Annotated in this window: 109 protein-coding genes, 1 tRNA gene and 1 pseudogene (1 of these 111 cut by a window edge); 53 read left to right on the top strand and 58 right to left on the bottom strand. The window is 67.0% G+C overall.

Features of this window, described 5'->3' with window-relative positions:
* Window positions 1–1097, top strand: the 3' portion of a protein-coding gene (locus JNK84_RS17760; RefSeq protein ID WP_293426133.1) for a hybrid sensor histidine kinase/response regulator. 1168 nt of this gene lie to the left of the window's left edge; 1097 of the gene's 2265 nt are visible here — the last part of the coding sequence; its start codon lies beyond the left edge, outside the window; its stop codon occupies window positions 1095–1097.
* Between the two features lie 7 nt (window positions 1098–1104).
* On the opposite strand, the gene JNK84_RS17755 is transcribed toward JNK84_RS17760, so the two are convergent.
* Both JNK84_RS17755 and JNK84_RS17750 read right to left on the bottom strand, forming a co-directional pair.
* Window positions 1105–1530, bottom strand: a complete 426-nt coding sequence (locus JNK84_RS17755) for a globin domain-containing protein (protein WP_293426132.1) — start codon at window positions 1528–1530, stop codon at window positions 1105–1107.
* A gap of 311 nt (window positions 1531–1841) precedes the next feature.
* A complete protein-coding gene (locus tag JNK84_RS17750) occupies window positions 1842–2570 on the bottom strand; it encodes a response regulator transcription factor (RefSeq protein WP_293426130.1) in 729 nt (242 codons plus the stop codon).
* Between the two features lie 110 nt (window positions 2571–2680).
* On the opposite strand from JNK84_RS17750, the gene JNK84_RS17745 reads away from it, so the two are divergent.
* The 7 genes from JNK84_RS17745 to JNK84_RS17715 all read left to right on the top strand — a co-directional run bounded on the left by JNK84_RS17745 (window position 2681) and on the right by JNK84_RS17715 (window position 11778).
* Window positions 2681–3403 (top strand): response regulator, encoded by a 723-nt coding sequence (locus tag JNK84_RS17745; RefSeq protein WP_293426128.1) that lies wholly within the window; start codon window positions 2681–2683, stop codon window positions 3401–3403.
* 3 nt (window positions 3404–3406) lie between these two features.
* Window positions 3407–5386: a PAS domain S-box protein gene (locus JNK84_RS17740; RefSeq protein ID WP_293426126.1), complete on the top strand. Its 1980-nt coding sequence runs from the start codon at window positions 3407–3409 to the stop codon at window positions 5384–5386.
* 368 nt (window positions 5387–5754) lie between these two features.
* Window positions 5755–9072, top strand: a complete 3318-nt coding sequence (locus tag JNK84_RS17735; RefSeq protein WP_293426124.1) for a helicase-related protein — start codon at window positions 5755–5757, stop codon at window positions 9070–9072.
* Window positions 9073–9093: 21 nt separating this feature from the next.
* Window positions 9094–9474, top strand: coding sequence for an RNA-binding S4 domain-containing protein (locus JNK84_RS17730; protein ID WP_293426122.1), 381 nt, complete (start codon window positions 9094–9096; stop codon window positions 9472–9474).
* A 92-nt stretch (window positions 9475–9566) separates the two neighbouring features.
* On the top strand, window positions 9567–10742 hold the full coding sequence (metX, locus tag JNK84_RS17725; RefSeq protein WP_293426120.1) for a homoserine O-acetyltransferase MetX: 1176 nt from the start codon (window positions 9567–9569) through the stop codon (window positions 10740–10742).
* The gene (metW, locus tag JNK84_RS17720) at window positions 10739–11380 is read left to right on the top strand and encodes a methionine biosynthesis protein MetW (RefSeq protein WP_293426118.1); all 642 of its coding nucleotides are present in this window, start codon (window positions 10739–10741) and stop codon (window positions 11378–11380) included. The genes metX and metW overlap by 4 nt, the downstream gene beginning before the upstream one ends.
* A gap of 32 nt (window positions 11381–11412) precedes the next feature.
* Window positions 11413–11778: a DUF1304 domain-containing protein gene (locus JNK84_RS17715; RefSeq protein WP_293426295.1), complete on the top strand. Its 366-nt coding sequence runs from the start codon at window positions 11413–11415 to the stop codon at window positions 11776–11778.
* On the opposite strand, the gene JNK84_RS17710 is transcribed toward JNK84_RS17715, so the two are convergent.
* The 15 genes from JNK84_RS17710 to hutI form a co-directional block, all read right to left on the bottom strand.
* A complete protein-coding gene (locus JNK84_RS17710; protein ID WP_293426116.1) occupies window positions 11779–12960 on the bottom strand; it encodes an aminotransferase class V-fold PLP-dependent enzyme in 1182 nt (393 codons plus the stop codon).
* An 18-nt stretch (window positions 12961–12978) separates the two neighbouring features.
* On the bottom strand, window positions 12979–13758 hold the full coding sequence (locus JNK84_RS17705; protein ID WP_293426114.1) for an SDR family oxidoreductase: 780 nt from the start codon (window positions 13756–13758) through the stop codon (window positions 12979–12981).
* A gap of 68 nt (window positions 13759–13826) precedes the next feature.
* Window positions 13827–16511, bottom strand: a complete 2685-nt coding sequence (locus JNK84_RS17700; RefSeq protein WP_293426112.1) for a nitrate reductase — start codon at window positions 16509–16511, stop codon at window positions 13827–13829.
* Window positions 16512–16577: 66 nt separating this feature from the next.
* Window positions 16578–17786, bottom strand: coding sequence for an NAD(P)/FAD-dependent oxidoreductase (locus JNK84_RS17695; protein WP_293426110.1), 1209 nt, complete (start codon window positions 17784–17786; stop codon window positions 16578–16580).
* 13 nt (window positions 17787–17799) lie between these two features.
* A complete protein-coding gene (locus tag JNK84_RS17690; protein ID WP_293426108.1) occupies window positions 17800–18603 on the bottom strand; it encodes an ABC transporter ATP-binding protein in 804 nt (267 codons plus the stop codon).
* 12 nt (window positions 18604–18615) lie between these two features.
* Window positions 18616–19524, bottom strand: coding sequence for a nitrate ABC transporter permease (gene ntrB / locus JNK84_RS17685; protein ID WP_293426106.1), 909 nt, complete (start codon window positions 19522–19524; stop codon window positions 18616–18618).
* A 64-nt stretch (window positions 19525–19588) separates the two neighbouring features.
* A complete protein-coding gene (locus JNK84_RS17680; protein WP_293426293.1) occupies window positions 19589–20908 on the bottom strand; it encodes a CmpA/NrtA family ABC transporter substrate-binding protein in 1320 nt (439 codons plus the stop codon).
* A 435-nt stretch (window positions 20909–21343) separates the two neighbouring features.
* A complete protein-coding gene (locus tag JNK84_RS17675) occupies window positions 21344–22501 on the bottom strand; it encodes a CmpA/NrtA family ABC transporter substrate-binding protein (protein ID WP_293426104.1) in 1158 nt (385 codons plus the stop codon).
* Entirely contained in the window at window positions 22498–23097 is a 600-nt protein-coding gene (locus JNK84_RS17670) for an ANTAR domain-containing response regulator (protein WP_293426102.1), read from the bottom strand. Before JNK84_RS17670 ends, JNK84_RS17675 begins: the two co-directional genes overlap by 4 nt.
* A gap of 72 nt (window positions 23098–23169) precedes the next feature.
* The gene (locus JNK84_RS17665; protein ID WP_293426100.1) at window positions 23170–23922 is read right to left on the bottom strand and encodes an SDR family NAD(P)-dependent oxidoreductase; all 753 of its coding nucleotides are present in this window, start codon (window positions 23920–23922) and stop codon (window positions 23170–23172) included.
* Window positions 23923–23968: 46 nt separating this feature from the next.
* Window positions 23969–24742 carry a trans-aconitate 2-methyltransferase gene (gene tam, locus JNK84_RS17660; RefSeq protein ID WP_293426098.1) on the bottom strand — a complete coding sequence of 258 codons (774 nt, stop codon included), beginning with the start codon at window positions 24740–24742 and terminating at the stop codon, window positions 23969–23971.
* Window positions 24743–24767: 25 nt separating this feature from the next.
* A complete protein-coding gene (hutU, locus tag JNK84_RS17655) occupies window positions 24768–26441 on the bottom strand; it encodes a urocanate hydratase (protein ID WP_293426096.1) in 1674 nt (557 codons plus the stop codon).
* 2 nt (window positions 26442–26443) lie between these two features.
* Window positions 26444–27256 carry an N-formylglutamate deformylase gene (gene hutG, locus JNK84_RS17650; protein ID WP_293426094.1) on the bottom strand — a complete coding sequence of 271 codons (813 nt, stop codon included), beginning with the start codon at window positions 27254–27256 and terminating at the stop codon, window positions 26444–26446.
* Window positions 27253–28791 (bottom strand): histidine ammonia-lyase, encoded by a 1539-nt coding sequence (gene hutH / locus JNK84_RS17645; protein WP_293426092.1) that lies wholly within the window; start codon window positions 28789–28791, stop codon window positions 27253–27255. Before hutH ends, hutG begins: the two co-directional genes overlap by 4 nt.
* Complete coding sequence (gene hutI, locus JNK84_RS17640) at window positions 28791–30002, bottom strand: imidazolonepropionase (RefSeq protein ID WP_293426291.1); 1212 nt, start codon at window positions 30000–30002, stop codon at window positions 28791–28793. The genes hutH and hutI overlap by 1 nt, the downstream gene beginning before the upstream one ends.
* A gap of 64 nt (window positions 30003–30066) precedes the next feature.
* Here hutI and JNK84_RS17635 point away from each other — a divergent pair, with 64 nt between their 5' ends.
* The gene (locus JNK84_RS17635) at window positions 30067–31428 is read left to right on the top strand and encodes a formimidoylglutamate deiminase (RefSeq protein WP_293426090.1); all 1362 of its coding nucleotides are present in this window, start codon (window positions 30067–30069) and stop codon (window positions 31426–31428) included.
* Between the two features lie 3 nt (window positions 31429–31431).
* On the opposite strand, the gene JNK84_RS17630 is transcribed toward JNK84_RS17635, so the two are convergent.
* Window positions 31432–31956, bottom strand: a complete 525-nt coding sequence (locus tag JNK84_RS17630) for an SH3 domain-containing protein (RefSeq protein ID WP_293426088.1) — start codon at window positions 31954–31956, stop codon at window positions 31432–31434.
* A gap of 196 nt (window positions 31957–32152) precedes the next feature.
* Between JNK84_RS17630 and JNK84_RS17625 the strand changes: the two genes are divergently transcribed.
* On the top strand, window positions 32153–33151 hold the full coding sequence (locus tag JNK84_RS17625; RefSeq protein WP_293426086.1) for a 2-hydroxyacid dehydrogenase: 999 nt from the start codon (window positions 32153–32155) through the stop codon (window positions 33149–33151).
* Window positions 33152–33187: 36 nt separating this feature from the next.
* On the opposite strand, the gene JNK84_RS17620 is transcribed toward JNK84_RS17625, so the two are convergent.
* From JNK84_RS17620 to JNK84_RS17605, 4 genes are all read right to left on the bottom strand, one after another.
* Window positions 33188–33955 (bottom strand): hypothetical protein, encoded by a 768-nt coding sequence (locus JNK84_RS17620; protein WP_293426084.1) that lies wholly within the window; start codon window positions 33953–33955, stop codon window positions 33188–33190.
* Window positions 33956–34289: 334 nt separating this feature from the next.
* Window positions 34290–35066, bottom strand: coding sequence for a HesA/MoeB/ThiF family protein (locus JNK84_RS17615; RefSeq protein WP_293426082.1), 777 nt, complete (start codon window positions 35064–35066; stop codon window positions 34290–34292).
* Window positions 35066–35656, bottom strand: coding sequence for a thiamine pyrophosphate-dependent enzyme (locus tag JNK84_RS17610; RefSeq protein ID WP_293426080.1), 591 nt, complete (start codon window positions 35654–35656; stop codon window positions 35066–35068). Before JNK84_RS17610 ends, JNK84_RS17615 begins: the two co-directional genes overlap by 1 nt.
* The gene (locus JNK84_RS17605) at window positions 35653–36201 is read right to left on the bottom strand and encodes a phosphonopyruvate decarboxylase (protein WP_441343268.1); all 549 of its coding nucleotides are present in this window, start codon (window positions 36199–36201) and stop codon (window positions 35653–35655) included. Before JNK84_RS17605 ends, JNK84_RS17610 begins: the two co-directional genes overlap by 4 nt.
* On the opposite strand from JNK84_RS17605, the gene JNK84_RS17600 reads away from it, so the two are divergent.
* A complete protein-coding gene (locus JNK84_RS17600) occupies window positions 36082–37200 on the top strand; it encodes an NAD(P)-dependent oxidoreductase (RefSeq protein WP_367272359.1) in 1119 nt (372 codons plus the stop codon). The genes JNK84_RS17605 and JNK84_RS17600 overlap by 120 nt on opposite strands.
* 40 nt (window positions 37201–37240) lie before the next feature.
* On the opposite strand, the gene JNK84_RS17595 is transcribed toward JNK84_RS17600, so the two are convergent.
* Window positions 37241–38857 carry an ABC transporter substrate-binding protein gene (locus JNK84_RS17595; protein WP_293426074.1) on the bottom strand — a complete coding sequence of 539 codons (1617 nt, stop codon included), beginning with the start codon at window positions 38855–38857 and terminating at the stop codon, window positions 37241–37243.
* Window positions 38858–39070: 213 nt separating this feature from the next.
* On the opposite strand from JNK84_RS17595, the gene addB reads away from it, so the two are divergent.
* Window positions 39071–42139 (top strand): double-strand break repair protein AddB, encoded by a 3069-nt coding sequence (gene addB / locus JNK84_RS17590; RefSeq protein WP_293426072.1) that lies wholly within the window; start codon window positions 39071–39073, stop codon window positions 42137–42139.
* Entirely contained in the window at window positions 42136–45570 is a 3435-nt protein-coding gene (gene addA, locus JNK84_RS17585; protein WP_293426070.1) for a double-strand break repair helicase AddA, read from the top strand. Before addB ends, addA begins: the two co-directional genes overlap by 4 nt.
* A gap of 15 nt (window positions 45571–45585) precedes the next feature.
* Here addA and JNK84_RS17580 read toward each other — a convergent pair whose 3' ends face one another.
* From JNK84_RS17580 to acuI, 6 genes are all read right to left on the bottom strand, one after another.
* On the bottom strand, window positions 45586–46452 hold the full coding sequence (locus tag JNK84_RS17580) for a lysophospholipid acyltransferase family protein (protein WP_293426068.1): 867 nt from the start codon (window positions 46450–46452) through the stop codon (window positions 45586–45588).
* Window positions 46439–46816: a Fur family transcriptional regulator gene (locus JNK84_RS17575; protein WP_293426289.1), complete on the bottom strand. Its 378-nt coding sequence runs from the start codon at window positions 46814–46816 to the stop codon at window positions 46439–46441. Before JNK84_RS17575 ends, JNK84_RS17580 begins: the two co-directional genes overlap by 14 nt.
* Before the next feature lie 117 nt (window positions 46817–46933).
* Window positions 46934–48304, bottom strand: coding sequence for a TAXI family TRAP transporter solute-binding subunit (locus tag JNK84_RS17570; protein ID WP_293426066.1), 1371 nt, complete (start codon window positions 48302–48304; stop codon window positions 46934–46936).
* Window positions 48305–48361: 57 nt separating this feature from the next.
* Entirely contained in the window at window positions 48362–48751 is a 390-nt protein-coding gene (locus tag JNK84_RS17565) for a hypothetical protein (RefSeq protein ID WP_293426064.1), read from the bottom strand.
* Window positions 48752–48923: 172 nt separating this feature from the next.
* Window positions 48924–49403: a hypothetical protein gene (locus JNK84_RS17560; protein WP_293426062.1), complete on the bottom strand. Its 480-nt coding sequence runs from the start codon at window positions 49401–49403 to the stop codon at window positions 48924–48926.
* A gap of 61 nt (window positions 49404–49464) precedes the next feature.
* Window positions 49465–50451, bottom strand: a complete 987-nt coding sequence (gene acuI / locus JNK84_RS17555) for an acrylyl-CoA reductase (NADPH) (RefSeq protein WP_293426060.1) — start codon at window positions 50449–50451, stop codon at window positions 49465–49467.
* Window positions 50452–50609: 158 nt separating this feature from the next.
* Here acuI and radC point away from each other — a divergent pair, with 158 nt between their 5' ends.
* Window positions 50610–51326 carry a RadC family protein gene (gene radC, locus JNK84_RS17550; protein ID WP_293426058.1) on the top strand — a complete coding sequence of 239 codons (717 nt, stop codon included), beginning with the start codon at window positions 50610–50612 and terminating at the stop codon, window positions 51324–51326.
* 30 nt (window positions 51327–51356) lie between these two features.
* On the opposite strand, the gene JNK84_RS17545 is transcribed toward radC, so the two are convergent.
* The 3 genes from JNK84_RS17545 to JNK84_RS17535 all read right to left on the bottom strand — a co-directional run bounded on the left by JNK84_RS17545 (window position 51357) and on the right by JNK84_RS17535 (window position 54012).
* Window positions 51357–52403 carry a Cj0069 family protein gene (locus JNK84_RS17545; RefSeq protein WP_293426056.1) on the bottom strand — a complete coding sequence of 349 codons (1047 nt, stop codon included), beginning with the start codon at window positions 52401–52403 and terminating at the stop codon, window positions 51357–51359.
* 182 nt (window positions 52404–52585) lie between these two features.
* Window positions 52586–53290 (bottom strand): AprI/Inh family metalloprotease inhibitor, encoded by a 705-nt coding sequence (locus JNK84_RS17540; RefSeq protein WP_293426054.1) that lies wholly within the window; start codon window positions 53288–53290, stop codon window positions 52586–52588.
* 53 nt (window positions 53291–53343) lie between these two features.
* Window positions 53344–54012 carry a transglycosylase domain-containing protein gene (locus tag JNK84_RS17535; RefSeq protein ID WP_293426052.1) on the bottom strand — a complete coding sequence of 223 codons (669 nt, stop codon included), beginning with the start codon at window positions 54010–54012 and terminating at the stop codon, window positions 53344–53346.
* On the opposite strand from JNK84_RS17535, the gene JNK84_RS17530 reads away from it, so the two are divergent.
* From JNK84_RS17530 to JNK84_RS17520, 3 genes are all read left to right on the top strand, one after another.
* Window positions 54011–54769: a DUF429 domain-containing protein gene (locus JNK84_RS17530; protein ID WP_293426050.1), complete on the top strand. Its 759-nt coding sequence runs from the start codon at window positions 54011–54013 to the stop codon at window positions 54767–54769. The genes JNK84_RS17535 and JNK84_RS17530 overlap by 2 nt on opposite strands.
* Window positions 54770–54818: 49 nt before the next feature.
* Window positions 54819–55754: a threonine/serine dehydratase gene (locus JNK84_RS17525; protein WP_293426048.1), complete on the top strand. Its 936-nt coding sequence runs from the start codon at window positions 54819–54821 to the stop codon at window positions 55752–55754.
* A gap of 116 nt (window positions 55755–55870) precedes the next feature.
* On the top strand, window positions 55871–58549 hold the full coding sequence (locus tag JNK84_RS17520) for a TIGR02302 family protein (RefSeq protein WP_293426046.1): 2679 nt from the start codon (window positions 55871–55873) through the stop codon (window positions 58547–58549).
* 48 nt (window positions 58550–58597) lie between these two features.
* On the opposite strand, the gene JNK84_RS17515 is transcribed toward JNK84_RS17520, so the two are convergent.
* Genes JNK84_RS17515 through pgsA form a run of 3 tightly spaced genes read right to left on the bottom strand, consistent with a single transcriptional unit; the run spans window position 58598 to window position 60584 of the window.
* Window positions 58598–59704: an MBL fold metallo-hydrolase gene (locus JNK84_RS17515; protein ID WP_293426044.1), complete on the bottom strand. Its 1107-nt coding sequence runs from the start codon at window positions 59702–59704 to the stop codon at window positions 58598–58600.
* 8 nt (window positions 59705–59712) lie between these two features.
* On the bottom strand, window positions 59713–59964 hold the full coding sequence (gene moaD / locus JNK84_RS17510; protein WP_293426043.1) for a molybdopterin converting factor subunit 1: 252 nt from the start codon (window positions 59962–59964) through the stop codon (window positions 59713–59715).
* A complete protein-coding gene (gene pgsA, locus JNK84_RS17505) occupies window positions 59961–60584 on the bottom strand; it encodes a CDP-diacylglycerol--glycerol-3-phosphate 3-phosphatidyltransferase (protein WP_293426287.1) in 624 nt (207 codons plus the stop codon). Before pgsA ends, moaD begins: the two co-directional genes overlap by 4 nt.
* Window positions 60585–60684: 100 nt before the next feature.
* Here pgsA and JNK84_RS17500 point away from each other — a divergent pair, with 100 nt between their 5' ends.
* Window positions 60685–61230, top strand: a complete 546-nt coding sequence (locus JNK84_RS17500; protein WP_293426041.1) for a disulfide bond formation protein B — start codon at window positions 60685–60687, stop codon at window positions 61228–61230.
* 3 nt (window positions 61231–61233) lie between these two features.
* Here the strand turns inward: JNK84_RS17500 and JNK84_RS17495 are convergent, their stop codons facing one another.
* Window positions 61234–61797: an HNH endonuclease gene (locus tag JNK84_RS17495; protein WP_293426285.1), complete on the bottom strand. Its 564-nt coding sequence runs from the start codon at window positions 61795–61797 to the stop codon at window positions 61234–61236.
* Window positions 61798–61937: 140 nt separating this feature from the next.
* The gene (locus tag JNK84_RS17490; RefSeq protein ID WP_293426039.1) at window positions 61938–62612 is read right to left on the bottom strand and encodes a DNA-3-methyladenine glycosylase family protein; all 675 of its coding nucleotides are present in this window, start codon (window positions 62610–62612) and stop codon (window positions 61938–61940) included.
* 21 nt (window positions 62613–62633) lie between these two features.
* Between JNK84_RS17490 and gluQRS the strand changes: the two genes are divergently transcribed.
* Window positions 62634–63542 carry a tRNA glutamyl-Q(34) synthetase GluQRS gene (gene gluQRS / locus JNK84_RS17485; protein WP_293426037.1) on the top strand — a complete coding sequence of 303 codons (909 nt, stop codon included), beginning with the start codon at window positions 62634–62636 and terminating at the stop codon, window positions 63540–63542.
* On the opposite strand, the gene JNK84_RS17480 is transcribed toward gluQRS, so the two are convergent.
* Genes JNK84_RS17480 through JNK84_RS17470 form a run of 3 tightly spaced genes read right to left on the bottom strand, consistent with a single transcriptional unit; the run spans window position 63539 to window position 66964 of the window.
* Complete coding sequence (locus tag JNK84_RS17480) at window positions 63539–64651, bottom strand: CobW family GTP-binding protein (RefSeq protein WP_293426035.1); 1113 nt, start codon at window positions 64649–64651, stop codon at window positions 63539–63541. The two genes, gluQRS and JNK84_RS17480, sit on opposite strands and share 4 nt — an antisense overlap.
* Before the next feature lie 4 nt (window positions 64652–64655).
* A complete protein-coding gene (locus JNK84_RS17475) occupies window positions 64656–65543 on the bottom strand; it encodes an EamA family transporter (RefSeq protein ID WP_293426033.1) in 888 nt (295 codons plus the stop codon).
* Window positions 65540–66964: a serine hydrolase gene (locus tag JNK84_RS17470; RefSeq protein WP_293426031.1), complete on the bottom strand. Its 1425-nt coding sequence runs from the start codon at window positions 66962–66964 to the stop codon at window positions 65540–65542. The genes JNK84_RS17475 and JNK84_RS17470 overlap by 4 nt, the downstream gene beginning before the upstream one ends.
* Before the next feature lie 322 nt (window positions 66965–67286).
* Here JNK84_RS17470 and JNK84_RS17465 point away from each other — a divergent pair, with 322 nt between their 5' ends.
* Window positions 67287–68453, top strand: coding sequence for an acetyl-CoA acetyltransferase (locus JNK84_RS17465; protein WP_293426029.1), 1167 nt, complete (start codon window positions 67287–67289; stop codon window positions 68451–68453).
* A 98-nt stretch (window positions 68454–68551) separates the two neighbouring features.
* On the opposite strand, the gene JNK84_RS17460 is transcribed toward JNK84_RS17465, so the two are convergent.
* The 6 genes from JNK84_RS17460 to JNK84_RS17435 form a co-directional block, all read right to left on the bottom strand.
* Window positions 68552–69652, bottom strand: a complete 1101-nt coding sequence (locus tag JNK84_RS17460; protein ID WP_441343267.1) for a P1 family peptidase — start codon at window positions 69650–69652, stop codon at window positions 68552–68554.
* An 86-nt stretch (window positions 69653–69738) separates the two neighbouring features.
* Window positions 69739–70278: a molybdopterin adenylyltransferase gene (gene mog / locus JNK84_RS17455; RefSeq protein ID WP_293426027.1), complete on the bottom strand. Its 540-nt coding sequence runs from the start codon at window positions 70276–70278 to the stop codon at window positions 69739–69741.
* Between the two features lie 54 nt (window positions 70279–70332).
* Window positions 70333–70902 carry a GNAT family N-acetyltransferase gene (locus JNK84_RS17450; protein WP_293426025.1) on the bottom strand — a complete coding sequence of 190 codons (570 nt, stop codon included), beginning with the start codon at window positions 70900–70902 and terminating at the stop codon, window positions 70333–70335.
* Window positions 70903–70971: 69 nt separating this feature from the next.
* Window positions 70972–71619 (bottom strand): GNAT family N-acetyltransferase, encoded by a 648-nt coding sequence (locus JNK84_RS17445; RefSeq protein ID WP_293426023.1) that lies wholly within the window; start codon window positions 71617–71619, stop codon window positions 70972–70974.
* A 163-nt stretch (window positions 71620–71782) separates the two neighbouring features.
* The gene (gene rpmA / locus JNK84_RS17440; protein ID WP_293426021.1) at window positions 71783–72052 is read right to left on the bottom strand and encodes a 50S ribosomal protein L27; all 270 of its coding nucleotides are present in this window, start codon (window positions 72050–72052) and stop codon (window positions 71783–71785) included.
* A 70-nt stretch (window positions 72053–72122) separates the two neighbouring features.
* Window positions 72123–72797, bottom strand: coding sequence for a 50S ribosomal protein L21 (locus JNK84_RS17435; protein ID WP_293426019.1), 675 nt, complete (start codon window positions 72795–72797; stop codon window positions 72123–72125).
* Between the two features lie 347 nt (window positions 72798–73144).
* On the opposite strand from JNK84_RS17435, the gene JNK84_RS17430 reads away from it, so the two are divergent.
* Window positions 73145–73234, top strand: a tRNA-Ser gene (locus JNK84_RS17430).
* Here the strand turns inward: JNK84_RS17430 and JNK84_RS17425 are convergent.
* The 3 genes and pseudogenes from JNK84_RS17425 to JNK84_RS17415 all read right to left on the bottom strand — a co-directional run.
* Window positions 73205–74833: pseudogene (locus tag JNK84_RS17425) on the bottom strand (recombinase family protein); the annotation flags it as partial. The gene JNK84_RS17430 and the pseudogene JNK84_RS17425 sit on opposite strands and share 30 nt — an antisense overlap.
* A 361-nt stretch (window positions 74834–75194) precedes the next feature.
* Window positions 75195–75611 carry a type II toxin-antitoxin system VapC family toxin gene (locus JNK84_RS17420; RefSeq protein ID WP_293426017.1) on the bottom strand — a complete coding sequence of 139 codons (417 nt, stop codon included), beginning with the start codon at window positions 75609–75611 and terminating at the stop codon, window positions 75195–75197.
* The gene (locus JNK84_RS17415) at window positions 75608–75856 is read right to left on the bottom strand and encodes a FitA-like ribbon-helix-helix domain-containing protein (RefSeq protein WP_293426015.1); all 249 of its coding nucleotides are present in this window, start codon (window positions 75854–75856) and stop codon (window positions 75608–75610) included. Before JNK84_RS17415 ends, JNK84_RS17420 begins: the two co-directional genes overlap by 4 nt.
* 455 nt (window positions 75857–76311) lie before the next feature.
* Between JNK84_RS17415 and JNK84_RS17410 the strand changes: the two genes are divergently transcribed.
* The 14 genes from JNK84_RS17410 to JNK84_RS17345 all read left to right on the top strand — a co-directional run bounded on the left by JNK84_RS17410 (window position 76312) and on the right by JNK84_RS17345 (window position 89226).
* On the top strand, window positions 76312–78366 hold the full coding sequence (locus JNK84_RS17410; RefSeq protein WP_293426281.1) for a ParB/RepB/Spo0J family partition protein: 2055 nt from the start codon (window positions 76312–76314) through the stop codon (window positions 78364–78366).
* A gap of 559 nt (window positions 78367–78925) precedes the next feature.
* On the top strand, window positions 78926–79225 hold the full coding sequence (locus JNK84_RS17405) for a DUF736 domain-containing protein (RefSeq protein ID WP_293426013.1): 300 nt from the start codon (window positions 78926–78928) through the stop codon (window positions 79223–79225).
* Window positions 79226–79509: 284 nt separating this feature from the next.
* On the top strand, window positions 79510–80352 hold the full coding sequence (locus JNK84_RS17400; RefSeq protein WP_293426011.1) for a DUF932 domain-containing protein: 843 nt from the start codon (window positions 79510–79512) through the stop codon (window positions 80350–80352).
* 518 nt (window positions 80353–80870) lie between these two features.
* Window positions 80871–81134, top strand: coding sequence for a DNA -binding domain-containing protein (locus JNK84_RS17395; RefSeq protein WP_070932648.1), 264 nt, complete (start codon window positions 80871–80873; stop codon window positions 81132–81134).
* Window positions 81135–81289: 155 nt separating this feature from the next.
* Complete coding sequence (locus tag JNK84_RS17390) at window positions 81290–81511, top strand: transcriptional regulator domain-containing protein (protein WP_084652915.1); 222 nt, start codon at window positions 81290–81292, stop codon at window positions 81509–81511.
* 40 nt (window positions 81512–81551) lie between these two features.
* Window positions 81552–82073 (top strand): DUF2285 domain-containing protein, encoded by a 522-nt coding sequence (locus JNK84_RS17385; RefSeq protein WP_293426003.1) that lies wholly within the window; start codon window positions 81552–81554, stop codon window positions 82071–82073.
* 129 nt (window positions 82074–82202) lie between these two features.
* A complete protein-coding gene (locus JNK84_RS17380) occupies window positions 82203–82469 on the top strand; it encodes a helix-turn-helix transcriptional regulator (RefSeq protein ID WP_015459426.1) in 267 nt (88 codons plus the stop codon).
* Window positions 82466–82972, top strand: coding sequence for a DUF2840 domain-containing protein (locus tag JNK84_RS17375; protein ID WP_293426001.1), 507 nt, complete (start codon window positions 82466–82468; stop codon window positions 82970–82972). Before JNK84_RS17380 ends, JNK84_RS17375 begins: the two co-directional genes overlap by 4 nt.
* Window positions 82969–83526: a S26 family signal peptidase gene (locus JNK84_RS17370; protein WP_293425999.1), complete on the top strand. Its 558-nt coding sequence runs from the start codon at window positions 82969–82971 to the stop codon at window positions 83524–83526. Before JNK84_RS17375 ends, JNK84_RS17370 begins: the two co-directional genes overlap by 4 nt.
* Before the next feature lie 35 nt (window positions 83527–83561).
* On the top strand, window positions 83562–83894 hold the full coding sequence (locus JNK84_RS17365) for a DUF736 domain-containing protein (RefSeq protein ID WP_070932643.1): 333 nt from the start codon (window positions 83562–83564) through the stop codon (window positions 83892–83894).
* Window positions 83895–84084: 190 nt separating this feature from the next.
* On the top strand, window positions 84085–84810 hold the full coding sequence (locus JNK84_RS17360; protein ID WP_293425995.1) for a lytic transglycosylase domain-containing protein: 726 nt from the start codon (window positions 84085–84087) through the stop codon (window positions 84808–84810).
* 238 nt (window positions 84811–85048) lie between these two features.
* Entirely contained in the window at window positions 85049–86806 is a 1758-nt protein-coding gene (locus JNK84_RS17355) for a relaxase/mobilization nuclease domain-containing protein (protein ID WP_293425993.1), read from the top strand.
* A 17-nt stretch (window positions 86807–86823) separates the two neighbouring features.
* Window positions 86824–88797 (top strand): conjugal transfer protein TraG, encoded by a 1974-nt coding sequence (locus tag JNK84_RS17350; RefSeq protein WP_293425991.1) that lies wholly within the window; start codon window positions 86824–86826, stop codon window positions 88795–88797.
* 9 nt (window positions 88798–88806) lie between these two features.
* A complete protein-coding gene (locus tag JNK84_RS17345) occupies window positions 88807–89226 on the top strand; it encodes a CopG family transcriptional regulator (RefSeq protein ID WP_293425989.1) in 420 nt (139 codons plus the stop codon).
* Between the two features lie 88 nt (window positions 89227–89314).
* Here JNK84_RS17345 and JNK84_RS17340 read toward each other — a convergent pair whose 3' ends face one another.
* Together JNK84_RS17340 and JNK84_RS17335 are read right to left on the bottom strand one after the other, a co-directional pair.
* On the bottom strand, window positions 89315–89767 hold the full coding sequence (locus JNK84_RS17340; RefSeq protein ID WP_293425987.1) for a VOC family protein: 453 nt from the start codon (window positions 89765–89767) through the stop codon (window positions 89315–89317).
* Window positions 89764–90390 (bottom strand): LuxR C-terminal-related transcriptional regulator, encoded by a 627-nt coding sequence (locus tag JNK84_RS17335; RefSeq protein WP_293426279.1) that lies wholly within the window; start codon window positions 90388–90390, stop codon window positions 89764–89766. The genes JNK84_RS17340 and JNK84_RS17335 overlap by 4 nt, the downstream gene beginning before the upstream one ends.
* A 317-nt stretch (window positions 90391–90707) precedes the next feature.
* On the opposite strand from JNK84_RS17335, the gene trbB reads away from it, so the two are divergent.
* From trbB to JNK84_RS17280, 11 genes are read left to right on the top strand one after another with little or no spacing between them, the layout of a single operon-like run.
* Window positions 90708–91646 carry a P-type conjugative transfer ATPase TrbB gene (trbB, locus tag JNK84_RS17330; protein ID WP_293425985.1) on the top strand — a complete coding sequence of 313 codons (939 nt, stop codon included), beginning with the start codon at window positions 90708–90710 and terminating at the stop codon, window positions 91644–91646.
* Between the two features lie 32 nt (window positions 91647–91678).
* Window positions 91679–91975 (top strand): TrbC/VirB2 family protein, encoded by a 297-nt coding sequence (locus tag JNK84_RS17325; RefSeq protein ID WP_293425983.1) that lies wholly within the window; start codon window positions 91679–91681, stop codon window positions 91973–91975.
* Window positions 91975–92244: a VirB3 family type IV secretion system protein gene (locus JNK84_RS17320; RefSeq protein WP_293425981.1), complete on the top strand. Its 270-nt coding sequence runs from the start codon at window positions 91975–91977 to the stop codon at window positions 92242–92244. Before JNK84_RS17325 ends, JNK84_RS17320 begins: the two co-directional genes overlap by 1 nt.
* Window positions 92241–94712 carry a conjugal transfer protein TrbE gene (gene trbE / locus JNK84_RS17315; RefSeq protein WP_293425979.1) on the top strand — a complete coding sequence of 824 codons (2472 nt, stop codon included), beginning with the start codon at window positions 92241–92243 and terminating at the stop codon, window positions 94710–94712. Before JNK84_RS17320 ends, trbE begins: the two co-directional genes overlap by 4 nt.
* Window positions 94713–94725: 13 nt before the next feature.
* On the top strand, window positions 94726–95484 hold the full coding sequence (gene trbJ / locus JNK84_RS17310; protein ID WP_293425977.1) for a P-type conjugative transfer protein TrbJ: 759 nt from the start codon (window positions 94726–94728) through the stop codon (window positions 95482–95484).
* 5 nt (window positions 95485–95489) lie between these two features.
* Window positions 95490–95792: a putative entry exclusion protein TrbK-alt gene (trbK-alt, locus tag JNK84_RS17305; RefSeq protein WP_293425975.1), complete on the top strand. Its 303-nt coding sequence runs from the start codon at window positions 95490–95492 to the stop codon at window positions 95790–95792.
* 1 nt (window position 95793) lies between these two features.
* The gene (trbL, locus tag JNK84_RS17300) at window positions 95794–97104 is read left to right on the top strand and encodes a P-type conjugative transfer protein TrbL (RefSeq protein ID WP_293425973.1); all 1311 of its coding nucleotides are present in this window, start codon (window positions 95794–95796) and stop codon (window positions 97102–97104) included.
* 3 nt (window positions 97105–97107) lie between these two features.
* Window positions 97108–97791, top strand: coding sequence for a conjugal transfer protein TrbF (trbF, locus tag JNK84_RS17295; RefSeq protein ID WP_293425972.1), 684 nt, complete (start codon window positions 97108–97110; stop codon window positions 97789–97791).
* Window positions 97788–98804, top strand: coding sequence for a P-type conjugative transfer protein TrbG (gene trbG, locus JNK84_RS17290; RefSeq protein ID WP_293425971.1), 1017 nt, complete (start codon window positions 97788–97790; stop codon window positions 98802–98804). Before trbF ends, trbG begins: the two co-directional genes overlap by 4 nt.
* Window positions 98801–100012, top strand: coding sequence for a TrbI/VirB10 family protein (locus tag JNK84_RS17285; RefSeq protein WP_293425970.1), 1212 nt, complete (start codon window positions 98801–98803; stop codon window positions 100010–100012). Before trbG ends, JNK84_RS17285 begins: the two co-directional genes overlap by 4 nt.
* On the top strand, window positions 100009–100230 hold the full coding sequence (locus tag JNK84_RS17280) for a DUF2274 domain-containing protein (protein WP_293425969.1): 222 nt from the start codon (window positions 100009–100011) through the stop codon (window positions 100228–100230). The genes JNK84_RS17285 and JNK84_RS17280 overlap by 4 nt, the downstream gene beginning before the upstream one ends.
* A gap of 15 nt (window positions 100231–100245) precedes the next feature.
* Here the strand turns inward: JNK84_RS17280 and JNK84_RS17275 are convergent, their stop codons facing one another.
* From JNK84_RS17275 to JNK84_RS17255, 6 genes are all read right to left on the bottom strand, one after another.
* On the bottom strand, window positions 100246–100554 hold the full coding sequence (locus tag JNK84_RS17275) for a hypothetical protein (protein WP_293425968.1): 309 nt from the start codon (window positions 100552–100554) through the stop codon (window positions 100246–100248).
* Between the two features lie 31 nt (window positions 100555–100585).
* Window positions 100586–101509 (bottom strand): LysR family transcriptional regulator, encoded by a 924-nt coding sequence (locus JNK84_RS17270; protein WP_293425966.1) that lies wholly within the window; start codon window positions 101507–101509, stop codon window positions 100586–100588.
* A gap of 934 nt (window positions 101510–102443) precedes the next feature.
* A complete protein-coding gene (locus tag JNK84_RS23500) occupies window positions 102444–102725 on the bottom strand; it encodes a helix-turn-helix domain-containing protein (protein ID WP_367272360.1) in 282 nt (93 codons plus the stop codon).
* Window positions 102726–103271: 546 nt separating this feature from the next.
* Window positions 103272–103874: a hypothetical protein gene (locus JNK84_RS17265; protein WP_293425964.1), complete on the bottom strand. Its 603-nt coding sequence runs from the start codon at window positions 103872–103874 to the stop codon at window positions 103272–103274.
* Window positions 103874–104152: an ArsR/SmtB family transcription factor gene (locus tag JNK84_RS17260; RefSeq protein ID WP_293425962.1), complete on the bottom strand. Its 279-nt coding sequence runs from the start codon at window positions 104150–104152 to the stop codon at window positions 103874–103876. The genes JNK84_RS17265 and JNK84_RS17260 overlap by 1 nt, the downstream gene beginning before the upstream one ends.
* Window positions 104152–104487 carry a VOC family protein gene (locus JNK84_RS17255; RefSeq protein ID WP_293425960.1) on the bottom strand — a complete coding sequence of 112 codons (336 nt, stop codon included), beginning with the start codon at window positions 104485–104487 and terminating at the stop codon, window positions 104152–104154. The genes JNK84_RS17260 and JNK84_RS17255 overlap by 1 nt, the downstream gene beginning before the upstream one ends.
* A gap of 583 nt (window positions 104488–105070) precedes the next feature.
* Between JNK84_RS17255 and JNK84_RS17250 the strand changes: the two genes are divergently transcribed.
* Genes JNK84_RS17250 through JNK84_RS17230 form a run of 5 tightly spaced genes read left to right on the top strand, consistent with a single transcriptional unit; the run spans window position 105071 to window position 110499 of the window.
* Complete coding sequence (locus JNK84_RS17250) at window positions 105071–105955, top strand: DNA-methyltransferase (protein WP_293425958.1); 885 nt, start codon at window positions 105071–105073, stop codon at window positions 105953–105955.
* Window positions 105952–106413, top strand: coding sequence for a BglII/BstYI family type II restriction endonuclease (locus JNK84_RS17245; protein WP_293425956.1), 462 nt, complete (start codon window positions 105952–105954; stop codon window positions 106411–106413). Before JNK84_RS17250 ends, JNK84_RS17245 begins: the two co-directional genes overlap by 4 nt.
* 8 nt (window positions 106414–106421) lie before the next feature.
* Window positions 106422–107753: a hypothetical protein gene (locus JNK84_RS17240; protein ID WP_293425954.1), complete on the top strand. Its 1332-nt coding sequence runs from the start codon at window positions 106422–106424 to the stop codon at window positions 107751–107753.
* A complete protein-coding gene (locus JNK84_RS17235) occupies window positions 107750–109654 on the top strand; it encodes an SNF2-related protein (RefSeq protein ID WP_293425952.1) in 1905 nt (634 codons plus the stop codon). Before JNK84_RS17240 ends, JNK84_RS17235 begins: the two co-directional genes overlap by 4 nt.
* Window positions 109651–110499, top strand: a complete 849-nt coding sequence (locus JNK84_RS17230) for a DUF3883 domain-containing protein (RefSeq protein WP_293425950.1) — start codon at window positions 109651–109653, stop codon at window positions 110497–110499. Before JNK84_RS17235 ends, JNK84_RS17230 begins: the two co-directional genes overlap by 4 nt.
* Before the next feature lie 92 nt (window positions 110500–110591).
* Here JNK84_RS17230 and JNK84_RS17225 read toward each other — a convergent pair whose 3' ends face one another.
* Window positions 110592–111212, bottom strand: a complete 621-nt coding sequence (locus JNK84_RS17225; RefSeq protein ID WP_293425948.1) for a hypothetical protein — start codon at window positions 111210–111212, stop codon at window positions 110592–110594.
* A gap of 461 nt (window positions 111213–111673) precedes the next feature.
* Here JNK84_RS17225 and JNK84_RS17220 point away from each other — a divergent pair, with 461 nt between their 5' ends.
* Complete coding sequence (locus tag JNK84_RS17220) at window positions 111674–111877, top strand: hypothetical protein (protein WP_293425946.1); 204 nt, start codon at window positions 111674–111676, stop codon at window positions 111875–111877.
* Window positions 111877–112062, top strand: a complete 186-nt coding sequence (locus JNK84_RS17215) for a hypothetical protein (protein ID WP_293425944.1) — start codon at window positions 111877–111879, stop codon at window positions 112060–112062. The genes JNK84_RS17220 and JNK84_RS17215 overlap by 1 nt, the downstream gene beginning before the upstream one ends.
* Window positions 112063–112192: the final 130 nt, after the last annotated feature.

Below are 112192 nucleotides of genomic sequence, written 5' to 3'. Positions count from 1 at the left end.
CCATGGGCTCCCTGCTCGCCGGCGTCGCCCACGAACTCAACAATCCGCTCGCCATTGTCATCGCGCAGTCCTCGCTTCTGGTCGAAAAGGCCGCCAGCGACGATGTCCGGCGGCGGGGCGAGCGCATCCATGCCGCCGCCGAGCGCTGCGGGCGCATCGTCAAGAGCTTCCTCGCGATGGCGCGGCAGAAGCCACCGCAGCGCGAACCGATCGACATCAACGCGGTCGCTTCGGGCGCCATCGACATGGTGAGCTACGGGCTCAGGAGTTCCGATATCGAGCTCGACCTCAGCCTGGCGCCGGATCTGCCGCCGGTGACCGGCGACAAGGACCTGCTGGCGCAGGTCATCGCCAATCTGCTGATCAACGCCCAGCAGGCGCTGATGGATCGGCCGGCGCCACGGCGGATCAGCCTGCGCACCGCCCGCAAGGACGCCAGCGTCGCGATCATGGTCGCTGATAACGGCCCCGGCATTCCCGATGAGCTGATGCGTCGCGTCTTCGAACCCTATTTCACCACCAAGCCGGCCGGCGTCGGCACCGGCATCGGCCTGTCGATCTGCCGGAACGTCGTCGAGGCCCATGGCGGCAGCGTCGCGCTGTCGAACCAGCCCTCTGGCGGTGCGCGCTTCGATCTGTTGCTGCCCGCTGCCGAAGCGGCGACGGCCTCCGCGCCGAAAGTGGCCGGACCGGCGGCCGCGAGCGGCCTTTCCGTTCTGATCGTCGACGACGAGGCGGATGTCGCCCGCAGCCTCGCCGAAATCCTCGAAGGGCTCGGGCACCGGCCGATCGTCGCCGACCGCCCGGCGACGGCGCTGGAAACAATCGAGCGCACGCCTGTCGACATCATCTTCGCTGATCTGAGGATGCCGGGCCTCGACGGAATCGACTTCCGCGACCGCATCCATGATCGCGACCCCAAGCTCGCCGAGCGCACGATCATCGTCACCGGCGACACGGTGGCCGGCCCGGACAGGCTCGCCAAGGCGCGCGGCGCCGAGGTGGTCGTGCTGGAGAAGCCTTTCACGTTCGACGACGTGCGCGGAATCCTCGCCAGGGTCACCACCAACGGTCTCGCCGAGCGCCTGAAGCGCTGATCCGGTCCTATTCGGCGGCGATGGCCATCTCGGCGGCCGCCTCCGCCATGGCGTCGGCGACAGTGCCATAGGCGAGCGCCCAGGCCGCCTGGGCTGCATCGTCGAAATCCTCGCCCAGCAGCTCCGCCAGCGTCGCCAGAAGCGCCTCGCCGACAGCGTTGTAGTGGTCGGGCTGAACGCCGTAGCCGGCGTGACGCATGCCAAGCTCGCGCACTTCGGGCATCACGGCGTGCAGATTGTCCAGCGACAGGATGATGTGGGCCAGCGCCTGGACCAGTTTCGCGCGCTGCGGCCGCATATCCGCCGGGAACATCGGACGGATGGTCGGGTCGCCGTCGAACAGGCGGTCGTAGAACGCCGCTGCGAACGCCTCCTTGCGGGGAGCGATCTGGCCGAACTGGCGGCGGATCGTGGCGGTCTGGGCGGGCGTCATGGGCGACAGGTGTTCCGGCCGTTGTCGGGAGCCTGCACCATGACGCCGCCATCCTTCGCCACCGTTGCGGCGGCGCGGTTCAGTGTTTCCTTGGTTTCCACCTTTTCGCGCTGCGCGGTCCGGCCGACGAAGCAACTGAAACACAGCGTCCCTCGCGGCGACATCGAACCGCATGACGGGCGGGCGCAGGGTCGCCGGCCAGGGGAGACGAGTATTCAATGCGTGCCTGCGACCCATTGTGCCCGATGGAGGGGCCGGCCCGCTGGCGGGCGGGCCGCGGGGCGCGGCGCTCCAGATCAAACCCTGTCGGGTCAGACCGCATCCGGGCTGGCCGTATCCTTGGCTTCGCTGGCAACCTCGGCGCCGTGATTCGGCAGGTCGAAGACGTAGCCGTGGCCTCTGACGGTGCGGATCGCCTCGGTATCGAGCTTGCGGCGCAGCCGTGCGATGCGCGAATCGATCGCCCGGTCGAAGGCTTCCTCGTCCTCGGCCGGCGCACGCTCCATGATCTCCTCGCGCGTCAGCACCTTGCCGGGATTGTCGGCGAAGGCGCGGATCAGCGCGACCTCGCCAGCCGACAGCCGGTCGGTCGAGCCATCGGCCTTGAGGATGCGGGCCGCGACCAGATCGACGGAGGCAGTCTCGAACACCACGAAGTTGCGGCGGCGTCCCAGCCGGCGCTGCAGGATGCCGGCGACGCGGGCGGCAAGCTCGCGCAGCTCGACCGGCTTCTGCACATAGTCCTCGGCCCCCAGCTCCAGCCCGAGCACCCGGTCCACCGGGTCGGGATTGCCAGTCAGCACGAGAACGGCGATATCGCTGGCGAGATCGGTGCGAATGAGAATGTCGATGCCGCCCTCGCCGGGCAGTCCGAGGTCGAGGATGATCAGGTCCGGCTTCTCGCGGGCGAGATAGGGCTCGAGCTCCCACGCCGCCTTCAGGCAGTCGACGTCGTAGCCGAGATCGGTCAGGTATTCCTTGACCGCGTCGGACCAGTCCGGTTCGTCGTCGAGCACCGCGATGCGGCCGCGCCTCGCCATCGGTCAGCCTTTCGATACTGCGTCGCGCCGCTTGCATCCGCGCGCGAGTTCCATCCTAGTTCGTGGCCGCATCTGCTGTCACCCTCGCTTGAAACACAAGGGCATCGGGCATGAAGACGACCGTCGCTATCGTCGACGACGAGGAACATCTGCGCGAGGCCGTCGGCGAATACCTGGAACTGCAGGGCTTCGAGGTCCTGAGCTTCCGCAATGCCCAGGCATTCCGCGAGGAAGGCGCCGGCAAGGCGATCGACGTGGCGGTTCTCGATGTCGCCATGCCCGGCGAGGACGGCCTCTCGCTCGCCCGCTTCATCCGCAAGTCCGGCTCGACAGGCATCATCATGGCGACCGCCGCCGGACGCCCGATCGACCGCATCGTCGGCCTCGAGATCGGCGCGGACGACTATCTGGTGAAGCCCTACGAACTGCGCGAACTGCTCGCCCGCATCAAGAGCGTGCTGCGCCGCGTGAAGGCGGCTCCCCCGGTGGGACAGACGACGCCGGCGGCCGCGCCCGAGAGCCGCAGCCTGCGGTTCGGCACGCTGGTTCTCGACCTCGATGCCCGGCGACTGGTCGATGGCTCCGGTGGCCCGATCGAGCTGACTGCGATGGAATTCGATCTCCTGCAGGCGCTGGCGACCCGGCCGAACCGGGTGCTGTCCCGCGGCCAGCTTCAGGAATTCGCCCATGGCCGGACAGTGGACGAGAGCGACCGCTCCATCGACATCCGCGTCACGCGCCTGCGCAAGAAGATCGAGCCGGACCCGGAACACCCGCGCTTCATCAAGACGGTGCGCGGCGAGGGCTACGTCTTCGTTCCCGGCGGAGGCTGATCCGTGGCGGAAGCCGAGCAGCTCATCGGTTCCGGGCCGGCCGCACCGTTCGGCCGGCTGTTCGAGGACAGCGTGGTCGCGCCGGAAGGCCAGCTCGATCCCACCGTTCTTGGTCGCCTGTTCGAGGCCATGCCGATGCGCGTCACCGCGCTCGATGCCGGCCAGCGCTTCGTCTTCGCCAACAGCGAGACGCTGGCCATGCTGGGCAAGCGCTCCGACGAGGTCGTCGGGCACACCGTGCGCGAGGTGTTCGGCGCCTCCGTCGATGAGCGCAGCAAGGTCTTCGAGGCAAAGCTCGCGAAAGGCGAGGTCGTCCGCTGGGCGGATTGGGGCGTCTATGCCAACGGTCAGCGCCGCTATGTGGAACATCTCTATTCGCCGTGCTTCGGTCCGGCCGGCGAACTGATCGGCTATATCAGCTTCGTGCGCGACACGACCGATCTGAAGGAGCGGGAGGAAGCACTGGAGGCGCGGATCGCGGCGCTCAACATCGCCGAGACGGTCAATACCGCGATCATCAAGACCTCGATCGACCCGATCATGGTGGTCGATGAGGATGGCTTGCTGATCGACCTCAATCCCGCAGCCATGGCGACCTTCGGCTATTCCCGCGCCCATGCGGTCGGGCGGCCTATCGCCGACCTGATCATCCCGCCGCATCTGCGCGAGAGCCATACGCAGGGCATGGGCCGCTACACGGCGACCGGCATGAGCCGGATCCTCGACCAGCGCATCACGGTCGATGCCCAGCGTTCGGACGGCGCGACCATCCCCATCGAACTGACCATTTCCGAGATCCGGCTGCCGCAACGGCGCGTGTTCACCGCCCATCTGCGCGACCTCTCCTCCGTGCGCCAGGCCGAAAGGCAGCTCGAACAGCAGCGCGAACGGCTGCACCAGGCCGAGAAACTCTCCGCCATGGGCTCGCTTCTGGCCGGCGTCGCCCATGAACTCAACAATCCACTGGCGATCCTCGTCGCGCAGTCGACCTTGCTCATGGAGACCGCGTCGAGCGATGCCCAGAAGCGACGCGCCGAGCGCATCCATGCCGCGGCCGAACGATCCGGCCGGATCGTCAAGAGCTTCCTCGCCATGGCGCGCCAGCGGCCCGAAAAGCGCGAGCCGACCAGCCTGAACGCGCTGGTGAAGGCGTCCACCGAAATGCTCGCCTACGGACTGCGCACCCACGGCGTTGAACTCGCGCTCGACCTCGACGAGCGGCTGCCGGCAATCGTCGCCGATCAGGACTTCCTCGGCCAGGTCGTCGCCAACCTGATCATCAACGCCCAGCATGCGCTGGCGGAGCGCCCCGATCCCCGCCGGATCGTCGTCTCGACCCGGAACGAGGGTCGCAGCGCCGTGCTCCAGGTCGCCGACAACGGCCCAGGCGTGCCCGCACAGCTCGCCGAGCGCATCTTCGAGCCCTATTTCACCACCAAGCCCGCGGGCGTCGGCACTGGCATCGGCCTGTCCATCTGCAAGACCGTGGTCGAATCGCATGGCGGCACGATCAGCCATGCCGCAGCCCCCGGCGGTGGTGCGATCTTCACCGTCTCCTTGCCCGCCATCACCGGCGAACAGGCCGAGGAACCCGTGCCCGCCAGCCCCGAAACCGATGGCCTGTCCATCCTCGTCGTCGATGACGAAGCCGACGTGCGCGAGGGGCTCGCCGAAATGCTCGAACTGCTCGGCCATCGGGTCCTTCCCGCCCAGACCGCCCGCGAGGCGCTGGAGGGCGGCGGCGCGGAAGCGGCCGATCTGGTCTTCGTCGATCTCCGAATGCCCGGTATCGATGGCCTCCGCTTCCGCGATGCGGTGGTCGCGCGCAATCCGAGGCTCGCCGACCGCGTGATCATCATGACCGGTGACGCGGTCGAGGGTCCCGGCGCGGTGGAGCGCCATGGCGGCGAAGGGCGCATTCCCATCATGGAAAAGCCGTTCACGCTGGCCGACGTGCGTGACGCCCTCACGGCCTTCGCCTGATTGCCGCGTGAGTCTTCGCGAAGATCCCGGAGTCGAGGCATCCGCGCCGCGAGTCTCCACACAGGCCACCTGAGTCGAAAAGGTCGGTGGCGGGCACGTCGCACGCATGTCCCGGCGGCTGGTAAGAATTCGTTAACCGAAATGACTCGCGGCGAATCCCGATCGACTCGGCATCCGGCGATCATGACTCGGCTAGTGGCTCGCTAGACTCTCAACCACCATATCTTGTCGTGAACGAATCAGGATTCGTGGCGAGTCAGCGATTCGACCCCGATTCGTTCCAGACTCGTTCCGGGCGTGAACGAGCGCGCCGGCCGATACCGAAATGTCACGCATGTCCCGTGCCGGCGTGATACAGAAGGTTCCGAATGACCCTGTCGCTTCCGCCACTGCCCCCCGCCCTCCGCGGGCGTGGGGTAACCGCAGTCCTCGGCCCGACCAATACGGGCAAGACGACGCTCGCCATCGAGCGAATGCTGGCCCATCCCTCGGGCCTGATCGGGCTGCCGTTGCGGCTCCTCGCCCGCGAGGTCTATGCCAAGCTCGTCGCCCGCGCCGGCGAGGGCGCGGTGGCGCTGGTCACGGGCGAGGAGAAGATCAAGCCGCCCGGCGCGCGCTACTGGGTCGCGACCGTCGAGGCCATGCCGCTCGACATCGACGTGTCCTTCCTCGCCATCGACGAGATCCAGATCGCCGGCGACCTCGAGCGCGGTCACGTCTTCACCGACCGCATCCTCAACCGGCGTGGCCGCGACGAGACCATGCTGCTCGGGGCCGCCACGATGCGCGGGCTGATCGAGAAGCTCATTCCCGGCGCCAATATCGTCACGCGGCCGCGCTTCTCGAACCTGATGTTCGCGGGCGAGAAGAAACTCACCCGCCTGCCGCGTCGCTCGGCCATCGTCGCCTTCTCGGCCGACGAGGTCTATGCGATCGCCGAGCTGATCCGCCGCCAGCGCGGCGGCGCCGCCGTGGTGCTCGGCGCGCTGTCGCCACGCACGCGCAATGCGCAGGTCGAGATCTACCAGTCCGGCGACGTCGATTATCTCATCGCCACCGACGCCATCGGCATGGGTCTCAATCTCGATGTCGACCATGTCGCCTTCGCTGCCGACCGGAAATTCGACGGCTACCAGTTCCGCCGGCTGAACCCGGTCGAGTTCGCCCAGATCGCAGGGCGCGCAGGGCGCTCCAATCGCGACGGCACGTTCGGGACGACCGGCCGCTGCCCGCCGTTGGAGGACGAACTTGTTCAGGCGCTGGAGAGCCATTCCTTCGACGGCGTGAAGATGCTGCAGTGGCGCAACACCCATCTTGACTTCGCGTCGGTGGAAGCGCTGCTCGCCAGCCTCGACGTGGTGCCGACCGAACCGGGCCTAACCCGCTCACCCATCGCCATCGACCAGCGGGTTCTGGAACTGGCGCTGAAGGACGAGGATGTCAGGGCGCGCGCCAGGGGCCGCGAAGCGGTGTCCAAGCTCTGGGACGCGTGCCTGATGCCGGACTATCGCCGCATCTCGCCGGCGAGCCATACCGAGCTGGTCACCGCCCTTTACGGCCACCTCACCAGCCGGAAGGGACGCATCCCCTCCGACTGGATCGCCGCCCAGGTCGCCATCGCCGACCGCACCGATGGCGACATCGACACGCTGTCCAACCGGATCGCCCACATCCGCACCTGGACCTTCGCAGCCAACCGGCCGGACTGGGTCGATGACCCCGTCCACTGGCAGGCAGAGACACGCCGGGTGGAGGACATTTTGTCCGATGCCCTTCATGAACGCTTGACGCAGCGCTTCGTCGATCGCAGGACGAGCGTGCTGATGCGTCGCCTAAGGGAAAACACCATGCTCGAGGCCGAGATCACCAAGACCGGCGACGTGACCGTCGAGGGCCAGCATGTCGGCCGGCTCGAAGGCTTTCGCTTCGCCCCCGACCCGCAGGCCGGCGACGGCGAGGCGGGGCGCGCCCTGCGGGCGGCCGCGTCCAAGGCGCTGGCGAGCGAAATCGACTCCCGCGCGGAGAAACTGTCGTCGTCCGGCGATGAAGCTTTCATCCTGTCGAACGACGGCACGATCCGCTGGCACGGCGAGGCCGTCGCCAAGCTCGATGCCGGGGACAAGATCCTCGCGCCGCGCGTGCGCATCCTCTCCGACGAGCATCTGACCGGTGGCCCGCGCGACCAGGTGCAGGCGCGCCTCGACCTCTGGCTCCACGCCCAGATCGAGAAGCAGCTCGGCCCTGTCCTGGCGCTGGAGAGGTCCGAGGAACTGACCGGCCTCGCTCGCGGCGTCGCCTTCCAGCTCGCCGAGGCGCTTGGCGTCATCGACCGGCCGAAGATCGCCGAGGACGTGAAGCAGCTTGATCAGGAGGCGCGGGCCGTCCTGCGCAAGCTCGGCGTGCGCTTCGGCGCCTATCACATCTACCTGCCGGCGACGCTGAAGCCCGCGCCGCGCGCCCTGGCGCTGCAGCTCTTCATGCTCAAGCAGGACATGCTCGGCGAGAAGGGTCTGACCGAGCTGCCGGCGCTTGCCGCCTCGGGCCGCACCTCGATCGCCGTCGATCCCGCGATCAACAAGGATCTCTACCGCCTCGTCGGCTTCCGCGCGCTGGGCCCGCGAGCCGTGCGCGTCGATATCCTCGAGCGCCTCGCCGACATCATCCGCCCGGCTCTCGCCTGGCGACCGGGCACCGCGACGCCGGAGCCGGCCGGCCATTTTCCCGGCGGCGGCTTTACCGCGACCGTCGCCATGACCTCGCTGGTCGGCTGCTCGGGCGACGACTTCGCCTCCATCCTCAAGGGCCTCGGCTACCGGATGGACAAGCGTCCCGCGCCGCCGCCGAAGCCCGTGGAGGTTGCCGCGCCGGCCGAGACCGAGGCCGCTGCACCGGCCGAGGCGGACGCCGCAGAGCCGGCCGACGCCGGTGTCGTCATCGACACGGTGGAGGAGGCCGTAGCCGCTGATGCCCTGCCACCGGAGCCGGTTGCCGAAGCTCCCATGGCGGATGTGGAAACACAGGCCGCACCGCCTGCATCGGAGACGCCCGTCGCAGCCGAACCGGCCGCGCCGTCCTTCGAGGCGCCAGCCCTGACCGAGGCGGCCGCTGCCGACGGACAGGTGTCGGCAGAGGCACCGGCCGAGGCTGCCGAGACGCCACAGGCGGAGACCCGCACGGAACCGGCTGCGGCAGCCGAGCCTGCCATGGTCGAGGTCTGGCGTCCCGGCGGCCGGATGGACGGCGAGCGCCCGCAGCGCCGTGACTTCCGTAAGGGCGGCGAGCGCGGCGGCGAGCAGGGACAGCGGCGCGATCATCGTCCGCGTCACGGTCAGCCGCGCGATGGGCAGCGCCATGGACAACCGCGTGACGGTCAGCCGCGAGACGGCCAGCCGGGCGGCGAGAACCGTTCCGATCGCGCGCCCCGCGAGGGTGCTCCGGAGGGCGAGCGCCGGGAAGGCGGCCGCCCGCCGCGCCGCGATTTCTCCAAGTTCAAGGACTTCCGGGGCAAGGATTCGCGCAACAAGGGTGATGGTGAGCGCCGGGACCGGCCGCAGCGCGAGGAGCGCGCCGATTTCCGTGGGCCCCGTCCGCAGGATCGGGCCCCGCGCAAGGAGCGCGAGCCCGATCCGAACTCGCCCTTCGCCAAGCTCGCGGCGCTGAAGGACGCCATGACCAAGAAGCCGTGACGCGGCAACCCTGAGGCATTGTTGAACGAGACGGACCGCCTGCGCATCGACAAGTGGCTATGGTTCGCGCGCGTGGTGAAAACGCGGAGCGCGGCGGCAAAGCTCTGCGAGGACGGTTCCGTCCGGCTCAATGGCGCCAAGATCGATCAGGCCCACAAGCCGGTGCGGCCGGGAGACGTGCTGACCATCGCGCTTCCCGGCCGGGTGAAGGTGCTGAAGGTCGTTTCGCTCGCCGAGCGACGCGGCCCCTACAGCGAGGCGCAGCACATCTACGAGGATCTGTCGCCCGAGCCGCCCCGCTTCGACCCGCCCTCGCCCATCGTCGAACGCGATCCCGGCAGCGGCCGGCCGACCAAGGCCGAGCGGCGCGAGACGGATCGGCTGAAAGGCTGGGACAGCTGAGCCTGTCCTCACGGCGATTTCTCTTGCCACGGATGGCCTGTTCGGAATAACGAACGATCTGACTGACGAGAGAAACGCGACCGTTTCGTTCCATGGCACGCGCCCAGCGCATCTCCGACGATCTCGCCCGACGCCAGGCCGATGAGCCGGCCGGCGAGGTCGCGCATTTCGGACCCGACGAGCCGCTGCTGCTCGATGCGGGCGTGGCCCTGTCGCCGTTCCAGATCGGCTACAAGACCTATGGCACGCTGAACGCCGACCGCTCCAACGCGGTTCTCGTCTGTCACGCACTGACCGGCGACCAGCATGTCGCCAGCGACAATCCGGTCACCGGCAAGCCCGGCTGGTGGGAGATCATGATCGGCCCGGGCAGGCCAGTCGATACCGATCGTTATTTCGTCATCTGCTCCAACGTGCTCGGCGGCTGCATGGGCACGACGGGACCTGCCTCCACCAACAACGCCACTGGCCAGCCACACGGCCTTGCGCTGCCGCTGATCACCATTCCCGACATGGTGCGCGCGCAGTCCATGCTGGTGAAGCGGCTCGGCATCGACAGCCTGTTCTGCGTCATCGGCGGCTCGATGGGCGGCATGCAGGTGCTGCAATGGGCGACGCAGTATCGGGACAGGGTGTTCTCGGCCATGCCGATCGCCACCGCCGCGCGCCATTCCGCCCAGAACATCGCGCTGCACGAGGTCGGCCGGCAGGCGATCATGGCTGATCCCGAATGGCGCGGCGGGCGCTACCTGACCGAGGACACGCGGCCCTCCGCGGGTCTCGCCGTGGCGCGCATGGCCGCGCACATCACCTACCTTTCCGACGCCGCCCTGCACCGCAAGTTCGGCCGCAGGTTCCAGGACCGCGACGCCCCGACCTTCTCCTTCAACGCCGATTTTCAGGTCGAGAGCTATCTGCGTTATCAGGGCGAGGCCTTCGTCGAGCGCTTCGACGCCAATTCCTATCTCTACGTGACGCGCGCGATGGACTATTTCGACATCGCCGCCGAGCATGGCGGCTCGCTCGCCAGGGCCTTCGCCGGAACCAAGACCCGGTTCTGCGTCGTCTCCTTCACCTCCGACTGGCTGTTCCCCACCGCCGGGTCGCGCGCCGTCGTCCACGCGCTGAACGCGGCGGGCGCCTCGGTCTCCTTCGCCGAGATCGAGTCCGACAAGGGCCACGACGCCTTCCTGCTCGACGAGCCGGAACTGTTCGCCATCACCCGCGGCTTTCTTGCCTCGGCCGCCCGGGCGCGAGGCATCGCATGACGCAGGATCTGACCATGGCCTCCGCGCCGGGTCCCGTGCGCCCGGACTATCTCGTCGTCGCCGGCATGATCGAGCCCGGCTCGAAAGTGCTGGACGTCGGCTGCGGCGACGGCGGGCTGCTGAAGCTCCTGCGCGACAGCAAGGGCGTCGACGGGCGCGGCATCGAACTGTCGCGCGAGGGCGTCAACCAGTGTGTCGCCGAAGGCCTGGCGGTTGTGCAGGGCGACGCCGACACGGACCTTGCCTTCTACCCCGACGACGCCTTCGACGTGGTGATCCTGTCGCAGACCATTCAGGCGACCCGCGCGCCGCGCGTGGTGCTGGAACACATGCTCCGCATCGGCAAGCGCGCCATCGTCTCGTTCCCGAATTTCGGTCATTGGCGCCTGAGGATGCAGCTGGTCACGCGCGGACGCATGCCGACCTCGGAGAACCTGCCTTACCGCTGGTACGACACGCCCAATATCCACTTCTGCACCATTCGCGACTTCGTCGATCTCGTCCGCGAGATTGACGCGGTGATCGAGCGCTCGACAGCGCTCGACTGGCACGGCCGCGAAGTGCGCGTGAACGCGCCGTGGTGGTTCTGGAACTTCTTCGGCGAGCAGGCCGTGTTCAAGCTCAGCCGGAAGGGCTAGGCTCGGCGCTCCCTTGGGGGTCTCACATGCCACTGGTCGCCAATATCCTCGTCGCGTTCGTGGGCCTGCTCCACGTCGCGATCCTCGTCATCGAGATGTTCTTCTGGAACACGCCTTTCGGCCACCGCACCTTCGGCCTGACGCCGGACTTCGCCGCGCAGTCGGCGGTGCTGGCCGCCAATCAGGGTCTCTATAACGGCTTCCTCGCGGCCGGCCTCATCTGGAGCCTGTTCGCGCCGAAGACCATGGCTTTCGCGCTGAAAATCTTCTTCCTCGGCTGCGTCGTGATCGCCGGCATCTATGGCGGCGCGACGGCCAAGACCTCGATCCTGTTCACGCAGGGCCTGCCGGCGGCGGTGGCGCTGGCGGCCGTCTTCCTCGCGCGCAACAAGGGCTGATCAGGCACGCGTCAGGGCGGCGCAGAGATCGAGGAGCCGGTCCACCTCGCCCTCCGTGTTGTAGTAGTGCGGCGAGGCGCGCACCAGCGGCGGCAGGTGGCGCGCCTCGGCATCGATCCGCGTGCTCGACGGGTTGGACGCCCCGATGGTGATGCCGGCCTCGCCCGCCGCCGCGACCACGGCGGAGGCATCCAGTCCCTCGACGGTGAAGCTGACGATTGCCGAGGGGCTCCGGCCAAGATCGCGCGCCGTCACTCCAGCAAGCGTGCTGAGGCCGTTGCGAAGGCGACCGGAGAGCAACCGGCAACGCGCCTCGATCGCATCGAGGCCGATATCCAGCGCATAGTCCACGGCGACGCCGAGACCGGCACGCGCCGCATAATTGTTTTCCCAGGTCTCGAAGCGGCGGGCATCGTCGCGCAGTTGGTAGCGGTCGCGCGCCACCCAGACCGCCGAGAAATGGTCGACCATCGGCGGCTCGAGACCTTTCAGGAAAGCACGCCGCACATAGAGAAAGCCGGTGCCGCGCGGGCCGCGCAGGAACTTGCGCCCCGTCGCCGACAGCATGTCGCAACCGATGGCCTCGACATCGACGGGCATCTGGCCGACAGCCTGACAGGCATCCAGCAGGTAAGGGACTCCGTGGGTGCGAGCGATGCGGCCGACCGCCGCCGCCGGATTGGCGAGACCGCCATTGGTCGGCACCCAGGTAATCGAGATCAGCTTCACCCGCGCATCGATCATCCGCTCCAGCGCGGCAAGATCGATCTCGCCCGTCTCGTCGCTGGGGATCACGTCGATGACAAGGCCGGTGCGCCTGGCCATCTGGAGGTAGGCGACATAGTTCGCGCCATATTCGGCCTCGCAGGTGAGAATGCGGTCGCCGGCCGTGAATTTCAGGCCATAAAAGGCCATCTGCCAGGCGACTGTCGCGTTCTCCATCAGGCCGATCTCGTCGGGCGCGGCATTGAGCAGGCGCGCCACCGAGCCATAGACGCCATCGAGGCGCGCCGTTTCCTGTTCAGCTGCCGCATAGCCGCCGATCTCGGCCTCGATATCGAGATGGGCCTTCATCGTCTCCACGACCTGACGCGGCATCAATCCGGCACCGGCATTGTGGAGATAGCAGCGGCGCTCAGCCGAGGGCACGTCGGTCCGGATGCGCGCGAGATCGAGGGCCATGACGGGTCTCCGCAGAGTTCAGTAGGTGCCGGGATATTGCCCGCCGTCGACCAGAATGCTCTGGCCGGTGATGAACCCGGCATGGACGGAGCAGAGGAAAGCGATGGTCGCGCCGATCTCGGCCGCCTCGCCGTAGCGGCCCGCGGGATTCTGCGCGCCGCGCTCGGCCCAGATGTCATCAAAGGGTCGGCCGGTCATCTCGGCAAGCTTCTCGACGTGATGCTTCTGCGCATCCGTCGCGACAATGCCCGGCAGCACGTTGTTGATGGTGACGCCCTTCGCCACGGTCTGGCGCGCGAGGCCGGCGACGAAGCCGACAAGCCCTGAGCGCGCGCCGTTCGACAGGCCCATTTCGAGCTGGGGGATCTTCACCGACCGCGAGACGATGTTGACGATGCGGCCGAAGCCCCGCGCCATCATGCCGTCCACCGTCGCCTTCATCAGCGCGATGGGCGAGAGCATCATGGCGTCGAGCGCGGCAATCCAGTCGTCGCGGGTCCAGACGCGAAAATCGCCGGGCGGCATGCCATCGGCATTGTTGATGAGGATGTCGGGATTCGGGCAGGCGGCAAGTGCGGCCGCGCGACCGGCCTCCGTTGTGACGTCGCCGGCAACCGGCGTGACCACCACGCCGAAGCGTGCCCGGATGTCGGCGGCAACTGCATCGAGCCGTTCCCGATTGCGCGCCAGGATGGTCAGCGCCACACCTTCCGCAGCAAGCATGTCCGCTGCCGCGCGGCCCATGCCCCGGCTGCCGCCGCAGATGATGGCCGATTTGCCCTTGAGTCCGAGATCCATGGTGACGACTGATAGAGCGCCGGCGCGCGCTTGTCTTGCCCCCCGCCCGCATGGGCGCTCATGCGCCGTCAGGCTGGAACCAGCTTCGCTTCCGCCTCGATCAGCTTCTTGATCTCGGGGCGGCAGGAGCCGCAATTGGTGCCGGCCTTCAACGCCCGGCCGACCGCATCGACATCGCAGGCGCCCGCCGCGATAGCGTCCCGGATCGTCGTCAGGCCGACCGCGAAACAGGCACAGACTGTCGGGCCGGCATCGGCGATTCCCTCGGGCGACCGGCCGGAGAGGAGGGCCTTCCGCGCAGCCGGCGGCAGATCCTTCAGGCCGAACTGGGTCTCGATCCAGTTCCACGAGGGCCGGCCATCGAGGGCGAGGAACAACACCGCCTCCAGGCCCCCGTCCCTGAACACGGCCGCGCGGTAGATGCCTCGCGCCGCATCGGTCATCTCGGTGATGGTCCCGTCCTGACCGGCAAGCGCCTCCGCGACAGCCCGTCCATCCACCGGCAGGTCCGAGGCCAGCACAGTGCCCACGCCGCCCTCCACTGCGGCACGCGCCCAGCGCAGACCATCCGGAAGCGCGACCGGGCCGCGCGACAGGATGAAGCCCTCGACCAGCATCTCGACCCGCGAGAGGCTGGCCGGCGTCGCCTTCATTTCGGGTTGCCCTGAGAAGGGATCGGTGAAGGGCTGGACGAGCGCTCCGACACGGGCGCTGCCGGCGGTCTCGTCGCTCCAGTGGATCGGCACGAACACCGCGCCGCGCATCTGGCCTTCGCTCAGCACGACCCGCAGCGTCGCCGCGCCGTGATCAGTCTCGACCCGGACGAAATCGCCCGGACCAATGCCCGCCGCAGCCGCATCGTCCGGGTGAATTTCGGTAAAGGGCTCGACGATGTGGCGACCGAGCGTCGGCGCCCGGCCGGTGCGTGTCATCGTGTGCCAGTGGTCGCGCACGCGGCCGGTATTGAGCAGGAAGGGACGGTTTTCGCCTGCCTCGGCCTTCAATGCCGGCGGCGCGATGGCGATCATCCGCGCGCGGCCATCGGCGGTGAAGAAGCGGCCTTCCGCGAAGAAGCGCTTGTCGGCCGTGTCGCGGATATTCCGGACCGGCCACTGGATCGCGCGGAGCGCGTCGAACTCCGCGTCGGATACCGTGGCAAGGCCGCCAATGTCGAAATCGCGCGCGCCCCTGTTTTCGAAGGCCGAGAGCGCGGCGTGCTCCCTGAACACAGCCGCCGCATTGTCCCAGGAAAAGGCTTCCGCGAAGCCCATGCGCCTGGCGACCTCGGCGACGATCCACCAGTCCGACCTCGCCTCCCCGGGCAGGGGAAGGAACGGCCGCTGGCGCGTGATGCGGCGTTCCGAATTGGTCACCGTGCCGTCCTTCTCGCCCCAGGCCGCGGCTGGCAGCAGAATATGGACCCCGGAATTGACGGTGTCGTTGGAGAGCACGACCTCGGAGACGATGAAATGGTCGAGGCGACCGAGCGCGCGGCGGACGTGATCGGCCTTGGGCAGGCTCACCGCCGGGTTCGTCGCCATCACCCAGAGCGCCCTGATCGCGCCGGCCTCGATGGCATCGAACATCTGGACGGCCTTGAGGCCTTCTGATGTCGCCATGCGCGGCGCGCCCCAGAAGCGGCGGACGCGGTCGATCTCGCTCGCCGAGAAACCCATATGGGCCGCCAGCATGTTGGCGAGGCCGCCGACCTCGCGGCCGCCCATCGCGTTGGGCTGGCCGGTCAGCGAGAACGGCCCCATGCCCTCGCGGCCGATGCGACCGGTGGCGAGGTGGCAGTTGAGGATGGCCGAGACCTTGTCGGTGCCTTGCGCCGACTGGTTGACACCCTGGCTGTAGAGTGTAACGGCCTTCCCGGTCGTGCGGAACCACTCGAACAGGGTCCGCACGTCGGCTTCGGCAAGGCCGCAGGCACGCGCCGTGGCGCCGATGGTCGGCGCGATCTCGCGGGCGCGCTCCAGCGCCTCCTCGAAACCGTCGACATGGGCCTCGACATAGGCGCGGTCGATGGCGCCCGCCTCTGCCAGATGAACCAGCAGCCCCGAGAACAGCGCGCCGTCCATGCCCGGCCTGATGGCCAGCATCAGGTCGGCATCGGCCGAGGTCGCCGTGCGGCGCGGATCGACCACGACGATCCTCGCTCCGCGCGCGGCCTTGTTCGCCACCATGCGCTGCCAGAGGATGGGGTGGCACCATGCCGCGTTCGACCCGACGAGGATCAGCAGGTCGGCCGTATCGAGGTCCTCATAAGTGCCGGGCACCGTGTCCGCGCCGAAGCCGCGACGATGGCCGGCGACGGACGACGCCATGCAGAGCCGCGAATTGGTATCGACATTGGCGGTGCCGACAAAGCCCTTCATCAGCTTGTTGGCGACGTAATAGTCCTCGGTGAGGAGTTGTCCGGAGAGGTAGAAGGCGGTCGCGTCGGGCCCGTGCTCGCGCGCGGTGCGGCCGAAGGCCTCCGCGACGGCGTCAAGCGCGGTTCCCCAGCTGACGCGCTCCATGGTGCCGGAGCGGGACCGGATCATCGGATGCAGCAACCGGCCTTCCAGCGACACCGTTTCGCCGAGCGCCGAGCCCTTCACGCAGAGCCGCCCGCGATTGGCCGGGTGAGACGGATCGCCCGCAACCGTCACCTGGCCCCCGCCATCGACGCTGGCGATCACGCCGCAGCCGACCCCGCAATAGGGACAGGCGGTCGCGACGGGGTTGGGCAGGTGCGAATGGGCTGTCATGGCTTCGCCCTCGTCAGCGCTGCATGGCCTTTGCCGCGAAACCGGCTTCCACTTTCGCAGCCCATGCTAGGCTGCCTCCGCCAGCGCCTGCCCGAACACGACGGCGTCGCGCAGGCGCCCGAGCGGGCGGCCCTGCCGGATCAGGTCGAGATACCAGAGGGCATCCGAGGTCTCGCCGAAGAGCACCGCGCCGGTGAGCACGTCCTCACGAATCACCAGTTTGCGATAGGTGCGAAGGCCAGGATCGCGCCAGACGATCACCTCGGTTCCGGCCTCGCCGATAAAGTCCCCGGCCGAGAAGACCGGCACGCCAGACACCTTGAGATTGGTCGAGAGCACCGTTCCGGCATAGGCGGCAGGCTTGCCCGCGAGATGACGGGCGAGCGCCGCGCCCTGCTGATAGGCGGGTTCGACCAGGCCATAGCAGGTGCCGCGATGCTCGGCGCATTCGCCGATGGCATGGATGGCGGGATCAGAGGTCGCAAGACGATCGTCCACGACGACGCCACGATTGACGGCCAATCCCGCGGCGCGGGCGAGATCGGCATTGGCGCGGATGCCGACGGCGGACACGACCATGTCGGCGGCGATGCGCCGACCGTCGGTGAGCAGCACGCCCTCGACGCACTCCTCGCCCTCGACGGCTGCGGTATCGGCGCCGAGGATGACGGCGATGCCGCGCGCCTCCAGCGCCGCCTTCAGCATGGCGGCTGCCTCGGGGTCCAACTGGCGCTCCATCAGCCGGTCCATCAGGTGGATCAGCGTCACGCGGGTGCCGGTGAGCGCAAGACCATAGGCCGCCTCGATTCCCAGCAGGCCGCCACCGATGACGACCGCGCGGGTGGCGGGGCTCGCGGCCGCCAGCATGGCGGAGACATCGTTATGATCGCGGAAGGCCAGGACGCTCGGCAGGTCCATCCCGGGCTTCGGCAGGCGGATCGGATGCGATCCGGTGGCAAGAACCAGCTTGGCGTAGGGGAGGCGCGCGCCGTCTTCGAGAATGACGGCGCGACCGGCCCGGTCGATCTCCGTGGCGCGCTTGCCATAGACCAGCGTCACGCCCTGCCGCTCCCACCAAAGACGCGGCTTTAGTTCGGTGTCCTCGCGGGCGATCTCGCCGGCCAGAACCGAGGATAGCAGCACGCGGTTGTAGGCGAGCGCCGGCTCGGCGCCGATCACCGCGACCGAATAGCGGCCGAGGCCTTCCTTGCCGAGATTTTCGACAAAGCGCGCCGCGGCCATGCCATTGCCGATGACGACGAGCGGTTCGGACATCGCCGGCCTCCGGTCAGGCGGCTTCGACGAAGGCGTGACGTTCGTAGAGGAATTTGAGCACCGCCTCTCGCGCCTTGATGTAGGTGGCGTTGGAGACCAGCTCGAGACGCTTGCGCGGGCGCGGCAGATTGACGTCGAGGATCTCGCCGATGGTCGCAGAAGGGCCGTTGGTCATCATGATGATGCGGTCGGAGAGCAGAACCGCCTCGTCCACGTCATGGGTGATCATGATCATGGTGTTCTTCAGCGTCGCGTGGATCTGCATGACCGAATCCTGCAGGTGCGCGCGGGTCAGCGCGTCGAGCGCGCCGAAAGGCTCGTCCAGCAGCAGGATCTTCGGTTGCATGGCGAGCGCCCGGGCGATGCCGACACGCTGGTTCATGCCGCCGGAGATTTCACCGGGGCGGCGGTCCCTGGCGTGGACCATGTGGACGAGATCGAGCTTGTGCATGGTCCAGTCGTGCCGCTCGGCCTTGGACTTGCGGCCGGAGAACACCTTGTCCACCGCCATGCGGACATTGTCGTAGACGGTCAGCCAGGGCAGCAGCGAATGGTTCTGGAACACCACGGCGCGGTCGGGGCCGGGGTCGTTGACTTCACGGTTCTCCAGAAGCACGGCCCCTGTCGTCGCCGGCGTCAGGCCCGCGATGATGTTGAGCAGCGTGGACTTGCCGCAGCCGGAATGACCGATGATCGAAACGTACTCGCCTTCCTCGATTGCAACGTTGATGTCGCTGAGGACGTTGTTCGCGATGCCGTTGCGGACGAAAGTCTTCTCGACCTGTTCGACGAGGAGATAGGGAACCTGCTTGGCCATCTCGGGATCTCCTCAGTTCGCTGCGGTGCCGCGGGTGACAATGGTGGCGAGCCCCGCGATCAGCCGGTCGAGGATGAAACCGACCAGGCCGATATAGACGAGGGCGATGATGATGTCGGGCAGCTTGGACGAGTTCCACGCGTCCCAGATGAAGAAGCCGATGCCGACGCCGCCGGTGAGCATCTCGGCCGCCACGATGGCCAGCCAGGCGAGGCCGACACCGATCCTAAGGCCCGTGAAGATGTAGGGCGCCGCCGAGGGCAGCATGATCTTCCAGAAGAACTCGAACTGGTTCAGCCGCAGCACCGCCGATACGTTGCGATAATCCTGCGGGATGTTGCGGATGCCGACCGAGGTATTGATCAGCACCGGCCAGATCGCAGTGATGAAGATGACGAAGATCGCGCTCGGATTGGCGTCGCGGAAGGCGGCGAGCGAGATCGGCAGCCAGGCGAGCGGCGGCACGGTGCGCAGCACCTGGAAGATCGGGTCGAGGCCGCGCATGGCCCAGGTCGACTGGCCGACCAGCGTGCCGACGAGAATGCCGACGATGGCGGAAAGCCCGAAGCCGATGGCGACCCGCTGCAGCGAGGTCAGCACGCGCCAGCCAAGCCCGATATCCTGGCTGCCGTTGACGAAGAACGGATCGAGAATCAGGTCGCTCGCCTCCCTCCAGACCCGCGAGGGCGGCGGCAGCGAGGCATTGCTGCCCGAGCAGAGGATCTCCCACAGCAACAGCAGCAGGGCCACCATCAGCAGCGGCGGCACCACCGCCGTCGCGAAGGCGACGGCCTTGGGCTTCAGCCAGTCGAGCGTTGAGGCTGCTGCCCTGGGCGCAAGCTGGATCACTTCCGCCGTCGCGGCTGCGACCGGTTCCGGCGGGCTGACGGTTTCCACGGCTCTCAATGCGGGTCGGGACATCTGGGCTCTCGCGGGATGAAGGGATGGCGCCGCCCCGGGTCGAGCCGGGCGGCAGGCGATCGGTTCAGACCTGGGCGCGCTTGATCTTCAGCTGGCGCAGGTAGTCGGACGGATTGGCGGGGTCGAACTTCACGCCGTCGAAGAAGGTCTCGACTCCTCGGGAATCGGAGGTCGGGACGCCGGTGACGCCAAGCGTCCTGGCGGCTGCGAGCCAGAGGTCCGAGCGGTTCGTCCGGTCGACCAGCGCCTTGATGTCGGTGGTCGGCTCGAACTTGCCCCAACGGATGTTCTCGGTGACGAACCAGGCGTCGAGGCTTTTCCAGGGATAGGAAACCGCGCCGCCCTCACCCCAGAACTTCATGCGCAGCGGCGAATCCGCCACCGTGCGGCCATGGCCGTAATTGATGTTGCCCTTGAGGCGGCCGTTGATGTCGTTCACCGGCACGTTGAACCACTGGCGGCGGCCGACGATCTGCGCCAGCTCCTCCTTGTTCTCGATTCTGTCGCACCACTGCTGGGCTTCCATCACCGCCATCAGGATGGCCTGGGTCGCCTTCGGATTGGCGTCGACCCAGTCGGCGCGCATGCCGAGGATCTTCTCGGGGTGCTTGAACCAGAGCTCGCCGGTGGTGATGGCGGTGTAGCCGATGTTCTGGTTGACCAACTGCTCGTTCCACGGCTCGCCGACGCAGAAGCAGTCCATGGTGCCGACCTTCATGTTCGCCACCATCTGCGGCGGCGGCACGACGATGACCTTGATGTCGTTGTCCGGGTCGATGCCGCCCGCCGCGAGCCAGTAGCGGATCCATAGGTCGTGCGTGCCGCCCGGGAAGGTCATAGCGGCGGTCAGATCCTTGCCCTGGGCCTTCTTGCGCTCAAAGGCGGCCCGCAGGGGCGAGGAATCCTTGGATACCGCAAGATCCTTGTATTCGTTGGAGATCGAGATCGACTGGCCGTCCTCGTTGAGGTTGAGCAGCGTATACATCGGCAGCGGCTGGTTGTTCTGCATCACCTTGCCGGTCGAGTAGAGATGCGTCTTCGGCCTCAGGATGTGGCCGCCGTCGATGCCATTGGCCTTGGTGCCGAGCGCCATGTTGTCGCGCGTCGCGCCCCACGAGGCCTGCTTGGAAATGTCCATGTCGGGCACGCCGTGCTTGGCGTAGAAGCCCTTCTCCTTGGCGATGATCAGCGGTGCGGCATCGGTCAGCGCGATGTAGCCGAGACGCGTGCCCTTGACTTCGGGGCCGACCCCTTGCGCGAAGGCGCCCGCCGGCAGCGCCGCCTTGGCGGCGGCGAGCAGCGCGGCTGTCGCGGCGGCCTGCTTCAGGAAGGAGCGGCGATGGGGATGCGACGCGGAGGTCTGGACCGGTGCCTGCGCGATCATGCCCTGGAAAGTCTTGGTCATTCTCTCGGTCCCTGTTGCGGCCAGAGGCGCTGTTGATCTCGTGTCCCTCGGGGTCCGTCGCCCTGCGGCTTCCGGACATGTCCTCGCTTCCCCGCCCGGTTGGCTCCGGGCATGAAAAAGCCGCCGACATCGGTCCGATGCGATGCCGCGCTCGAGGACCGGGCGGGCGATGCTGTCGAACGTCTGTCAGCGGCGTTGCTGATGGCCCTGCGCTGGGCCGCGCGCGATCCCTGGCGGATCACGCACTCGCCAAATACCAATCAAGCCGCGTGCCAAGTCGGCTCGCAGCGAGAAAGTCTCTTCTTTTCAAGATCCTAGGGAGCGACCGTCGGCGGCGGGCTCTCCGGCCAGCCGGCTGACTTCGCGCCATCCGCTGTCTGTGCCTGCCGTTTCATTGTGCAGCGCACAGAAAAGTCACAGGAGCTTTGCGGGAAGCCCACGGGCATCGAAAGCCGCGAGATAGGCGTCGATCGCGCGCCAGTCGAGCGGCGGTTCGATCAGGCTGCCGACCGCGTCCGTGCTGGTCGTTTCGATGGCGCCGGGAGCGATGCTTCCGAACATGCCGGGGCGCAGCAGCGCGTCGATGCGGCCGGCCATGCCCGGGTCGCGCCGCGCCTGCCGCCAGCGCAGCATCTGGACATAGAGCCAGGTCATCCGTGCGGCATCGGGACGGATCGCACCGGGCACGTCGAACCGGATGAAGTCGGGTACGTCGCGGGATGGACCGCCGGGTGCGAGGACCAGACGGCCCTCGATCGTGCGCAGGATGAGCGGAGCCGGCACATCCAGATAGCGCGGATCGGCCAGCAGCTCGGCCAGTGCGATGGCATTGGCCGGGTCGGCGCACCAGGCAGCGCCCTTCACCACGGCCGCCGTCAACGCCTGCGCCGCGCCGGGATCACCGTCCGCGAGCGCGCCGCCGATCGCCAGAACCTTTTCGGGAATGGCCCGGAACAGCGCCGAACCGGGCGCGACGATATGGCCGATGCCACGGTCGACGGCGACCGAGTTCCACGGCGAGCCGACACAGAACCCGTCGATCAGACCCCGCTCCAGCGAACCGACCATCAGTGGCGGCGGGATGACGACGAGCTGGACATCCTCGTCCGGGTCGATGCCACCGGCCGCGAGAAACGCACGCAGGATGTAATTGTGCGTCGAGAACGGGAAGGTGACACCGAAGGTCGGCGGATTGAGTCCGGCCTCGCGGCGGCGCGCGATGGCGGCGCGCATCAACGGCAGCGCAGCCGCCGGATCGTCCGTTACCGCGCCGATCTCGCGCGCAAAGGCCGTGGAAGCCGTGATGGCATTGCCGTTGAGGGCCAGCGTCACCGGCGCGATCATCGGCACCTTCACATGGCCGATGCCTGCGGCGCTGGCGAGTGCCAGCGGCGCGATCATGTGGGCGGCATCGAACAGGCCGACCGACAGTTTGTCGCGGATATTCGCCCAAGACACTTCGCGCACGAGGCCGAGCGCGATGCCGGCCTCGGCCGCGAAGCCCTTCTCGTGCGCCACGATCAGCGGCGCGGCATCGGTCAGCGGGATGAAGCCTGCGGTGATCGTCTTCATCCCAGAATCTCCAGCCCGGTGACCACCGCCTGGGCAATCTCCGCGATCTTCTTCTTCTCGTTCATCGCCCGCCGGCGCAGCAGCACGTAAGCTTCCTCCTCGGCGATGCCCTTGTGCTTCATCAGAAGTCCCTTGGCGCGCTCGACGACCTTGCGCTCCTCGAGCGCCGACTTCGCCTGATCCAGCTCGTTCTGCAGCCGCGCATAGGCTTGGAAACGCGCCACGCACATGTCGAGGATCGACTTGACGCGCTCCTTCTTCAGCCCGTCCACCACATAGGCGGAGACACCTGCATCGATCGCCTTGGTGATCATGCCCGTGTCGGACTGGTCGACGAACATGGCGACCGGCCGCTTCACCAGCTTCGAGACCTGGAAGAGCTGCTCCAGCACGTCGCGCGAGGGGTTTTCGAGGTCGATGACCACCACATCCGGGTCCGTGGCGTAAAGCCGCGCCAACAGGTTGGTCATCTCCTCGATATGGACGATCCTCGTGTAGCCCGCCTCGCGCAGGCCATCCTCGATGATCGCCGCGCGCGAGCGGCTCTCATCGACGATGGCGATGGTGAGGCTGAGGTCGCTCAGGGCTCGCTCCAAACCGTTGCTGGGATGCGCGGGCGGGTTATCGCACCGGCATCGGGTCGGGAACAAGCAGGTTCCGCGCCAGCCTCAATAGACTGCGCGGCCACCGGAAATGTCGAACACCGCGCCGGTCGAGAAGGCGCAGTCCTCGGATGCCAGCCAGGCGATCAGCGCGGCGGCCTCGTCGACCTGCAGAAAGCGGTTCATCGGGATCTTCGACAGCATGAAATCGATATGCTCCTGCTTCATCTGGTCGAAGATCTCGGTCTTCGCGGCAGCCGGCGTGATGCAGTTGACGAGAATGTTGGAGGTGGCCAGCTCCTTGGCCAGCGACTTGGTCAGCCCGATCAGCCCCGCCTTCGACGCCGAATAGTGCGAGGCGTTCGGATTGCCTTCCTTGCCCGCGATCGAGGCAATGTTGACGATCCGGCCGTAGCCCTTCCTGAGCATGACCGGCACGATGGCGCGCGAGGTCAGGTAGGGGCCAACGAGATTGACCTCGACCACGCGCCGCCAGACGTCGGGCGCGAGCTCCCAGGTCTTGCCGTTGCCGCCGGTGATCCCGGCATTGTTGACGAGGATGTCGATGCCCCCATGGGCGGCGACGGTCGCATCGGTCGCCGATTGCACGGAGGCTTCGTCGGTCAGCTCGACCATGTGGGCGGAGACCTTGCCCTTGGCGGCCAGCCGCGCCCGCGCCGCGTCGAGCCGCGCATCGTCCACGTCCCAGAGCGCGACGCTCGCGCCTGAATCAAGCATCCGCTCGGCAGCCGCATAGCCGATGCCGCGCGCGCCGCCAGTGATGACCGCCGCACGGCCGTTCAAATCGATTCGATTCATGCCTGCATCCTGTCCGTTTCCTGTGATGGCCTTTCCGGCCTTGTCTTTATCGGGTGGCGACGATGAACAGCCGCGGGAAGGCCAGCAGCACCTTGCCGTCCGGCGTCGCCGGATAATGCGGCGTGATGGCCGCACGATAGGCGGCAAGAAAAGCCTCGCGCTCCGCCGGATCGAGGGGGCTGAGGTAGCTGCGCAGGCGCGAGCCCTTGAACCACTCGACGATGCCGTCGATGCCATCCAGCGGGTGGTTGTAGACGGTGCGCCAGATATCGACACGCCGCGCATGAGGTTTCAGCAGGGCGTAGTAGGCCGCTGCCATGGCGATCGGCGTATGCGAATCTTCGGCCTTGGCGAGCTTCGCGCTCCAGGCCCCTGCCTTCGCCGCCACGCGCATGCCGACATGGCTCGGCTCGTCCAGGTTGTCCGGCATCTGGATGGCGAGGCTGCCGCCATCTGGCAGCAGGCCCACGAGACGCGGCAGGATCGTCTCGTGGCCGGCGATCCACTGGAACACGGCATTGGAATAGATGATGTCGACGGGGGCCGCGGGATCTGGCCGCCACGTCGTCAGGTCGGCGACCTCGAAGCTGATGTGGCTGAGGCGGGCCCGCGCATTGGTGACCATGTCGGGCGAGGAATCGATTCCGATGATCTCCGCCTTCGGGAAGCGCTCCAGCAGCAGTTCCGTCGTGTTGCCGGGGCCGCAGCCGAGATCGACCACGCGGCGCGGGTCGCGGGTCGGCACGGCGTTGAGCAGGTCGCGCGCGGGCCGCGTGCGCTCGTCCTCGAACTTCACATACTGCTTGGCCGACCAGTCCATTGGCGCTTCTCCCGAACGCGGTCGATCAGACGCCGATGCCCAGCGCCGGCAGCTTCAGTCCCTTCTCGCGCGCGCAGTCGATGGCGATCTCGTAACCGGCATCGGCATGACGCATGACGCCGGTGCCGGGATCGTTCCACAGCACGCGGTAGAGCCGGGCCGCGGCTTCCGTCGTGCCGTCCGCGACGATGACGACGCCCGCGTGCTGCGAATAACCCATGCCGACGCCGCCGCCATGGTGCAGCGACACCCAGGTCGCGCCCGAGGCCGTGTTGAGCAGGGCATTGAGCAGCGGCCAGTCAGACACCGCGTCCGAACCATCCTTCATCGCCTCAGTCTCGCGGTTGGGCGAGGCGACCGAGCCGGAATCGAGATGGTCGCGGCCGATGACGATGGGGCCGATCTCGCCTCTCGCCACCATCTCGTTGAAGGCGAGGCCGAGCCGGTGGCGGTCGCCGAGGCCGACCCAGCAGATGCGGGCCGGCAGGCCCTGGAACTGGATGCGCTCCTTGGCCATGTCCAGCCAGTTGTGCAGGTGAGCGTCGTCCGGGATCAGCTCCTTCACCTTGGCGTCGGTCTTGGCGATATCATCGGGATTGCCGGTGAGGGACGCCCAGCGGAACGGTCCGATGCCCCGGCAGAACAGCGGGCGGATATAGGCTGGCACGAAGCCGGGAAAGTCGAAGGCGTCGGCAACGCCGACATCCTTCGCCATCTGGCGGATGTTGTTGCCGTAGTCGAGCGTCGGCACGCCCATCCGATGGAAGTCCAGCATCGCCTTGACGTGGACCGCCATGGACTGCTTCGCGGCGACTTCGACCGATTTCGGATTGCGCTCGCGCGCCTCCTCCCATTGCGCCAGCGACCAGCCAGCCGGCAGATAGCCGTTGATCGGGTCATGTGCCGACGTCTGATCGGTGACGACGTCGGGCCGGATGCCGCGCGCGACCATCTCCGGAAATATCTCGGCGGCATTGCCGAGAAGGCCGACGGAGATCGGCTTGCCGGCCTTGTGCGAGCGCTCGACGATCTCCAGCGCCTCGTCGATGGTCTTCGCCTCGGCGTCGAGATAGCGCGTACGCAGCCGCATCTCGATGCGGCTCGGCTGGCACTCCACCGCGATCATCGAGGCGCCGGCCATGGTGGCGGCCAGCGGCTGCGCGCCGCCCATGCCGCCCAGGCCCCCGGTCAGGACCCACTTGCCCTTCAGCGAGCCGCCATAATGCCGCCGCGCAACCTCCGCGAAGGTCTCGTAGGTGCCCTGAACGATGCCCTGGCTGCCGATATAGATCCACGAGCCGGCGGTCATCTGGCCGTACATCATCAGCCCGATCTTATCGAGCTCGTTGAAATGGTCCCAGTTCGCCCAGCCCGGCACGAGGTTGGAATTGGCGATGAGCACGCGCGGCGCGTCCGCATGGGTGCGGAAGATGCCGACAGGCTTGCCGGACTGGACCAGCAGTGTTTCGTCGGGATCGAGCGAACGCAGCGAGGCGACGATCCGGTCGAAACTCTCCCAGTCGCGGGCAGCGCGGCCGATGCCGCCATAGACGACCAGTTCGTTCGGCCGCTCCGCGACATCGGGGTCGAGATTGTTCATCAGCATGCGGAGCGCCGCCTCCGCGCCCCAGGTCTTGGCCGACATGTCGAGGCCGTGGGGCGCGCGGATCACGCGCGAATTGTCGAGACGCGTCGCCATGGTCAGGCCTCCACTTCCTTTGCCGCTTTGAGGATCGCCGCGACGATGCGGTCGAGAACCGTCTCGGTCTTCGCCGCCACTGCCTCGTCATAGGTCCAGGGCGGCGTCTCCGCCATGTAGGCGGACTGCGCCAGCTCCATCTGGACGGCATGCACCCGTCGCTCGGGCGCGCCGTAGTGACGGGTGATCCAGCCGCCCTTGAAGCGCCCGTCGGCGACGAAGGTCATGCCGGAGCTTTCGGCCTCGCGCACCGCCGCCTGACGGATCGCCGGCGCGCAGGAGGCGCCGCCGTTCGTGCCGATATTGAAGACCGGCAGGGTGCCGGGAAACAGGTTCGGCACCACCGAGCGGATCGAGTGACAATCGTAGAGAACGCAATAGCCGTGGCGGATGCGGGCCGTCTCGATGGCGGCCGCCATGGCCGCGTGGAATGGCGCGAAATAGGCGCTCTTGCGACGAGCAACCTCGGCGGCGTCCGGCTCGCGACCCTCGCGGTAGATAGGCTCGGCGTCGAAGGTGGTGGTCGGGCAGAGCGTCGTGGTGTTCTGGCCCGGATAGAGCGAAACGCCGGAGGGGTCGCGGTTCACATCGATGACGAAGCGCGAGATGTTCTGCCGCACGACGGTCGCGCCGGTCCGGGCCGCAATGCCACCGTAAAGCCGGTCCAGCCACCAGTCAGTATCCGGCACCGAGCGCCCGAGATCGTTCAGCTCGACCGAGACCTCCGGCGGAATCATCGTGCCGATATGCGGCTGGCCGAGGACCAACGGGCCATCGCCCGGAATGACGGTGACGGGGATCATGCCAAGGGTCATGCACTGTCTCCAAAGAGCCGCTCGACCACATGGCCGAAGGGCCTGGTCAATCCGCCGGAGGCGACCAGTGTGGCGGCGCGTTCCATCTCGGCGGAGAGTGGCCGGTCGGCATCGAGGATCGGCGCAATGCCACGGATGGCGGCATGCGCCTTCTCCAGCAGCGGGCTCGTCCTCAGGGGGCTGCGCATGTCGATGCCCTGCGCCGCCATCAGCGCCTCGATGCCGATGATCCGGCAGAGGTTCTCCGCCATGGCTCCGAGGCGTCGCGCGCCATGGGTCGCCATGGAGACATGATCCTCCTGGTTGGCCGAGGTCGGGATCGTGTCCGTGACGGCGGGCGCGGCCTTCTGGCGGTTCTCCGAGGCGAGCGCGGCGCTCGCGACCTCGGCAATCATGAAACCCGAATTCAGGCCAGGCTCGCGCACGAGGAAAGCCGGCAGGCCGGACAGGACCGGATCGACCAGCATGGCGCAGCGCCGCTGGGCGAGATTGCCGACCTCGCAGGCGGCCAGCGCCAGCATGTCGGCGGCGAAGGCCACCGGCTCGGCGTGGAAATTGCCGCCCGAGAGCACGTCGCCATTGTCGGCCATGACCAGCGGGTTGTCGGTGACGCCGCTCGCCTCGTGCGTCAGCATGGTCTGCGCCGAGGCGATCACGTCGAGCGCCGCGCCCATCACCTGCGGCTGGCAGCGGATCGAATAGGGGTCCTGCACGCGCGGGTCGTCGGCCAGATGCGAGCGGCGAATCTCGCTGCCCTCCATCAGGGCGCGCAGCACGGCGGCGACCGCGATCTGGCCGGGCTGGCCGCGCAGCGTGTGGATGCGCGCGTCGAAGGGCGTGTCGGACCCGGCGATGGCATCCGTCGCGAGCGCTCCCGTGACGAGAGCGGCAGCGAAGGCATTCTCGATCAGGAACAGGCCATGGAGAGCCAGTGCGGTCGAGACCTGCGTGCCGTTCAGCAAGGCTAGCCCCTCCTTCGGGCCGAGAACCACCGGCTTGAGGCCCTCCTTCGCGAGCGCTGCACCGCCATCCATGCGGACGCCGCCCAGGACCGCCTCGCCTTCGCCGATCAGCACGGCCGCAAGATGGGCGAGTGGCGCGAGATCACCCGATGCGCCGACCGAGCCTTGCGCCGGGATTACCGGCAACACACCCTTCGCGAGCATGGCGACGAGGAGATCGACGGTTTCCGGCTGCACGCCAGAGGCGCCGTGGGCAAGACTCGCGGCCTTCAGCGCCAGCACCAGCCGCACGACCGGATCGGCGAGCGGCTCGCCGACGCCCGCCTGATGCGAGCGGACAATATTGACCTGCAACTCCGCCAGCTTCTCGGCCGGAATGCGGACGCTGGCGAGTTTGCCGAAGCCGGTATTGACGCCATAGACGGCATCGTTGCCGCGCGCCTTCACCATGAGCAGGCGGTGGCCCTCGACGATGGCCGGCCGGGTCGCCGGGTCGAGGGCGGGCGTTGAGCCCGCCGCAACGGCACGCCAGAGGGAGAGCCGGTTGCCGCCGGCGCGGATCATGTCAGTCATCAGGCGCCCCGATAGCGCTGGTAGAGGGGGTTGAAGCCGATCCGATAGACGAGTTCTGCCGGCCGCTCCACCGACCAGATGCAGAGGTCAGCCCGCCGGCCGGGTTCCAGCACGCCGATATCGTCGCGGCCAAGGGCTTTGGCGGCGTTGCGGGTGAAGCCGAGCAGGCATTCCTCGACCGTCAGCCGGAACAGCGTTGCGCCCATGTTCATGGTCAGGAGAGGCGAGGTCAGCGGCGAGGAACCCGGGTTCGAGTCGCTCGCAAGCGCGATCGCCGTACCGTACTTGCGGAAATGGGCGACGGGAGGCGCCTGCGTCTCCCGGATGAAATAGTAGGCGCCCGGCAGCAGCACCGCGACCGTGCCGGCCCTTGCCATGGCGGCGGCACCCGCTTCGTCGGTATATTCCAGATGGTCGGCGGACAGCGCGCCGTGATCGGCGGCAAGCTTCGCGCCATGCAGGTTCGAGAGCTGGTCGGCATGGAGCTTTACCGGCAGACCATGCGCCTTCGCCGCTCCGAACACCTTGGCCGTCTGTTCGGTGGAAAAGGCGATGCCCTCGCAGAAGGCGTCCACCGCGTCGGCAAGACCGTGGCGGGCGATGGCCGGGATCATCTTGTGGCAGACGAGGTCGATATAGGCCTGCTTGTCGCCATTCGCCTCGGGTGGCAGCGCATGGGCGCCAAGGAAAGTCGTGACGACACCGATATCGCGGTGCTCGGGCAGCGAGCGCGCCACCTGCAACTGCTTCTGCTCGGTGTCGAGATCGAGGCCGTAGCCCGACTTGACCTCGACCGTAGTGACGCCTTCGGCAATCAGCGCGTCGAGGCGCGGCAGCGCCTGGTCGACGAGATCGCGGGGCCTGGCGCTCCGCGTCGCCTTGACGGTCGAGACGATGCCGCCGCCGGCGCGTGCGATCTCCTCGTAGCTCGCACCCTTCAGCCGCAGCTCGAATTCGTGGGCGCGGTCGCCGCCATAGACGAGGTGGGTGTGGCAATCGACGAGGCCGGGGGTGATCCAGCGGCCTTCGCAGCGGATCGTTTCGACCGGATCGAGCCGTGGCGCATCCGCGCGTGCGCCGACATAGACGATACGTCCGCCCTCGGTGGCGAGAATGCCGTCCTCGATCGGGCCGAGGCCGCCATTTGGACCATTTCCGGCCATGGTCGCGAGCCGCGCGTCGCGAAAAAGCCGGTCAACGCGCATGACAATCTCGCGGCACGTCGTATTCCTCGCCCAACAATGCTAGGCCGGAAACCGTAGCATGGAGACGGCGATGGACAAGTTCCATCTGGACAAGGCACTCACCCCGCAGGGCTGGCGGGAGAACATCGTTCTCTCCATCGGCGCGGAGGGGATCATCGCGGCGATCGACGAAGGGGCGCCGGCTGCCGATGCCACGCGCATCCGCGGCGTGACCCTGCCCGGACTGCCCAACCTGCATTCCCATGCCTTCCAGCGCGGCATTGCCGGTCTGACCGAGGTTGCCGGTGCCAGCGACGATTCGTTCTGGACCTGGCGCGACTGGATGTACCGCTTCGCGCTGGCGCTCGATCCCGACGATGTCGAGGCCATCGCCGCGCTCGCCTATGTCGAGATGCTCGAGGCCGGCTTCACCACCGTCGGCGAGTTCCATTACCTGCACCACGACAGGGACGGCCGACCCTATGCCGATCCGGCCGAACTTGGCGGGCGCTGCGTGGCCGCTGCCGCCGAAACGGGCCTCGCGATCACCCTGCTGCCGGTCTTCTACGCTCATTCCGGCTTCCGCGGCCTGCCCCCGGGCGAGGGCCAGCGCCGATTCATCTGCGATCTCGACCTGTTCGGCCGGGTGGCGGAAGGCGCGGCAGGGGCCGCCTCCTCCTACGCACGCGGGCGCTTCGGCATCGCCCCGCACTCGCTGCGGGCGGTGACGCAGGACGAACTGCGTCTGCTGACTGGCGCTTTTCCCGATTGCCCGATCCACATCCATGTCTCCGAGCAGGTAAAGGAAGTCGAAGACTGCCTCGCCGCTCATGGCGCGCGGCCCATCGCGCTTCTCGCCGACACGGTGCCACTATCCGAGCGCTGGTGCCTCATCCATGCGACCCATGCCAATGCAGATGAGCGAGCGGCCATGGCGAAGGCTGGCCTTGTCGTCGGTCTCTGCCCCATCACCGAAGCCAATCTCGGCGACGGCCTGTTCGAGGGCGTCGATTTCCTTGAGCGAGGGGGGCGGGTCGGCGTCGGCACCGATTCCAACGTGGCGATCTCGGCGACAGCCGAGCTATCGATGCTCGAATATTCCCAGCGCTTCCTGACCCGCCGGCGCAACGCGCTGGCTCCCCGCGGTGCCTCGACCGGCCGCACGCTGTTCGACGCCTGCAACGCGGGCGGCGCTCAGGCGCTTGGGCTCGGCACGGCCGGGATTGCCGTCGGCGCGCCGGCCGATTTCGTCGTGCTGGATGCTAGCCATATCGCCTTCGCGGGGCGGTCGGGCGACGCGGCGCTCGATTCCTGGATCTTCGGACCGTCCGGCGGTGCGATATCGGAGGTTTATGTCTCGGGCCGCCGGGTCGTCGATGGCGGGCGGCACGTGGCGCGCCCGGCCATCGAGGCGCGCGCCCGCAAGGTACTGGAGCGCGTCATCGCGGCCTGAGTGTCAGTCCATCCGCTCGTTCGGATAGACGCCCCAGAGCCGGTTCTGTTCGACCCAGCCGTCGAAGCCGTCGCCGGTAAACCGGCACCACGTTCCCGTGCAGGACCGCACGGCGCCCTGTACCCTCGGCTCGACGCGGGCGACGATCCGCTCGCCGCCGGCGCGATTCATCAGCGGCACGAGGTCGCCGGGATTGCCGCGCGCCATGACCATGGCGGTGCGCCGGCCGGACAGCATGGAGTGGAACACCCAGGTCTCGGTCCCCTCGTGGTCCCTGATGCGCCGCCAATTGTCGAACTCGGCGGTGACCTCCACCGGCAGGCCGGAGCGCTGGTAGATCCAGATCACCTGATGCTCGCGGGTCGGGCCCATGCGCGCGTTGACGCGCTCGGATTTGAGGCTGACGAAGCGGGGAACGGGCAGCCGGGTCTGCGAGCCCAGCGAGCCCGTCACCTCTGCCGCCACGGCCGGGGCCGCGAACGCGGCGAGAAATGCGGCCGCAACCGCGCTGACGCTCAGACGACGCATACGCAACCCACACGCATTGCCGGCCGCGCGCCCCCCTTCCGAAAGACGGGTAAGGTCGGGGAGGCGGCCGCTTTGTCTCGGGCGACCCATCTGATAGACGTGTCGCCTCGCGGCCAGTGTCGCCGCTCAGGGTTAAGACACGCTTGACGGGCCGGGCAAAAATGCCCGCCGCCAGGGACGGATCAGAGGTTGGGGAATGGCGAACCGCAAGAAGCCGCTCGTCGTGGTGACGCGCAAGCTGCCGGATTCGGTGGAAACGCGCATGCGCGAGCTGTTCGAGACGCGCCTCAACGTCGACGACAAGCCGATGAGCCAGGCCGATCTCGTCGCCGCGGTGAAGACCGCCGAGGTGCTGGTGCCGACCATCACCGACAAGATCGATTCGGCGCTGCTGTCGCAGGCCGGCCCGCAGCTTCGCCTGATCGCCCAGTTCGGCAATGGCGTCGACAATATCGACGTCGCGACCGCCATCCAGCGCGGCATCACGGTCACCAACACGCCGGGCGTCCTGACCGAGGACACGGCCGACATGACCATGGCGCTGATCCTCGCCGTACCGCGCCGCCTTGCGGAAGGTCTTGAAGTGCTCGAGCACAGCGAATGGGGCGGCTGGTCGCCGACCTGGATGCTCGGCAAGCGCGTCCACGGCAAGCGCCTGGGCATTGTCGGCATGGGCCGGATCGGCCAGGCGCTGGCACGCCGCGCCGCCGCCTTCGGCATGCAGATCCACTACCACAACCGCCGCCGCCTTCCCGAAAAGGTCGAGCAGGCGCTGGACGCGACCTATTGGGAGAGCCTCGACCAGATGCTCGCCCGCATGGACATCGTATCGGTCAACTGCCCGCATACGCCGGCGACCTATCATCTCCTGTCGGCGCGCCGTCTGAAGCTGCTCAAGAAGGACGCCTATATCGTCAACACCGCGCGCGGCGAGGTGATCGACGAGGTGGCTCTGACCCGCATGATCGAGGCGGGCGACCTCGCGGGCGCCGGCCTCGACGTGTTCGAGCACGAGCCGGCGGTCAATCCGCGCCTGATCAAGCTCGCCAAGGCCGGCAAGGTCGTGCTGCTGCCCCACATGGGCTCGGCCACCATCGAGGGCCGCGTCGACATGGGCGACAAGGTCATCGTCAACATCAAGGCCTTCATGGACGGCCACAAGCCGCCGGACCGCGTACTGCCGTCCATGCTCTGAGGCCCGTTGGGGCGGCGGCCCGCGCCGCCGCGGCCCCTACAGCGGCTTGCCGAAGACCAGAAGCACCCGGTGGCGCTCGAATTCGCGCAGGTTGAGCCCGGAAGCGCCCCCGACCTCGTGGCCCCGGATCTGCGTGGCGACCGAAAGCGTCAGCCAGCTGCGCCCCGACGTCAGATAGATGCTGGGACCGAGATAGAAGGCATCGCCCTGAAAGCGGCCGAGAGCCTGTCCCTCGTAGGCCCTGCGGTAGCTTGCCTCCAACCCGACAAAGACGCCGGGCGCGAGACGCGCCGACACGGACGCAGCGACGAACGTGCCGGAACTGCGCTCACTCCATGGCAGGTCGGCGCTGGCGCGCGTCTGGGTATCGAGGCCGATATTCACCGCCGCGAACAGCCGGTCGTAGATCAGCTCTGAATCGAAGGCCGCGCGCACGCCGCCGGACCAGACGGTGGCGGCCCGCGCCGTTCCGGGATCACGGCTGTCATAGCCGCCATTGATGTCGAGGGTCAGGCCGATCGGGCTCTTCTGCCGGTCGAGGATCTGGAACCGCGCCGATAGCCCGACGCCGCTGGCCCCGCCCGAATGTGTGTCGGGCAGACCAGGCACTCCACGCACACGCGCCGCGATCCCGTTGAAAGCGGCGGCGACCGCGATACCGGGTGCAAGGCCGTATTTCAGCTCGAAGTTCTGGTCGATCACGCTGTAGAGCCGGCCACGGCGGCCGAAGGCGGCCGCCGTGTTGAAGTGCGGCACGATCGAACCGGGTTCCTCGATGTCCGATCCCACCGTGAAACCAAACATGTGCTCGGAATCGACCTCGCTCTGGCGTGGCGGGCGCTCGGCCCCCTCGTTGGCGCCGGCGGGAAGCGGGAGGATTGCGATTCCAGTCAGAAACGCGAGTGCGGGAAGGCAACCGGAACGACTGGAGCGGCGGCGGGGCGTCATGTCTTTTTGCTCATGCTTCTGCAAATCATTCGCATCTTACGATCTGCCTTGGCCTTGTCCAGTCCTCTCGCCTCATGCGGGAAGTCGCGTGGGAACAGCGTCCGGCGCAGCTTGTCCGGCCACGTCATTCGGGGAATTGGGGTCGAAACCCCGGGGCCTACGTCCGGCGCAGCGGACATCCGGCCGCAAGCTAGCGGCTCGTCCCGCTCAGCGGATTGGCCGGGTCCCAGCGATAGCGCACCGTCTCGAAGCGCATGGCGCGCGTATCGATCATCAGGAGGCGGCCGACGAGACCCTCGCCGAAGCCGACGATCTCGCGGATCACCTCCATCGCCATCATCGAGCCGACAATGCCGGTAAGCGCGCCGACGATGCCCGCGACCTCGCAGCTCGGAACCGTGCCCGGCGGCGGCGCATCGGGGAACAGGCACCGATAGGTCGGGTTCGGCGCGCCGTCGGCGCTGGCCTCATGCCCCCGGATGGTCGTCAGCGTCGCATCGAACGTGCCGACGGCTGCGGTCACCAGAACCCTGCCCTCATGGAAACAGGCATCGGAAACCGCATAGCGCGTGGCGAAATTATCCGAACCATCGGCGACGATGTCGTAGCCGCGCACGAGATCGCGGGCATTGCCGGCACTGAGGCGCGTGACGTGGCCAATGACCTCGACATGCGGGTTCAGCCGGCGAATGGCGTTCGCGGCACTCTCCGTCTTCAGCACGTTCACGTCGCCGGTGCGGTGGATGACCTGCCGCTGGAGATTGGAGAGAGCCACCGCATCGTCATCGACGATGCCGATCGTGCCGACACCGGCCGCCGCGAGATAAAGCAGGAGCGGCGCACCGAGGCCGCCGGCGCCGATGACCAGCACCTTCGCGCGGCCCAGCTTCTGCTGGCCGGGACCGCCGACCTCGCGCAGCACGATGTGCCGCGCATAACGTTCGAGTTCGTCGGCAGAGAGAGCCATCAGTCGATCGAAAGCCCCAGCGCTTGCCTGACGCGCGCGCGAATGGCGTGACCGTCCCGCGTCGGGAGCACGCGCTCGCGCTCCGCCTGGTCGATCTTCACCACGGCGACGCAGGGGCCGTTCGCCGTCGACGTCGCGCGGACCGCCAGCCGGTTCACCTCGTCCATGCCATCGACCAGCCGCGCATCCTCGATGCCTGACGCCTTCGCGATCCCAGCGAGATCGGCGACGACCGCGTGGCTCGCCTGCCCGCCGGTTTCGCCATAGAGGCCGTTATCGAGCACGACGACCGTGAGATTCTTCGGTTGCTGCATGGCGATGGTGGCGAATGAACCAATGCCCATCAGCATTTCGCCATCGCCGGTGACCGCGATAACCGGCGTCTCCGGCCGCGCCAGGGCGATGCCCAGCGCCATCACGGCGCAGCCGCCCATCGCGCCCCACAGATAGACGTTGCGGTCGTTGTCGCCGCAGGCGGCGACATCGTAGGTCGGCGAACCGAGCCCGGTGACGACGATGGCATCGCCACGTTCGGCCAGCAGGCGGGCGACGACGGCGCGGCGGTCGAGACGGTTGAACGTTCCGATCATTTCACGAACACCTTGGCACCGACGAGCTGCTGACCGAGCAGCACGGCGACGGCATTGCCGCCCTCGTAGGCCATGCGGACGCCGGCCGCGGCGGCAGGGCCGACCTGACGCGGTTCATCGGCGCGCAGCACATGAATGCCCATCAGCCGGAAGGCGTCGGGCGTGCCCGTGCCCATCGGCACCTGCCACGGATTGAACTCGCCCCACTCGCCGCGCATCGTCACGAAGGTCAGGAACGGGCCGCCCATGTTCCGCACCAGCGAGAACATGTTGACGCAATTGCCGACGCCCGAGGACTGCATCAGCAGGCAGGCGCGGTCGCCGCCGAGCCATGCGCCGGAGGTCAGCGCGACGCCTTCCTCCTCGGTGGTCAGCGGGATCGCGACCATCGACGGATCGGCATGGACGGCGCGGATCAGTTCGGCATGGCCGCCATCCGGCACATAGGCCACCTGGCGCACCCTGGCCGCCTTGAGCGCGGCGAAGATGTCGCCTGGCCAGCCGGCGGGCGAGGCATGCGTGGGTTGAGGGTGCAAGGCATTCATCGGCTGGCTAGGCTCCGCATCCTTCGCGAGCGGCGGACCATGACGCCGGCCCGGCCGCCGCACAAGAGAGACATGGGGAGGACAGGCATGACGGTCGGTTTCATCGGGCTGGGCAAGATGGGCAGGGGCATGGCCTCGAACCTTCAGACCAAGGGTTTCCCGCTCGCCGTCCATGACGTGGTCGAGGCGCCGGTGCGGGCGCTGGTCGAGCTTGGCGCCAAGCGCGGAACGCCGGCCGAGATCGCCTCATCCTGCGACATCGTCGTCACCGTGCTGCCGACCGGCAAGGAGGTTCACGAGGTCATCCTCGCCCCCGGCGGCATTCTGGATCATGCGAAGCCCGGCACGCTCATCCTCGACCTCTCGACCATCGACCCCGATACGACCGACCTGCTGCACAGCGAGGCGCGTCGGCGGGGCATGACCGCCGTGGACGCCCCCATCGGCCGCCTCGCCTGGCATGCCGATCGCGGCCAGAGCCTGTTCATGGTCGGCGCCGACGATGCCGACTACCAGCGCGTCCTGCCGCTGCTCAACGCCATGGGCACGACGATCCATCATTCCGGCGGGCCGGGCGCGGGCACGCGCATGAAACTGGTCAACAACTACCTCGCCATTATTCTTTGCCAGCTCAATGCCGAGGCGCTGAGCCTGTCGCAGCGTTTCGGCCTCGATCTCGCCAAGACCCTCGACGTGCTCTACGGCACCACCGCGACCAACGGCCAGCTCAAGGTCAACTGGCCGAACAAGGTGCTGGCCGGCGACACCGAGCCGGGCTTCTCCATCGACCTCGCGCACAAGGATCTGACGCTGATCGTGCAGGCGGCGAACGCGGCCCGCGTGCCGGTTCCCGTCGCGGCGGCAGCGCGCGAGGCCTTCTCGCAGGCCCGCTCGCGCGGCTACGGGCAGAACGACTTCTCGGCCATGGTCGATGTCGCCTGCGATCTCGCGCAGATCGAGCGGGCACGCCTGCCGAAGGGCTACACGCCACCCGCATGATCGAAGACGGGCGGGGGAGGCGTTGCCGTCTCCCCTTGCCTCACGCGAGCGTCGTCAGGTCCTGGAACCAGTGCTGCGCCTGCGTATAGCCGCCGACCTTGGGGCCGGCGACATGCGGGTTGGTGTCGTGGACGACCCAGACCAGCAGCGCATCGTCCACCACCTTCTCGTGGACCTTGGCCATCAGCGCGTTCTGCTCGGCCTCATTGGTGCTCGCGAGCGCGGCGTCGATCAGCTTGTCCACGTCCGGGTTCCTGTAGTGACCCCAATTGACCCCGACCGGCGCGATCTGTCCGGAATGGAAGAAGCGGATGAAGGCGTAGAGCGGGTCCGACGTGACATAAGCGACGTTGTTGGCGGTGATGCCTTTCAGCGAGTCGTGCGCCGCCCCCTGCCGCCAGGCGGTGTAGAGCGGTTCGAGCTCGACCACCTTGAAATCGACCTCGATGAAGGCCTCCTTGAGCATTTGCTGGCAGAGCTCGTTCATCGGCAGGGACAGCATCTGGCCGGAGCCGGAGGACGCGATCAGGAACTGCGTCTTCAGAGGGCTTGAGCGCGAATAGCCGGCCTCAACCATCAGCTTCCGGGCGGCATCCACGTCGTACTTGATCTCGAACGACGGCTTGCCGAACCAGGGGTTCGAGCGGTCGACCTGACCGTAGGCGGGATGGGCGAGCCCACCCATGAGCTCCACCACCGAGGCGCGGTCGATGGCGAGGTTCGCGGCCCTGCGTGCGCGGATATCGGTCCAGGGCGAGCCCGGCAGGGTCGAGAGGTGATAATTCCAGACATGCGGCGTGACGTTGTCGATCAGCCTGAAGCCCGCCTGCTTCAGGCGCGGCATTGCGTCGGGCGCTGGCGTCTCGATAAAATCGACCGTGTTGGCGAGCAGCGCATTGGTCCGGGTGATCGGCTCGGGCAGGCAGGACAGGATGATCCGGTCAACCTTCGCGATGCGCGACTTGTCCCAATAGTCGGGATTGCGCACGAGTTCGGCGAATTCGCGCGGCACGAGACGGCCGAGCCGGAACGGCCCGGTGCCCGACGGCTCCATGGCGAATTTCTGCCAGTCGCGCCCGACCTTCTGGTACTGCGCCGGGCTCGACACCAGGAACCAGAGCATCTGGTAGGGGAAGAACGAATCCACCGTTTTGGTGGTCACCTCGACGGTCATCGCATCCAGCTTGTGCCAGCTCGCGACCGAAGGGAGCCGCGCGCGTACCTGCGAGGACTGACGCTGGTCGAAATGCTCCGCCTGCGGATTCAGCACCTTCTCGAAGTTCCACACGACCGCATCGGCATCGAAGGCCGAACCATCATGGAATTTCACGCCGGGCCGCAGCCTGAACACCCACTTCTTCTTATCGGCGGGATCGGTCACCCATTCCGTCGCAAGGCCCGGCACCAGCTTGCCGGGACGTTCGGCGACGTTCATCTCCCAGGCCACCAGCGGGTCGTAGAGCGTATAGCCGGTGAACTGGTAGCCGCCGGCGCCGCGATCCGGCTGTCCCGTCGTCTGCGGGATGTCGGCCATGGAGATGCCGTAGCGGATGACCCTCTCCTGCGCCAAGGTCGGCAGGGACGGCGCGGCGACGAGACCCGTGGCGCCAGCCACGGCCTTCAGGATGTCGCGGCGGTCAGGGAAAAAGTGCGGCATGGCAGAGCCCTCTCGAACAGCGCCGCGAAAGGCTAGTTGCAGTGCAGCATGTGTCGAGACGAAGTTGTCGGCGGCCGATGACCGGGGATTGGGCAATCGCGCCGCCCGTGGCGACCCTCTCGCAGGACAATCGTCCAGACATGCCGCCGCGATGTGCACTGCTGCCAGAGAGCCCCTTGCCGAACCGCGCGCGGCGCTCCACGACTAGCCATCATGCCGAGCTGCCCGCGTGTCCTCACCATTCCCGCCTCAAGGCCGCATCTGAGGACACTCGCGACGGCGATCCTCGACGGCCGCGTGGTACCCGGCTGGCCTGACGCGACCGACCCGCTTTCGCTCGCCTCGGGCACCATCCTCCTGCCGAACCGGCGCGCCTGCCGTGCCATGCGCGACGTCTTCGCCGAAATTGCCGGGGACCGGGCCGTCCTGCTGCCACGCATCGCGCCCATTGGCGACGTCGACGAGGACGAGTGGGCCTTCGCCGATCCGAGCCCGCTCGACGTTCTCGGCCTCGACACCATCGCGCCCGCCATGCCGGCGCTGGACCGGCGCCTGACGCTGGCCGGCCTTGTCCGGCAATGGGCTGCCTCGGTCGACCGCGCAGTGATGAAGCTCGGCGAGCGTGATCCGCTGGTCGTCTCGACCTCCACCGGCGACGCCCTGTCGCTCGCGGCCGATCTGATGCGTCTAATGGACCAGGCCGAGACCGAGCGAGTGCCGTGGACTGGCCTCGACGCCATCGTGGATGCCAATCTCGACGAGTTCTGGCGCATGACCCGCGCCTTTCTCGCCATCGCCACGGAGCACTGGCCCGCCCACCTCGAGGCCATCGGTCAGGAGGAGCCGGCGGTGCGGCGCGACCGGCTGATCGCGGCCGAGACGATCCGGCTCGCGGCGCTGCCCGGCCCCATCGTCGCAGCCGGCTCGACCGGCTCGATCCCCGCGACGCGCGAATTGCTGGCGACCGTCGCCCGCCACGCCAGAGGGGCGCTGGTCCTGCCGGGTCTCGACCAGAACCTCGACGATGCCGCATGGGAGGCCATCGGCACCGGCGGCGCGGCCGCAGCCCATGCCCACCCGCAATTCGGCCTGAAGCGCCTGATCAGCCATCTCGGCATCGCCCGCGACGAGGTCGAGGCGCTCGCGCCGCCAGCGCTCCCCGCCCGGGAGGCGCTGCTGTCGGAGGCCATGCGGCCGGCGGCGACCACCGATCGATGGGCCGAGCGGATCCCGGGCGATGCCGCGCCTTCGCTGGCAGGGCTCGCCGTCATCGAAGCCGCCAACGAGCGGGACGAGGCGCTCGCCATCGCTGTCCTGCTGCGCGAGATCGCCGAAGACCCCGAGCGCTCCGCGGCGCTCGTCACGCCGGACCGGGCGATTGCCGGCCGGGTCGTTGCCGAGCTGTCGCGCTGGAACGTCGCGGTCGATGATTCCGGCGGTCGGCCGCTCGCATCGACGCCGGCTGGCGCGGTCGCCCGGCTGGTCGCCGCGCTGGCGCTCGACGAACCCGCGCCCGCCGATCTGCTCGCGCTGCTGTCGCAGCCCGCGATCGACTTCGGCCTCTCCGGCGAGGAGAAGGCCGGCGCCATCGCGGCAATCGAGTTGAAAGCGCTGCGCGGCCTGCGCCCGACCGGCGGCCTTGCCGGCTATGCCGCGGTGCTCGCCGGAGTCGAAATCGACGTTAGGCAACGGCTGCACGACCCCGCCAGCCGGGTGAGCCCCGCCGCGCTGGCGGCGGGCCGCACGCTGATGGATCAGGTGATCGCCGCGCTGGCGCCGCTGGCAGACTTGCGCGCGCATGCCGCGCCGATGCTCTCCGAGCTGGCGGGCGCTCATCTCGCCGCCATCGGCAGTCTCGGGCTCGATGCCGAGACTCCCGGCCTTGGCGAGACCGTAGCCCTGCTCGAAAAGGCGATGCAGGGACCGGCGACGACCTTCGCCGTCCCGCCCGATGACTATCCCCCGGCGTTCGACGCCCTGACCGCCACCGAGATCGTGCGGACCGCTGCCGATCCGGGCGCGCGCATCCGCGTGCTCGGCCTGCCAGAGGCGCGTCTTCTGGATGCCGACTGCGTCGTGCTCGCCGGTCTCGTCGAGGGCTCCTGGCCGGGCGACCCGAAGCTCGACCCATGGCTCAACCGCGCCATGCGCGCGAGCTTCGGCATCGACCCGCCGGAGCGGCGGATCGGCCTTGCCGCCCACGACTTCTGCCAGCTTCTCGGCAATCCCCGCGTGGTCATGACCCGCGCCGCGAAAGCCGGCGGCGTGCCGACCGTACCCTCGCGCTGGCTCCAGCGGCTCGCGGCGGTGGCGGGCCCGGAGGCATGGGCCGGTCTCGGGGCGCGCGGGGCGGACTGGCTGGCTCTGGCCGGCGCGTTCGAGAGGGCCGGCGAGGCCCGGCCGGCGCCACGCCCGGGGCCGAAGCCGCCGGTGGCACTCCGACCCGATCACCTCTCGGTCACCGAGATCGAGACGCTGCAGCGCGACCCCTATGCGGTCTATGCGCGCCACGTCCTGCACCTCGCGCCGCTCGAACCGCTGGACCAGGCGCCGGGCGCAGCCGAGCGCGGCACGCTGATCCATGGCGTGCTCGACGCCTTCGCGCGCGAGGTGACTGCGAAAGGCCAGCCTGACGACCCGGTGGCGCGTCTGCTCGATCTCGGACGCGAGCATTTCGCGGAATTCTGGGATGATCCCTCCGTGCGTGCGGTCTGGTGGCCGCGCTTCACGCGCATCGCGCACTGGTTCGCATCGGCCGATGCCGAGCGCCGCCTCGCCTTCCCGACCGTCCATGCCGAAGACTTCGGCCGTATCGACTGGCAGACCGTTGCCGGGCGCACGTTCACGCTGGTCACCAAAGCCGACCGGATCGACGTCTCCATCGACGGCAAGGCCGAAATCGTCGACTACAAGACGGGGAGCGTGCCCGGCGACCGCGAGGTCATGGTCGGTCTCAACCCGCAGCTGCCGCTCGAGGCCGCCGTGCTCTTGAACGGCGGTTTCCCCGCCATCCCGCCCGGCCTCCTTGTCGACGGCTTCCTCTATGTGAAGCTCGGCGGCCGCGACCCCGCCGGCGAGTTCAAGCCGGTGAAGCTCGACCGGCCCGCCGCGCAGGTCGCCACGGAGACGCTCGCCAACCTCAAGGCGCTGATCGACGCCTATGAGAATCCGGCCCAGGGCTACAGGTCATGGACCATGCCGAAATATGTCGGCGGGCGTTCCAACGATTACGCCCATCTCGCGCGCGTCAAGGAATGGTCGGCTACGGGAGGCGGCGAATGACCCGGCGCTTCTTCGTCCCGCCGAAGGCGAGCGCGGCGCAGCTCATGGCTTCCGACCCCGCCGTCTCGGCGTGGGTGGCGGCCAATGCCGGCTCCGGCAAGACCTATGTTCTGGCGCGCCGCGTCGTGCGCCTGATGCTGGCCGGCACGCCGCCCGGCGCCATCCTCTGTCTCACCTTCACCAAGGCCGCGGCGGCGACCATGGCGAACCGGGTCTTCGCGCTGCTCGGCGAATGGGCGCTGATGGACGATGTCGCCCTGGTCAAGGTGCTCGGCGAGCTCGACGGCAAGGCGCCCTCGCGCGACCGCCTCAGGCGCGCGCGGCGGCTCTTCGCCGAGGCGCTGGAGACGCCCGGCGGCCTGAAAGTGCAGACCATCCACGCCTTCTGCGAACGCGTGCTGCACCAGTTTCCCTTCGAGGCCAATGTCGCCTCGCAGTTCACCGTGCTGGACGATCGCGCCGGCGCCGAACTCGCCCAGCGGGCGCGGCTCGCCGTGCTGCTCGAGGCGGCGGCCAATCCCGCCGGCCGGCTCGGCCGGGCCTTCGCCTTCCTGTCGACGCTCGCCGCCGACCAGACCGTCGACGACCTTCTCGACGAGGCCGTCGCCGCGCGCGAGGACATCGAGCGGCTGATCGGGCAGGAAGGCTCGATCGAGCGCGTGGCCGAAAGCCTCGGTGACGCGCTCGGTCTGATGCCGGGCGAGACCGAGGCGGCGCTGGAAGCGGCCATTGTCGGCGAGGCGCTGATCCCGGCCTCCGAGTGGGCGGCCGTCGCCGACGCCATCACGCAGGCCTCGACAGCAACGCGCGACCGCGAAGTGGCCGGTCTTCTCAGCCTCGCGGCCACGGAGGCGGACGGCGGCCAGACCTATCTGGAGATATTCTTCACCAAGGCCGGCGAGCCGCGGAAGGCCGTCGTCAACAAGCCGGTGCGCGACGCCGAGCCGGCGCTTGCCGCGCGGCTGACTGCCGAGCAGGAACGCCTCGTCTCGCTGCGCGCCAAGTTGAAGGCGGCGCGACTGCGCGACGGCACCGGCGCGCTGCTGACGCTCGCCCATGCCATGTCCGCCGAGATCGAGCGCCGCAAGGCCGCGCGCGGGGCGCTGGACTTCTCCGACCTCATCGCCCGCACGCGCGAACTCTTCGACCGCGTCTCCGCGCGCTGGATCCTCTACAAGCTCGACCAGGGCATCGACCACATCCTGGTGGACGAGGCGCAGGACACGAGCCCCGACCAATGGCGGCTGGTCGAGCGGCTGGTCGAGGAATTCACGTCCGGCGAGGGCGCGCGCGAGGGGGCGCGGACGCTGTTCGTCGTCGGCGACGAGAAGCAGTCGATCTATTCGTTCCAGGGGGCCGATCCCGCCTGGTTCGGGCGGATGCGCCGGCATTTCGCCTCGGCCTTCGGCAAGGCGGAACGGCCTTTTCGCACCGTGGATCTCACTTTTTCGTTCCGCTCGACCGCAGCCGTTCTCAGCGCGGTCGATGCGGTTTTCGAGGGCGCCGAGGCGCGTCGGGGCCTGACCATCGAGGATGCTGTCCTGCAGGGCCACGAGGCCGCCCGGTCGGAGGCGCCGGGCATGGTCGAGCTCTGGCCGGCTGTCGAGCCGGAGGATGAACATGAGCCGCCGCCCTGGCCGGCACCGGTCGATGCGCTCACATCAGCCGATCCGGTCGCGAAGCTTGCCCAGCGGATCGCGGCGCATGTGCGCCTGTGGCTCACGCGGCGCGACCGCCTGCCGGACAAGGCGCAGCCGATCCGCGCCGGCGACGTGCTCATCCTGGTGCGCCGCCGCGGCGCGCTGTTCGAGGCGATCATCCGGGCCCTGAAGAATGCCGACGTACCGGTTGCCGGCGCAGACCGGCTGGTTCTCGGCGAGCATATCGCGGTGATGGACCTGATGGCGCTGGCCGACTGCCTGCTGACGCCGGACGACGACCTCTCACTGGCATCTGTGCTGAAAAGCCCGCTGGTCGGCATGGACGAGCAGGAGCTGTTCGATCTCGCCAGCGGCCGCGACGGCTCGCTGTGGCAGGCGCTGGCCGAAAGTGGCCACGCGGCTGCCGGCCTCATGGCGCGCTGGCGCATGGAGGCGCTGTCGCTCACCCCGGCCGCCTTCTACGGCCGCGTGCTGTCGCGCGATCAGGGGCGGCGGCGAATGCTCGCCCGGCTCGGCTCGGAGGCCGCGGATGCGCTCGACGAGTTCATGTCCCTGGCGCTGTCGTTCGAGACGACGGATATCCCGACCCTCCACGGCTTCGTCGCAATGCTGCGCGCCGGCACGCTGGAGGTGAAGCGCGACATGGAGATCGGCCGCGACGAGGTGCGCGTCATGACCGTCCACGGCGCCAAGGGTCTCGAGGCGGACATCGTCATCCTCGCCGACACGATGGGCAAGCCCGGCGGCCAGCACGATCCCAGCCTGTTCCGCATCCGCCGCCCGAACATGCCGGAGGGCGCGCCTGCCCAGCTCGTCTGGTCGCCCTCGATGAAGTCGGATGTCGAGCCGGTGGCCCTCGCGCGCGCGGCCGCGCGCGGCATCCAGGCCGACGAGTACAACCGCCTGCTCTATGTCGCCATGACGCGCGCCGCCGATAAGCTGATCGTCTGCGGCGCGCGGCCGCGCAAGGCCACGACGGACGTCTGGTACGACCTCATCGCCCGCGCGCTCGGCGGGGGCTCCGCCGAAGAGCCGGCCGATGACGGCGAGGGCACCGTGCGCCGATGGCGGCGAGGCCCGGACGGCATCGGCGCCGCGGACGAGGCTCGGACCTCGGCGCCGGCGTCCGTCGCGCTGCCGGACTGGATCGGGCGCGATGCTCCGCCGACGCCGGTCCGGCTGCGCCGCGTGACGCCCTCGGACGCCGATACGGCCGCGCCGCGACTGCTCGCGACGCCCGAGGCAACGGAGCGGCGGCGGCAGGCCCTGCTGCGCGGCACGCTGACCCACCGTCTCCTGCAGTCGCTGCCGGCAGTGCCAGCCGACCGGCGCGCCGAATCGGCCGTGAGGTTCCTCGCAGGCCAGCCGGATCTCGATGCCGCGCTTGGCGAGGAGATCGCCCGTACCGCGCTTGGCCTTCTGCGGGATCCGCGCCTTGCCGACCTGTTCGGCGCGGGCAGCCTGCCGGAGGTGCCGCTCGCCGGCCGCCTCGCGGGTCGCCCGGTCTCCGGCCAGATCGACCGGCTGCTGATCGCGCCCGAGCGCATTGTCATCGCCGACTACAAGACCAACGAGGCCGTGCCGGGCACAACGGCCGACGTTCCCGACATCTATGTCGCCCAGCTCGCGATCTATCGGGCGATGCTGGGTTCGATCCATGCCGACCGGCCGGCCGAGGCCTGGCTGATCTGGACCGCGGATGGTTCGGTGATGCCGCTGCCGGCGGAACTGATGGACGCGGCGCTGGCGCGGCTCGGCCTGATGCCCTGACTGGACCTTTCCCGGTCAGAGGGCGGCGAGCGGCGGCAGGTGTTCTTCCTTGCCGGTCAGGGCCGCGGAGTGCAGGAAGCGCACGCGCTGTTCGAGATACAGGGCGATCGCCTTGCGCTCGGCCTGCGGATCGAAGGGCACGGGATTGCCGAAGATCAGGTCGACATCAACGGCCCCGTCCTTCAGCAACGCCCAGGCATGCGGAATCAGCTCGATATCGCCGATCCACGAAATGCGCGGCCGGTGCTGGCGCCCGGACGGCAGGCCGTTGATCCGCCGGTAGGCCAGCGCGATGGGCTGGATCCAGACGGTCTCGCCCGTCGCCTTGGACAGGCTCTCGGCCGCGCCGATCAGCGCCGCGCGAAAGCGCATGACGCGATTGCCGTCCGACGAGGTGCCCTCGGCGAACAGCACCACCGGCTCGCCCTCGCGCATCCGGTCGATCATCTCGTTGGCGGTCCTGGAGGTCGACTGCCGGCGCTCGCGGTCGACGAAGATCGAGCGCTGGAGCTTGGCGAGATAGCCGAACAGCGGCCAGCTGGCGATTTCCGACTTGGCGACGAAGGACATGGGCGAGAAGGCGCCCAGCACCATGATGTCCATCCATGAGACGTGGTTCGGCACGAACAGCACAGGACGGTGTTCCGTCGGCTCGCCGCGCACTGTGACCCTGGCGCCGAGGGCGCGCAGAACAAGCCGGTGGAACACCATCGGAATTCGCCGTCTGGCCGACAGGCCGAAACCGTGGGCGATCATCTGCGCCGGCAGGATGAACAGCGCCGCGACGATGAGGATCAGAACCCAGACCGCCGCCCGGATCGTGTCGAAGACACTAGGGCCCCCGCGCCCGAATTCGGTTCCCGGACGGTCAGCGCTCTTCATCAAGTGGCACGCAATAGAGTTCGAGACGGTGATCGACGAGCTTGTAGCCGAGCTTGCGGGCGACTTCGGCCTGCAGGCGCTCGATCTCCTCGGACTGAAACTCGATGACCTGTCCCGAGCGGAGATCGATCAGATGGTCGTGGTGCGCCTCGGGGATCGGCTCGTAGCGCGCGCGCCCGTCGCCGAAGGCGTGGCGCGTGATGATGCCGGAATCCTCGAACAGCTTGACGGTGCGATAGACCGTCGACAGCGAGATGTTGGAATCGACCGCGCTGGCGCGTCGGTGCAGTTCCTCGACGTCGGGATGGTCCTCGGCGGCGGAGATGACACCCGCGATGACGCGTCGCTGGTCGGTCATCCGCATGCCCTTGGCGATGCAGGCCTCCTCGATCGCGTTGCTGGGACCGCCTGTCTTCGCCGATGCCACCGAAACCCTCCTTGCCGCACAGGTTGGCACCTATAGCGCCGGGTTCCGCCTCCGTCACCCCCGCGAGGCTACCGGCAGGGCGACGGGCTCCGCCTGCCCGACCGGTCGCGCCTGGGGTTCCTCTTCCTCGTCGTACATCATCGCCATGACGCGGCGACGGTCGGCGATGGCGGCGTTGAGCCGGTCGAGGGCCAGCATCAAGGTAGCGAAGCGGTTCTGATCGAAGTTCGCGCTCTTCGACGCCTCCACGGCCTCGACAAAAATGTCGTCGGACCGGTGCGCGATGCCATCCAGCACGTCCGGATCGTCGGTCGCGCGCGCATCGCGCAGGAGGACGAGAACTTCGGGCAATTGCCGCGGATCGCGCTCGCGGCGGCCGAAGCCGAGATAGCCGGCCAGCGCTGCGATGGCAGAGCCGCCGAGCGACAGGCCGAATATGCCGAGATAGAGATAATCGCTGTAACGCTCGACAAAGGTCTTCTGTTCGCCGGTCAGATAGGCCAGCGCGCCGGGATGGACCTGGACGGACGAACCCTTCTCGGTGTCGGGCACCTCGATGCGCAGCGCGATCGGATGCTGCGTCGAGAGCGTCGGTCGCAGCGTGAACAGCTGCTGCGTGAATTCCGAGGCGAGAGAATCGTCGAGCCCGCGCCGCGCGACGAGATAGTGCAGCACGCCGAGCGTCGGGAAGGTTTCAGCCGGACGCGGCGGATTGGAGCCGAACGAGCCCGGCACCACATCGACCGATTCGAGGAAGGACACACGATCGGCGATCGCCTCGGCCTCACGCACGGGTACGAGCGTGACATTGCCACCGGGCGTCTCGCGGATCAGGCCGGCCATGGCGTCGGCGACCGGCTTCGACGCGGGTGGACCGATCGTGACAAGCCCGTGGATCGTCTTCTTGCGGACCATCTCGGCGGTTTCCCACGGCAGGACCTCGACGATGTTGACGGCCGACGGCTGGACGCCGTGCTCGCGCAGGATCGTCTGGATCAACCGGATGTTGAAACCGATGCCACGGCCCATCACCCCGATGGTCTTGCCGGGAAGGTCGGTCCAGCGCTCGATGCCGGAACCGGCGGGGGCCGCGAGGATGACCGGATTGCGCTGCCAGACGGCGATGGCGACCGCCGTCGGTGGAAAGGAAATATCCGCGCGCACGACGGCGAGATCGACATCGCCTCGCTCGATGCGTCCGGCGCTGTCGCTCGGCGAATCGGATGAGACCAGCCGCAGCCTGACGCTCGACCGCTCGCGCTGGAGCGCCAGACGCAGCGCATCAACGAATTTGGCCGATTCCGAGCCGGCCGGACCGACGGCGAAACTGACCGTCGTCGGACGATTGTACCAGAACGTCGCCAGCGCCGCGAAACCGATCAAGGCGCAGACGATGCTGAAGATGACGAGGCGCGTTCTGGACATGTCCGGCCAAAGCTCCTAGCCGAACATGGCCATTTTGCGATGCAAGCGCCAGCCGGTTCAGCCTATGCGCTGGACGACGCGGCGGCAGCGGTTCTCGCGATAGCTGTTGCCCCAGGGGTCGCGCACCCAGACGGGTTCGCAGACCTGGCACTCGCGCAAAGCCTGACGCCCGCCCCAGCCATCGTCGCGATAAAAGATGCGGCAGCCCGGACCGCCATAGGTCGGCGGCGGCGGACGATAGTAGTCCGGCCGCGGATAGGGGCGCGGCGGCGGATCACGCCAGCGATCATCCCGCCAGCGATCGCCGCGCCAGCCGCGGCTGGGCGCATCGCCTCGATATTCCGGAGAGGCCAGCTGGTCTTCGGTCTGCGCAACGGCGGCCTGCGGGGCCGCCACGATGGAGGTCACGGCGAGGCCGAGAGCCAGGATTGTCGATCTGAGGATCATGGTCGTTTCCTCTGTTGCCCCAGCCGACGGGATCGGCTGCCGGTCTTGACTGTCTTCGGGCCGGATGACGGGGTCTTGTCCGGTTTCGGGCGAAACTCCGCCGTTGCGATGAACGGCAGACAACAATCCTGCACCAACAACCGCATACCGCAACGGCGGATTTGCAGCGCGGTTAGCGCCGCCGGCGCCGCGCGCGCCGGCGCGGACCGTCCTCGATCAGGATGCTCGGTGTCGACGAACGGGTCGAACCGCCCGCCGCCGCATTGATGCGATCGCGTTCGGCATCGGTCAGCGGCCTGCGCGAACGGCGTCCCTGCACCTGAAGCCGGCGCTGGCCTGTCATCCGCCGCTCATGGTCGAGACGGCCCTGCTGGATGCCGTCGAGAGCACGGCGCTGGTCGCCCTGCTGGCGACGGAGCGTGTCGAGGTTGCGCTGGCTTTCACGCTGCTGGCTGCGCTGGAAGTCGTCGAACTGCTGGCGCTGGATCTGTTGCTGCCGCAGCAGTTCCTCGTTGAATCGCGGTCCATCGCCGAAGGTGGGCGGCGCCTGCCCCGGCATGGGCGGCGCGTAACCGGCCTGCGCCAGCACCGGCGCGGGCGCGGCAATGAGCCCGGCAAGAAGCGTCAGGAAGGCGCGGCGGGTTTCGGTCATCGGGCCCCTCTTCTGGCGGCGGGACAACGCGCCCCGCCGCTCTGCGGTTCCGAGCAGGGTCTCACCCGATCGTGACGACGACGCGGCCGCGGATGCGTCCCTCGATGATGGCCTTGCCGGCATCGATCGCGCCTTCCAGCGGAATGGTCGAGGTAATCGCCTGCAGCCTGGCGCGGTCGAGGTCGCGTGCGAGCCGCGACCAGGCCTCCAGCCGCAGCGCCTTGGGCGCCATCACCGAATCGACGCCAAGCAGCGAGACGCCGCGCAGGATGAAGGGCGCCACCGAAGCCGGCAGGTCCATGCCCTGCGCGAGGCCGCAGGCGGCGACCGCGCCGCCATAGCGCGTCATGGCCAAGGCATTGGCCAGCGTGTGCGAGCCGACCGAATCCACCGCGCCGGCCCAGCGCTCCTTGCCAAGTGGCTTTCCGGGCGCGGAAAGCTCGTTGCGATCGATGATCTCGGCAGCGCCGAGGCCCTTGAGATAGTCGGCCTCCTGCGGCCGCCCGGTCGAGGCGATGACATGGTAACCGAGCGTCGCCAGCAGCGCCGTCGCGACCGATCCGACGCCGCCGGCGGCCCCGGTCACCAGCATCGGCCCGCGATCCGGCGTGATGCCGTGCCGCTCCAGCGCCATGACGCAGAGCATCGCCGTATAGCCTGCCGTACCGATGGCCATGGCCTCGGCCGCCGACAGGCCGGCCGGCAGGGGGACCAGCCAGTCGCCCTTGACCCGCGACTTCTCGGCATAGGCCCCGAGATGGGTCTCGCCCGTGCCCCAACCGTTGAGAATGACCGCATCACCGGGTTTGAAATCGGTATGGGACGAGGTTTCGACCACGCCGGCCAGGTCAATGCCCGGAATCATCGGGAAGCGGCGCACGACCGGCGCCTTGCCCGTCAACGCGAGCCCGTCCTTGTAGTTGAGCGTCGAGTGCGACACCCGCACGGTCACGTCGCCGTCCATGAGTTCGGCTTCGTCGAACGAGGTCAGCGCGGCACTGGTGCCCGCCTCGCCCTTCGTGATCACGACTGCCCTGAACCTTGCCATATGCGGAACTCCTGATTGCGGCCGACAAGGTCGGCCCGCCCCGCGCCGGCGGCAAGGGGCCGGACTTCAGCCGAACGGCCGATCCCCGGCCATCCGTATTCGACCGGAGCGCGAGGGGCTGCAAGGCTCCGCTACCGTTTCGGGCAGGAGTACCGGAAATGGCGAGCGAAACGGAGCCGAATCGTTCGGGCTTTGCCGAAGCGCCGCATTTCCATGGCCATCGCGAGCGCTTGAGGGCCAGGTTCCGGGATGCCGGTGCCGACACGCTGGCGGATTACGAACTGCTCGAGCTGGTCCTGTTCCGCGCCGTGCCGCGCCGCGACGTGAAGCCGCTCGCCAAGGCGCTGTTGAAGCGCTTCGGCTCCTTCGCCGAGGTTGTCGCCGCGCCGGAGCTGCGGCTCGCCGAGGTCGACGGCGTCTCGGCTGGCATCGTCGCCGAACTGAAACTGGTCCACGCCACCGCCATCCGCATCGGCCGGACGAAGGTGCTCCAGCGGCCCGTCCTGTCGTCGTGGAGCACGCTCATCGACTACTGCCGCACCGCCATGGCCTATGCCGAGCGCGAGCAGTTTCGTCTGCTCTATCTCGACAAGAAGAACGTCCTGATCGCCGACGAGGTGCAGGGCGAGGGGACGGTCGATCACACGCCTGTCTATCCGCGCGAGGTGGTGAAACGCGCGCTGGAACTGTCGGCGACCGCGATCATCCTCGTCCACAACCACCCTTCGGGCGATCCGACCCCGTCCCATGCCGACATCGTCATGACGAAACAGATCATCGACATCGCCGGCCCCCTCGGCATCGCGGTCCACGATCACATCATTGTCGGGCGCGAGGGCCATGCGAGCTTCCGCGCCCTGCGTCTGATCGGCTGACCCCGCCGCCTCGGGCGCGGACCGGTCCGGTCAGGCCGTCGGGCGCAGCCGTTCGGAGACACGGCGTGCGATCGCAACGGGCGCCTCGTCGGGAATAGGAAACACCGAGCTGACGTTGATTTCGCCGAGCACGTAGCTATCGGCCCCGTCGGAGCCAGGCGAACCGAGCATGAAATCCGCGTCCCAGATCATCGGCAGGTCGCGCGGCGCGATGTCCAGGAGGGAGATCATCTGCGGCACCCATTCGTCCTCCATCAGCCGGCGCAGGCGCTGGAAGCGCGGATCGGCTTCGGACGTGTAGAGCCGCGGCCCCGCCCCGGCCCGCGCCTCGGGCGCACCGACCAGCGCCTTGACCTTCTGGTGGCCAAAGCCGGCACAGCGGTCGCCAGCCATGTAGCAACGCACCACGCCCTCTGGGAGGCGCGCCTGGAACGGCTGGTCGATCACGCAGCCGTCCTCGAAGTAATCGGCGCACCGGCCGAGAAACGCCTCCAGCATCAGGTCCTCCGACCGGTCGGCCGTGGCGTCCAGCACGCGCACCATCGCCTGGCCACCGGGGCTTGCCAGTGCCTCGACCTTCCAGACGCCCTGGCCGCCATTGCCACGGTTGCGCTTGATCACGCGCGGCCCGGCTGCCAGCCGCGCCGGCAGTTCCGCGTGCATGACCTCGGCTGTCCGGTAGAGCGCCGTGTCACTGCCCCAGCCCATCGCGCGGGTGCTGTGGAGCACCTCCTTGGTACCCATCTTGAGGATCACATCGGGGTGCGCGCTCACCCAGGGGCCGCGCGCCGCGACCTCGCGCAGCAAGGCATCGAGACGGGAACGGTTGCGCCCTTCGTGGATCGGATTGACCCAGACGAGCACGCCGTCAAAGGCGACAAGCCGCTCACGCGCGGCATCGAGGACATCGTCCTCGTAGACCATCGGCTCGGCATGGATTCCGGCATCGGCGAGCGCGGCGAAGACCGCCTTGAACCGGCTGGCCTGCGGGGCCGCGTTGCGGCGCTCCGCATCATCGCCCCGCCACAGGATGGCGACGCGGCCGAGCGGTTTGTCCGGCCTGGAAATTGTGGGCATCGACAGGGAAGACGATCCTGCGTTCATCATCGCGCTCCTGTCCGCGTCGGCACGCGAACCTCAGAGCAGGACTTGGACGGGAACCGTCTTGGAGAGGCGGGGAACCTGCGATGCCCCGACGCCCGACACTAGGGCCGCAACGCCGCGCAATCAAGTTCCGGCAGCCCGCGCACGTTCCTGGTCTACTGGCGGATCATCACCAGCGGCCGGCTGTCCGGCGGCGTCTTGAGCCAGCGTCCGTCCGGTTCGCGCTTGAAGGTGAGGGACTGGCCACGGCCGCCGAGCACGAGCAGCTCGCGCTCCAGCCGCCAGTGCGACAGGCCGAGCGCCGCGACCGAACGCTCGCAGCCCTCGGCGACCTCGATGGCGAAGCGCTGTTCCAGCGCGCCAGCGCCCGCCGCCAGTTCCTGCCGGAGCGCCAGGGAGCACAATGAGCGGCCCCGCGGCTGGCCGAGCGTCCAGAGCCCCGCGACATCGTCGGCGGTCGGCAGCGACGTGCCGGCAAGGCCGAGATTGGTCAGGAAATAGACACTGGAATCGCCCAGCCGGAGCGATTCGAAAATGCCGACCTCGGTCTCGTCGAAATCGAAGGTGGCGGTGCCGGCGCGGTCCATCCAGCGGATGCCCCCGGTCGGGCTGATCGTCCAGGCGACCATGCCGGCGACGCCCGGGAAGGTCACCGCGCAGGCTTCCGCCAGCTGCAGGGCACGGCCGGCACCGAGACGCTCGGGCTTGAAGGTCACGGCGCATTTCCGGTCGCCGGCCGGGTTGGACAGTTCCCATGGGCCGACCGAGCGTTCGATCTGGGCCGGATCGACGGCGGGCGCCTGCGCCTCGGCGGCGCCGGGAGCGAAAACGGCCAGAACAGCTGCCAGCAACAACCGCATGCGGGAATTTATGACGAGAGGCGCCGCGAGCGTCCATCCCCTCGGGCCGCGCATCACAGGCAGCTCGTATCGGCGGAACCGGCGCGGCGGGAAATGATCGCCGCCTTGCGCTGCACGCCCGTCCCTGGCGCGCTGGCACTCCGCCGGATCGGATTGGGCAGGATCGAGACCAGCAGAGCCGCCTCGCGGGCGCCGAGATCCGCCGCGCTCTTGCGGAAGGCGCGCCGCGCGCCGGCCTCGATGCCGAACTCGCCGCCCGGCCCCCATTCCGCTATGTTCAGATAGATTTCCATCATCCGCCGCTTGGTCCAGACGCCATCGATCAGCATGGCAAGCGGTATTTCCAGCGCCTTGCGGACCATGGCGGTCGGGCCCGTATCGCCCTGCCAGAGGAACAGGTTGCGCGCCACCTGCATAGGCAGGGTAGAGGCGCCGCGCGCGGGCCCGTCCTCGTTGTCGATGACGGCCATCAGTTCGCGCCAGTCGACGCCGCGATGGGCGCAGAACCGCGCATCCTCCGAGGCGATCAGCGTCGCCGGCACCGCGCGCGCTACCTGACCGAGCGCGACGGGCATGCGCGTCACGCCCTGCAACGTCACCGTGCGCCACGCCATGCGGGTCGAGACCGGCGTGACGACCGTGTAGAGAAGCGTCAGGACGACCGGGATCGCCGCCAGAACGACGGCGGCGAGGAACAGACGGCGCAGGATGCGGCGGATCATGGCCATTCCGAATGCGGTAATGCCTCCCGACGGACCGGAGCGGCTCCTCGTGCGCGGCGTCGACGGGTGTCCCGCCGGCTGGATCGCCGTGACGATCGCCGCCGAAGGCACTTTGGCGCCATGCGTCACGATAACGCGCGACTTCGCTGAACTCACCGAGGGCGTCGAAAAAATCGCGGTCGATATGCCGATCGGCCTGCCGGAACACAGCGGCACTGGCGGGCGCGGCCCGGAGCGGCTGGTGCGCCCCCTGATCGGCGAGCGGCAGTCCTCGGTCTTTTCCGTGCCTTCGCGACGCGCCGTGTTCTGCGACGATTACCGCGATGCCTGCGCGGCGGCGCTCGACACCTCCGATCCGCCGCGCATGGTGTCGAAACAGGCCTTCCACCTGTTCCCGAAGATTCGCGAGATCGACCGTCTGCTGCGCGCGCGGCCCGATCTGATCGCGCGGGTCTTCGAAGTGCACCCCGAACTCGCCTTCTGGCGGATCGGCGGCGAACGGCCACTGCCCTTGCCGAAGAAGGTCAAGTCGCGCGGCCACGCTCCGGGCCTTGCCCTGCGCCGCGATCTGCTCGCGGCCGCGGGCTATCCGGAAGCCTTCCTGGAGCGTTCGCCGCGCGGCGCGGGACTGGACGATCTGCTCGACGCGTCGGTCAACGCGCTGGTTGCCCGCCGCCTCCTCGCCGGCATCGCGCAGAGCCTTCCCGATCCGCCTGGCCGCGACGCGCACGGGCTGCCTGTCGCCATCTGGTCTTGACCGCCCGTCGCGAAGCGGCTCCCGTGCGGTTCGCTCGCAGGAACCCGCCATGATCTCGCCCGACGACATCCGCGCCGCCCACCACCGCATCCGCGACCACGTCCGCCGTACCCCGACGCTTCGTCTGGCCGCCGAAACGTTCGGGCTCGGCCATTCCGTGTCGATGAAGCTCGAATTCCTGCAGGTCACCGGCACGTTCAAGGCGCGCGGGGCCTTCAACACGCTGCTTTCGGTACCGATTCCGGCGGCTGGCATCTGCGCGGCCTCGGGCGGCAATCACGGCATCGCCGCGGCCTATGCGGCAGGCCGGCTTGGTGTCCGCGCGCGCATCTTCGTGCCCGAGATTTCCTCTCCGGCGAAGATCGCGCGCATCCGCGAGACCGGCGCGGAACTGGTCGTCGGCGGCGCGCGCTATGCCGACGCGCTCGCCGCCTGCGAGGCCTATGCTGCGGAGAGCGGCGCCCATTCGGTTCATGCCTACGACGCCTGGCCGACCATCGCCGGACAGGGCACGGTCGGCATTGAGTGGGAGGAGGATGCCGGCGGCCTCGACACCGTGCTCGTCGCCGTCGGCGGCGGCGGCCTGATCTCCGGCATCGCCCGCTGGTTTGAAAAGCGGGTGAAGGTCGTCGGGGTGGAGCCGGAGGGCTCGCGTGCGCTCGACGCCGCGCTTCAGGCCGGCGCGCCCGTCGATGTCGAGGTCAATTCGGTCGCGGCCGACTCGCTTGGCGCGCGCAACGTCTTCGGCAGGGTCCATGAGACGGCGGCGCGCTATGTCGACCGCGTCGTTCTGGTACCGGATACGGCCATCGTCGAGGCGCAGCGCCGGCTGTGGCTGGGCCTGAGGGCCGCGGCCGAACCGGGCGGCGCGGCGGCGCTCGCCGCGCTGATCGCCGGCGCCTACCGGCCGGAGCCCGGCGAGAGGGTCGGCGTGCTCGCCTGCGGCGCCAACGTGGATCTCGCCAGCCTCGCCGCCCTGATGTGACGCGCGAGTGCGGCCTGCCCACCGAAGCGTGATTGCACCCCTGCCTTGAAATGGTGGTTTTTGGGGGTGACCGTGTTAGCGTGTGCGGTGCAGGAGAGCGCGACCCGGAGCGGCTGTTGAGCGAGAGCATGGACAGGGATCGGCCGGCGGCCAACGAGCATAGCCTCGCTCTCGGTCATGCGATTGATCGCGCGAAGCTGGTCATTCTGTGGGAGCGCGTCTGGCCGCGCCTTGTGCTGTTTCTCGGCATTTTCGGCTGCGTCCTTGCCGTATCCTGGCTCGGCTTCTGGCAGGTCGTGCCCTACTGGGCGCGGTTCGGCGGCGTTGCCTTCGTCCTCGTCCTGCTGCTGATCGCCGCCTGGCCGCTCATGACCATCCGGCGGCCGACCGCCGAGGAGGCGCTGCGCCGCATCGACCGCTCCACCGGTGGCGGCCACCGGCCGGCGACCGCGCTGGCCGACGGCCTCGCCACCCGCGACGATCCCTTTGCCAAGGCGCTGTGGGACGCCCATCGCGCGCGTGTCGCGGCAGCCACCGGACGCCTGCGCACCGGCATCCCCATGCCGCGCATGGCCAATCTCGACCGCTACGCCATCCGCGCGCTGGCGCTGCTGCTGATCGTGCCGGCCTATTTCCTCGCCGGCGACGAGCGCATGACGCGCCTGCTCACCGCCTTCGACTGGCGCGCGCCGCCGGCCCCGATCACCTATCGAATCGACGCCTGGGTGACGCCGCCCTCCTATACCGGCCGGCCGCCCGTGATCCTGCCGACCCGTCGCTCCGGTGAGGCCGCCGCGCGGCCCGCCGAGCCCGAGACGTTCAAGGTTCCCACCGGTTCGGTGGTCACGCTGCGCGTCACGGGCCTCGCCAATGTCGAGATACGCCCCACCGGCGGCGTCGCCGCGGCGCCAGCCCCCGAGACCGCCGGCCAGCCGCCAGCCGTCGCGGCACCGTCCTTGCTCACTGAATCCCGCTGGACCGTGGCTCAGGACGGCTCGCTGACCGTGCGCGGCACGGGAGCCGAGCCGCTCGACTGGCGGTTCGAGGCCGTCGGGGACCGCGCGCCGACCATCGCCTTCGAGCGCGAGCCGCAGACTGACCAACGCAACCAGCTCGTCTTGTCCTACAAGGTCGAGGACGATTACGGCGTAACCGAAGCCGAAGCCGCGATGGGCCTTGCGCCCTCTGCGCGCGCGCTCCAGCGTGACGGCGCCCGTCCGCTCGCCGAACTGCCGCCGATTTCCCTCGGCCTGCCGCAGGCGCGCACCCGTAGCGGCAACGGTCAGACCTCGCGCGACTTCGTCGCCCATCCCTTCGCCGGGCTTCAGGTGACGCTGAAACTGCGGGCCAAGGACGATGCCGGCAACGAAGGCTTCTCCGACACGGTGGTCGCGACCCTTCCCCAGCGCGCCTTCGCCAAGCCGATCCCCCGCGCGCTCATCGAGCAGCGCCGCATTCTCGCCCTCGATGCCAATGCCAGGCCGCGCGTCGCCCGCGCGCTGGAGGCGCTGACCACCGCGCCTGACCGGTTCGGCATGGAGACGCCGGTCTATCTCGGCCTCAGGACCGCCTATTACCGCCTCGCCCGCGCGCGCGACGATGCAGCGCTCCGCGAGGTGATCGACTATCTCTGGGACATCGCCGTGCGAATGGAGGACGGCGATATCTCCGAGGCTGAGCGGGCCGTTTCCGAGGCCGCCGAGCGGTTGCGCCAGGCGATCGAGCGCGGCGCCTCCGACGAGGAAATCCGGCGGCTGACGCAGAACCTCCGGCAGGCCATGGACCGGCTGATGCGCGAGCTCGCCGAGCAGCAGCTCCGCAATCGCCAGCAGGGCAATCAGCAGCAGGCCCAGCGCGACCCCAACACCCGGTCAGTGCGTCCGCAGGACCTGCGCGACATGCTGAACCGCATCGAGAATCTCGCCCGCAACGGCGCGCGCGATCAGGCCCAGCGGCTGATGCAGGAACTCCAGCAGATGCTGCAGGGCCTGCAGGCCGGGCGCCAGCAGCAACAGCAGCAGGGCGAGGGCGACGGCACCGAGCAGGGCGAGAGCCCGCTCGATCGGCTCTCCGACATGATCCGCCGCCAGCAGCAGCTGCGCGACCAGACGTTCCGGCGCAATCAGGAGCAGCGCCGCGCCCAGCGCGGGCAGCAGCGCCCGGGGCAACGCGGGCAGCAGGGGCAGCAGGGTCAACAGCAGCAGCCTGGCCAGGGGCAGCAGGGTGAGCAGGGCGAGGGCCAGCAGGGCTACGGCGAACTGGGCGATGCCCAGCGCGAGCTGCGCGAACTGCTCGACCAGCTGCGCGAGCAGCTGGGACAGCAGGGTCAAGGTCAGGGCGAAGGCCAGTCCGAGGCCGGCAGACAGGCCGAGCAGGGCATGGAGGGCGCCGGCCGCGCCATGCGCGAGGCAGAGGGTTCGCTCGGTCGCGGCGACGGACAGGGCGCGACGGACGCGCAGGGACGGGCGCTGCGACAGCTTCAGCAGGGCGCGCAGGGTCTCGCCCAGCAGATGCAGGAAGGCCAGGGCCAGCAGGGACAACAGGGCCAGCCCGGCAATCAGCCCGGCCGCGCCGGCCAGGCCGGCAATCAGGAATACGATCCGCTGGGACGGCCGACCCGCGGCCGCGAGGCCAACGAAAATGCGCAGGTGCGCATCCCCAATGCCGGCGAGGGCGCGGCCCAGCGGGCGCAGCGCGTGCTGGAGGAACTGCGACGCCGCCTGTCGGACCCGGACCGCCCGCAGGTCGAGACGGATTACATCGAGCGCCTGCTGCGCGGGTTGCAGATTCAATAGGGACGCTGACGCGGGGTGCCGCCGGCGCGGCGCGATCGAGGTTGAGGGTCAGACCTCGGCCGCACCGATCTCCCACACCTCGCCTGGCCTGATGGCCCGGAACAGGTCCGGCGCCATGCCGCGCGTGGCGAGCGCCCTGGCGAGGCCTTCGCGGGGCGCCTCGATGCCTTCATTGGTGAGCTGGATCGTGCCCCAGTGATGGGCCAGAGCCCGCCGTGCGCCGGCATCGATCATCACCTGCACGGCCTCTTCCGGATCCATGTGCTGGTCGCGCATGAACCAGCGCGGCTCGTAGGCGCCAATCGGCAGGATGGCGAGCCGGAAGCCGCCGAACTTCGCCTTCACCTGCCTGAAGTGGTGCCCGTCGCCATAGCCGGTATCGCCGATGTGGTAGATGTGCCCGGCCGGCGTCTCGATGACGAAGGCCGCCCAGAGCGCCTTGTTGCGATCGAATATGCCGCGCGCCGTCCAGTGCCGCATCGGCGCCAGATGGACGGCCATCCCGTTGCCGATCTCGATCCGGTCGCCCCAGTCGAAAGCCTCCGCCGCAATTGCGGGATCGTACGACGCCATGATCGCGTCCTGCCCGAGCGGCGTAATGACCCGCGGCCGGTGGACCGCGTTGAGGCGCGACAGGGTCTCGACGTCCAGATGGTCATAATGACCGTGGCTGACGAGGACGAGGTCGATCTTCGGCAGGGCCTCGAAGGCGATACCGGGCTTGTTCACGCGCCTTGGGCCGGCGAAGGAGACAGGCGAAACGCGCTCCGACCACACCGGGTCGAACAGGATGTTGAGCCCGCGCGTCTGCAGCAGCACGCTGGCATGGCCGACATAGGATAACCGGATCGCATCGCCCTCGACGCTTGGCGGCGGAGTGTCGGTCGCCTCGATCGGCCAGCTTTCCGGCCAGCGGGCGCGCTCGTCGCCGCCGAACTGCCAGCGCAGCAGGTCGGTAAAGGCCTTCGGCGGCGAGCCATGCGGGTCGAAGAAGCGAGTGCCGTCGAAATGGTCGGTGACCGGACCGGTGTAATAGGGCTGGCGCCGCGAGGCCCAGGCGCCGCCCGCGCCGCCGATCACCGGCACGGCTGCGAGAATGCCGAGCAGCTTGCGGCGGGAGAAGCGGCGGGGCTTGGCGGGCTTGTCATCGGCCATGGCAGAGCCTAGCCGCCGGTCATGGGCGGAAAGAAGGCAATCGTGGCCGCGCCGGCCAGCGGCGCGTCGTGCTTCGCATGAACTTGATCGAGCGCCGCCCGAATCACGGTCGCGTTCTCGAAGGCGTAGGCATATTCCTCGCCGCGCCCCTTCAGGTGCCCGATCAGATCGGCGATGGTGACGACATCAGCCGGCAGGTCGATGGTCTCCTCGCCCTTGCCGATGCGCTCGCGAACCCAGGCGAAATATAGCACCTTCATGGCTCGTCCCCATCGACGAGGTGGGCGGCGCCTGCGCGGAAATAGTCGTAACCGGTATAGAGCGTGAGGACGGCGGCAAACCACAACAGCGCGATGCCGACCTGTGTGACGCCCGGCAGGATCTGGTCGCCCGCCGGCCCCGCGATGAGAAAGCCGACCGCGATCAGCTGCACTGCCGTTTTCCACTTGGCGAGCCGCGTCACCGGCACCGAAACGCGCAGTTCGGCAAGGAACTCGCGCAGGCCCGAGACGAGAATCTCGCGCGAAAGAATCACCACCGCCGCCCAGAGCGACCAGCCGAGGATGGTGCCGTCAGCCGCCAGCATCAGAAGCACGATGCCGACCAGCAGCTTGTCGGCGATCGGATCGAGCATGCGCCCGATCGCCGAATGTTGCGACCAGGCACGGGCGAGGTAGCCGTCGAAATAGTCGGTGATCGCCGCAGCGACGAAAATGGCCAGCGCCACCCAGCGCAGCCAGATGCCGCCCTCGTAGAGAACCTGCACGAACAGGCAGGCCGCCACCATGGGCACGGCCACGACGCGCCCATAGGTGAGGATGTTCGGGACGGTGAAGGCGCTGCCCCGCCTGTCGCGGGCGATCGGATCGGCCGAGCTCATGATCTTGTGATGAACGAGGGGGCCGTCACGGTCAATCAAAACGACGCCGCAGGGGAGCGCGCGGATGGACAGAACCTCGTGACCGGCTAGAAGGTGGGGCATGTCTCTGCGCGCCGTCACCGCCGCCCTCGCCCAATCCGCCGGCTCCAAGCCGTGGCTGAGCGCCAGCCTGTTCATTGCCGTGGCGGCGGCGGGCACCATCCTCGGCGCCTATTTCTTCCAGTACGTGCTGGGCCTTGCTCCCTGCCCACTCTGCCTCGAGCAGCGCACGCCCTATTATGTGGCGATCCCGCTGGCTCTGGCGGTTGCGGCGGCGGCGGCCTTCAAGGCGCCGGGGCTCATTGTCCGGCTCGGCCTGCTGGTCCTTGCGGGCGTCATGGTCTGGGGCGCCTGTCTCGGCATCTATCATGCCGGCGCCGAGTGGGGGTTCTGGGCCGGTCCGACCACCTGCGCCCAGCCCGTCACCATCGCGCGCACGCCCGGCGACCTCCTGCGCCAGATTCAGACCGGCCCGCGCATCGCTGACTGCACGGTCGCCGCCTGGCGCTTCCTCGGCGTGTCGCTGGCAGGGTGGAACGCGCTGATCGCGACGGTGCTGGCCGCTGTCGCCCTCGCAGCCGCGAGCCGGTCGCGGGAAGCTGCCTGAGCCCTACGGCTCCAGTTCGGTATCCCAGTACAGATAGTCCATCCAGCTTTCGTGCAGGTAGTTCGGCGGGAACAACCTGCCATTGGTGTGCAGGTCCTGCACCGTCGGCGCGAACGGATGCTGCACCAGCTGCATCCCGGATTCCTTCAGCGTCTTGGAGCCCTTGCGCAGGTTGCAGGGTGAGCAGGCCGCCAGCACGTTGTCCCAGGTCGTCTGGCCGCCCTTCGAGCGCGGAATGAGGTGATCGAAGGTCAGATCCTCGCCATGGCCGCAATACTGGCAGCGGAATTTGTCGCGCAGGAAGACGTTGAACCGGGTGAAGGCAGGGTTGCGCGACGGCTTCACATAGGTCTTCAGCGAGACGACGCTCGGCAGGCGCATCTCGAAGCTCGGCGAGTGGATCGCCTTCTCGTAGGTCGAGACGACTGTCACGCGGTCGAGGAAGACGGCCTTGATCGTGTCCTGCCACGACCAGAGCGACAGGGGATAGTAGCTCAACGGGCGGTAATCCGCGTTGAGCACCAGAGCGGGCCATGAACCAGGGGAGACCGGCGTGGAAGCCGCCAATGCCCCGGGCGATACGGCGACCGTCAAGACGAACTCCTTGCGATCGGTCGGCTCGCTGATTCGCGAGCGCGAATGTCAGGCACGACCCGATACTACGGGCATCGTGTCGGTCTTGTGAAGCCTCCGGCGTCCCGCGCCGTTCACGCTGTCGTGGCGGGCTCCGCCGCGCGCCCGCGCAGGCGTGCGTAATGGGCCCAGAGCAGCCTCGCCGCGACGGCACGATACGGCCGCCAGCGCTCACCGAGGGCTGCCATCGCCTTGGCGTCGGGCCGGGCGGCAAGGCCGAGGAGATCGCCGGCCGCGGCCTGCAACGCGACATCGCCGGCAGGCCAGGCGTCGGGATGGCCGAGGCAGGAGAGCAGGTAGACATCGGCCGTCCACGGGCCGATGCCTTTCACCTGCACCAGCGCGGCATGAGCCGCATCCGCCTCCAGCCTGCCGATGGCGTCGAAATCGAGCGAACCGTCGAGGACGGCCGCCGCGATGGCCCGCAGCGTCCGGATCTTCGGCCGGGACTGGCCGGCGGCGCGGAAGTCCTCGTCACTGGCGGCGGCAAGAATGGCTGGCGTAATCGATCCGAAGACGCCGAGCGTCCGCTCCCAGATAGCGCGGGCGGCCGCGAGCGATATCTGCTGGAACACGACGATATGGACGAGACCCTCGAACCCGGCGGGACGCCGACGCAGAGGCGGACACCCAAGCTCGCCGTGAAGACGCGCCATGTCCGGGCACTGGCCGACGAGTGCAGCCAGATGCCGGCCGAGATCGGCCTCCGCCTCGATCGTGTCTGGTCCCTTGCCTTGCGCGCTGCTCATCGCTCGACCATAGGCTTTGCCATGTCTTCTGGCATCGTCGCTTCCCGCCACCCGAAAAGTCCGGTCCTGCGCTTTGCGCCGAGCCCGAACGGCCTCCTGCATCTCGGTCATGCGCTTAGCGCGCTGGAGAACGAGGCGCTGGCAGCAGCGCTCGGCGCCCGCCTGCTGCTGCGCATCGAGGATATCGACGCGACGCGCTGCCGTCCGGAATTCGAGGCGGCGATGATTGAGGATCTCGCCTGGCTCGGCGTCACCTTCGAGACGCCGCCGCGCCGGCAGTCGGAGCATCTGCCGGTCTATCGGGATGCGCTGGCGCGGCTCGACGCCATGGGCCTCGTCTTCGCGAGTTTCGAGAGCCGCGGCGAGCTGAAGGCCCTCGCCGCCGCGCGCGAGGCTGAAACCGGCCACCCCTGGCCGAAGGACCCGGACGGCGCGCCACTCTATGCCGGCTCGGGCACCTCCCTCTCCGAGGCTGAGCGGCAGGCCCTGATCGATGCGGGCAGACCCCATGCGCTGCGGCTCGACATGGCGAAGGCACTGGCAAAGGTCGACCGGCCGCTGACATGGGCGGAGATCGACGCAGGCGGTGTGCCGACCCGCACGGTCGAAGCCCGCCCGGAGGCCTGGGGCGACGTGGTGCTCGCCCGCAAGGATGTCGGCACCAGCTACCATCTCTCGGTTGTCACCGACGACGCGATCCAGAACGTCACCCACATTGTTCGCGGCGAAGACCTGTTCCAGTCGACCGCCGTCCATCGCCTGCTCCAGGAGCTGCTCGGACTTCCCGAGCCGCTCTACCGTCATCACCGGCTGGTTCTGGGCCCGGACGGGCGCAAACTCTCCAAGAGCGATCAGGCCGAGGGCTTCCGTGCCCTGCGCAACAGGGGCGCGAGCGCCGCCGACATCCGGCGGATCCTGGGGTTCGGCTAGAACCGCAGACCCGGGATTGCCAGCGGATTGTCCGTCAGCGCCGCCCGGTCCGGCTGGTCGGGGCGGGTGATGCCGAGAAAGGCGTCGTGCAGCGCGCGGATCACCGCCGGATCCATGTCCTTGAGGATGAAAACCAGACGCGTGCGCGCATCGCCGTCCGGCCAGGCATCGAGCACGGTGGTCGGGTGGAACACATGCTGCGCGCCATGAACGACCACCGGCCGGTCCGGAAACTCGGCGATCTTCACCACGCCCTTCACCCGCAGCAGGTGCGGCCCGTGCGCACCCCGCAGCAATTCCAGAAACATGTCGAAGGCGGCCGAGCCCATGGCCCGATCGCTGGTCAGCGAGAAGGCGCGGATGCCGTCGTCATGGCCATGCGCGGCATCGTCGCCGCCCGACAGGGCCTCGTCATTGAGCCAGCGGGCGACATCCGGCGTCTTGGTCGCGGGATCGTAGAGGCCCGCCGCCAGAACCGCCGCGGCCGTCGCTTCACCCCTGGCGGCGTCGAGCCGGATCGCCGAAGGCGCGAGCGCGGCAAGCCGCGCTTCGAGATTGGAGAAGGCAGCGCGCCTTTGCTCGCTGTCGATGAGATCGGTCTTCGAGACGATGATCCGGTCGGCGACCGCCGCCTGTTTCACCGCCTCCGGATGGGCGTCGAGGGTGGCAATCCCGTTCAGGGCATCGACCACGGTCACCACCGCATCCAGCCGGTAGCGCATGGCCAGATAGGGATGCGCCATCATCGTGTGGATCACCGGAATGGGGTCGGCGAGGCCTGTGGTCTCGATGACGACGCGCGCGAAGGGCTCGATCCGGCCGTTGTCCAGCGCCCGCAGCAGATCCTCCAGCGCCGAGACAAGGTCGCCGCGCACGGTGCAGCAGACGCAGCCCGACGACAGCATGACGATGCCTTCGTCCACCGTGCGCACCAGCAGGTGATCAAGGCCGATCTCGCCGAACTCGTTGATGAGCACGGCGGTGTCCTTCATATCCTCGTCGGCAAGCAGGCGGTTGAGCAGCGTCGTCTTGCCCGCGCCGAGAAAGCCCGTCAGCACGGTGACGGGGATTGGCGGCCGCGGCCGGCGAGGCGAGGGCGTTTCGGTCATCGGGTCAGACAGGTGCTGGCCTCCGCCGCAATTCCGTGATGGAGGAAGCGACAAGGGCCGAGAGGACGAGCAGGCTTCCCATCATCTGGGCACCGGTCAGCGTTTCGCCAAGGATCAGGCCGGCAAAGCCGATGGCCACCACCGGTTCGAGGCAGAAGACAAGGCCGATCAAGGCCGCGGGCGCGTGCCGGGCGGCCAGCATCTGCAGCGCGAAGCCGATGAGATAGCCGAGAATGGTCATGGCGCAGGCAAACCAGGCGCCGGCTATCGCGCCCCAGCCGGTCGTGCCGACCGACAGCGCCACGATGCCGGCGATGGGCATGATGATGACATGCGACCAGAACAGGAGGGCCGGCGGCGCGATGCGCGCGCCCGCCTTCGCGGCCGCGAAGAACTGGCAGGCGGCGATGACGCTGGCGAGCGCGGCGAGCAGCACGCCGCGCATATCGATGCCACCGAGCGCAGGACCGATGGCGATGGCCAGCCCGGCGAAGGCCAGTGCGAAGACGCCGAGCCGTCGCGCCGTAAAGGGAATGCCCTCGATGAACGGGCTGGCAAGCAGGATCAGTAGCGGGAACGTATAGAAAATGATCGCCGCGACGCCGATCGGCACGAAGGAGACGGCGAAGAAATAGGCAAGTCCGACGCCGGCCGAGGCGACGCCCACCGCGACGAGCGGCGGCCAGTCGCGACGTTCGACCTTCAACGAACCGCCGATCATCCCGATCGCGGCGGTTGCGATACCCATCATCAGGAAGACGCGCAGGAAGACGAGATCAGCGGCCGAGACGCCGGCCTGCGTCGCCATGCGCGCATAGACGATATTGAAGCCGTAGGCGCTCGCCGAGACGAGGGCCAGCCCGATGCCTATGCCGACCGAATGCGGGCTCACGAGCGCGGGCGGTTGCGCGCCGGCTGCGATGACTGGCGGCTGCCCTGCGCGGCAGCCGGGCGGCCATTGCGGGCGGGACGCGCCTCGCGGGAACCGGAACGGGTGGCGGCACGGGGCGCATCGGCCGGCCGGGGCGTCGGCACGGCGGCACCCTGCAAGGCCATCGGCGCGCCGATGGCGCCTGGGCGCACCGGCTGCCCCGGAGGCTGCGCAGCCGGAGCGACGCCCGCACGGATCGCGCCTGGCGCAGTGGTCGTGGTGATCGTCACGCTGCCCGGCGAGGTCGTCGCCGGCAGCGTCACGGCGCGAGAACCGTGGGACGCAAGCGCCGTGGCGGGCGCTGCCACCGGGCCGGCATCGCCGGTAAAGACCGGAACCGGGTCCATGCTCGGGCGGTAGGGGCCGAGCAGCGAGGGAATCGCTCCGGGAATCGCGGCGAAAGCGTTGACGGTCGCCGACCGGCGCTGGCCAGCGGGCGCGGCGAACATCTGCGCCACGCTGAGATTGCCGGGATCGCCGGAATTCATCGCGACCGGTTCGTTGTCGAGCTCCTCGCCAGCTTCGATATAGGCCGGACCGCGGCCGCGGCGGCGGCAGGCCTGATCGCGGATATTGGGCGGGCCGGAGGACAGGTCATTGGCGACGCCATCGACATTGCTGCCGCCGCCATAGCTGACGAAATGGCGTTCGAACAGCCCGGCGGCCGTCTCCGCGCGACCGCGCGCGGAGGTCGCGCCGAGCACGACGACGATGAGCTGCCGGCCGCCGCGCGTGGCGGTGGCCACCACGTTGAAGCCGGAGGCGCAGGTAAAGCCGGTCTTGAACCCGTCGGCACCCTGATAGCGGCCGATCAGGTGGTTGTGGTTGCGCATGACGCGGTTGCCGAAGCGGATCGCCGGCATGCGCCAGAGCAGCGAGTGCTCGGGAAACTCGCGCATGAGCGCGCGAGCGAGGACAGCCATGTCCCGCGCCGAGGTCTGCTGCGAGCCGCCGGGCAGGCCATGTGGATTGGCAAAGCGGGTCGCGGTCATGCCGAGACGGGCAGCCTCGGCGTTCATCATGCCCGCGAAACCCTCGACCGACCCGCCTATGCCCTCGGCGATGGTGGTCGAGACGTCATTGGCCGACTTGACCATGATGATCTTCAGCGCGTTATCGAGCGTGACGACGGTGCCGGGGCGGAAGCCCATCTTGGACGGCGCGGATCGGAAGGCACGCTGCGAAACCGTGAGGCCCGTGTTCATGGTCGCCCGGCCGGCGCGCACCTGTCTCAGGGCCACGTAGGCGGTCATCATCTTGGTGAGCGATGCGGGCAGCCAGGGCATGCCGGCGCGGTCGGCCTGAAGCACCTGTCCCGTGGCGGCATCGACGACGATGGTCGGACCGACCTGCTGCGCCCGGACTGGCAGAGCGACGCACATGGCAAGCGCCGCGGCAAGAACAGGGGTACTGATCCGCAATTGCATGACCTTCGTGGGAAGCGGCGCCGGGTCGGGGACCTGTTTACCTGCTTCGGCCTTGTTTCGCCAGCGGTCCCCGGCGCGCATCGGCCGGTCGGCCGGCCCCGGCAGGAAGGAGACGGCCCAGCCCTCTAACGATTGGAAGACGGCCAAAGCATGGCCTTGGCCGCATCCGCGCACTATCGTGGACGGGCGCACCAGCCATGCGCCGGACGGGCGATGGCGAAGGCCCGCGCACCGACCTATAGTGTATTTACCCGTCCGTCTTTTCGAGGAGCCTTCCATGACCGCCTGCATCGTTGGCTGGGCCCACACGCCCTTCGGAAAGCTCGACGCCGAAACCGTCGAGAGCCTGATCGTGCGCGTCGCCAACGAGGCGCTGGCCGATGCCGGCATCGGCCCGGATGACGTTGACGAAATCCTGCTCGGCCATTTCAACGCAGGCTTCTCGCCGCAGGACTTCACGGCCTCGCTCGTGTTGCAGGCCGATCCGCGCCTGCGCTTCAAGCCGGCGACGCGCGTCGAGAATGCCTGCGCCACGGGCTCCGCCGCCGTGCACCAGGCGGTGCGCGCGGTGAAGGCGGGCGACGCCCGCGTCGTGCTGGTGGTCGGCGTCGAGCAGATGACCAAGACGCCGGGTCCGGAGATCGGCAAGAATCTCCTGCGCGCATCCTACCTGCCCGAGGACGGCGAGACGCCGGCGGGCTTCGCCGGGGTCTTCGGCAAGATCGCCCATAACTACTTCCAGCGCTGGGGCGACCAGTCCGACGCGCTCGCCCTGATCGCGGCGAAGAACCACAAGAACGGCGTCGAGAATCCCTATGCCCAGATGCGCAAGGATTTCGGCTACGAGTTCTGCCGCACTGAAAGCGAGAAGAACCCCTTCGTTGCAGGCCCCCTGAAGCGCACGGACTGCTCGCTTGTTTCGGACGGCGCGGCGGCGCTGGTCATCACGGATACGGCGACGGCCCTGAAGATGAAGAAGGCGGTCGCCTTCCGCGGCCATGCCCATGTGCAGGACTTCCTGCCCATGTCGAAGCGCGACATCCTGAAGTTCGAGGGCTGCACGCAGGCCTGGGGCAAGGCGCTGGGCGAGGCGGGCATCGAGCTCTCGGACCTCTCCTTCGTCGAGACCCACGACTGCTTCACCGTCGCCGAACTGATCGAGTACGAAGCCATGGGCCTTGTTCCCGAGGGTCAGGGCGCAAGGGCGATCAAGGAAGGCTGGACGCAGAAGGACGGCAGGCTGCCGGTCAATCCGTCGGGCGGCCTCAAGGCCAAGGGCCACCCGATCGGCGCGACGGGTGTCTCCATGCACGTGCTCTCATCGATGCAGCTCATGGGCACGGCCGGCGGCATTCAGGTGGACGGCGCCAAGCTCGGCGGCATCTTCAACATGGGCGGCGCAGCGGTCGCCAACTATGTGAGCGTGCTCGAGCGCCTGCGCTGACGCGCTGAAGCGTTTTCGAGCGAAGTGGGCACCGGCTCGCGTGAAGAGAAGCGCGCGAACAGCGTGCAAAACGCGATGGAACGGAAGCCATAGAGCGCTCAGCCGAACTCAGCCGCCGAGGGGATCGTCGGCCCGCCAGGAACGCTGACTCCTTTGGCAGCGAGCACCGCCCGCACCACCGCCGCCGCCATGACCTGCGCGGCGATGGCGCCGAGCGCCATCATGTTGCCGGTGACGCCGCTCTTGCCCGTCGCGAGGCAGAAGATCGTATCGCCGTCCCACATGGTGTGGATCGGGTCGATGGTGCGCGCGAGCCCGTCATGGCCATGCTGGGCGAGTTTCTGCGCCTGCGCCTTGGTCAACTGGGCGTCGGTCGCCAGCACCCCGATCGTCGTCGCCATGCCCGGCTGAAGTCCCGGCGGCAGCTCGCCCTTGAGCACCGAAGCAGTGAGGTTGATCTTGGTCTTGCCGTCGGCGCTGCGCGTGCCGGCAATGACCTCGCCACTGCGGGGATCGATGACGTCGCCGACCGCGTTGACCGCCACGATGGCGCCGACCGTCACCTTGCCGACCTTGACCGCCGCCGTGCCGATGCCGCCCTTCATGGCGCGGTTCATGCCCCAGAGCTTGCCCACCGTCGCGCCGGCGCCGGCACCGACCGAACCTTCGGCCGGTGGGTTCGTGGTCGCCGCCTCGCAGGCCTTGTAGCCGGCCGCCGCGTCGGGCCGGACGCGGTGATCGCCGACGCCGAGGTCGAACAGGATGGCCGAGGGCACGATCGGCACGCGCGTCGGGCCGGCCGGAAAGCCGAAGCCCTTCTCCTCCAGCCAGCGAACGGCGCCGGTCGCGGCATCGAGACCGAAGGCGCTGCCGCCCGCCAGCATCACGGCGTGGACCTTGTCGACAAGGTTGGTCGGGTTGAGCAGATCCGTCTCGCGGGTGCCCGGGGCCGCGCCGCGCACATCGACACCGCCGACCACGCCTTCCTCGGTCATGATCACCGTGCAGCCGGTCGGCCGGCGCTCATCGGTGAAATGGCCGACCTTCACGCCGGGAACGTCGGTAATCGCGCCGCCCATCGTGCGCGCACGGACGGCGTCGAGCGACGGCGCACCCGGCGTCTGGGCATTGGCGGCGGATACGAGGGACGACATGACGCCTGCTCCGAGTGCTGCTGAGGTGAAATCGCGACGATCCATCGAAGTCTCCCGGGCGTAATGACAGGGCCGCGAGACTAGGCGGGGCTTGCGGTGCGCCGCCAAGCCCGGGATTACCGCTCAGCCGGTCATGCGCCCTTTGGCCGGAATGCGACGCAGACGGCAGGATCGGTCTCCAGCCGCGGACCGCCGATCAGGTCGATGCAATAGGGGATGGCCGGCATCACCGCGTCGAGGCATTCACGGATCGAGGACGGCTTGCCCGGCAGGTTGACGATCAGCGAGCGGCCGCGGATGCCGGCCGTCTGGCGCGACAGGATCGCCGTCGGAACCACTTTCAGGCTGACCGCCCGCATCAATTCGCCGAAACCGGGCATCATCTTGTCGCAGACCGTTTCGGTCGCCTCCGGCGTAACGTCGCGCGGCGCGGGGCCGGTGCCGCCGGTGGTCAGGATCAGCGGGCAGGATTCGCGGTCGGCAAGCTCGACCAGCGCCGCCTCGATCTCCGCCTGCTCATCGGCGATGATTCGCGGCACGGCATGCCAGGGCGAGGCGAGAAGATCCGTCAGCGCGGCGATGATGCCGGGGCCGCCCTTATCCTCGTAGATGCCGCGGCTGGCACGATCGGAAACGGTGACGACGCCGATGGGAATGGACGATTCGCTCATGTGACGAGGTACGCTGTGCTCATGGCCCATCCATAGCCGCCCGAACAGTCCCGCTCAACGCGGCATGTGGGCCGCGCGGGTCAGCTCCATATCGATATGGGCGGCGGGGCGGCCGCGCGCGAGGCTGTCCCTCTGGCCAGCGCCAACCTGCACGAAACCCAGTTTCTCCTGAACGCGCAGCGATGCGGCGTTCCCGACGAAGGCCCCAGCCGTCAGCCTTTCGAGGCGCGGCTCGCGAAAGGCCAGCGCGACCATGGCCGTCACCGCTTCCGTCGCAAAGCCACGCCCCCAATAGGGCGGCCCGAACCACCAGCCGATTTCCGCCGTCGCACCGTCGCGTGTGAACGAGATGCTGCCGATCAGTGCGTTCGGCTCCTTCTTTCGCGCGACGGCGAGGCCGAGACCATCGCCGGTCGCGTTCGAGGCCAGCATGTCGCCGACAAAGGCCGAGGCATGCGCTTCCGTATAGGGGTGGGGCACCCGCGCGAGCATGCGCGAAACGGAGAGGTCGCCGGCATAGCGGGCTATGCGCGGAACATCGGTGAAGGCGAAGGCGCGCAGGACCAGCCGCCGCGTCTCCAGCGGTGCAGCCGTCTGCCAGGGCGAGGAAGGCGCGTCGGTCATGATCCACCGTGGCGCTGAGGCCCGCCGGCATGGGCCGGCGGACCTTCTTGTCAGAGCGACAGCCCGCGATCAGGCACGATCGCCGATCACGACCTTCGGCGCCGTGCGCCGGAGGATCGGGTCGCGCCAGGCCTTGAGGCTGGCCCAGACCGTCCGCTCCAGCCGGAACTTGTCGACCGGAACGGAGCTCGCCAGTGCCTTCAGCCGGGCGAGACCAACGCCGTTCCACTGGAAACCGCACTTCTCGACGACCCGGCGCGAGGCCGGATTGACGACGCGTGCCCAGGTCACCACCGCCTCGGCGCCCCGGTCTGAGAACAGGTGATCAACGACCGCGCGGGCAGCCTCTGTCGCATAGCCGCGGCCCCAGTGCTCGGCAGCCAGCCAGTAACCGATTTCGGGATCGCCGAATTCAGGCATCACGAAACCCGTCGCACCGACAAGGGCGCCGTTGGTCTTGAGAGTGATGAGAAAGGGATGGTCGGGACTGGCCCAGGCGTTGGCGATCCATTTCTCCGCGTCCTTCGCCGCATAGGGATGCGGAAGGTTGGCCGTCATTTCGGCAACCCGACGATCATTGGCCACGACCACGATCGACGGGACGTCCTCGAAACGCGGCGCACGGAGAACCAGCCGCTCCGTCTCGAGGACGGGGATACTGCTCTCCTTGAGATCGCCGCCCAAGCGGCCTTCCAGTTCGGTTTCCAGGGCAGTCATGACACAGGCTCCTTCCCGCCGGTGTGATGGACCCTCAAGACCATTCCCGAGGGCCAAAGAAAAAGGGGCGCCGGCTTGCCGCCTGGCGCCCCTTGATCCTGAACCTTCGGATATCGGAGCTGCCTGGCGATCTCGCCGGCGGCTCCGATGTCGGTGCCGCCAGTTACTCTGCGGCGGCAATCATCGGAACGACCGACACGTAAGTACGGTTGTTCGTTTTCGTTCGGAATTCTACGCGGCCGTCAGCGGTCGCGAAGAGGGTGTGGTCCTTGCCGAGGCCGACATTGGTCCCGGGATGGAACTTGGTGCCGCGCTGGCGCACGAGAATATTGCCCGCGACGACCGCCTGGCCGCCGAAGCGCTTTACGCCGAGACGCTGTGCATTCGAATCGCGACCGTTCCGAGACGAGCCGCCTGCTTTTTTGTGAGCCATGATGAGCTCCCGATTCCGTTAGGTCTTATAAGACGTATTGTTCAAAAGGATGGCAAGAGCCGGTCGGCGCTTACCAGTCCTCACCGGATTTCTGTTCGGCCTGGTCGGCCTTGGCGCGCGGCGGCTTGCCCGCCAGCAGCTCCCTGGCCTGCTCGACCCATTCCTCGCGCTTGGCGCGACCGCGGAGCGCCAGCTCCTTGTCCTTCGCCTCGAGATCGGCCTCGGTCCAGGACGCGATCTGCTCCCAGGAGGTGATGCCGGCGGCGCGCAGCTTCTTCTCGATCGTCGGGCCGACGCCCGAGATAAGCGAGAGGTTCGACGTGTCGAGCTTTCCGCCCTCGGCCGGCAGGTCGGCGAGCTTGGCCGGCTTGGCGGCGGCGGTCTTCTCGGCGGCCGGCTTCTTCGCGGAGGCGGCCTTCGAAGGCTTGGCGCCATCGGTCAGGATCTCGGCGATGCGGACCACCATCAGGTCCTGGCGATGGCCGCGCTTGCGCTTGGAGTTCTGGCGGCGGCGCTTCTTGAAGGAGATGACCTTCGGGCCGCGCTTCTGCTGGAGAACCTCGCCTGCCACCGAGGCGCCGGCCACGAAGGGCGCGCCGAGGGTGATGCCGGCGTCGCCGCCAAGCATGAGCACGTCCGGAAACACCACGGTATCGCCGGCGCTGGCCTTGAGGATTTCGATGGTGATCGTGTCTTCGGCGGCAACCTTGTACTGTTTGCCGCCAGTCTTGATGACTGCGTACATCGTCGTCTGTCCTTGTGCGACGCGCCGTGAATCACCCGGAAAATCGGGCATCCGGCCGTCTTCTTGTTTGATCTTGCCACCCTGGACGGGCGGATCGGTCTTTGGTCCCGGCCGCCGCCTGAAGCGCAAGGCTCCGACGACCGGATGTTCCGGGACGCGGCTCAATGATGGAAAAGCCGCGCCAAGTCAAGGAAAACTCCGGGCCGGCGGCGATTTTCATGCCCCGAGCCGCGAAGATTTCCGTCCGGGCCGCTTGCGGTGGCTTGAATGCCGCACGGCGTTCGGCTATGTCGCGCTTCGCTCACCAGCCGGCAGATGCTTTTCAAGCCCTGTCCTTGCGAGACCGCGGAGAGGTGGCTGAGTGGTTGAAAGCACCGCACTCGAAATGCGGCATACGGGCAACCGTATCGGGGGTTCGAATCCCTCCCTCTCCGCCACTTCGGAACAACGATGGGCACTCCGCCCGCCGCCGTGGCTACGCCATTGGCGGCCAGCACGCGGAGCAGGTTGCTCTTCGATCCCATGATGCGGACCTCGCCGCGATCGACCTCGACCCGCTGCGCCAGCGCGCGCAGATGGTCGCGGCGATAGCCGCCGCCTTCCATGCGGATACGCCGCCGCGCGGTTGACGCGAACTTTCGCAACGTGGCGGGCGTAATGGCCTGCTGCGCCGAGTTTAGCAGGAGAGCCGAGGCCCGCTCGGCATCCGCCCGCGCTTGATCGCGAGTCGCCTTCAAGGCGATTATGCGTTCCTTGAGCGCCGGGTCATCGAGATCGGCAACGCCGCTTTCGATCGCGTCGTAGAGCCGTTTCAGGCGCAACTCGGTCTCGGCGGATCGCCGGTTCAATTCCGCGATATGCTCACGGCGCCGGTCGCTGCGTTCCTGCCGACGATCCAGAACCTCGGCCAGCACATCCTCCAGCCGGTCAGGATCGAGCAGCCGGTCGGCCAGATAGTTTGCGACCAGATCGTCCAGCCGCTCCATCGCAACGGTCATGCCCTCGCAGGCGGTCGCCCCCTGCCGCGCCTTCATCGAACAGGTGTAATAGCGATAGCGACCGCCCTTTCCGGTGCGAATCGTCATCGCCCCGCCGCACTTCCCGCAATGGATCAGGCCAGTCAGCAGCGTCGGACCGCTCACGACCTGCGGATGGGCGACCTTCGGATTGCGCGCCTTGAAATGCGCCTGCACCGCATCGAACGTGGCCTGGTCGACGATCGCCGGAACCTCCACCGCGATCACTTCCTCGGCGGGCTTCAATTCCTTGCTCTTGCCGCGCTTGTTGAACTCGTGGCGGCCGATATAGGTCGGCCGGGTCAGCATCCGATGGACCGTGCCGATGCCCCAGCGGCCACCGTCGCGCGTGAAGATACGACGCTCGTTGAGATGTTTGGTGATCGACTTCACGCCCATCGGGCCGGACGTGCCGTCGCCTTCCAACGCCAGCTTGAACGCCAGCCGCACCGTGTCGGCATGGATCGGGTCGATTTCCAGCTTCTTCTTCATCTTCGCGCCGCGCTGCTCGGCATCGACAACGCGATAGCCGATCGGCGGCAGCGAGCCGTTCCAGAAGCCCTGCCGGGCATTTTCCTTGAGCGCCCGAAGGACGTGCTTCGCGTTCTCTTTCGATTGATATTCGTCGAACAGCGCCATGATCTGCCGCATCATGACGTGCATCGGGTCGTCGCCCATTTCCTGCGTGATCGACAGCAGCTTGACGCCGTTCTTGGCGAGCTTGCGAACGTAGAACTCCAGCTCGAAATGATCGCGGAAGAAGCGCGAGAAGCTGTGGACCACCACCACGTCGAACGGCGCCGGCTTGCTCGTGCCCGCCTCGATCATCCGCTGGAACTCGGGCCGCCGGTCGTTCGTCGCCGACGCGCCAGCCTCGACGAAGGTATAGACCAGCTCCAATCCCCGCGACAGGCAATAGGCTTCGCCCTGTTTGCGCTGATCGGGGATCGACACGTCATGCTCGGCCTGCCGCGCCGTCGAGACGCGCAGGTAGAGGGCGGCGCGCATCGGCACGGTCATTACAGCGAACTCCTCACATCATTGGCACGGCCCGAACAGCTCGTCGAAAACGTCGCCGAACCATGCCTCGAACACATCCACTTCCGCACTCGTGACCGGCACGCGCTCGGGCCAGTCGTCGGTGACGGTCCACGTCGAAAGATCGTCCTTCGGGCTTTTCCCCGCGCAAGGACGGACGCTGCCGACCGGCAGCGTGGCATAGTCGAACAGGTCGTCCGGGCATTCGCCCCGGCGACGATGGGTGCGACGATGGACTTTGCGGGCAAGGGCCATCCCGACAGGCTGCTTCGCGCTCGCGCCTCATGCAAAGCCTCTGTCGCGGCGAAGCGCAGATAGGGGTGAAAGGCGGCGGGCGTCATATCTAGCCCCACGGATCGACGACCGTGATCCCGCAATCTGCGAAATCACGGACGTTGCGAGTCGCCAGCCGCGCCCCGCGCGAGCGCACGATCGCCGCAATCTGCGCGTCAATCTGGCTGATCGGCTTTCCGCCCTGTTTCCGGCCAGCGGCAATGTCGGGATAGGCTGTCGCGGCTTCGGAATCGAACGGCAGGACGCGCCCGGCCAGATCGACATCAAACATTGGGCGTGCGGCCGCGAGCAGATCATCGCGGCGGCGTCCCTCGGGCAGCAACGCCAGCCCGTAGAAGATTTCCGCCTGGGTCAGCGTCGTGGTGAAGACGCCCGCCATCGGTTGCTCGGCGATCCACGCCATGACCCTCGGATCAGGTTCGCGCCGCATCAGCTCGGATATGACATTGGTGTCGAGGACGATCATTCCCCGAAGTCCACCGAGGGCCGGATTGCCTCGCGCGGCGTAACGGGCAGATCGACGCCGCCCAACTCGCCGAAGCGTTCGTTGATCGCCTGGCCGAGATTGCGCGGACGCGGGATTTCGGTCGAGAGCGCCGAACGCAGAATGTCGCGGGCCTCATCTTCCATCGAACGGCCGTGCATCGCCGCCCGCAAGCGCAGGCGATTTTTGATCGCGTCGTCGATGTTTCGGATCGTCATGACCGCCATGCAAAACCTCCATAAGTCAATGACTGCATTTTAGTCGATGAGGTTAAGAGAATCAAGGAAGGGTTGGCGCCTCCCTGCGGGACCGCCGCTCTATCTCCGCTGCGCTCCGACCGAGCCCCTGGCGGGTCTCGTCCCTGCTGGGTGACGATCAGCATGGCGGGGTGGCGCTGCTGCGCCGTTCGGGCAATCCGCCGCGCGGATTGTTGTCTTTCCGATCTGCGGAGATCGGGCCAGGGCTGCGCCGTCCCGATCGCGTCTGGTCGTTGCTCACTCCGTCGATGGGATGGGCGACGCTTCCCTTTAGACCCGCCGCGCCGGGCCGCAACGCGCTGTTGGCGCGTCCTCCACTGCGTTCCGCTCCTGCGGATGCTGCCCGGCTCCGCCGGCGGGCCTGCCGGTCGCTTCTTCGCCGCCCACCCCATTCCGGGGTGAGTGTGGTTTTTAGGAGAAGTGTGATGAACGCCGTTACCCAAACCGTAGCCGCCGAGCCTGTGTCGGGCGTCGAGATTTTCGTGCCGCTCGCCAAGCTCAAAAAGTCCCCGCGCAATGCCCGCAAGGTGCCGCATGGGGAAGCCGCTATCGAGGCGCTGGCCGCTTCGATCCAGCACAAGGGGCTGATCCAGAACCTTGTCGTGGAGCCGGAGACCAAGGAGGACGGGACGCCGACCGGCTATTATCTCGTTACCGCTGGTGAAGGCCGCAGGCTGGCGATGCTGCTGCGCGCCAAGCGCAAGCAGATCAAGAAGTCGGAAGTCGTGCGCTGCTGGCTCGATACCGCCAACGATCCGTCCGAAATCAGTCTGGACGAGAACGTGACCCGAACCCCGATGCACCCCGCCGACCAGTTCGAGCGGTTCCGTGAACTGTCCGAGAGCAAGGGCTATGGCGCGGAAGAAATCGGCGCGCGGTTCGGCGTGTCGGCTGGCGTGGTGAAGCAGCGGCTTCGCCTTGGCGCTGTCTCGCCCAAGCTGTTGCAGGTCTATCGGGAGGACGGCCTTACGCTGGATCAGCTTATGGCCTTCGCCATCACCGAGGACCATGACCGGCAGGAGCAGGTTTTCGCCAACCTGCATCACAACCGCGAGCCGTGGATTATCCGGCGCGACATGACCGCAAGCAATGTGTCGGCAGAGGACCGGCGCGCGGTGTTCGTCGGAGCCGAAGCCTACGCGGAAGCGGGCGGCAACATCATCCGCGACCTGTTCAGCGAGGACCGTGGCGGGTTCTTCGAGGATGCGGGCTTGCTCGATACGCTTGCCATCGAGAAATTGCGCGAGGTTGCCGAGCGCGTTCAGGCCGAGGGCTGGAAATGGGCCGAGGCGCATATCGACTATCCCCACGCCCACGGGATGCGGCGCTTCTATCCGCAGACCGTCGCCCTGTCCGACGAGGAGGAGGCGCGGGTCGATGAGGCATGGGCCGAATATGACCAGATCGTCGATGGCTATGACTCGTTGGACGAAATGCCCGAGGACTTGGCGGCGAAAGCCCGTGCGCTGGATGCCGAAATGGACGCCCTGTCGGCCAAGCGCTCCGCCTACGATCCCAACGTGATCGCCAATGGCGGTGCGTTCGTCGTGCTTCACCATGACGGCACGGTCAGGGTCGAGCGCGGTTTCGTGCGGGCCGAGGACGAGGCGTTGGCGGACCCCCAGCCGGAGCCGGAAGAAAGCGATGTGACCGAGGCGCAGATGGGCGACGACGAGCAGCCGGAGGACGGCGACGAGGACGTGCAGGACGCCGACGAGGACGAGGAACCGGGCAAGCCGATTTCCGACAGCCTCACCCGTGACCTGTCCGCCCACCGGACCTTGGCGCTTCGCGTGGCGCTGGCCGAGCAGCCCGATATGGCCCTGATCGCGCTGACCCACACGCTGACCGCGCAACTGTTCTACAGCTATGCGGAGGCCGGTTGCCTTGAGGTTCGTCCGACCGTGACCCCCTTGGGGAGCCATGCGGACGGGATCGAGGACACGCCATTGGCGGCACGGGCGAGCGAGCAGCACGAGGCATGGGCCGAGCGGATGCCGCGCGACGTGGCGGACCTGTGGGCCTTCATCGTCGGGCTGGACGAGGCGAAGCGGATTGCGTTGCTGGCGCATTGCGCGGCTCGCACCGTCAACGCTCTGCGGTTGCCGTGGGACCGCAAGCCCCGGTCGCTGCAAACGGCGGACAGGCTGGCGGGCGCGCTGGCGCTGGACGTGGCGAAGGACTGGACGCCGACCGTGGACAGCTACCTTGGCCGTGTCACCAAGGCGCATATCGTGGAGGCCGTGACCGAAGGCGTGTCCGAGGACGCCGCCCGCCGCATCGCGGACATGAAGAAGCCGGACATGGCGCAAGCCGCCGAGCAGCTTCTTTCCGGGACCGGCTGGCTTCCCGCCGTGTTGAGGACGCCCGAACCGGAGGGAGCGGACCCCGCGCCTGCGGAGCCGGAGGACGCGGATAGCGTGGAGCAGCCGCGCGAAGTGGAGGACAGCGAAGCATCCTTTGCTGTCGCCGCCGAATAGCGGCACGGGACCGGGACCGCGCGAGCGGTCCCGGTTTCCTTTTGTTGCATTTCTGGAGGTGGGTTCATCGAGTAATGTTGCAGACCCACGCGGCGGGACCGCTCGGCGACTATGATGCGGGCGATGAGCGACGGTCTATGCCAGCCTCGCGCGGGATCTCGGCGCACACATAGGGAGCGTCAGCCGCGTTCCTCTCCTGTCGTCTCTGCGAAGAATTATTTGCGAGGTGAGCCCGGCGCGGTCCAGCAAAGAAGCGAATGCCCTCCGACTGACGATGCCCGTCATAGCCACGGCGTGGAATTTCCGGCTCGGCGACAACCGCGCGGCCTCTCGATTGGCTTGATCTAACCGGTGCTGGCTTCGCCTTGATCGGCCTGGCGCAACGGCGCCGCGCGGCTTTTTTCCGCCGCCTTCGGCTTTGCATCGCGAAACAAAAAGGCCGCGCGTCGCCATCCTCCGCTGCGCTTCGGCCGCAAGCGGTGCGCGTCCGATCATCCCCGCTTCACCGATCGCCATCGAGGCCGCGGCGGTCGTGGCCCGAAGCAAAAGGAACTTCGACATGGCTACCATCGGCACCTTCACCCAGGCGGGCAACGGCTCCTTCAGCGGAACCATCAAGACGCTCACCCTCAACGCAAAGGCCACCCTCCGTCCGATCGACAAGGAGAGCGACAAGGCCCCCGATTTCCGCGTCGTGGTCGGCACGGTCGAATGCGGCGCGGGGTGGAAGAAGACCAGCCGCGAGAACCGCGACTACATCTCGGTCAAGCTGGACGATCCGACCTTCGCGGCTCCGATCTATGCCACTCTGGTCGAAACCGAGACCCCCGGCGAATACGCTCTCATCTGGTCGCGCTGACCTCGACACGGCGCCCCGCTTCCTCGGAGCGGGGCGCCTTCGTGTGCTGGTCCGCCAGTTCATAATATGGACGGGCCAGTGGCCCGGCATGTTGTGAGGTGCTTGGGGCGCCGCCCCCAGCGCCCTTCGGAGCGGCTTCCGCCCAGCTTCCTCCACGCTTCGCGTTCCGTGCAGCCGGTTCCCCGCGAAGCCGCCCACTCCGGTTGCACCCCCGGTCTCGCCGACGGGCAGGGTTTCAGCGCGGCGCTCCGCTGCGCGGAAACCCAAGCCCAAGGACTTCAGTCATGTATCATCAACTTGCCACCCGGTTCGGCCGGAACGCCCATCAGATCAGCGGTCGGGAGCCGCTCGACAACGAGGCGCTATATCGCCACGTCCCGTCCATCTTCGCCCGCGAGGCGCACGACAGCCGTTCGGAGCGGTATGTCTATGTCCCGACCATCGACATCGTGGAGGGATTGCGCCGGGAAGGATGGTTCCCGTTTTTCGCCGTCCAGTCGGTTCCGCGCGACGGTTCACGCCACGGCCACGCGAAACACATGCTGCGCCTTCGCCGTGACGAGGGAATCGGCAAACCCGAGGCCGCAGAAGTCATCATCGTGAACAGCCATGACGGGACCAGCGCCTATCAGATGTTCGCCGGGATGTTGCGCTTCGTCTGCACCAATTCCATGATCGCGGGCGAGCGGTTCGAGGAGGTCCGCGTTCCCCACAAGGGCAATATCGAGCACGACATTATCGAAGGCGTTTACACCGTCGCCGAGGACTTTCCTCGCCTGATCGACGCCAGCGAGGCCATGAAGGAGGTGCGGCTTTCCGAGGACGAGCGGCGGTTGCTTGGCGAGGTGAGTTTGGTCGCCCGCTATGGCGAGGACGAAAGCCCGCTGCGGCCTGAACAGATCATCGAACCGCGCCGCCGTGAGGACATGGGCGATAGCCTGTGGACCACCTTCAACGTCATTCAGGAGAATGTCGTGCGGGGCGGGTTGCAGGGCCGCAAGCGCAACGCGGAGGGCCGCATACGCCGGGCGCAGACCCGCGCCATCAACGGCATTGACCAGAACGTGACGCTCAACCGGGCGCTCTGGACACTGGCCGAGGGAATGCAACGCCTCAAGAAAGCATGACCGTTCGCCACCGCAGGGCCGGACCTTCGGCCCTGCGGCTCGGCTATCTAGCGCCGATCCGCTGCGGCGGATCGGCGGCGGCCGCGCGTCCCAAGGTCCGCGCGGCCGCAAACGCGCTCGCCGGGCTGGCGCCCGGCTCGCGCTTAGTGGTGGTCAAATCAGCCCCGCCATCCTATGAAGCTCTCGGGCCGCTACGCGGCGGCCTGGGGCGTGGAAACCCCGGAATATCCGGTTGGGCGTCGGCCGTGACGACGCCGCCATCCTTGACCGCATGGTCGGGGAGCCTGTGACGTATACAACAGGCTCTCGGGCTAAAGGTCATAGGGACCGAGATATTCCGGTTTTCCAACTCCCCGATCACGGGTCTAGGAGCTGTTTGCGGGGGCGCACCGCAAATCAGCAGCCTTTTCGAGTGTCGGCGAGCTATGCAGAATTTGCGGCCAATCATGCCTGTCACGCTCATCGAAACGCAGCGCCCTGATCTAATTAGTTAAAGAGGGCGGATCGGCGAGAACGAGATGAACACCAAAGTTTTCGATGATCGCGCGCCCGATTCTGCCGAACTTACGGCCTATGATAATGGCCATCTCACCGACTATCTGCGGTTGCTCGACGCTGACGCAGACGGGGCGGATTGGCGAGAGGCCGCTGGTTTGATCTTTGGCATCGACGTCGCGCGCGAGCCGGGTCGCGCGAAGGTCATGCACGACAGCCACCTCGCCCGCGCGCGGTGGATGACGGAAGTGGGATACGCTCATTTGCTAGGAAGCCGACGTGGCTAAATCGTTAAGATTACTCTCCATTTCGGACCAATTGCCGTGCCAACTTGCCGCCTGCACGGCATGGTTGTGCGCGACCTTCGCGCTATCGCGCAGGCGTTCCATGACGATCTTCAATCTTCCACAAACCGCGCTGAAGGCGCGACTGGGAGGATGCCATGCCGACGCCGCCGGGGCGTCGCCAGCGGCGTGTCGGCGGACTGTCCGATGCGCTCGGGCGCGCCGACATAGCCGCCGAGTTTCTACGCCGAAATCGCACCTATCGCGCCGAACATGCACAGATGCGGCAGCGCATCGCGGACGGCGCCGTCGCCAAGAACGCAGCGGAAGCAGCATTCGCGCGGCGCTGGGGGTTGTCCTTTCGCCACCGCGCCCGATGACCTGACCGAGCCCGTCATCTGGCGGCCGGAGCTGTCCGCCGTGACGGTCATTCTTGACGCGGCGCCGGACGGATTTGCGAGCGCTCAGCCGGTCGATCCGCACTTGCTCGGCGCGCTGCTCGCGGACCTGGCGGGGACCGACGGGCGCCACGTCATCGTCGCCGACGCGGCCGGCGAGCATCGGTTATGGCTGCGTGACCCGACGCCCGGCCGCCCGCTCGCCGCCATCGTCCCCCTCGACCGCGACTTCATTACTCGCATCGCCACCCTGTTGCGTTTTCATCGCCGGTTGCTCGGTCGAGAGGCCGGACCGTTGCCGCGCGGTTGGCCCCTCACGCCCTATCGCCTAGCCCGCCTGAAGCTGATCCTGCGCGCCGTTGATTTGCGTGATGGCGGTGCGACCTATCGCCAGATCGCGGTAGAGTTAGGGCGCGAAGACGCGACCAACCTCTCCGCGAGCGACTGGAAAATGTCGGCGTCCCGGTCGTTCGTGGTTCGGCTCGTCCGTGATGGCATCGCCATGATGAAAGGCGATTACCGCAAGCTGCTCCGCATCCGCTGAAACGCCCATCCAAGGGCGCCGTCGCGGGGGGTGGTCACATCCGCGCAGCCGCACATCTTCATACCCCACCCGGCCGCTTCCATTCTGACAATTACGCCTCCTGCCGCCACCGCCCGCAGGAGCCGTCACTTGTCCGATACGCCCACCAACTTGCCGCCCCGTTTCCTGCGCACGCCGGAAGCCGCGCGCTTTCTCGGCCTTTCCGGTCGCACGCTGGAGAAGCATCGCTATTTCGGCACCGGCCCCGCCTACCGCCGGATCGGTGGCAGGGTGGTCTATTCGGTCGATGACCTGCGCGCCTGGGCCGACATCGGCATCAAGCATTCGACTTCCGATCCGGGTCAGGACGACCTCATGCCGCGCGCGGATTCGGCCATCGCCCGGAGCCGGCGATGACCGTCCCGCCGTCACCCATGCGTCACCGCCAGCCGTCCGACGACGGCATGACCCGCGTTGAACTGACGTGGATCGAGAAGCGGATCGAGCACTGGATCAGGTTCGGCCGCGTCGCCGTGGACGAGATCGTTGATCGCCGCCGACGCATCGTCCGCTTCCGGCCCGGCGAGATCTTCGCGTTCGTCCGCTGGGCGGCGAACGACTACGGCACGGTAGTCTCGCGCATCGACATCGTGCGCGCAGTCGGCGCGGACGAGCCGTTCACGACGCTGCCATTCGTGCGGCCGGGTGGCGACATCCTACTCAAGATCGAGGGCTGGCCCAAAGTCAGTCAGGTTCTCGCGGCGATCGACGCGACCGAGGCGGCCGGCGTCGATCCCTGTGACGCCGCGCCCGACCATTGGCGGCACGTCCATAACCGCATTGCCGCCGGACAAGCCCCGCGTCCCTACACGCTGGAGCGTCATCGCGCCTGGCTCAAGCGCCGGGAGATCGAGGGATGACGCGCCGCTTCTATCTCCGTGCGACCGCCATCGCTGCGTCAGTGTTCGTCCTATCGTTCGCTGCCGTCGCGCTCACCGATCCGCTGCCGCGCGTCATCTGGAACGCCAGCGCGAGCGCGCCGCTCGGTCTCTATCGCATACGGCCCGACAGCGATCCGCACGTTGGTGCGCTTGTCGCCGTCGCGCCGCCCGAAGCGCTTGGCCGCTGGATGGCCCAGCGCGGTTATCTCGGCCGTGACGTGCCACTGTTGAAGCATGTCGCCGCCAAGGCGGGACAGCGCGTTTGCCGGATCGGTGCGACGGTCAGCGTCGATGGACGTGCGGTTGCCGTCGCCCTGATCCGTGACCGGATCGGCCGCCCGCTGCCCGCGTGGCAGGGTTGCCGCACGATCGCAGCCGGCGAGCTGCTGCTGCTCAATCCCGATCATCCCGACAGCCTGGACGGGCGCTACTTCGGGCCGCTGCCAGCCTCGACCGTGCTCGGCCGCGCCATCTCGATCCTCACCCGCGACATCCCCGAAGCGCCGCTGAGGTGGCGTGCCGTCCGGTCCTGACCCGCATCCACCCCACCAAACGAAAGGATATTCCCATGCAGATCGGCAGCTTTTTCCGCACCGCCAACGGCTATGAAGGCATCATCGAGACGGCGACTCTCGACATCCGCATATCGATCGTTCCCGCCGACCCGACCGACGCCGAAAAGGCGCCGGACTGGCGCGTCCACCGCGGCGACAGCGAAGGCCCGGAGATCGGCGCGGGCTGGAACGAGACCGGCGAACGCGCCGGAGATTACGTCTCGCTGCGCATCGACGACCCCGCGTTCGCGCAGCCGATCCGCGCCGCGCTGTTCCAGAACACGGGCGACAAATCGGCCTGGTCGTTGCGCTGGAACCGCCAGCCCAAGTCGCGCGAGCAGGACTGAGCCGGTGCGATCCCTGTTCATCCCTTTGTTCGCGGGAAAGCCGTCTCATCCCTTCGTCCCGCTCGGCCAAAGGCCGGCCGGCGCGCGCAGCGGGGGTCAAGGGCGGCCAAAGGCCGGCGCTTGGCGCGAACCCTTTACCGCAGCGAGCACGCTGGCAGGCTGGCGGCGAAGCGGAGTCGGATCGGCCATATTGATTGCGACCGTCCTGCTGTCCTGTGGCGCTGCGCCGGGAACGGTTCGGGCGCAAGACGCGCCCGTCGCCGCCCCGGCCGCAGCACATCCCTATGCTGGTCATGTCGCCGACGCCGCGCGGCGGTTCGGGATTCCCGAAGCGTGGATATGGGCGGTCATGCGCGTCGAAAGCCGGGCCAACTCGCGCGCTGTCTCGCGGGCTGGCGCTATGGGGCTGATGCAGATCATGCCTGCGACCTGGGCGGGGCTGCGCGTCCGTTACGGTCTCGGCCCCGATCCATTCGACGTGCGCGACAACATCATGGCGGGCGCGGCCTATCTGCGCGAGATGCACGACCGCTACGGCAACGCGAGCGCGATGCTGGCGGCCTATAATGCGGGACCGGGGCGCTACGACGACTATGTGTCGCGCGGCCGTCCGCTGCCCGCCGAGACGATCGGCTACCTGGCCCAGCTTACGGCCGTGGTCGGCGCGCGGGGTGCGGTCGAAACGGCGGTGAGTGCGCCGCAGGACCGCTTCGCGTGGCGTCGTTCGGCACTGTTCGTCCGCATCACAGGTAGCGGGTCCGCGTCGTCTGCCGCGCAATCCGACGACACATCCGATGCGCCGGGATCGGTCGCGGCGCGCGCCACCGAAGCGCAGGAGATCGCGGTTCCCTCGTCACCGGAAACGCAGGCGGACACGCTGTTCGTCCCCCGCGCCCGCGCGGGCCGACCGCAATGATTGGCGCTCGCGCCCGATCGGTCGCCGGATTCGAGCAGGGAACCGAGAGGGCAGGAAACAGGGGGGAACTGCGAGGGCAAGATATAAGCCGCACCCCGTTTCGCCGAAAAGCCGGGGCTTTTCCGTGGCTTCACATGGGGGCGTCGGTCGGCGCGCGTGCCGCGCGGAAGGGAAAAGCCAGTAAAATCAACGTCTCGAATGGCACCATTGGCCATTTTCGGCGGGAAACGGCCCGGCCGTGAGCAAGGACAGCGATTTCCGCGTCCGGCCCGGAAAGGCCAAGCGCAGCAAGGCGCAGGGCCGCAATGCGCGCGGCCTGGTGGCTGAGGTGCTGCGGGTCGCCGCGATCCATAGCGGCGGGCGGCGCAGCGGCGGCGCGTCGCGCCGGGGCGGCCAGTCCAGTTTCGGCCGGGGCCGCACCGCGTTTGCGCGTAACCGCCTGTTCGGTTCCGGCCGGCGCGCCATCGTCAAGATGCTGCCCGTCACTACCCGCAGCCGTGGCGGGCGACGTATGGCGCCGCTGTCCGCGCACATCGCCTATCTGAAGCGTGAAGGCGTCACCCGCGACGGTTCTCCCACGCGCATGTTCGACGCGACAAGCGACCGTGCCGACGATCGCGGTTTCGCCGAGCGGTGCAAGGATGACCGCCATCATTTCCGGGTCATCGTGTCCCCGGAGGACGCGGCGGAATTGACCGACCTTCGCGAATATACCCGCGACCTCGTTCGCCAGATGGAAGCGGACCTTGGCACGCGCCTGGAATGGATCGCGGTCGATCATTGGAACACCGACAATCCGCACGTCCATCTGCTCGTTCGCGGGGTCAACGACCAGGGCGGCGATCTTCTTATCGCCCGCGACTATATCAGCCACAATCTGCGGTCGCGTGCCGAGGAGCTGGCGTTCGCGGAGTTGGGGCCGAAACCCGAACATGAGGTCCAACGTGCGCTCGATCGCGAGGTAACGGCGGAGCGCTGGACCCGGCTCGACGGCGAGATCGGCCGCGCCGCCGATGAGCTGGGCGTAATCGACCTGCGCGCCGAGCGGCCCGGCCCGGACGACCCGCGCCTCCGCCGATTGATGATCGGTCGGTTGCAGCATCTGGAAACGATGGGACTCGCGGCCGAGGGTGAGCCGGGGCGATGGGCGGTCGCCGAAGGGGCGGCGGCGAAGCTGCGCGAGCTGGGGACGCGCGGCGACATCATCCGCACGATCGGTGCGGCGCTCAAAGAACGCGGGCAGGATCGCGCGCTCGACAGCTACGCCGTCGTGAACGGCGCGCCCGAGAACCCGATTGCCGGCCGGCTCATCGACAAGGGATTGCACGACGAGCTGACCGGCACCGCCTATGCTGTGATCGACGGCACGGACGGCCGCACCCATCATGTGCGCCTGCCCGGCATCGAGGCGCTGGAGCATAGCCCAAAGCTCGGCGGCATCGTCGAACTGCGTGGCGTTGGACGGCCCGGCGAGGCCAAGCCGACGCTGGTGCTCGCCACGCGCTCAGACCTCGACCTTGCCGCGCAGGTCAAGGCGCCGGGTGCAACCTGGCTCGACCATCGCCTGATCGAGCGCGGCGCTGGCGTCGCTGACGGCGGGTTCGGCGCCGAGGTGCGTCGCGCGATGGACGCGCGCACCGACCATCTCGTCAAGGAAGGGCTGGCGCGCCGCTATGGCGAACGCACCGTGTTCGAGCGCGGTCTGCTCGACACGCTGCGCAAGCGCGAGCTGGATTCGGTTGGCGCGAAGATCGCCGGCGAGACCGGGCTTGCTTATCGCTCCGCCGCCGACGGCGAGAAGATTTCCGGCGTCGTCCGCCAGCGGCTTGCGCTCGCGTCCGGCCGTTTCGCCATGCTCGATGACGGTCTTGGTTTCCGGCTCGTGCCCTGGGCCAGCACCCTCGAACAGCAGCTCGGCCGGCAAGTGTCCGGCGTGGTGCGCGCCGGTGGCGGCATCGACTGGACGCTGGGTCGCAAGCGCGACCTCGGCCTGTAACCCCGAAAGGAAAATCCATGTCCGCGACCAAGATATTATGGGGTCAGGTCATCACCGTGTTCCTGATCGTCCTCGCCGCCGTATGGGGCGCGACGCAATGGACCGCCGCCGCTCTCGCCTACCAGCCGGAGCTTGGCCCGCCGTGGTTCATGGCCTTCGGCTACCGCATCTATCCACCGCCGGCGTTCTTCTGGTGGTGGTTCAGCTTCGACGCCTATGCGCCCGACATCTTCAAGACCGGCGCGTTCATCGCGGCGTCGGGCGGGTTCGTGTCGATCGCGGTCGCCATCGGCATGTCGGTATGGCGCGCGCGCGAACTGAAGAACGCCGAAACCTACGGCTCGGCGCGCTGGGCGACCGAGCGGGAGGTTCGCAGCGCCGGGCTGCTGGGGCCGAACGGCGTCGTTCTCGGCAAGCTCGCGCGCGACTATCTGCGCCATGACGGGCCGGAGCATGTGCTGTGCTTCGCCCCGACGCGGAGCGGCAAAGGCGTCGGCCTCGTCGTGCCGTCGCTGCTGACCTGGCCCGCATCGGCGATCGTCCACGACATCAAGGGCGAGAACTGGACGCTGACCGCAGGCTTTCGCGCCCGGCATGGCCGAGTGCTTCTGTTCGATCCGACCAACGCGGCGTCCGCGGCCTACAATCCGTTGCTCGAAGTGCGACGCGGACAATGGGAAGTGCGCGACGTTCAGAATGTCGCCGACGTGCTGGTCGATCCCGAAGGCTCGCTGGAGCGCCGAAACCATTGGGAGAAAACCTCCCATTCGCTGCTGGTCGGCGCGATCCTTCACGTCCTCTATGCCGAGCCGGATAAGACGCTGGCCGGCGTTGCGGGATTCCTCTCGGACCCGTCGCGGACGATCGAACAGACGCTGGCCGCGATGATGGCGACGCCACACTTGGGCGAAGCCGGCGTGCATCCGGTCGTCGCCAGCGCTGCGCGCGAGTTGTTGAACAAGTCGGACAACGAGCGATCCGGCGTGCTTTCCACCGCCATGTCGTTCCTCGGCCTCTACCGCGATCCGGTCGTGGCGCAGGTCACGCGCGCCTGTCAGTGGCGCATATCGGATCTGGTCGATGGCGATCGGCCGGCGACGCTCTATCTGGTCGTGCCGCCCAGCGACATATCGCGCACCAAGCCGCTCATCCGGCTCATCCTCAACCAGATCGGTCGCCGGTTGACCGAGGAGCTGACGCCGAACGGCGACCGCCATCGCGTGCTCTTGATGCTCGATGAGTTTCCCGCGCTAGGCCGTCTCGACTTCTTCGAGTCCGCGCTGGCCTTCATGGCTGGCTATGGTCTCAAGGCATTCCTGATCGCGCAGTCTCTCAACCAGATCGAGAAGGCTTATGGCCCGAACAACGCGATCCTCGACAATTGCCATGTGCGCGTGAGCTTCGCCACCAACGACGAGCGCACCGCCAAGCGGGTGTCTGATGCGCTCGGCACCGCGACCGAGATGCGGGCGATGAAGAACTATGCGGGCCACAGGCTTTCGCCCTGGCTTGGGCATCTGATGGTGTCGCGGTCAGAGACCGCCCGCCAACTCCTCACGCCGGGCGAGGTGATGCAGCTCCCGCCCAATGACGAGATCGTCATGGTAGCGGGCGTCCATCCGATCCGGGCGAAGAAGGCTCGCTACTACTCCGACGCACGGTTCGCCGAGCGGATCATGCCCGCGCCCACCCCGGACGCCGGCCCGGTGCGTCCCGATGACTGGACGGGCCGCGCCGTCGTCGCCGATCCCGCCGCCGTGGCGCGGATCGTTCGTTCGACAGAGGACGCGGCCAACGGTGGATTGCGGCGCGAACCCGAACTGCCGGAACATGTCGCCATCGCGCCCGAGACCTCGCCGCCGCCGGCTCAGGAGTTTGCGATCGTGGACGACGAACCCGACGATGCCGCGCGGCAGGCGGCCGTGCGGCGCCGGATGCAGGGCATTGCGCGGCAGGCTTCGCTCGACCCCGGCGACGGTATCGAGCTGTAGGCGGCGATCATGCGCGTCCGGCTCAATGTCTACTTTCCGCCCGCGCTCGCCAAGCAGGTTGATGAGCTGGCGATAAGGCGTCGCATCTCACGCTCCGCGATCGTTGAAGCGGCGGTGGCGTCCTATCTGTCGCCCGATGGCGCCGACCGCATGGAGGCGGCGTTCGCTCGCAGGCTCGACCGGCTGTCGCGACAAGTGCAGCGATTGGAGCGCAACACCGGTCTAACAACCGAGGCGCTAAGCCTGTTTGTCCGGTTCTGGCTGTCGGTGACTCCACCGCTGCCTGACGAGGACCAGGCGGCGGCGCAGGTGAAGGGGCGCAAACGCTACGAGGGGTTTATCGAAACGCTTGGACGGCGCTTTGCCAGCGGGAAGAGCTTGATGGACGAGATCCCCGAAGATGTGTGGCCGACGCGATCCGATCAGTAAATTGGCGAGGCCGCAACGACGATAGAGTGTCATACCACTTGGCCGCTCGAGGGAAGTCGGTGCGGATGCCGCTATTGAGGGAACGGGGTTAGCGAGCCAAGAACCCCATGATGGCAAGCATGTTGCCATCTGGATCCTCGAATTGTTGAAGTTGCAGGGTTCCAGCGGGCGTCGATTGTACCATCTCGACGGCACCGATGAGTTTTGCTCCCGACTCCTGCAATCTGACCAGAGCAGCCTCGAAGTCGTCGACATGAAAGTATAGGATACCGGTCGGCGTCGCGGACCTTTGCCGCCTTCCATCAGCGGCGATCATCAGCCGTGTTCCGGACACGTCAAAAAAGAGCATCTGGTTCGCCTCGAACAGCAATCGCAGCCCTATCCGATCGCGATAGAAAGTCAGCGCTGTCGGAAGGTCTGCGACGGTCAAAGCCACTTGCTCAAACCGGCCGTTGGTGAGCACCGGCGCCTTCGCGGTTTGCGCTAGAGTATTGGACGGCATGGTGGCGAGAACGGCGGCGACTAGCACAGCGGCTTTCATGGTGTTCCTCCTTCTGTAGACGCGATCACGCTCATCAGCCCCAAAGCAGCACCGTCTGGATCGTCCAAAAATGCCATCCACTCTTCGGTCCCATCGTCGTGCACATATATGCGATGAGGCGCGCTTCTAATGGACACTCCCGCCGCGCAAAGACGTTCGACTTCGGCATGAATGTCGCCAACACGGAAATAAATCAGTGAATTGGTAGCCGGATCGCCAACGGAAAGGTAGAGACGTGTATTTCCGCAATCGAAGAACGTCATATCCTCAAAGCGCATAAGCTCTTTCAGACCGACGACATCGCGTAGCCAATCCGCAGTCTTTCTTAGGTCGCGGGTCACGCGCGCAATTTGCCCGAGCGACCACGCGGGCACTGCCGCCTTTTCTTGCTGCGTTACAAGCGCAGAGTCGGCTCGTACCCCCGACCACTGCCGTAATTCCAGCCGGCTTCGCAGGTTGAGCTTGCTCAACGCACTGCTTACGTGAAACTTCACCGCATCAAGCGTCAATTCGCACCGGGCAGCGATAGCAGGGTTAGTCAACCCATGCCGGACCCCTTCGACAACGCGCCACTCAGCGGGCGTGAGCGTATCGGGATGGGCAGGTCTTCCTCGCTTCGTCATACCCAACGTGTAGGCGGCCGGAAAACGAATTACCCTACCCGAAAGGCTCACCTGCCTCAAAAATCCGGCCGTCGTGCGACTCGTAATCGATGAAGTTTGGAGACTTGCGCGCTGCCACCGCACGCTAAGTGGCATCGCCGCCGGATGCGTATCTGCCGCCCCCTCTACTACGCTGACAAGTAGCTGTTGCAGCCCGAGTATTTCTGCGTCTCTTGATGTGCCCCGACAGCCGGGCGGCGGTTCGCCCGGTCCTTTGCAGGGGCCAGTCGTTGACCGTTCATCCGATCCGATCCGAGGCGAGATCACGCGGCGCGCGAATGCTGCGCACGGCGCTCGGATCGTCGATCGCCGCGTGGCTGGACGACCCCGCCGTCATCGAAGTGATGCTGAACCCCGATGGCAGGCTGTGGGTGGATCGGCTCGGCGAAGGGATCAGCGACACGGGATTGTCGCTGACTGCGGTGGACGGCGAGCGCATCGTCCGCCTGGTCGCGCACCATGTCGGTGCCGAGGTCCATGCCCGGTCTCCGCGCGTCTCGGCTGAGTTGCCCGAAGGGGGCGAGCGGTTCGAGGGGCTGTTGCCGCCTGTCGTCACCGCGCCGGCCTTCGCCATCCGTAAGCCCGCCGTCGCCGTCTTTACGCTCGATCACTATGCAGCGGCGGGCATCATGCGACTGGATGCGGCGATAGCGCTGCGTCAGGGTGTCGAAGCCCGCGCCAACATCCTCGTCGCGGGCGGGACCGGCAGTGGAAAGACCACGCTCGTCAACGCGCTTTTGGCCGAAGTCGCCAAGACCACCGACCGCATCGTCCTGATCGAAGACACGCGCGAGCTGCAATGCACCGCGCCCAACCTCGTCGCCATGCGGACCAAGGATGGCGTCGTTTCGCTGTCCGATCTCGTCCGGTCCTCGCTGCGGCTACGTCCCGATCGCATCCCCATCGGCGAGGTGCGCGGCGCCGAGGCGCTCGACCTCCTCAAAGCCTGGGGCACCGGACATCCCGGCGGGATCGGCACCATCCACGCCGGAACCGCGCTCGGCGCGCTGCGCCGCATGGAACAGCTCATTCAGGAGGCCGTCGTGACGGTCCCGCGCGCGCTGCTGGCCGAGACCATCGACATCATCGCCGTCCTGGCCCGCGACGGACATGGCCGCCGCCTCGCCGAGCTAGCCCGCGTCGAAGGGCTCGACGCCGCGACCGGCGATTACCGCCTCACGCCGCTGACCACCCCCCAACCCGGAGACCTGCCATGATCCATGCCATTCGGCATGGCGCACGCCGCGCCATGCTTGCCGCCACCGCCAGCGTCATCGCACTGAGCATTTCTGTTCCGGCCCACGCGGGCGGTTCGTCGATGCCGTGGGAAGCCCCGCTGCAAAGCATCCTCGAATCCATCGAGGGGCCAGTGGCGAAAATCGTCGCGGTCATCATCATCATCGTGACCGGCCTGACGCTAGCGTTCGGCGATACGAGCGGCGGCTTCCGCCGTCTGATCCAGATCGTGTTCGGCCTGTCGATCGCGTTCGCGGCCAGCTCCTTCTTCCTGTCGTTCTTCAGCTTCGGCGGCGGGGCGCTGGTCTGATGGAGAGCGCCGAGCCGATCGCGGGCTTCTATGCCCCCGTCCACCGGGCGCTGACCGAGCCGATCCTGCTCGGCGGCGCCCCGCGCTCGCTCGCCATCGTCAATGGGACGCTGGCGGGTGCGATCGGCCTCGGCCTGCGCCTCTGGATCGCCGGGCTGGTCATTTGGGCGCTCGGCCACGCCCTGTCCGTCTGGGCCGCCCGCCGTGATCCGCAGTTCGTGGACGTTGCCCGCCGCCACCTCCGTTACCCGAGCTGGATGCAGCCATGATGAGCCTCAGCGAATATCGCAACAAGGCGGCGCATCTCGCCGACTTCCTGCCCTGGGCCGCGCTGGTCGGTGAAGGCGTCGTGCTCAACAAGGACGGTTCGTTCCAGCGCACCGCCCGGTTCCGCGGCCCCGATCTCGACAGCGCAACGCCGGCCGAGCTGATGGCGACCACCTCGCGGCTCAACAATTCGCTTCGCCGGCTCGGTTCGGGCTGGGCGATCTTCGTCGAGGCGCAGCGCAGTCCCGCGCTCCATTATCCCGAGGATGATTTCCCCGATCCCGTGTCGGCGCTGGTCGATATGGAACGGCGCGAACAGTTCCGCGAGGAAGGCGCGCATTTCGAGAGCGCCTATTATCTGACGCTGCTGTGGATGCCGCCCGCCGAGGAGGCCGCGCGGGCCGAAGGCTGGCTCTACGAGGGCCGGTCCACAGCCGGCGTCGATCCGTGGGAGCTGCTCAAGGGCTTCACCGATCGCAGCGACCGCGTTCTCAATCTCGTCGAAGGCTTCGTGCCCGAGGTCCGCTGGCTCGATAACGCCGAGACGCTGACTTACCTCCATTCGACGATCTCGACGCGGCGCCAGCGTGTGCGCGTCCCCGAGACGCCGATGCACCTCGACGCGCTGCTGGCCGACGAGCCGCTGACCGGCGGGCTGGAGCCGCGCCTGGGCGACCATCATCTACGGACGCTGACGATCACGGGATTCCCGAGCGTCACATTCCCCGGCCTGCTCGACGAGCTGAACCGGCTCGCCTTCGAGTATCGCTGGTCCACCCGCGCGATCATGCTCGACAAGACCGATGCGACGAAGCTGCTGACCCGCATCCGCCGCCAATGGTTCGCCAAGCGCAAAAGCGTTGCAGCGATCCTCAAGGAAGTGATGACCAACGAGGCATCGACGCTGCTCGACAGCGACGCCTCGAACAAGGCGGCCGACGCCGACACCGCCTTGCAGGAGCTGGGCGCCGACTACGCCGGCATGGCCTATGTCACCGCCAGCGTGACGGTGTGGGACCGCGATCCCGCCATCGCCGCCGAGAAGCTGCGGCTGGTCGAAAAGGTCATCCAGGGTCGCGACTTCACCGTGATCCCCGAGGGCATGAACGCGATCGAGGCGTGGCTTGGGAGCCTGCCCGGTCACGCTTATGCCAACGTCCGTCAGCCTCCGATTTCCACCCTCAATCTCGCCCACCTGATCCCCCTGTCAGCGGTTTGGGCGGGGCCGGAACGGGACGAGCATTTCGGCGCTCCCCCCTTGCTTTACGGCAAGACCGAAGGCTCGACCCCGTTCCGGTTTTCCCTTCACGTCGGCGATGTCGGTCACACCCTCATCGTCGGGCCGACCGGCTCCGGCAAATCGGTGTTGCTCGCACTGATGGCGATGCAGTTCCGCCGCTACGAGAGCGCGCAGGTCTTTGCCTTCGACTTCGGCGGCAGCATCCGCGCCGCCGCGATCGGCATGGGCGGCGACTGGCAGGATCTCGGCGGGATGCTCGCCGACGAGGCCGGGGACGACGTTCAGCTCCAGCCGCTCGCCCATATTGACGATCCGGCCGAACGCGCCTGGGCCGCCGAATGGCTGGCGGCGATCCTCACATCCGAAAATGTGACCGTCGACCCGCAGGCCAAGGAGCATATCTGGTCGGCGCTGACCTCGCTCGCCACCGCGCCGATAACGGAACGGACCCTGACCGGGCTCGCCGTTCTGCTCCAGAGCCAGCAGCTCAAGCAGGCGCTCGCGCCTTGGTGCGTCGGCGGCGCATGGGGTCGGCTGCTCGATGCCGAAACCGAGCGGCTTGGCGAGGCCACCGTTCAAGTGTTCGAGACCGAAGGCTTGATGGAAAGCGGCGCGGCGCCCGCCGTCCTGTCCTATTTGTTCCACCGCATCGCGGGGCGGCTCGACGGCAGCCCGACGCTCATCATCATCGACGAAGGTTGGCTGGCGCTCGGATCGCCCGCGTTCGCCAAGCAGCTTTCGGAATGGCTGGTGACGTTGCGTAAGAAGAACGCCAGCGTCATCTTCGCCACCCAATCGCTCGCGCAGATCGAGGACAGCACGATCGCGCCAGCCATCGTCGAGAGCTGTCCGACGCGGATATTCCTCCCGAACGAACGCGCGGTCGAACCGCAGATCGCGGTGATCTACGAGCGGTTCGGGCTCAACGCCAGGCAGATCGAAATCCTCAGTCGGGCGACGCCCAAGCGCGATTATTACTGTCAGTCGCGGCGCGGCAACCGCCTGTTCGAGCTGGGGCTGGGCGAGGTCGCGCTGGCCTTCGCCGCCGCATCTTCCAAGACCGATCAGCGCCAGATCGCGGAGCTGGTGGACGCGCACGGCGCATCCGCCTTCGCGTCCGAATGGCTGCGCCATCGCGGTTGCGCCTGGGCGGTCGAACTTCTTCCCGCACCCCAACCCGATCCGCTGGCCGCAGGCCGGGAAGATGCCGGCCAGCCCCCCTTGCCTTGAAGGACACGACCCCATGAAAACCACCCTCTTGCGCCGCGCGGTGTTGGCCGGTGCGATCGCCACGTCCGGCCTGGTCGGCATCACCGCAGCGAGCCCGGCCCACGCCCAGCTCGGCGGGATCGTCTACGACCCGACGAACTACGCCCAAAATGTGCTGACGGCGGCTCGGTCGCTCCAGCAGATCAACAACCAGATTCAGCAAATCCAGCAGCAGGCGACGAGCCTCACCAACGAGGCGCGCAATCTCGCCTCGCTGCCGTTCAGTTCGCTCCAGCAGCTCCAACAGCAGGTTCAGCAAACGCAGCAGCTTCTCGGCGAGGCGCAGCGGATCGCCTACGACGTGCAGAACGTCCAGCAGGCGTTCAATGGTCGCTATAGGGGCGCAGCGCTCACCGGCAGCCACGCGCAGATGGTCGCCAACGCCAATGCGCGCTGGGAGGATAGCGTCGGCGCGTTCGAGGACGCGCTGCGCGTTCAAGCTGGCGTCGTCGGCAATATCGACGGCGCGCGCACGACGATGAACGGCCTGGTCACGTCCAGTCAGTCGGCGACGGGCGCGCTTCAGGCCGCGCAGGCGGGCAACCAGCTTCTCGCCCTGCAATCGCAGCAGATCGCCGATCTCACGGCCCTCATCGCGGCGCAGGGCCGCGCGCAGGCGCTGGACGCGGCTCGCCATACGGCAGCGGAGGAGGAAGGCCGCGAACGGCGTCGTCGTTTCCTCACTCCGTCCACCGGCTACCAGCCGGGCAACGCCCGCATGTTCCGCGACTGACTCCCGTGGACAGCAAGCTCCTCGCCCGGATCGGCGCCATCGTGTTCGTCGCCATCGCAATCACCATGACCGCGATCGAGATGGCGCGCGCGCCCGAACCGATGCGCGAGGCGCCAGTGTCCGTCGCCGAAACCACGGCGACGGACCCGCTGCTGATCGAACTGCGCCGTTGCCAGTCACTCGGACAGGCCGGCGCGAGCGATCCCGATTGCCTTCGCGCATGGGCGGAAAACCGCCGCCGCTTCCTCGCGCCTGGTTCGCGTCCCGACGCCCGCATCGCCGATGGGGCGACCCCGCAGGAGAACTGACATGGGCGGCACCGGCGTCGTCGATCGCTTTCTGGATGTCTTCACCCGCTACATCGACAGCGGGTTCGGCCTGCTTGGCGGCGAAGTGGCGTTCATCGCCACGACGTTGATCGTCATCGACGTGACGCTTGCCGCGCTGTTCTGGACGTGGGGCGAAGGCGACGACATTCTTGCTCGGCTCATCAAGAAGACCCTGTTCGTCGGCGTCTTCGCCTACATCATCGGCAACTGGAACAGCCTGGCGCGGATCGTCTTCGAGAGCTTCGCCGGCTTGGGATTGAAAGCGTCCGGCACCGGTTTCACGGCCGCCGAACTGCTCCACCCGGGCCGCGTTGCTCAGGTCGGCCTTGAGGCGGGACAGCCCATCCTCGAATCCATCTCCGACCTGATGGGTTGGATCGCCTTCTTCGAGAATTTCATCCAGATTGCGTGCCTGCTGTTCGCCTGGGTGCTGGTCATCCTCGCCTTCTTCATCCTGGCGATCCAGCTTTTCATCACTCTCATTGAGTTTAAGCTGGCGACGCTCGCGGGCTTCGTGCTGATCCCATTTGGCCTGTTCGGCAAGACCGCCTTCATGGCCGAGCGCGTGCTGGGGCTGGTCATCTCGTCGGGCGTCAAGGTGCTGGTGCTCGCCGTCATCGTCGGCATCGGCTCCACCCTGTTCGACGAATTCCGCGCCGGCTTTGGCGGCGCACAGCCGACCATCGAGGACGCGATGGCGGTCGCGCTCGCCTCGCTCTGCCTGCTCGGTCTTGGCATCTTCGGCCCGTCGATTGCCAACGGCATCGTCTCCGGCGGTCCCGCGCTTGGTGCTGGCGCCGCGGCCGGAACCGCGCTCGCCGCCGGTGGCGCGCTGGTCGGCGGCGCTGCCGCCGCTCGCCTCGGCGCTGGCGCAGTCGCCGGTGCGGTTGGCGGCGCGGCCCGAGGTGCGGCCTTCACCTCCGGCGCAGCAAACAGCGCCTATGCGCTCGGCTCTGCCGGAAAGTCCGGCGCAGCCGCCGCAGCGGGCGGCGCGGCCGGCGTCGGGCGGGCCGCCGTGGGCGCCGCCACATCACCGCTGCGCCGGGCCGCTGCCTCGCTCAAGGAAAGCTACCGCTCCGGCGGCCGAGCCGCCGTCACCGCCACGGGCGGCACCATTTCAGGCGGCAGCGCATCGCCCGCGCCGGAGCCGTCCAGCGGTCCGCCGTCCTGGGCCACCGCCATGAAGCGCCGCCAAACCATGACCCACGGCGCGACGGTCGCCGCCCACACACTGCGCTCCGGCGACGGTGGCGGCAGCGGCGCATCGGTCGATGTCAGCCAGAAGGATTGATCCATGTTCAAACGCCCCAGCCTCCGCTACGGCCAGACGCCGGAACCGACGACCCCTTACCAACGCGCCGCGCAAGCCTGGGACGACCGGATCGGATCGTCTCGTGTGCAGGCGAAAAACTGGCGCATCGCCTTCTTCGGCGCGCTGGCGCTGTCGAGCGGCCTGACCGCTGGCCTCATCTGGCAATCCGCGCGCGGCCATATCGTCCCCTGGGTCGTACAGGTCGATCGGCTCGGCGAAGCGCAGGCGGTCGCCCCGGCCGAAGCCGGCTATCGCCCGACCGATCCGCAGATCGCGTTCCACCTCGCGCGCTTCATCGAGCAGGTCCGCGCGATCCCCGCCGATCCCGTGATCGTCCGTCAGAACTGGCTGCGCGCCTATGACTTCACCACCGATCGCGGCGCGGTGGCGCTCAACGACTATGCGCGCGCCAACGATCCCTTCGCCAATGTCGGAAGGGTGCAGGTCGCGGTGGACGTGTCGAGCGTGATCCGGGCTTCGCCCGACAGCTTCCGCGTCGCCTGGACCGAGCGCCGCTATCAGGACGGCAGCCTCACCACGACCGAGCGCTGGTCCGCGATCCTCACCGTCGTCGTGCAGCCTCCGCGCACGCCCGACGCCCTGCGCAAGAATCCGCTCGGCGTCTTCGTCAATGCCCTCAACTGGTCAAAGGAACTGTCGCAATGACCGTCAGTCCGTATCGCCGTGCCGCATCGGCGGCGCTGCTCGTTTCCGCCACCGCGCTCGCCGGATGCGCCACCACCTCGGCGCGGCCGCCCGCCATCACCTATGACGATCCCCCGGCCGAGATCGCTGCGACGCTCGCACCAGAGCCGCCGCGCCCGGTCGAAGTAGTGACGATCCCCGAACCGTTGCCGCTTCCGGGCCAGTTGATGCCCGTGCCCGACACACGCCGCCCGCCGGAACCGACCGATCCTCGCCAGCGCGTCGGCGCGGCGAACGCGGCCGCCCGCGTCCAGCCCGTCCGCGACGGTTTCCTCAACGCCATCCAGCAATATCCGTGGACCGACGGCGCGCTCTATCAGGTCTATACCGCGCCGGGTCAGGTGACGGACATCGCCTTGCAGGAAGGCGAACAACTCGTCGGGCTAGGGCCGGTCGCGGCCGGCGATACGGTCAGGTGGATTATCGGCGACACCATCAGCGGCAGCGGTCCCACCGCGCGCGTCCACATCCTCGTCAAGCCAACCCGGCCTGATCTCACCACCAATCTCGTCATCAACACCGATCGGCGCACCTATCATCTGGAACTTCGCGCCACGTCCTCGACCTACATGGCGTCGGTGAGCTGGACCTATCCGCAGGACGCATTGATCGCCTTGCAGGGCCGCAACGCGGCGGCCGCAGCCGCCGCGCCTGTGGCGAGCGGCATCGAGCTGACCACACTCAATTTCCGCTATCGCATCGACGGTGATCGCACGCCTTGGCGACCGGCGCGCGCGTTCGACGATGGACGGCAGGTGTTCATCGAGTTTCCAGCCGGGATCTCGCAGGGCGAGATGCCGCCGCTGTTCGTAAGTGGCGCATCTGGCGAAGCCGAGCTGGTCAATTACCGGGTGCAGGGCCGCTACATGGTCGTGGACCGCCTGTTCGCCGCCGCCGAACTGCGGCTGGGCGACCGGCGCACCGCGCAGCGTGTCCGCATCGTCCGCACCGATGGACGGGAGCGGCGGCCGTGAGCGATCCTACCGTCACCGCACAACCCGCCGCACGGGCAGCGCAGCCCGATCCGAACGCATTCCAGCTACGCGGGCCGCAACCGCGCGTCATGCGCTTGTCGCGCAAGGCGCTCGCCGTCGTCGGTGTCGCCGCCGGCCTCGGCATCGGCGGCTCGCTGATCTATGCGCTACGACCGCCAAGCGATCGCCAAGCACAGGAACTCTACAACACCGACAGCCGGACCACGGCCGAGACCATCACGTCGGGACCGCGCGACTATGCTCAGGCGCCGCGCCTCGGCCCGCCGCTTCCCGGCGATCTCGGCGGCCCGATCGTGTCGGCGCAGCAGCGCGGCGAGAATGTGCCGGTCCCGGCGATGGGCGCGGGGGTCGCGCCGCCCGATCCGCGCGCGCAGGCCGAGGAGGCCGCCCGCCAGCGCGCCGCTCAGGAACGCGACGCTGCGCGCACCAGCTCGGTTTTCCTCGGCAGCAGCGCGGGCGCCGCAGCATCACCCGCACCGGCTATGCCGGCTCTGGCCGCGCCAGCGACACCGACGCCAGCGGATACGCCCCCACAGGGGGATCAGGCGGGCAGGCGCGCCTTCATGGCGCAAGCGTCCAACCAGCGCACCGTCAGCGTCGAGCGACTGACGGCTCCGGCCTCGGCGAACATCGTGCAAGCGGGCAGCGTTATCCCTGCCGCGCTCATCACCGGCATCCGCTCCGACCTGCCCGGCCAGATCACCGCACAGGTGACGGCCAATGTCTATGACAGCCCGACCGGGCGCATCCTGCTCATTCCGCAGGGCTCGCGTCTGATCGGGGAATATGACAGCGAGGTCGCCGCAGGACAGACCCGCGTGCTGCTCGCCTGGGATCGGCTCATCATGCCGGACGGCCGCTCGATCGTTCTCGAGCGCCAGCCTGGCACGGACGGCGCCGGCTTCGCAGGGCTACAGGACCGGGTGAACCAGCATTGGGGGAACCTGCTCAAGGCCGCTGCGGTTTCGACGCTGCTCGGCGTCGGCGCCGAGCTGGGGGCGGACAGCGAGGACGACCTGACCCGCGCGCTGCGGCGTGGCTCGCAGGACACCATCAACCAGACCGGCCAGCAGATCGTGCGGCGGCAGCTCAATGTGCCGCCGACGCTCACGGTCCGGCCGGGCCATCCGCTGCGCGTGGTCCTGACCCGCGACCTGGTGCTTGAACCGATGGGAGCGACAAGATGACGAAGTTGAAGCTGGGGCCGCTCGCCGATGACCGGCCCGTGAAGCTGACGGTGGAGCTGCCGGCTTCTGTCCACCGCGATCTTGCGGCTTACGCCGCCGCGCTCGCAATCGAGACGGGCGGGGACGCCATTCCTCCCGAAAAGCTCGTCTCGCCGATGCTGGCGAAGTTCATGGCGAGCGACCGGGGCTTTTCCCGCCGCCGTGACGCCAAGGGCTGAGCCGTCCGGCTAGGATCAGTTGCCCAAGAACCGCCTGCGGCGCTCCTGGGCATCGACCTTGATGATCGCTTCCTCGGCATTGGCGCATTCGCCGCCGCGCACCGAGCCGTCGCGGCATCCGGCCACGACCTGCCGCGCTTCGTCGAGATGCGCCATGAAATACTGAGTCTCGCGCGCTTCGCTCGATGCCGAAGGAAAGGGTGTCGGCATGCTGGCGACCACGGTTGCAGGCGATGGGGCAATGACGGGTCGCAAGATGAACCCGCCTGCGAAGCCGATCGCCAAAGTGACGATCAAGACGATGATTGTCTTATCTTGCGACACGGCTTTGAACTCCTAAAACTAGTGGCGCATTTTACTCGAATCTCGGCGGGAAATCAAAAGACAGCGCGTATCGCGCTTTGATGAATCCAAGGAAGCGGCGAAGCGCCGGATTGCTGTTTTCGTCGCGCCAGCAGCCGGAATAGCCGATCAGCGCCGGCCCCTGTTCTCCGTGGATCGGTCGATAAACGACGTCGGGATAGTGCGCGCCCGTCGAGCCCTCACACACGATGCTCACGCCCGAGCTGCCACCAAGGATGCTCAGGACGGTTTCACGGCTCGTCTGCGTCATCCTTATGTCAGGTTTAGTACCCGATACCGATAGGCGGCCGAGCAGCATGTCGCGCATCTCCGGGCCAGGATCGGCAACGGGTAAGTGGAACCGCTCGCTCCGAAGATCCGTCCAGTGGATAAGATCGCGCTCGGCGAGCGCATGAGAAGCGGGGAGCGCAACAAGCATCCGCTCGCTCCACAAAGTCTCGCAGCGAAAGCCATTATGCCCGGCGGCCCCCATGAGGATCGCCATGTCGACCTCGCCGGTGTCCAAGCCGGCCAGAAGCACACTGCGGTCGGCTTCGACACAATCCACCTCAACGCCGGGGTGCGCTTCGTGCCAGCTCATTAGAGTCGCCCGCAGATTGCCGGCGGATACGGAACTGTTGTGCCCCAGCTTTAGCCCTCCAGCACGGCCTTGACCTGCCGCGCGCATCATCGCCACCATGTTATCCGCTGTCGCCACCATCGGCTTGGCGCTACGTAGAAAGGTGCCGCCCGCAAGTGTTGTGGTTACGCCCGAGCGCGAGCGCTCAAAGATCGGCATCCCGATCGCCCTTTCGAGCCTTAAGATGTTCCGGCTAAGCGTTGATTGCTCAATATCGAGAGCGCGAGCCGCTCGATAAAAGCTACCGTGGTCTGCTGCGGCGATAGCGTAACGGAGTTGGCGGATCTCGAAGGGCACTGTGAACTCGGCTCATCTTCGAACCAGATGCGTTTGGCCAACAATCATCAAGCGCGGTTGCGGAGCCACTGGTAGCTGAGCGATCTCGATGCCTGTTGATGACATGAGGACGTGAAGGGGTTTCATCACGGTCACGCCAGCACGATCCCCGGTCCGTTAGCTACTTGGCGACGGAGAAGCCGTCGATGTTGGTGCCACGGCCCGGTAAGCGGCCTCGACAAGACCAGTCAGTTCAGCCGTCGGTATCTGATCGACGCGAGTGAAGTTGAAGCATGACTTGCCCTGCATACGGCCCCGGAGCACGGAGCTGGCATCGCTCATGAGCTCGGGACAAAGGTATACCGGATAGAGGTGGAGAGATACGTAGGACTTTTTGGCCTGCACCGCGGCGAACATCTGTGGTTTTCCCGGAGACCTAATCTCTTCTAGGTAGAAGTTATTTTCGGTATCTGACTTGACCGAAAACTTGGCAGCGTAGGGGCGTATAAGGCCCACCAACGTCTCGAATACCGGAGGGGTGCTCATGCCACTGCTCGGGGAGCGAGACGTGCGGCAAGCATCGTTGCTAGGAGCAGCGCCAACCCCGCAGCCGGCACGAACCAGACAGGATGAGGGAACGAGAGGATATTCACAAGCGACAGCATCGCTAACAGGGCACCGACCGCCCAAGCCAAAGCAGCAGACTGCCCAAGGCGGGAGGCTACAACGCCACCAACCACGGCCCCTACCCCTAAAGCAAAAATTGCGGCGCCGAAGGCACCGTCGCCAGAGAGGATCGCGTGACCTGCCGTCTCGACGCCCGCAACGCATAGGCTCGCCGCGATCACGCCCGCTAACAACCCTAAACCTTTTCGTACCACAGGACTCATCCGATTCTCCCTTCGCACCGAGGGATAAGGCTCCCAATCTGATGCCGTCTTGTTAAATTCGGCACCTAGGAAGCGGGTACGAAGTGAGGCGCCGCTTTGGGAGCTGAGACGCTTGCACGCGCAGTTGCGTAACGCGCGGGCGGGACGCCCGCAAATCGGGTAAATTCCCGCGTCATGTGCGCCTGATCTGCGAAACCAAACGCCGCAGCCGCATCCGCCAGGGAACCGGGCGCTGGCTCTGCACGCAAGAATTCGTCAAATCTGCTCAGTTGCAACCACAATTTCGGCGAGAGGCCGACCTTGCTCGCAAACCGCTTACGCAGAGCCCTCGGCGACAGTTGAAGCATCTCGGCGAGAGCGTCGGTCCGCCAACCTGTAGAGGACAACTCGCTAGATTGCGGCAACCAACCTGCGTCGCTGTGATCCAACTGTGTCTCTAGCCAGTGCGCGAGCAATTTCATGCGGTCCCCGTCGCTATACATATGCAACAGTCGCTCGCGGAGCTCGTTGGCCGCAGAACCCAAGATTGCATCGAGCGGAATTGGGAACCCGCCAGCCCTCATTGCTGCCGCGCCAAAGAGCCGAGCTGCGGTAAACAGGTGCAGCCGCGCCCCGATCAGATGAAGTTCGCCCAGCGTCTCGGCCCAGCGCGGTTTCACTTGCAGCGGGGTGAGCCACCCGTCGCGGTAGGTTAGCGGAAGTGACGACGCGTCGGCTCGCCATAGGTGTACGCCCGACAAGCTTATAATGAGTTCGACGTACGGCTTAGGTAGCCCGACATACGCCCCTGGAGGATGGCCGCGCAGCGTCCAAAGCGAAATGACGCCGCATCGGAGCCTGATAGGTGCGGGTTGTAAAAGCATCCTCATACTGGAGTCTTAGCAGCTCCGCGGCTAAGCCGCATCGGTTACTCGATTGTACCTCGTAGCTGTATAGACATCCGAAACGGAGCAGGATTTCGTATCGCGAAACCCTGCTGATCGAAGACTGGAACGGATGATCCCGTCGCCAACCTCAACTCCGCGTCCTTTGCGGTAGACCATCCAAATCGGCAGAGAGGGCTTTGATGCGCTTGCGGCGAAAGCATTTTCGAGGTCGCCTATCTCGTCGACACAAGCGATGATGATCGCCGCCACCTCGACATCATTAACCAAGGCGCCTGCGAGCGCTCGACAAAGTTCGGCATCGGCAGTCTGCCCGACCAGAAACGCGCCTGCGCCTTTGTCCAAGCCAAGCTTGACACGGAGGGTTGGCGGCGGGGTAGCGATGGCGAGGCGCCAAGCCTCGGCTGCTTTGGCGCCGAGTTCGAGACGCACGTGTTCCCCTAAGCAATGGAAATGCAGCGCGTCACCGTCTGCGCGGACATCTCCTATCGCCGATCTCGGGTAGCGGCGTCGGATTTCGCCGCGCAGGATCAATTCGCTACTTTCGAGCAGTGCCTTTACTTCCCCAGCTTGCCCGTCGACGGTCGCGTAGATGAGCGCCTCTCGACCCATCACAGCTCCCCTAGTTCGAGTATGGCTTTTCCCACCGCAGTAAGCGTGGCTTGATCCGTCCTATAGCGCCAGAAGCGACCGTCGCGATTGAGGCGTAACAGCCCGCTTTTTCGCAGTACTTTGAGGTGCTCCGAAACCGTCGCGAGCGACAGTGTTGAGCGCGCCGCCAGTTCGCCCGCCGCTTTTTCGTCTTTCAAGCATTCACGAACGAAATCGAGCCGGTCAACATGGCCTAGCGCGCGCAATGCCTCGCAAAATTGCGCCTCCGGCAGCGGCATCACTTTTGGATCAGTGTTAGAAGATTGCCTGCCGGATCGCGGATTTGCCCTTTCTTGACCCACCCATTGTCGGTGGCCGGCATCGCTACGGACCCGCCCTCAGACTCTGCACGCAACAAGGATTCTACCAAGTCGGTGACCACGACGCCGATTGTCAGGGATGGCTGCTCCGCTTCGACTATTCCGCCCGCCAAACTCGGCGTAGAAATTTGCGAGTAACCCGGCCCGCGTGAAGCAATGTCCCATCCAAACAGAGCCTCATAAAATTTTGTCAGGCTGGCGAGATCCGGCCCCGATATATCGAAGTGGCCAATCACCGCAGCGTCCGTCTTCATTGCCTCTCTCCCTGAAACTCACGCTTATTATTTCGGGATAATACGAAACGTCAAGGTGGTGGAGGCCTGCTTTGGTCGTGCGGTCCAGGACGCTAGAAAATGACGCGGGCCGTGTAGTCGCCTAACCGAAGTGCGCCTGTCCGCAACCGCCCAGGAGCCGAATCGCCGAACTGTTGGCTAAGCCATTGTTGGGTTCGTAGATCGAGCGGCGCGAGACGGTGCCAATAGACGACAGGGTGGCATCTCCCGGCGGCTCTAGGGAGCGCTAAGGCGCAGGAATAGTGCGCATCCTTATCGGGCGGCCCGCCATATGACGCCGTTCCCTGCTTAACGTCCGCAGCGGCTACGCCGGGGAAGCGTGCGCTGCGATCACGATGGCTACAAAGTGCTCTTTTGCATATGGAGCTTTTCTCATACTCGAAGGAGACGGGGGCGAAGGGGCGTACCATCCGAATCAAACGGGCAGCCGTTCCGCTGGCAGGCATATGTTGTGGATTTGTTCCGCTAAACCTGCTTTAACCAGGGGGTCAATGATGGAGCCTGCGCGCCGATCGAGTAAGCGGTTCAAAACTGAGAGAAACTTATGGCGAGAACGGCAGCAAAAATTGGCCTGGCAGCAACTAACATTCTGCCGTTTCCCGGACCAAAAGCGCATATTGAGACTGCCGACAATCTAACTTTCATGCGGTCTCTGCCGAAAGAGTCCATGCACCTGATTGTTACGTCCCCGCCCTATAACATCGGCAAGGCGTATGAGAAGCGGCGGTCGCACGAGGTCTATATCGAGGAGCAGACCGCAACAATCGCCGAGGCGGTCCGACTGTTACATCCGAAAGGTTCGATTTGCTGGCAGGTCGGCAACCATGTCGACGATGGGGAAGTCTTCCCGCTCGACATCCTGTTGTACCCGTTGTTTCGTAACCACGGCTTGAAGCTGCGCAACCGCATCGTGTGGACATTCGGTCATGGGCTGCACTGCCAGAAGCGCTTCTCAGGACGGCATGAAACCATCCTTTGGTTCACGCGGGATGATGACCATATTTTCAATCTCGATCCAGTCCGCGTTCCGAGCAAGTACCCTGAGAAGAAGCATTTCAAAGGGCCGCGGCGCGGAGAAATGTCGGGAAATCCCCTCGGCAAAAATCCGTCGGACGTTTGGGATATCCCCAACGTCAAAGCGAACCATGTCGAGAAGACCGAGCATCCATGCCAGTTTCCTGTCGGGCTTGTCGAACGTCTTGTGCTGTCGCTTACCAATCGCGGCGACAATGTGCTCGATCCCTATCTTGGCGTCGGGTCGTCGGCGATTGCCGCGCTGAAGAACGGCCGCAACGCCTATGGCTGCGATGTCATGCCAGAGTATATCGAGATCGCTCAGCAGCGCGTGGCTGATTTTCGGGCAGGCACTCTGCGCACCCGCCCTATGAATAAGCCGGTATACGAACCCATGACCCGGGAGGCGGAATGAGACTGGCATGGGTAGCGAACCACAATAACGGCCAAACCGAGTGGGAGAATCGCGAGCTTTTCGAATGGCTGACAGATGTCTTTCAGGTGCCGGCACTGGCTTTGAAGCCTGGAGTCACTCAGGACATTCGAGCGCATGTCCGCGGCGAATTCGAAAAAGAAGGCTGGGCGATCAATGTCCGGGTTGACCCGGACTACGATCTCACGGTGTTCGCCGTTCGCGATGACCTCGCCGTCCAGTTGCAAACTGGAAACATGAGCCGCGCGCCCTACGACCTGTTGAAGCTGCAATATCTGCACACGACCAACCGCATCAAGGCGGCGGCGCTTGCGCTGCCCACAAAGCAGGGCGCGGCGGCACTAGGTAGTAACATCGCCCATGCCGACCGCGTGGCAAGTGAGCTTCAGCTCTTCAAGCACATAATCAATATACCGATTTTGGTGGTGGCATTCGACTAGGGGTGTTGATGACCTTTAAGATCAAGATAAAGGCGCCAGCAACACGCGAGGCTCAAATTAGGAGCTCGGTCGCTGCAAGCCAGGAAAAGCAGGACTTCTACGATTTCCGCCACGAGCGGACCGAGTTACCGCGCGTCCGCATTCCGCAGGACCTCCTCTTGTACAGGATGGAGAATTTCCGGACTTTCACCGACCAGCAGGAGTATCTCGCCAAAGAATCTCTGCCCGCAAGTTTCTTTCATGCCGGGCAAGAGAACGAGACAGTCCAGCAAATCCAGCATGGTTTGCTCGCGGCTCTCTCAAGACAGGGTCGCGCAGATTCGGTCGTCCCCGTAATCGACGTGTTACGGACTGAGAAGCAACGCGAGCCGTTGCTGATCACTTATCGCGGTGTTGTCGTTAACGGGAATCGACGGCTGGCGGCGATGCGCGAGCTGATGGACGAAGATGAGGTCGCAAACCACGCGTTCAATGCAGTTACATGCCTTGTCTTGCCCGAAGACGCCTCGCCAGATGACATCATCGAAGTCGAGGCCGGATTGCAGGGCCGCCCCGAAACCAAGCTGGACTATGACTGGATTGGGGACGGTCAGCTTATTAAGCGGCTGTTTGAAATTGGCTGGACCGAGCGGCAGATGACAGACCGCCTCCGCCGAAAGCCGAGCGAGATACGAAACTCTCTTGCTGCGCTCACCGAAGCCAATCTGTATCTGAAGGATTGGCGGAATGCCGAGGGCCAATACACCCTGGTGCGTGATTCCGAGCAGTTTTTCAAAGACTTACCTGGCCACGTTCAGAAGAAGGATACCGACTTGGCGAACGCCAGTCGTGCTATCGCCTGGACATTGCACGACCATCGGGATTCTTTGAACGAGCGTTTGTATGCGTTCAACATCGCGATGGGAGGCAAAGCGGCGGACGTTCTCGATCGGCTATCGTCAGAACTAGGCATATCGCTGAGTAAGCCAGAAGCGCTGGAGGATGACGGCGACTTTATTGTTAATATAGAGGAAGCCGATGACGAGGTTTCCTATCAGCCTATCGTCGACTTGCTGTCGGACGAAGACAGGCGACAGGAGGCGGTCGAGACTCTCATAGACATTTGTCGAACGGTTATTGAAGAAGAACGCGGCAAGAAAACAGGCACCGTCGCGCTGAAAGCAATCGGCGCCGCAAATGCACGCCTGATGGAAGTCGATCTTAGTCGGGCTGACCCGGCCTCGTATCATGCTATTGGCCGTCAGCTTGAGCAAATAACTTCCCGCGTCGCGTCGCTAACTGAACAGCTCACAGCGCTCGCTGCGAAACGCCAGGTGACGGGGACTGACACGGATCAATGACCCCGGCCGACACAATAGGCATTGAATATGATCCCGTTCGGATCACCGGGCGTTTCAGCCGGCTCGAGGGCAACCAGTCGTCAATCTGGGATCGCCTACTGGCGGCAACTGTAGGATCGTCGTCGGACGTATCCGTCGCTCATGAAACGCTCGAAGTGCCTTGGCCGCAGGCGCTGACGATCATTCGGGACTATGGCAGCCGTAGCCAGCAAGAGGCACTGAACTTTCGTTTCCGACCATTCGGCGAAGCTCAGGCACGCATTGCCACCTTTGCCAACGAGGTAAAGCGGGCGAATGCGTCGCGAGACAGTCTCAATGTTCTCATGGATCGTGACGAGATCAACGGCAGTCTCGAAGCATTGGGTTTCACGCTGCGGACGCTAAAGCCGTTCCAGCTTCGCGATGTGGAGCGACTTCTGTCACTGCCACATGGCGCTAATTTCTCTGTCCCAGGCGCGGGAAAAACGACCGTCACCTTCGCCCTTCACCTGCTCACCAGGAAGCCCGGGCAACATTTTTTTGTCATTGGCCCGCGAGCGGCCTTCCCAGCATGGAAAACCATCATTGGCGAGTGCATCGCGCCTGAGGCCCCTCTGGAGGTTCGCGAGCCTTTCACGGTGCTGGAAGGCCGTCCCGATCATATCGACCGGCAGCTACGATCCGGCGCCACGCGGTTTCTTATCAGTTACGACTTGATGCTCCGTAATGGAGATACGCTAGCCAACTATTTCGCTCGGCAGCCAGTCCATCTTGTGCTCGACGAGGCGCATCGCATGAAGGCGGGCCTGAACTCGCAACGCGGCGCGTATCTGTTGAACGTTTCCGGGCTGCCATCGCGTAGAGATATACTGACCGGAACACCAATGCCGCAGAGCGCCGAAGACCTCGCGGCACAGTTAGCATTTCTATGGCCCGGCCAAGGACTGGATTTGCAGATTAGTCGAGGGGTCGCGCCGCGGGAAGTTCTCGGAAATCTCTATGTCCGCACCACCAAGTCCGAACTCGGTATTCCAAAGGCATTTCGACACTTTCGGCAAGTCGACATGGCTCCCGGACATACCGCGCTTTATGGGATCGTTCGTAACGAGACGCTTCGTCAGTTAAGCGGCGTTGTGGCGGCAGGGAATCTGGCGGACATCGCTCGCGCGCGGCGATCGGTAATGCGTCTGCTTCAGCTCTCAACTAATCCCATTCTCGCGCTCCAGGGCTTGTCCGATGGACTCGCTACTAGCGATTCCGGTGTAGTCGAGCTTGTCCTTGAAGAGGGGCCGTCGACAAAGATGCGGGCGGTCGCGGACCATGCGCGCGAGCTGGCGCGAGAAGGTCGTAAGGTCGTTATCTGGACGATCTTCACCAATACCTTGCTCGATATGGAGCGCATGCTGGCTGATCTAAATCCGGTTACGCTTTTTGGTGCCGTTCCCAACGGCGACGACACCGACTCAGACACGCGAGAAGGGCGGCTTCGGCGCTTCCACGAGGATGAGAGTTGCATGTGCATGATCGCTAATCCGGCTGCTGCCGGAGAAGGCATCAGCCTGCACATGGTTTGCCATGACGCGATATATCTCGATCGTAGCTACGTCTCAACGCACTACCTCCAGTCGATCGATCGCATTCACAGGCTTGGTCTTCCACCCGGAACCGAGACAAACATCTACATATATCAGACCAAGGCGCCCGCCGGGCTCGGCAGCATCGACTATTCGGTCAATCGTCGGCTGAGTACGAAGATACGCGCGCTCCAGCAGCTACTGAATGATGAGGACCTGCATGAGGTCGCACTTGATGAGGAGAATGCCGCAGACCCGGTCAATCTCGATGTCGATCTTCAGGACGTCATTGATCTTCTCGACGAGCTTGAAGGTCGCGCGCCCGTTTCTCAGGACGAAGACGATTGAGCGACGTCGCGTTCGAGCGCACTTTTTCGATGGCGACGTTTGAGGCGCTTCGGCTGATCCGTCAGGAGCGTGCTGAGAATCCAGGCGTCGCGGCACCTGAGATTGTGGAAATCGTTCGCGAGGTTCGGGCCAATAACGCCAATCACGATTTTGAAGCTGCGCTTGCGCTTGATGCTCTCGTGATTGACGACGTGTTGACCGTCGACACCATCGAATTTTATCGCCTGTGCATCGAAGCCTGCGTCTTTGCGCATCGACCGCTTTGGGTCAAAACGATCCCGTACGGCCGCAAATCGTTCGTTCAGAAGCTCGGGCGCGACGAGGCTCAATGCTTCGAAGCATCGGGACTAATGGACGATCCTCCGACGGAAACCATCATTGCATGGTGGGATTCAATTTCCGGCAGAACCCGGTCACAGTCTGACCTCGAAAAGATGCGGCAAGCACGAGCCGCAGAGCGGCTAAGCTTGGAATATGAGCAGGCTCGTCTCGACAAACTCGGGATCGACCGTCGCGCAGTTTGGATGTCGATTGACGACAATTGGGCCGGCTACGACATACTTTCCTATGACCTGGGGCCAGCGGGCATCACGTCACGTATGATTGAGGTGAAATCAACTATCGCCTCGCCGCTCCGCTATTTTCTGTCCCGTAACGAGTGGAACGTTTGCAAGAAAGTGGGTGCCGCCTACCACATCCATATTTGGGATATGACAACCGGCAAGCTCTTCATCCGCACGGGCGCCGACATCGCCGAGCACATTCCAGAAGAGCGTGGCGCCGGAAAGTGGGCCACGTTGGAGATACGCGTGGGCGCGGACTCGGCGATTGTAAACGATGCTTGACCCGACCCTCACCTTTCACCTCAGCCCACCTCATCTCATCTCATCTCATCTTGTCTGGCCTTCGCCCGTCGTCTCGGTGAGGATTCAGTCACTCATAGCCAGAGGCCACCCCACGGCTTCACATGCGACCACCACTCGGTCGGTGTCAGGATGCGAAGCGGAAGCTCGGGTAGGCGATCGCGCTTGGAGACGATCGTCCGCACGTCCGCAGTGACAAACGCGTCACAGCCTAGTCCGATCGCGTTGCCGAGAAGCTCTCGATCTGAGCGGTCGGGTAGCGCGTTTAGGAAAGCGGAACCAGCGACGCGCCGACCCAGATCATCGCCATGCCGGCTTTCTTCGGTGGCGAATTCTAGCATCTCCAACACGTAAGAGGAGAGCGAGCCCCTGGTAGTTTCACACAACGTTCGGTTTACCTCTTCAAGGGTCTTGGCGGAGGCTCGCAGCGTCCAATTCGCCCTCGCTCCGACAGCGAAGACATGCATGAGCGCCTCAACGTCGCGAGATCGGTTCAGAGGCGTTGCCGGATTCGGCCGCTCCATCTCAAAGATGACCGGTGCGTACTTGATGATGAGATTCACGATGTTCGTGTCGAGGAAGACTCGTGCTGGGATCTGCTCAAAAGGATAGCGTGCGCAATCGGCGCTGTGATCTTTTGCCTTGTCGTACATGATCCACTTACCGCGGACCGCGTCCCAGCGTTCAACAAGCATCGCCGACTACCTCCACCATGCGCCCTTCCAGTCGCCGCGAGAACGGCTTGAACACCCCCCTTGTCGATGATCGGCCGACACCACGCAATTGATGCCGTAGATCGGTATTCGTGGGACGGCGCCATTGGGCGATTGAAGGCAACTCACGGCGATACTATCGTAGTGCTACAGCGTAGGTGTAGTGCTCATCTTCATCGGGCGTGGCCCGCCAGCATCATCGCTTCCGATGATGCTCCCGCCGCCGACATTGCGGCGCTTTCTCCCAGGCTGATATTTCTCCGCCAGCGGAACCCCGGCGATCCTCGGCCGTTGATATGCGACGCCGGAAATGCCGTAGGGAAAACGCACGTGGCGCCCCGCGATCCGCCATGCGGACCGACCGACGGCATCGAGCCTCCGCAACCGTGACCTGGGGCGCCCGGAACACCACTCGATGCAGGGATCAGCCAGGGAGATTGGCCATGATCAACCCGAAAGAACCCGGCGGCTGGGGCCGCGACATTCCCGGTCAACCGGCCGGGACCAAGGACCACGCATCCGGCATGCGGCAGGCCTTCCCGCGCGATGTCGATGACGAGTTCGGCCACCATCCGCGCCGCGAGCGGGATGAGCCACGGCCCTCTCGCCCCGACAGGGCGGACAACGCTCGCCGGAAGGCGCACTGATGGGCAACGAGGCCGTCATTCGCCTGACCGAGCTCGACGAGCGCATCGCGCGCGTCCGCGAGGAGCTGCGTGAACTCTCCCACCGGGGCGCCGCCACCTCCGGCCCGGCCGGAGAGGAGCGCATCGCGGAAATGATCGCGGAGAAGGAGGCCCAGCTCGCCGAACTCCTGAAGGCGCACCGCTAGGGTCCGTACTCGATAAGCTCTGGCGAGGATCGATCATTGCTGATTCAAGGCTCCTGGAAGGAGTCTTGGGATGGCGAAGCGGGTTCAATGGCTGAGTGATGAGGAATGGGCTCGTATCGAGCCTCTGTTG

It is taken from the genome of Phreatobacter sp., from assembly GCF_016793595.1.
Classification (GTDB): domain Bacteria; phylum Pseudomonadota; class Alphaproteobacteria; order Rhizobiales; family Phreatobacteraceae; genus Phreatobacter.
Note: the sequence above shows the minus strand (reverse complement) of the source record. Positions and strands in the feature narration are given on the sequence as shown.

What these genes read in the sequence shown, in the direction of transcription:
- JNK84_RS17500 (WP_293426041.1), top strand. Translation starts at nt 60,685, where the DNA reads ATGTCTCTGCGCGCCGTCACCGCCGCCCTCGCCCAATCCGCCGGCTCC.
- JNK84_RS17665 (WP_293426100.1), bottom strand. Translation starts at nt 23,922, where the DNA reads ATGAATCGAATCGATTTGAACGGCCGTGCGGCGGTCATCACTGGCGGC.
- JNK84_RS17490 (WP_293426039.1), bottom strand. Translation starts at nt 62,612, where the DNA reads ATGAGCAGCGCGCAAGGCAAGGGACCAGACACGATCGAGGCGGAGGCC.
- JNK84_RS17240 (WP_293425954.1), top strand. Translation starts at nt 106,422, where the DNA reads ATGACCTTTAAGATCAAGATAAAGGCGCCAGCAACACGCGAGGCTCAA.
- JNK84_RS17280 (WP_293425969.1), top strand. Translation starts at nt 100,009, where the DNA reads ATGACGAAGTTGAAGCTGGGGCCGCTCGCCGATGACCGGCCCGTGAAG.
- mog (WP_293426027.1), bottom strand. Translation starts at nt 70,278, where the DNA reads ATGAGCGAATCGTCCATTCCCATCGGCGTCGTCACCGTTTCCGATCGT.
- JNK84_RS17345 (WP_293425989.1), top strand. Translation starts at nt 88,807, where the DNA reads ATGCGCGTCCGGCTCAATGTCTACTTTCCGCCCGCGCTCGCCAAGCAG.
- metW (WP_293426118.1), top strand. Translation starts at nt 10,739, where the DNA reads ATGACGCAGGATCTGACCATGGCCTCCGCGCCGGGTCCCGTGCGCCCG.
- JNK84_RS17605 (WP_441343268.1), bottom strand. Translation starts at nt 36,201, where the DNA reads ATGAATGCCTTGCACCCTCAACCCACGCATGCCTCGCCCGCCGGCTGG.
- JNK84_RS17560 (WP_293426062.1), bottom strand. Translation starts at nt 49,403, where the DNA reads ATGACCGAAACCCGCCGCGCCTTCCTGACGCTTCTTGCCGGGCTCATT.
- JNK84_RS17225 (WP_293425948.1), bottom strand. Translation starts at nt 111,212, where the DNA reads ATGCTTGTTGAACGCTGGGACGCGGTCCGCGGTAAGTGGATCATGTAC.
- JNK84_RS17745 (WP_293426128.1), top strand. Translation starts at nt 2,681, where the DNA reads ATGAAGACGACCGTCGCTATCGTCGACGACGAGGAACATCTGCGCGAG.
- gluQRS (WP_293426037.1), top strand. Translation starts at nt 62,634, where the DNA reads ATGTCTTCTGGCATCGTCGCTTCCCGCCACCCGAAAAGTCCGGTCCTG.
- JNK84_RS17235 (WP_293425952.1), top strand. Translation starts at nt 107,750, where the DNA reads ATGACCCCGGCCGACACAATAGGCATTGAATATGATCCCGTTCGGATC.
- JNK84_RS17600 (WP_367272359.1), top strand. Translation starts at nt 36,082, where the DNA reads ATGGCCGCCATCCGGCACATAGGCCACCTGGCGCACCCTGGCCGCCTT.
- trbE (WP_293425979.1), top strand. Translation starts at nt 92,241, where the DNA reads ATGATGAGCCTCAGCGAATATCGCAACAAGGCGGCGCATCTCGCCGAC.
- JNK84_RS17220 (WP_293425946.1), top strand. Translation starts at nt 111,674, where the DNA reads ATGATCAACCCGAAAGAACCCGGCGGCTGGGGCCGCGACATTCCCGGT.
- JNK84_RS17515 (WP_293426044.1), bottom strand. Translation starts at nt 59,704, where the DNA reads ATGGCCGATGACAAGCCCGCCAAGCCCCGCCGCTTCTCCCGCCGCAAG.
- JNK84_RS17535 (WP_293426052.1), bottom strand. Translation starts at nt 54,012, where the DNA reads ATGATCCGCCGCATCCTGCGCCGTCTGTTCCTCGCCGCCGTCGTTCTG.
- JNK84_RS17695 (WP_293426110.1), bottom strand. Translation starts at nt 17,786, where the DNA reads ATGTCCGAACCGCTCGTCGTCATCGGCAATGGCATGGCCGCGGCGCGC.
- JNK84_RS17580 (WP_293426068.1), bottom strand. Translation starts at nt 46,452, where the DNA reads ATGAAGAGCGCTGACCGTCCGGGAACCGAATTCGGGCGCGGGGGCCCT.
- JNK84_RS17390 (WP_084652915.1), top strand. Translation starts at nt 81,290, where the DNA reads ATGCCGACGCCGCCGGGGCGTCGCCAGCGGCGTGTCGGCGGACTGTCC.
- JNK84_RS17365 (WP_070932643.1), top strand. Translation starts at nt 83,562, where the DNA reads ATGCAGATCGGCAGCTTTTTCCGCACCGCCAACGGCTATGAAGGCATC.
- trbG (WP_293425971.1), top strand. Translation starts at nt 97,788, where the DNA reads ATGACCGTCAGTCCGTATCGCCGTGCCGCATCGGCGGCGCTGCTCGTT.
- JNK84_RS17400 (WP_293426011.1), top strand. Translation starts at nt 79,510, where the DNA reads ATGTATCATCAACTTGCCACCCGGTTCGGCCGGAACGCCCATCAGATC.
- JNK84_RS17215 (WP_293425944.1), top strand. Translation starts at nt 111,877, where the DNA reads ATGGGCAACGAGGCCGTCATTCGCCTGACCGAGCTCGACGAGCGCATC.
- JNK84_RS17690 (WP_293426108.1), bottom strand. Translation starts at nt 18,603, where the DNA reads ATGGCCAAGCAGGTTCCCTATCTCCTCGTCGAACAGGTCGAGAAGACT.
- JNK84_RS17265 (WP_293425964.1), bottom strand. Translation starts at nt 103,874, where the DNA reads ATGGGTCGAGAGGCGCTCATCTACGCGACCGTCGACGGGCAAGCTGGG.
- JNK84_RS17570 (WP_293426066.1), bottom strand. Translation starts at nt 48,304, where the DNA reads ATGTCCAGAACGCGCCTCGTCATCTTCAGCATCGTCTGCGCCTTGATC.
- JNK84_RS17735 (WP_293426124.1), top strand. Translation starts at nt 5,755, where the DNA reads ATGACCCTGTCGCTTCCGCCACTGCCCCCCGCCCTCCGCGGGCGTGGG.
- JNK84_RS17260 (WP_293425962.1), bottom strand. Translation starts at nt 104,152, where the DNA reads ATGCCGCTGCCGGAGGCGCAATTTTGCGAGGCATTGCGCGCGCTAGGC.
- JNK84_RS17320 (WP_293425981.1), top strand. Translation starts at nt 91,975, where the DNA reads ATGGAGAGCGCCGAGCCGATCGCGGGCTTCTATGCCCCCGTCCACCGG.
- JNK84_RS17680 (WP_293426293.1), bottom strand. Translation starts at nt 20,908, where the DNA reads ATGATCGCGCAGGCACCGGTCCAGACCTCCGCGTCGCATCCCCATCGC.
- JNK84_RS17755 (WP_293426132.1), bottom strand. Translation starts at nt 1,530, where the DNA reads ATGACGCCCGCCCAGACCGCCACGATCCGCCGCCAGTTCGGCCAGATC.
- JNK84_RS17630 (WP_293426088.1), bottom strand. Translation starts at nt 31,956, where the DNA reads ATGCGTCGTCTGAGCGTCAGCGCGGTTGCGGCCGCATTTCTCGCCGCG.
- hutH (WP_293426092.1), bottom strand. Translation starts at nt 28,791, where the DNA reads ATGACTGACATGATCCGCGCCGGCGGCAACCGGCTCTCCCTCTGGCGT.
- JNK84_RS17415 (WP_293426015.1), bottom strand. Translation starts at nt 75,856, where the DNA reads ATGGCGGTCATGACGATCCGAAACATCGACGACGCGATCAAAAATCGC.
- JNK84_RS17615 (WP_293426082.1), bottom strand. Translation starts at nt 35,066, where the DNA reads ATGGCTCTCTCTGCCGACGAACTCGAACGTTATGCGCGGCACATCGTG.
- JNK84_RS17625 (WP_293426086.1), top strand. Translation starts at nt 32,153, where the DNA reads ATGGCGAACCGCAAGAAGCCGCTCGTCGTGGTGACGCGCAAGCTGCCG.
- JNK84_RS17710 (WP_293426116.1), bottom strand. Translation starts at nt 12,960, where the DNA reads ATGGCCCTCGATCTCGCGCGCATCCGGACCGACGTGCCCTCGGCTGAG.
- JNK84_RS17595 (WP_293426074.1), bottom strand. Translation starts at nt 38,857, where the DNA reads ATGCCGCACTTTTTCCCTGACCGCCGCGACATCCTGAAGGCCGTGGCT.
- JNK84_RS17335 (WP_293426279.1), bottom strand. Translation starts at nt 90,390, where the DNA reads ATGACGAAGCGAGGAAGACCTGCCCATCCCGATACGCTCACGCCCGCT.
- JNK84_RS17460 (WP_441343267.1), bottom strand. Translation starts at nt 69,652, where the DNA reads ATGGATCGTCGCGATTTCACCTCAGCAGCACTCGGAGCAGGCGTCATG.
- JNK84_RS17350 (WP_293425991.1), top strand. Translation starts at nt 86,824, where the DNA reads ATGTCCGCGACCAAGATATTATGGGGTCAGGTCATCACCGTGTTCCTG.
- JNK84_RS17545 (WP_293426056.1), bottom strand. Translation starts at nt 52,403, where the DNA reads ATGCCCACAATTTCCAGGCCGGACAAACCGCTCGGCCGCGTCGCCATC.
- JNK84_RS17445 (WP_293426023.1), bottom strand. Translation starts at nt 71,619, where the DNA reads ATGACTGCCCTGGAAACCGAACTGGAAGGCCGCTTGGGCGGCGATCTC.
- trbL (WP_293425973.1), top strand. Translation starts at nt 95,794, where the DNA reads ATGGGCGGCACCGGCGTCGTCGATCGCTTTCTGGATGTCTTCACCCGC.
- JNK84_RS17700 (WP_293426112.1), bottom strand. Translation starts at nt 16,511, where the DNA reads ATGACAGCCCATTCGCACCTGCCCAACCCCGTCGCGACCGCCTGTCCC.
- JNK84_RS17420 (WP_293426017.1), bottom strand. Translation starts at nt 75,611, where the DNA reads ATGATCGTCCTCGACACCAATGTCATATCCGAGCTGATGCGGCGCGAA.
- JNK84_RS17450 (WP_293426025.1), bottom strand. Translation starts at nt 70,902, where the DNA reads ATGACCGACGCGCCTTCCTCGCCCTGGCAGACGGCTGCACCGCTGGAG.
- JNK84_RS17405 (WP_293426013.1), top strand. Translation starts at nt 78,926, where the DNA reads ATGGCTACCATCGGCACCTTCACCCAGGCGGGCAACGGCTCCTTCAGC.
- moaD (WP_293426043.1), bottom strand. Translation starts at nt 59,964, where the DNA reads ATGAAGGTGCTATATTTCGCCTGGGTTCGCGAGCGCATCGGCAAGGGC.
- rpmA (WP_293426021.1), bottom strand. Translation starts at nt 72,052, where the DNA reads ATGGCTCACAAAAAAGCAGGCGGCTCGTCTCGGAACGGTCGCGATTCG.
- JNK84_RS17620 (WP_293426084.1), bottom strand. Translation starts at nt 33,955, where the DNA reads ATGTTTGGTTTCACGGTGGGATCGGACATCGAGGAACCCGGTTCGATC.
- addA (WP_293426070.1), top strand. Translation starts at nt 42,136, where the DNA reads ATGACCCGGCGCTTCTTCGTCCCGCCGAAGGCGAGCGCGGCGCAGCTC.
- JNK84_RS17410 (WP_293426281.1), top strand. Translation starts at nt 76,312, where the DNA reads ATGAACGCCGTTACCCAAACCGTAGCCGCCGAGCCTGTGTCGGGCGTC.
- JNK84_RS17565 (WP_293426064.1), bottom strand. Translation starts at nt 48,751, where the DNA reads ATGATCCTCAGATCGACAATCCTGGCTCTCGGCCTCGCCGTGACCTCC.
- JNK84_RS17325 (WP_293425983.1), top strand. Translation starts at nt 91,679, where the DNA reads ATGCTTGCCGCCACCGCCAGCGTCATCGCACTGAGCATTTCTGTTCCG.
- trbF (WP_293425972.1), top strand. Translation starts at nt 97,108, where the DNA reads ATGTTCAAACGCCCCAGCCTCCGCTACGGCCAGACGCCGGAACCGACG.
- JNK84_RS17750 (WP_293426130.1), bottom strand. Translation starts at nt 2,570, where the DNA reads ATGGCGAGGCGCGGCCGCATCGCGGTGCTCGACGACGAACCGGACTGG.
- trbB (WP_293425985.1), top strand. Translation starts at nt 90,708, where the DNA reads ATGCTGCGCACGGCGCTCGGATCGTCGATCGCCGCGTGGCTGGACGAC.
- hutG (WP_293426094.1), bottom strand. Translation starts at nt 27,256, where the DNA reads ATGACCCTTGGCATGATCCCCGTCACCGTCATTCCGGGCGATGGCCCG.
- JNK84_RS17705 (WP_293426114.1), bottom strand. Translation starts at nt 13,758, where the DNA reads ATGGATCTCGGACTCAAGGGCAAATCGGCCATCATCTGCGGCGGCAGC.
- JNK84_RS17245 (WP_293425956.1), top strand. Translation starts at nt 105,952, where the DNA reads ATGAGACTGGCATGGGTAGCGAACCACAATAACGGCCAAACCGAGTGG.
- JNK84_RS17480 (WP_293426035.1), bottom strand. Translation starts at nt 64,651, where the DNA reads ATGACCGAAACGCCCTCGCCTCGCCGGCCGCGGCCGCCAATCCCCGTC.
- trbJ (WP_293425977.1), top strand. Translation starts at nt 94,726, where the DNA reads ATGAAAACCACCCTCTTGCGCCGCGCGGTGTTGGCCGGTGCGATCGCC.
- acuI (WP_293426060.1), bottom strand. Translation starts at nt 50,451, where the DNA reads ATGGCAAGGTTCAGGGCAGTCGTGATCACGAAGGGCGAGGCGGGCACC.
- ntrB (WP_293426106.1), bottom strand. Translation starts at nt 19,524, where the DNA reads ATGTCCCGACCCGCATTGAGAGCCGTGGAAACCGTCAGCCCGCCGGAA.
- JNK84_RS17465 (WP_293426029.1), top strand. Translation starts at nt 67,287, where the DNA reads ATGACCGCCTGCATCGTTGGCTGGGCCCACACGCCCTTCGGAAAGCTC.
- JNK84_RS17610 (WP_293426080.1), bottom strand. Translation starts at nt 35,656, where the DNA reads ATGATCGGAACGTTCAACCGTCTCGACCGCCGCGCCGTCGTCGCCCGC.
- JNK84_RS17470 (WP_293426031.1), bottom strand. Translation starts at nt 66,964, where the DNA reads ATGTGCGTCGCTCTGCCAGTCCGGGCGCAGCAGGTCGGTCCGACCATC.
- metX (WP_293426120.1), top strand. Translation starts at nt 9,567, where the DNA reads ATGGCACGCGCCCAGCGCATCTCCGACGATCTCGCCCGACGCCAGGCC.
- radC (WP_293426058.1), top strand. Translation starts at nt 50,610, where the DNA reads ATGGCGAGCGAAACGGAGCCGAATCGTTCGGGCTTTGCCGAAGCGCCG.
- JNK84_RS17530 (WP_293426050.1), top strand. Translation starts at nt 54,011, where the DNA reads ATGGCCATTCCGAATGCGGTAATGCCTCCCGACGGACCGGAGCGGCTC.
- tam (WP_293426098.1), bottom strand. Translation starts at nt 24,742, where the DNA reads ATGGACTGGTCGGCCAAGCAGTATGTGAAGTTCGAGGACGAGCGCACG.
- JNK84_RS17395 (WP_070932648.1), top strand. Translation starts at nt 80,871, where the DNA reads ATGAACACCAAAGTTTTCGATGATCGCGCGCCCGATTCTGCCGAACTT.
- JNK84_RS17675 (WP_293426104.1), bottom strand. Translation starts at nt 22,501, where the DNA reads ATGAAGACGATCACCGCAGGCTTCATCCCGCTGACCGATGCCGCGCCG.
- addB (WP_293426072.1), top strand. Translation starts at nt 39,071, where the DNA reads ATGCCGAGCTGCCCGCGTGTCCTCACCATTCCCGCCTCAAGGCCGCAT.
- hutU (WP_293426096.1), bottom strand. Translation starts at nt 26,441, where the DNA reads ATGGCGACGCGTCTCGACAATTCGCGCGTGATCCGCGCGCCCCACGGC.
- JNK84_RS17255 (WP_293425960.1), bottom strand. Translation starts at nt 104,487, where the DNA reads ATGAAGACGGACGCTGCGGTGATTGGCCACTTCGATATATCGGGGCCG.
- JNK84_RS17435 (WP_293426019.1), bottom strand. Translation starts at nt 72,797, where the DNA reads ATGTACGCAGTCATCAAGACTGGCGGCAAACAGTACAAGGTTGCCGCC.
- JNK84_RS17525 (WP_293426048.1), top strand. Translation starts at nt 54,819, where the DNA reads ATGATCTCGCCCGACGACATCCGCGCCGCCCACCACCGCATCCGCGAC.
- JNK84_RS17635 (WP_293426090.1), top strand. Translation starts at nt 30,067, where the DNA reads ATGGACAAGTTCCATCTGGACAAGGCACTCACCCCGCAGGGCTGGCGG.
- JNK84_RS17340 (WP_293425987.1), bottom strand. Translation starts at nt 89,767, where the DNA reads ATGAAAGCCGCTGTGCTAGTCGCCGCCGTTCTCGCCACCATGCCGTCC.
- JNK84_RS23500 (WP_367272360.1), bottom strand. Translation starts at nt 102,725, where the DNA reads ATGCTTCAACTGTCGCCGAGGGCTCTGCGTAAGCGGTTTGCGAGCAAG.
- pgsA (WP_293426287.1), bottom strand. Translation starts at nt 60,584, where the DNA reads ATGAGCTCGGCCGATCCGATCGCCCGCGACAGGCGGGGCAGCGCCTTC.
- JNK84_RS17250 (WP_293425958.1), top strand. Translation starts at nt 105,071, where the DNA reads ATGGCGAGAACGGCAGCAAAAATTGGCCTGGCAGCAACTAACATTCTG.
- JNK84_RS17375 (WP_293426001.1), top strand. Translation starts at nt 82,466, where the DNA reads ATGACCGTCCCGCCGTCACCCATGCGTCACCGCCAGCCGTCCGACGAC.
- JNK84_RS17540 (WP_293426054.1), bottom strand. Translation starts at nt 53,290, where the DNA reads ATGCGGTTGTTGCTGGCAGCTGTTCTGGCCGTTTTCGCTCCCGGCGCC.
- JNK84_RS17370 (WP_293425999.1), top strand. Translation starts at nt 82,969, where the DNA reads ATGACGCGCCGCTTCTATCTCCGTGCGACCGCCATCGCTGCGTCAGTG.
- JNK84_RS17575 (WP_293426289.1), bottom strand. Translation starts at nt 46,816, where the DNA reads ATGCGGATGACCGACCAGCGACGCGTCATCGCGGGTGTCATCTCCGCC.